Source organism: Psychrobacter sp. CMS30, from assembly GCF_904846565.1.
Taxonomy (GTDB): Bacteria; Pseudomonadota; Gammaproteobacteria; order Pseudomonadales; family Moraxellaceae; genus Psychrobacter; species Psychrobacter maritimus.
Genome location: NZ_CAJHBF010000002.1, coordinates 1 through 115,343, shown reverse-complemented (window position 1 = coordinate 115,343; position 115,343 = coordinate 1). Strand labels below are relative to the sequence as shown.

The 115,343-nt window shown below is 42.5% G+C and carries 91 protein-coding genes, 4 tRNA genes, 3 rRNA genes and 1 pseudogene; 71 read left to right on the top strand and 28 right to left on the bottom strand.

Annotated elements, in window-relative coordinates:
* Nucleotides 1-34 precede the first annotated feature (34 nt).
* The 4 genes from groL (at nucleotide 35) to JMX94_RS01470 (ending at nucleotide 5,300) form a co-directional block, all read left to right on the top strand.
* A complete protein-coding gene (groL, locus tag JMX94_RS01485) occupies nucleotides 35-1,702 on the top strand; it encodes a chaperonin GroEL (RefSeq protein WP_201562596.1) in 1,668 nt (555 codons plus the stop codon).
* A 537-nt stretch (nucleotides 1,703-2,239) separates the two neighbouring features.
* Nucleotides 2,240-3,853: a hypothetical protein gene (locus JMX94_RS01480; RefSeq protein WP_201562594.1), complete on the top strand. Its 1,614-nt coding sequence runs from the start codon at nucleotides 2,240-2,242 to the stop codon at nucleotides 3,851-3,853.
* Nucleotides 3,854-3,952: 99 nt separating this feature from the next.
* Entirely contained in the window at nucleotides 3,953-4,447 is a 495-nt protein-coding gene (locus JMX94_RS01475; RefSeq protein WP_227673465.1) for a helix-turn-helix domain-containing protein, read from the top strand.
* Between the two features lie 49 nt (nucleotides 4,448-4,496).
* Nucleotides 4,497-5,300, top strand: a complete 804-nt coding sequence (locus JMX94_RS01470; protein ID WP_265088919.1) for an IS3 family transposase — start codon at nucleotides 4,497-4,499, stop codon at nucleotides 5,298-5,300.
* Nucleotides 5,301-5,556: 256 nt separating this feature from the next.
* On the opposite strand, the gene yaaA is transcribed toward JMX94_RS01470, so the two are convergent.
* Nucleotides 5,557-6,357 carry a peroxide stress protein YaaA gene (yaaA, locus tag JMX94_RS01465; protein ID WP_201562592.1) on the bottom strand — a complete coding sequence of 267 codons (801 nt, stop codon included), beginning with the start codon at nucleotides 6,355-6,357 and terminating at the stop codon, nucleotides 5,557-5,559.
* A gap of 501 nt (nucleotides 6,358-6,858) precedes the next feature.
* Here yaaA and JMX94_RS01460 point away from each other — a divergent pair.
* The 6 genes from JMX94_RS01460 (at nucleotide 6,859) to JMX94_RS01435 (ending at nucleotide 11,530) form a co-directional block, all read left to right on the top strand.
* Entirely contained in the window at nucleotides 6,859-8,016 is a 1,158-nt protein-coding gene (locus tag JMX94_RS01460; protein ID WP_201562590.1) for an NAD(P) transhydrogenase subunit alpha, read from the top strand.
* A 116-nt stretch (nucleotides 8,017-8,132) separates the two neighbouring features.
* On the top strand, nucleotides 8,133-8,480 hold the full coding sequence (locus tag JMX94_RS01455) for a proton-translocating transhydrogenase family protein (protein ID WP_201562776.1): 348 nt from the start codon (nucleotides 8,133-8,135) through the stop codon (nucleotides 8,478-8,480).
* Nucleotides 8,477-9,874, top strand: a complete 1,398-nt coding sequence (locus JMX94_RS01450) for an NAD(P)(+) transhydrogenase (Re/Si-specific) subunit beta (RefSeq protein WP_374220389.1) — start codon at nucleotides 8,477-8,479, stop codon at nucleotides 9,872-9,874. Before JMX94_RS01455 ends, JMX94_RS01450 begins: the two co-directional genes overlap by 4 nt.
* 154 nt (nucleotides 9,875-10,028) lie before the next feature.
* Nucleotides 10,029-10,568 carry an acyl-CoA thioesterase gene (locus JMX94_RS01445; protein WP_201562588.1) on the top strand — a complete coding sequence of 180 codons (540 nt, stop codon included), beginning with the start codon at nucleotides 10,029-10,031 and terminating at the stop codon, nucleotides 10,566-10,568.
* A gap of 162 nt (nucleotides 10,569-10,730) precedes the next feature.
* On the top strand, nucleotides 10,731-10,940 hold the full coding sequence (gene iscX, locus JMX94_RS01440; protein ID WP_011279849.1) for a Fe-S cluster assembly protein IscX: 210 nt from the start codon (nucleotides 10,731-10,733) through the stop codon (nucleotides 10,938-10,940).
* Between the two features lie 89 nt (nucleotides 10,941-11,029).
* Nucleotides 11,030-11,530 carry a GyrI-like domain-containing protein gene (locus JMX94_RS01435; RefSeq protein WP_201562586.1) on the top strand — a complete coding sequence of 167 codons (501 nt, stop codon included), beginning with the start codon at nucleotides 11,030-11,032 and terminating at the stop codon, nucleotides 11,528-11,530.
* A 94-nt stretch (nucleotides 11,531-11,624) separates the two neighbouring features.
* Here the strand turns inward: JMX94_RS01435 and JMX94_RS01430 are convergent, their stop codons facing one another.
* The 4 genes from JMX94_RS01430 to JMX94_RS01415 form a co-directional block, all read right to left on the bottom strand.
* Nucleotides 11,625-12,350, bottom strand: coding sequence for a hypothetical protein (locus tag JMX94_RS01430; protein WP_201562584.1), 726 nt, complete (start codon nucleotides 12,348-12,350; stop codon nucleotides 11,625-11,627).
* 17 nt (nucleotides 12,351-12,367) lie between these two features.
* The gene (gene dapE / locus JMX94_RS01425; protein WP_201562582.1) at nucleotides 12,368-13,573 is read right to left on the bottom strand and encodes a succinyl-diaminopimelate desuccinylase; all 1,206 of its coding nucleotides are present in this window, start codon (nucleotides 13,571-13,573) and stop codon (nucleotides 12,368-12,370) included.
* Nucleotides 13,574-13,680: 107 nt separating this feature from the next.
* Entirely contained in the window at nucleotides 13,681-13,857 is a 177-nt protein-coding gene (locus JMX94_RS01420; protein ID WP_201562580.1) for a hypothetical protein, read from the bottom strand.
* 52 nt (nucleotides 13,858-13,909) lie between these two features.
* Nucleotides 13,910-15,214, bottom strand: coding sequence for an RNA-guided endonuclease TnpB family protein (locus JMX94_RS01415; RefSeq protein WP_201562578.1), 1,305 nt, complete (start codon nucleotides 15,212-15,214; stop codon nucleotides 13,910-13,912).
* A gap of 87 nt (nucleotides 15,215-15,301) precedes the next feature.
* Here JMX94_RS01415 and tnpA point away from each other — a divergent pair, with 87 nt between their 5' ends.
* Nucleotides 15,302-15,694: an IS200/IS605 family transposase gene (tnpA, locus tag JMX94_RS01410; protein WP_374220388.1), complete on the top strand. Its 393-nt coding sequence runs from the start codon at nucleotides 15,302-15,304 to the stop codon at nucleotides 15,692-15,694.
* A 408-nt stretch (nucleotides 15,695-16,102) separates the two neighbouring features.
* Here tnpA and JMX94_RS01405 read toward each other — a convergent pair whose 3' ends face one another.
* Nucleotides 16,103-16,858, bottom strand: a complete 756-nt coding sequence (locus JMX94_RS01405; RefSeq protein ID WP_201562576.1) for a 2OG-Fe(II) oxygenase — start codon at nucleotides 16,856-16,858, stop codon at nucleotides 16,103-16,105.
* A 140-nt stretch (nucleotides 16,859-16,998) separates the two neighbouring features.
* Between JMX94_RS01405 and JMX94_RS01400 the strand changes: the two genes are divergently transcribed.
* The 8 genes from JMX94_RS01400 to rrf all read left to right on the top strand — a co-directional run bounded on the left by JMX94_RS01400 (nucleotide 16,999) and on the right by rrf (nucleotide 25,668).
* Nucleotides 16,999-17,874, top strand: coding sequence for a 23S rRNA (adenine(2030)-N(6))-methyltransferase RlmJ (locus JMX94_RS01400; RefSeq protein ID WP_201562574.1), 876 nt, complete (start codon nucleotides 16,999-17,001; stop codon nucleotides 17,872-17,874).
* Nucleotides 17,875-17,884: 10 nt separating this feature from the next.
* Nucleotides 17,885-18,832 (top strand): CDP-diacylglycerol--serine O-phosphatidyltransferase, encoded by a 948-nt coding sequence (gene pssA / locus JMX94_RS01395; protein WP_227673463.1) that lies wholly within the window; start codon nucleotides 17,885-17,887, stop codon nucleotides 18,830-18,832.
* A gap of 290 nt (nucleotides 18,833-19,122) precedes the next feature.
* Nucleotides 19,123-19,674, top strand: a complete 552-nt coding sequence (locus JMX94_RS01390) for a hypothetical protein (RefSeq protein ID WP_227673462.1) — start codon at nucleotides 19,123-19,125, stop codon at nucleotides 19,672-19,674.
* 720 nt (nucleotides 19,675-20,394) lie between these two features.
* Nucleotides 20,395-21,924: ribosomal RNA gene (locus JMX94_RS01385) — 16S ribosomal RNA — on the top strand.
* Between the two features lie 76 nt (nucleotides 21,925-22,000).
* A tRNA-Ile gene (locus JMX94_RS01380) sits at nucleotides 22,001-22,076 on the top strand.
* Nucleotides 22,077-22,084: 8 nt separating this feature from the next.
* Nucleotides 22,085-22,160, top strand: a tRNA-Ala gene (locus JMX94_RS01375).
* Between the two features lie 358 nt (nucleotides 22,161-22,518).
* A 23S ribosomal RNA gene (locus JMX94_RS01370) occupies nucleotides 22,519-25,371 on the top strand.
* Between the two features lie 182 nt (nucleotides 25,372-25,553).
* Nucleotides 25,554-25,668 (top strand): 5S ribosomal RNA (gene rrf, locus JMX94_RS01365).
* The 16S, 23S and 5S rRNA genes sit together here with 2 tRNA genes alongside, the layout of an rRNA operon.
* Before the next feature lie 280 nt (nucleotides 25,669-25,948).
* Here rrf and JMX94_RS01360 read toward each other — a convergent pair.
* Nucleotides 25,949-27,691, bottom strand: coding sequence for a hypothetical protein (locus JMX94_RS01360; RefSeq protein ID WP_201562572.1), 1,743 nt, complete (start codon nucleotides 27,689-27,691; stop codon nucleotides 25,949-25,951).
* A 228-nt stretch (nucleotides 27,692-27,919) separates the two neighbouring features.
* Here JMX94_RS01360 and JMX94_RS01355 point away from each other — a divergent pair, with 228 nt between their 5' ends.
* The 5 genes from JMX94_RS01355 to JMX94_RS01335 all read left to right on the top strand — a co-directional run bounded on the left by JMX94_RS01355 (nucleotide 27,920) and on the right by JMX94_RS01335 (nucleotide 33,267).
* Entirely contained in the window at nucleotides 27,920-28,330 is a 411-nt protein-coding gene (locus JMX94_RS01355) for an OsmC family protein (RefSeq protein WP_201562570.1), read from the top strand.
* Between the two features lie 116 nt (nucleotides 28,331-28,446).
* Nucleotides 28,447-28,911 (top strand): flavodoxin family protein, encoded by a 465-nt coding sequence (locus tag JMX94_RS01350; protein ID WP_201562567.1) that lies wholly within the window; start codon nucleotides 28,447-28,449, stop codon nucleotides 28,909-28,911.
* Between the two features lie 81 nt (nucleotides 28,912-28,992).
* Nucleotides 28,993-29,646 carry a DUF938 domain-containing protein gene (locus JMX94_RS01345; RefSeq protein ID WP_201562566.1) on the top strand — a complete coding sequence of 218 codons (654 nt, stop codon included), beginning with the start codon at nucleotides 28,993-28,995 and terminating at the stop codon, nucleotides 29,644-29,646.
* A 467-nt stretch (nucleotides 29,647-30,113) separates the two neighbouring features.
* On the top strand, nucleotides 30,114-32,201 hold the full coding sequence (locus JMX94_RS01340; protein ID WP_201562564.1) for a catalase: 2,088 nt from the start codon (nucleotides 30,114-30,116) through the stop codon (nucleotides 32,199-32,201).
* A gap of 289 nt (nucleotides 32,202-32,490) precedes the next feature.
* On the top strand, nucleotides 32,491-33,267 hold the full coding sequence (locus tag JMX94_RS01335) for an MBL fold metallo-hydrolase (protein ID WP_201562562.1): 777 nt from the start codon (nucleotides 32,491-32,493) through the stop codon (nucleotides 33,265-33,267).
* Nucleotides 33,268-33,370: 103 nt separating this feature from the next.
* Here JMX94_RS01335 and JMX94_RS01330 read toward each other — a convergent pair.
* The 7 genes from JMX94_RS01330 to leuS all read right to left on the bottom strand — a co-directional run bounded on the left by JMX94_RS01330 (nucleotide 33,371) and on the right by leuS (nucleotide 42,781).
* Nucleotides 33,371-33,446 (bottom strand) — tRNA-Lys (locus JMX94_RS01330).
* Nucleotides 33,447-33,607: 161 nt separating this feature from the next.
* A tRNA-Lys gene (locus tag JMX94_RS01325) sits at nucleotides 33,608-33,683 on the bottom strand.
* 379 nt (nucleotides 33,684-34,062) lie between these two features.
* Nucleotides 34,063-36,057, bottom strand: coding sequence for a MacB family efflux pump subunit (locus JMX94_RS01320; RefSeq protein ID WP_201562560.1), 1,995 nt, complete (start codon nucleotides 36,055-36,057; stop codon nucleotides 34,063-34,065).
* A 104-nt stretch (nucleotides 36,058-36,161) separates the two neighbouring features.
* Entirely contained in the window at nucleotides 36,162-37,538 is a 1,377-nt protein-coding gene (locus JMX94_RS01315) for an efflux RND transporter periplasmic adaptor subunit (RefSeq protein ID WP_227673461.1), read from the bottom strand.
* A gap of 409 nt (nucleotides 37,539-37,947) precedes the next feature.
* Nucleotides 37,948-39,036, bottom strand: a complete 1,089-nt coding sequence (gene holA, locus JMX94_RS01310) for a DNA polymerase III subunit delta (RefSeq protein WP_201562558.1) — start codon at nucleotides 39,034-39,036, stop codon at nucleotides 37,948-37,950.
* A 165-nt stretch (nucleotides 39,037-39,201) separates the two neighbouring features.
* Nucleotides 39,202-39,921 (bottom strand): LPS assembly lipoprotein LptE, encoded by a 720-nt coding sequence (gene lptE, locus JMX94_RS01305; RefSeq protein WP_227673460.1) that lies wholly within the window; start codon nucleotides 39,919-39,921, stop codon nucleotides 39,202-39,204.
* Nucleotides 39,922-40,063: 142 nt separating this feature from the next.
* Entirely contained in the window at nucleotides 40,064-42,781 is a 2,718-nt protein-coding gene (gene leuS / locus JMX94_RS01300) for a leucine--tRNA ligase (protein ID WP_374220387.1), read from the bottom strand.
* A 280-nt stretch (nucleotides 42,782-43,061) separates the two neighbouring features.
* On the opposite strand from leuS, the gene JMX94_RS01295 reads away from it, so the two are divergent.
* Entirely contained in the window at nucleotides 43,062-43,439 is a 378-nt protein-coding gene (locus JMX94_RS01295) for an arsenate reductase (protein ID WP_201562556.1), read from the top strand.
* Nucleotides 43,440-43,530: 91 nt separating this feature from the next.
* Complete coding sequence (locus JMX94_RS01290; protein WP_201562554.1) at nucleotides 43,531-43,890, top strand: hypothetical protein; 360 nt, start codon at nucleotides 43,531-43,533, stop codon at nucleotides 43,888-43,890.
* Between the two features lie 83 nt (nucleotides 43,891-43,973).
* Here the strand turns inward: JMX94_RS01290 and argB are convergent, their stop codons facing one another.
* The 5 genes from argB to JMX94_RS01265 form a co-directional block, all read right to left on the bottom strand.
* Complete coding sequence (gene argB / locus JMX94_RS01285; RefSeq protein ID WP_201562552.1) at nucleotides 43,974-44,885, bottom strand: acetylglutamate kinase; 912 nt, start codon at nucleotides 44,883-44,885, stop codon at nucleotides 43,974-43,976.
* A gap of 121 nt (nucleotides 44,886-45,006) precedes the next feature.
* Nucleotides 45,007-46,779, bottom strand: a complete 1,773-nt coding sequence (locus JMX94_RS01280; RefSeq protein ID WP_201562550.1) for a phosphomannomutase — start codon at nucleotides 46,777-46,779, stop codon at nucleotides 45,007-45,009.
* 108 nt (nucleotides 46,780-46,887) lie between these two features.
* Nucleotides 46,888-47,352, bottom strand: coding sequence for a dUTP diphosphatase (gene dut, locus JMX94_RS01275; protein ID WP_149489623.1), 465 nt, complete (start codon nucleotides 47,350-47,352; stop codon nucleotides 46,888-46,890).
* A 146-nt stretch (nucleotides 47,353-47,498) separates the two neighbouring features.
* Nucleotides 47,499-48,902, bottom strand: a complete 1,404-nt coding sequence (gene mgtE / locus JMX94_RS01270) for a magnesium transporter (protein ID WP_201562548.1) — start codon at nucleotides 48,900-48,902, stop codon at nucleotides 47,499-47,501.
* A gap of 99 nt (nucleotides 48,903-49,001) precedes the next feature.
* Nucleotides 49,002-51,035: a UvrD-helicase domain-containing protein gene (locus JMX94_RS01265; protein ID WP_201562547.1), complete on the bottom strand. Its 2,034-nt coding sequence runs from the start codon at nucleotides 51,033-51,035 to the stop codon at nucleotides 49,002-49,004.
* Nucleotides 51,036-51,978: 943 nt separating this feature from the next.
* Between JMX94_RS01265 and ndhC the strand changes: the two genes are divergently transcribed.
* From ndhC to JMX94_RS01195, 14 genes and pseudogenes are all read left to right on the top strand, one after another.
* Nucleotides 51,979-52,602 (top strand): NADH-quinone oxidoreductase subunit A, encoded by a 624-nt coding sequence (ndhC, locus tag JMX94_RS01260; protein WP_201562545.1) that lies wholly within the window; start codon nucleotides 51,979-51,981, stop codon nucleotides 52,600-52,602.
* 130 nt (nucleotides 52,603-52,732) lie between these two features.
* A complete protein-coding gene (locus tag JMX94_RS01255; RefSeq protein WP_201562543.1) occupies nucleotides 52,733-53,401 on the top strand; it encodes an NADH-quinone oxidoreductase subunit B family protein in 669 nt (222 codons plus the stop codon).
* A 198-nt stretch (nucleotides 53,402-53,599) separates the two neighbouring features.
* Entirely contained in the window at nucleotides 53,600-55,375 is a 1,776-nt protein-coding gene (gene nuoC / locus JMX94_RS01250) for an NADH-quinone oxidoreductase subunit C/D (protein WP_201562541.1), read from the top strand.
* Nucleotides 55,376-55,566: 191 nt separating this feature from the next.
* Nucleotides 55,567-56,076 carry an NADH-quinone oxidoreductase subunit NuoE gene (nuoE, locus tag JMX94_RS01245; RefSeq protein WP_201562539.1) on the top strand — a complete coding sequence of 170 codons (510 nt, stop codon included), beginning with the start codon at nucleotides 55,567-55,569 and terminating at the stop codon, nucleotides 56,074-56,076.
* Nucleotides 56,073-57,494, top strand: a pseudogene (locus JMX94_RS01240) (NADH-quinone oxidoreductase subunit F). Before nuoE ends, JMX94_RS01240 begins: the two are co-directional and overlap by 4 nt.
* Before the next feature lie 10 nt (nucleotides 57,495-57,504).
* On the top strand, nucleotides 57,505-60,609 hold the full coding sequence (gene nuoG, locus JMX94_RS01235) for an NADH-quinone oxidoreductase subunit NuoG (RefSeq protein WP_201562537.1): 3,105 nt from the start codon (nucleotides 57,505-57,507) through the stop codon (nucleotides 60,607-60,609).
* Nucleotides 60,610-60,658: 49 nt separating this feature from the next.
* Nucleotides 60,659-61,654, top strand: coding sequence for an NADH-quinone oxidoreductase subunit NuoH (gene nuoH, locus JMX94_RS01230; protein ID WP_201562763.1), 996 nt, complete (start codon nucleotides 60,659-60,661; stop codon nucleotides 61,652-61,654).
* A 68-nt stretch (nucleotides 61,655-61,722) separates the two neighbouring features.
* Complete coding sequence (gene nuoI, locus JMX94_RS01225) at nucleotides 61,723-62,271, top strand: NADH-quinone oxidoreductase subunit NuoI (protein ID WP_079691073.1); 549 nt, start codon at nucleotides 61,723-61,725, stop codon at nucleotides 62,269-62,271.
* Nucleotides 62,268-63,038 carry an NADH-quinone oxidoreductase subunit J gene (gene nuoJ / locus JMX94_RS01220; protein WP_201562536.1) on the top strand — a complete coding sequence of 257 codons (771 nt, stop codon included), beginning with the start codon at nucleotides 62,268-62,270 and terminating at the stop codon, nucleotides 63,036-63,038. Before nuoI ends, nuoJ begins: the two co-directional genes overlap by 4 nt.
* Nucleotides 63,039-63,136: 98 nt before the next feature.
* The gene (nuoK, locus tag JMX94_RS01215; RefSeq protein WP_045445153.1) at nucleotides 63,137-63,445 is read left to right on the top strand and encodes an NADH-quinone oxidoreductase subunit NuoK; all 309 of its coding nucleotides are present in this window, start codon (nucleotides 63,137-63,139) and stop codon (nucleotides 63,443-63,445) included.
* Nucleotides 63,446-63,449: 4 nt separating this feature from the next.
* Nucleotides 63,450-65,324 (top strand): NADH-quinone oxidoreductase subunit L, encoded by a 1,875-nt coding sequence (gene nuoL / locus JMX94_RS01210; protein ID WP_201562534.1) that lies wholly within the window; start codon nucleotides 63,450-63,452, stop codon nucleotides 65,322-65,324.
* A 1-nt stretch (nucleotide 65,325) separates the two neighbouring features.
* Complete coding sequence (nuoM, locus tag JMX94_RS01205) at nucleotides 65,326-66,951, top strand: NADH-quinone oxidoreductase subunit M (RefSeq protein ID WP_201562532.1); 1,626 nt, start codon at nucleotides 65,326-65,328, stop codon at nucleotides 66,949-66,951.
* Between the two features lie 3 nt (nucleotides 66,952-66,954).
* A complete protein-coding gene (locus tag JMX94_RS01200) occupies nucleotides 66,955-68,433 on the top strand; it encodes an NADH-quinone oxidoreductase subunit N (protein WP_198329007.1) in 1,479 nt (492 codons plus the stop codon).
* Between the two features lie 222 nt (nucleotides 68,434-68,655).
* A complete protein-coding gene (locus JMX94_RS01195; RefSeq protein ID WP_201562530.1) occupies nucleotides 68,656-69,501 on the top strand; it encodes a ferredoxin--NADP reductase in 846 nt (281 codons plus the stop codon).
* A 136-nt stretch (nucleotides 69,502-69,637) separates the two neighbouring features.
* Here the strand turns inward: JMX94_RS01195 and JMX94_RS01190 are convergent, their stop codons facing one another.
* Nucleotides 69,638-70,408 carry a hypothetical protein gene (locus JMX94_RS01190; protein WP_227673471.1) on the bottom strand — a complete coding sequence of 257 codons (771 nt, stop codon included), beginning with the start codon at nucleotides 70,406-70,408 and terminating at the stop codon, nucleotides 69,638-69,640.
* A 455-nt stretch (nucleotides 70,409-70,863) separates the two neighbouring features.
* On the opposite strand from JMX94_RS01190, the gene JMX94_RS01185 reads away from it, so the two are divergent.
* The 4 genes from JMX94_RS01185 to JMX94_RS01170 all read left to right on the top strand — a co-directional run bounded on the left by JMX94_RS01185 (nucleotide 70,864) and on the right by JMX94_RS01170 (nucleotide 74,202).
* Complete coding sequence (locus JMX94_RS01185) at nucleotides 70,864-71,751, top strand: energy transducer TonB (protein ID WP_201562528.1); 888 nt, start codon at nucleotides 70,864-70,866, stop codon at nucleotides 71,749-71,751.
* Between the two features lie 169 nt (nucleotides 71,752-71,920).
* A complete protein-coding gene (locus JMX94_RS01180; RefSeq protein ID WP_201562526.1) occupies nucleotides 71,921-72,796 on the top strand; it encodes a mechanosensitive ion channel family protein in 876 nt (291 codons plus the stop codon).
* A gap of 57 nt (nucleotides 72,797-72,853) precedes the next feature.
* On the top strand, nucleotides 72,854-73,375 hold the full coding sequence (locus tag JMX94_RS01175) for a helix-turn-helix domain-containing protein (protein ID WP_201562524.1): 522 nt from the start codon (nucleotides 72,854-72,856) through the stop codon (nucleotides 73,373-73,375).
* Nucleotides 73,363-74,202 (top strand): IS3 family transposase, encoded by an 840-nt coding sequence (locus JMX94_RS01170; RefSeq protein WP_227673470.1) that lies wholly within the window; start codon nucleotides 73,363-73,365, stop codon nucleotides 74,200-74,202. Before JMX94_RS01175 ends, JMX94_RS01170 begins: the two co-directional genes overlap by 13 nt.
* 62 nt (nucleotides 74,203-74,264) lie before the next feature.
* Here the strand turns inward: JMX94_RS01170 and ybeY are convergent, their stop codons facing one another.
* Nucleotides 74,265-74,909, bottom strand: coding sequence for an rRNA maturation RNase YbeY (ybeY, locus tag JMX94_RS01165; protein WP_201562521.1), 645 nt, complete (start codon nucleotides 74,907-74,909; stop codon nucleotides 74,265-74,267).
* Between the two features lie 130 nt (nucleotides 74,910-75,039).
* Nucleotides 75,040-76,128 carry a PhoH family protein gene (locus JMX94_RS01160; RefSeq protein ID WP_201562759.1) on the bottom strand — a complete coding sequence of 363 codons (1,089 nt, stop codon included), beginning with the start codon at nucleotides 76,126-76,128 and terminating at the stop codon, nucleotides 75,040-75,042.
* Nucleotides 76,129-76,846: 718 nt separating this feature from the next.
* On the opposite strand from JMX94_RS01160, the gene JMX94_RS01155 reads away from it, so the two are divergent.
* Nucleotides 76,847-78,094: an FAD-dependent monooxygenase gene (locus JMX94_RS01155; protein WP_201562757.1), complete on the top strand. Its 1,248-nt coding sequence runs from the start codon at nucleotides 76,847-76,849 to the stop codon at nucleotides 78,092-78,094.
* Between the two features lie 135 nt (nucleotides 78,095-78,229).
* Here JMX94_RS01155 and JMX94_RS01150 read toward each other — a convergent pair whose 3' ends face one another.
* The gene (locus JMX94_RS01150; protein WP_201562520.1) at nucleotides 78,230-79,537 is read right to left on the bottom strand and encodes an RNA-guided endonuclease TnpB family protein; all 1,308 of its coding nucleotides are present in this window, start codon (nucleotides 79,535-79,537) and stop codon (nucleotides 78,230-78,232) included.
* 178 nt (nucleotides 79,538-79,715) lie between these two features.
* Between JMX94_RS01150 and JMX94_RS01145 the strand changes: the two genes are divergently transcribed.
* From JMX94_RS01145 to JMX94_RS01135, 3 genes are all read left to right on the top strand, one after another.
* Complete coding sequence (locus tag JMX94_RS01145) at nucleotides 79,716-81,020, top strand: FAD-dependent monooxygenase (protein WP_201562518.1); 1,305 nt, start codon at nucleotides 79,716-79,718, stop codon at nucleotides 81,018-81,020.
* 39 nt (nucleotides 81,021-81,059) lie between these two features.
* A complete protein-coding gene (locus tag JMX94_RS01140; RefSeq protein ID WP_201562516.1) occupies nucleotides 81,060-81,695 on the top strand; it encodes an OmpA family protein in 636 nt (211 codons plus the stop codon).
* Nucleotides 81,696-81,774: 79 nt separating this feature from the next.
* Nucleotides 81,775-82,464, top strand: coding sequence for an OmpA family protein (locus tag JMX94_RS01135; RefSeq protein ID WP_201562514.1), 690 nt, complete (start codon nucleotides 81,775-81,777; stop codon nucleotides 82,462-82,464).
* Nucleotides 82,465-82,500: 36 nt separating this feature from the next.
* On the opposite strand, the gene JMX94_RS01130 is transcribed toward JMX94_RS01135, so the two are convergent.
* From JMX94_RS01130 to nadA, 3 genes are all read right to left on the bottom strand, one after another.
* Nucleotides 82,501-83,412, bottom strand: a complete 912-nt coding sequence (locus JMX94_RS01130; RefSeq protein ID WP_201562755.1) for a lysine exporter LysO family protein — start codon at nucleotides 83,410-83,412, stop codon at nucleotides 82,501-82,503.
* Nucleotides 83,413-83,549: 137 nt separating this feature from the next.
* A complete protein-coding gene (gene nadB, locus JMX94_RS01125) occupies nucleotides 83,550-85,460 on the bottom strand; it encodes an L-aspartate oxidase (protein ID WP_201562512.1) in 1,911 nt (636 codons plus the stop codon).
* A gap of 1 nt (nucleotide 85,461) precedes the next feature.
* Nucleotides 85,462-86,601 (bottom strand): quinolinate synthase NadA, encoded by a 1,140-nt coding sequence (gene nadA / locus JMX94_RS01120; RefSeq protein WP_201562510.1) that lies wholly within the window; start codon nucleotides 86,599-86,601, stop codon nucleotides 85,462-85,464.
* A 355-nt stretch (nucleotides 86,602-86,956) separates the two neighbouring features.
* Here nadA and JMX94_RS01115 point away from each other — a divergent pair, with 355 nt between their 5' ends.
* The 4 genes from JMX94_RS01115 (at nucleotide 86,957) to JMX94_RS01100 (ending at nucleotide 91,851) form a co-directional block, all read left to right on the top strand.
* Entirely contained in the window at nucleotides 86,957-88,057 is a 1,101-nt protein-coding gene (locus JMX94_RS01115) for a hypothetical protein (protein WP_201562508.1), read from the top strand.
* 203 nt (nucleotides 88,058-88,260) lie between these two features.
* Complete coding sequence (gene nadC / locus JMX94_RS01110; protein WP_201562507.1) at nucleotides 88,261-89,121, top strand: carboxylating nicotinate-nucleotide diphosphorylase; 861 nt, start codon at nucleotides 88,261-88,263, stop codon at nucleotides 89,119-89,121.
* Between the two features lie 249 nt (nucleotides 89,122-89,370).
* Nucleotides 89,371-90,012 carry a MarC family protein gene (locus JMX94_RS01105; protein ID WP_201562505.1) on the top strand — a complete coding sequence of 214 codons (642 nt, stop codon included), beginning with the start codon at nucleotides 89,371-89,373 and terminating at the stop codon, nucleotides 90,010-90,012.
* 456 nt (nucleotides 90,013-90,468) lie between these two features.
* Nucleotides 90,469-91,851 (top strand): NAD(P)-binding domain-containing protein, encoded by a 1,383-nt coding sequence (locus JMX94_RS01100; RefSeq protein WP_201562503.1) that lies wholly within the window; start codon nucleotides 90,469-90,471, stop codon nucleotides 91,849-91,851.
* 93 nt (nucleotides 91,852-91,944) lie between these two features.
* Here JMX94_RS01100 and JMX94_RS01095 read toward each other — a convergent pair whose 3' ends face one another.
* Nucleotides 91,945-92,547, bottom strand: a complete 603-nt coding sequence (locus JMX94_RS01095; protein ID WP_201562501.1) for a LysE/ArgO family amino acid transporter — start codon at nucleotides 92,545-92,547, stop codon at nucleotides 91,945-91,947.
* 209 nt (nucleotides 92,548-92,756) lie between these two features.
* Between JMX94_RS01095 and JMX94_RS01090 the strand changes: the two genes are divergently transcribed.
* The 3 genes from JMX94_RS01090 to JMX94_RS01080 all read left to right on the top strand — a co-directional run bounded on the left by JMX94_RS01090 (nucleotide 92,757) and on the right by JMX94_RS01080 (nucleotide 95,050).
* On the top strand, nucleotides 92,757-93,512 hold the full coding sequence (locus JMX94_RS01090) for a hypothetical protein (protein ID WP_227673458.1): 756 nt from the start codon (nucleotides 92,757-92,759) through the stop codon (nucleotides 93,510-93,512).
* A gap of 249 nt (nucleotides 93,513-93,761) precedes the next feature.
* The gene (locus JMX94_RS01085; RefSeq protein ID WP_201562499.1) at nucleotides 93,762-94,454 is read left to right on the top strand and encodes a hypothetical protein; all 693 of its coding nucleotides are present in this window, start codon (nucleotides 93,762-93,764) and stop codon (nucleotides 94,452-94,454) included.
* A 38-nt stretch (nucleotides 94,455-94,492) separates the two neighbouring features.
* A complete protein-coding gene (locus JMX94_RS01080) occupies nucleotides 94,493-95,050 on the top strand; it encodes a hypothetical protein (protein WP_201562497.1) in 558 nt (185 codons plus the stop codon).
* 125 nt (nucleotides 95,051-95,175) lie between these two features.
* Here JMX94_RS01080 and rluB read toward each other — a convergent pair whose 3' ends face one another.
* Nucleotides 95,176-96,102, bottom strand: a complete 927-nt coding sequence (gene rluB / locus JMX94_RS01075) for a 23S rRNA pseudouridine(2605) synthase RluB (protein ID WP_201562495.1) — start codon at nucleotides 96,100-96,102, stop codon at nucleotides 95,176-95,178.
* Nucleotides 96,103-96,512: 410 nt separating this feature from the next.
* On the opposite strand from rluB, the gene JMX94_RS01070 reads away from it, so the two are divergent.
* The 16 genes from JMX94_RS01070 to JMX94_RS00990 all read left to right on the top strand — a co-directional run bounded on the left by JMX94_RS01070 (nucleotide 96,513) and on the right by JMX94_RS00990 (nucleotide 115,159).
* On the top strand, nucleotides 96,513-97,574 hold the full coding sequence (locus JMX94_RS01070) for a polysaccharide biosynthesis/export family protein (protein WP_227673457.1): 1,062 nt from the start codon (nucleotides 96,513-96,515) through the stop codon (nucleotides 97,572-97,574).
* 19 nt (nucleotides 97,575-97,593) lie between these two features.
* The gene (locus JMX94_RS01065; protein WP_201562491.1) at nucleotides 97,594-98,025 is read left to right on the top strand and encodes a low molecular weight protein-tyrosine-phosphatase; all 432 of its coding nucleotides are present in this window, start codon (nucleotides 97,594-97,596) and stop codon (nucleotides 98,023-98,025) included.
* 45 nt (nucleotides 98,026-98,070) lie between these two features.
* The gene (locus tag JMX94_RS01060; protein ID WP_201562489.1) at nucleotides 98,071-100,335 is read left to right on the top strand and encodes a polysaccharide biosynthesis tyrosine autokinase; all 2,265 of its coding nucleotides are present in this window, start codon (nucleotides 98,071-98,073) and stop codon (nucleotides 100,333-100,335) included.
* A 50-nt stretch (nucleotides 100,336-100,385) separates the two neighbouring features.
* Entirely contained in the window at nucleotides 100,386-102,347 is a 1,962-nt protein-coding gene (locus JMX94_RS01055; protein WP_201562487.1) for a nucleoside-diphosphate sugar epimerase/dehydratase, read from the top strand.
* Nucleotides 102,348-102,408: 61 nt separating this feature from the next.
* Nucleotides 102,409-103,686 (top strand): Vi polysaccharide biosynthesis UDP-N-acetylglucosamine C-6 dehydrogenase TviB, encoded by a 1,278-nt coding sequence (tviB, locus tag JMX94_RS01050; RefSeq protein ID WP_201562485.1) that lies wholly within the window; start codon nucleotides 102,409-102,411, stop codon nucleotides 103,684-103,686.
* 18 nt (nucleotides 103,687-103,704) lie between these two features.
* Nucleotides 103,705-104,667 carry a Gfo/Idh/MocA family protein gene (locus tag JMX94_RS01045; RefSeq protein WP_201562483.1) on the top strand — a complete coding sequence of 321 codons (963 nt, stop codon included), beginning with the start codon at nucleotides 103,705-103,707 and terminating at the stop codon, nucleotides 104,665-104,667.
* Nucleotides 104,664-105,263 (top strand): acyltransferase, encoded by a 600-nt coding sequence (locus JMX94_RS01040; protein ID WP_201562481.1) that lies wholly within the window; start codon nucleotides 104,664-104,666, stop codon nucleotides 105,261-105,263. The genes JMX94_RS01045 and JMX94_RS01040 overlap by 4 nt, the downstream gene beginning before the upstream one ends.
* Before the next feature lies 1 nt (nucleotide 105,264).
* Complete coding sequence (locus JMX94_RS01035) at nucleotides 105,265-106,359, top strand: DegT/DnrJ/EryC1/StrS aminotransferase family protein (RefSeq protein ID WP_201562479.1); 1,095 nt, start codon at nucleotides 105,265-105,267, stop codon at nucleotides 106,357-106,359.
* An 11-nt stretch (nucleotides 106,360-106,370) separates the two neighbouring features.
* The gene (locus JMX94_RS01030) at nucleotides 106,371-107,837 is read left to right on the top strand and encodes a hypothetical protein (RefSeq protein ID WP_201562477.1); all 1,467 of its coding nucleotides are present in this window, start codon (nucleotides 106,371-106,373) and stop codon (nucleotides 107,835-107,837) included.
* A gap of 402 nt (nucleotides 107,838-108,239) precedes the next feature.
* Nucleotides 108,240-109,262 carry an oligosaccharide flippase family protein gene (locus tag JMX94_RS01020; RefSeq protein ID WP_307843717.1) on the top strand — a complete coding sequence of 341 codons (1,023 nt, stop codon included), beginning with the start codon at nucleotides 108,240-108,242 and terminating at the stop codon, nucleotides 109,260-109,262.
* Nucleotides 109,247-110,455 carry a hypothetical protein gene (locus JMX94_RS01015; RefSeq protein WP_201562471.1) on the top strand — a complete coding sequence of 403 codons (1,209 nt, stop codon included), beginning with the start codon at nucleotides 109,247-109,249 and terminating at the stop codon, nucleotides 110,453-110,455. The genes JMX94_RS01020 and JMX94_RS01015 overlap by 16 nt, the downstream gene beginning before the upstream one ends.
* Before the next feature lie 5 nt (nucleotides 110,456-110,460).
* A complete protein-coding gene (locus tag JMX94_RS01010; RefSeq protein ID WP_201562469.1) occupies nucleotides 110,461-111,576 on the top strand; it encodes a glycosyltransferase family 4 protein in 1,116 nt (371 codons plus the stop codon).
* Nucleotides 111,573-112,643, top strand: a complete 1,071-nt coding sequence (wecB, locus tag JMX94_RS01005; protein ID WP_201562467.1) for a non-hydrolyzing UDP-N-acetylglucosamine 2-epimerase — start codon at nucleotides 111,573-111,575, stop codon at nucleotides 112,641-112,643. Before JMX94_RS01010 ends, wecB begins: the two co-directional genes overlap by 4 nt.
* Nucleotides 112,644-112,649: 6 nt before the next feature.
* Entirely contained in the window at nucleotides 112,650-113,882 is a 1,233-nt protein-coding gene (locus JMX94_RS01000; protein ID WP_201562465.1) for a glycosyltransferase family 4 protein, read from the top strand.
* A 1-nt stretch (nucleotide 113,883) separates the two neighbouring features.
* Nucleotides 113,884-114,507 carry a sugar transferase gene (locus JMX94_RS00995; RefSeq protein ID WP_307843716.1) on the top strand — a complete coding sequence of 208 codons (624 nt, stop codon included), beginning with the start codon at nucleotides 113,884-113,886 and terminating at the stop codon, nucleotides 114,505-114,507.
* A complete protein-coding gene (locus JMX94_RS00990; RefSeq protein ID WP_201562461.1) occupies nucleotides 114,500-115,159 on the top strand; it encodes an acetyltransferase in 660 nt (219 codons plus the stop codon). Before JMX94_RS00995 ends, JMX94_RS00990 begins: the two co-directional genes overlap by 8 nt.
* The last annotated feature ends 184 nt before the right edge of the window (nucleotides 115,160-115,343 follow it).

Here is a 115,343-nt window from a genome sequence, read left to right as displayed (position 1 = left end):
CATTCTCATACTTATAATAGTGGAGTAATTTAACATGGCAAAAGACGTAAAATTCGGCATTGATGCCCGTAAACAAATGATGGACGGCGTAAACGTTCTAGCAAATGCGGTAAAAGTAACCTTAGGCCCTAAAGGTCGTAACGTGGTTATCGATAAATCATTTGGCGCACCTACCATCACTAAAGATGGTGTTTCGGTTGCCAAAGAAATCGAGCTTGAAAACAAATTTGAAAACATGGGCGCGCAATTGGTTCGTGAAGTGGCTAGCCGTACCAACGATGTTGCTGGTGATGGTACAACGACTGCGACCGTATTGGCTCAGTCAATCTTGCAAGAAGGCATGAAATCTGTTGCCGCTGGCATGAACCCAATGGATCTAAAACGCGGTATTGATAAAGCAGTACGTGCAGCTGTTGAGCAAATCCATTTGCTATCAACGCCAGCTGATGATTCAAAAGCGATTGCCCAAGTTGGTTCTATCTCTGCGAACTCAGACACCAAAATCGGTGAGTTGATTGCCCAAGCGATGGAAAGAGTCGGTAAGCAAGGCGTTATCACTGTTGAAGAAGGTTCAAGCTTTGAAGATACCTTGGAAGTTGTCGAAGGTATGCAGTTTGACCGTGGCTATATCAGCCCGTACTTTGCTAACAAGCAGGACAGCTTAACCGCAGAATTCGAAAACCCGTATATCTTGCTTGTTGATAAAAAAATTAGCAATATCCGCGAAATCGTGCCATTACTTGAGCAAGTGATGCAGCAAAGCAAACCGTTGCTAATCATTGCTGAAGACGTTGAAAACGAAGCATTGGCAACACTAGTTGTAAACAACATGCGTGGCGGCCTAAAAACTTGTGCGGTTAAAGCACCAGGTTTTGGCGATCGTCGTAAAGCCATGCTAGAAGATATCGCAACGCTAACTGGCGGTACGGTTATCTCTGAAGAGATTGGCTTAAGCCTTGAGACTGCTACTCTAGAGCAACTTGGTACCGCTAAGAAAGTCACTGTCGGTAAAGAAAACACCGTTATCGTTGATGGCGCTGGTAACAAAGCTGACATCGAAAACCGTGTTGAATCTATCAAACGTCAAGCCGAAGAATCAACGTCTGACTACGATAAAGAGAAGCTTCAAGAGCGTATGGCGAAACTTGCTGGCGGCGTTGCCGTTATCAAAGTTGGCGCTGCGACTGAAACTGAAATGAAAGAGAAGAAAGACCGTGTTGATGATGCGCTACATGCAACTCGTGCAGCGGTTGAAGAAGGCGTTGTCCCTGGTGGTGGTGTTGCCCTAGTTCGTGCAATGAATGCATTGTCTGAGCTACGTGGCGATAACGATGACCAAAACGCTGGTATCAATATCTTACGTCGCGCAATGGAAGCCCCATTACGTCAAATCGTCACCAACTCTGGCGAAGAAGCCTCAGTTGTGGTTAACGAAGTGAAGAGCGGTAGCGGTAACTACGGTTACAACGCAGCTTCTGGCGAATACGGCGACATGCTAGAGATGGGTATCCTTGATCCAGCGAAAGTTGCTCGTTCAGCACTAGAAAACGCCGCTTCTGTAGCAGGCCTCATGCTTACTACTGAAGTCATGATTACTGATTTACCGCAAGGTGATGATGGTATGGCTGGCATGGGCGGTGCTGGTGGAATGGGCGGTGCTGGTGGAATGGGCGGTATGGGTGGAATGGGCGGCATGATGTAATTTATGCCTCTACTAAATTTGTATGATGTTATCGACCTCGGTTGCTTTAATTGAATAACCGTACTTTTTTAGTCAATCTATAAGATACTTTTCGCTAGAAGTGTAAGTATTTCTGTAAAAGTGTTTGAACTACCGAAAGCTCTGTTGTCGTTAAGATAGCAGGGCTTTTTTGTGTCTGGTTGTAGTAGCCTAATTAATTTAGATAATAGACTATAAATGGATTGATATATCTCAAGTTGATAGTGCCGAGTAAGGATTTACAGTTATGGTAAATATTGAACTGTTATCTAGGTTGAGTCGCTTCTATTAACCTCATAACCTTTAACGTATGTTATATCGTTTAAAAATTAAAAGACTATAGAGTAGAGTAAATCTATTCAAAAATTATATAAGCTTTTAAGTATATAAAATTTCTTTAACTATATGCTAGTATTAGAATATAGGTTAAATGGACTTAAAATTTATTCAAGGGAATAGTTGGGCATGTGCTGTAGGTTAATAGCTACAACAGCTTGTGTGCCATTTAAGGCGATAAAGATGAAAAAAACTAGGCTTGGAATTCTAATAGAAGATGAAACATTAGCATGGCACATGTTTGAACCATTAAAACTTCTAGTTGATGAGGGTATCGTTGAGGTTTGTATCGCTGTTCGACGAAGTGTAAAACCAAAATCTATCATATCTAATGTAACAGAGGTTATTCCATTTATTAATCAACGAATATTCTCTTTCCTTTCTCGTACTAAAAGTGATGTTAAGGGTTATTCTATCCATGATTTGGTAGCTAACGGCAAGATACCTATCATTATATCAACACCAAAACAGTATCAGTCTACTGATGAGATTGAAGACTCAGTTATTGAGAAACTTGGAGCAGCAGATCTAGATTACCTTCTTAATATTGGTTTCCAGAACTTAACTGAGAAAGTCTTAGGTATTACAAAAAAAGGTATTCTTTCTTTTCATTATGGTGACGAAACCATAAAACGAGGTGAACCAGCATTGTATTGGCAGTTTGCCGAACGATGGGATCATAGCGTAGTTAGTCTACACCTATTAAGTGATTCCCTTGATGGTGACAAAGTTGTGGGGAGAGGTTATTGTACTTTGTTCTATTTGAACTATAACTTAACTGAGCATAAATTAAATGGGGTTCTAGCATCAATATTGTATTGTTATTTCCATAACAATAATATTGGAGTCGAGAGTGAAAAATTTGCTGATTCAATTGACGACTGCAAAAACTATAAGACCACTAAATATTTAACTGCTATAAGGCATTTGACGGGTTATTTAAAGTATTACGCTGTGGAAATATTTTATAAAATTTCTTATCTAAGTCAATGGAGTATTTTTATTGGCTCTGTTGATCAATCAATACAAACATATACGGAGCTATTACCTGAAAAAGGATGCTTTTGGGCGGATCCTTTTTATATTGAACAAGACTCAAGGCGCTATATATTCTTTGAAAGCTTAAATTACAAAGAAAATATAGGTCGTATAGAATGGGTAGAACTGAATGAAAGCAATCAAGTTATTGATTCGGGACCGACAAATTTAGGTATTAGCGTTCATTTGAGCTTTCCTAATGTATTTAAGTACAACAATGTAATATATATGATTCCAGAAGCTGCAGAGACCAATTGCATTAACCTATTGAAAGCGACAAACTTTCCTCACAAGTGGGAGAAGGTTCATAAGTTGGTTGTTGGGGTGAAAGCATTAGATAGTGCAGTTATTAAACACAATGGACTATGGTATCTTTTCACGACTCATGGTTCACTATCAGAAATTACAGCGGGTTTAGAGTTGCAGATTTATATTTCTGACAAGTTAATGTCGGATGATTGGACACTCCATCCGCTTGCACCTATCAAGATTGATGTACGTGGATCACGATTAGCAGGAGCACTATTTCGGAAAAATGGTCAGTTGTTTCGTACTGCCCAGGACTGTACAATTAGGTACGGACGTAGGATAGCTTTATACTTAGTAGAAGATTTGACGCCGATATCCTATAAAGAAACCTTTGTGCGTTATATTGAACCCAATTGGGCAACTGATATCGATCGTCTCCATACTTATAATATCTATGATCAAACTGTCGTACTTGATGTTTCAAGAGATAGGTTTCGCTTTACCGTATAGTTATTAAGAAATCTTATGGCAGCTGTGCTAATTCTTTGTCAAAAAACCCCGATAGTGAACTGAACCCCATAAGTTGGACACAACTTATGGGGTATTTTTATGCATTACGACCTAGACTTTAAGATAAAAGTCATCGCATACTATCGGCAAGGACATACCGGACTTGCCACAAGTGAGAAGTTTAAAGTAGATTCGAAACTTGTACAAAAATGGGTTAAACAATACCAAAGCGGTGGCATAGATGCCATTAAGCCAAAGACAAGTAAGGCCAAATACAGCAGTGAGTTTAAACATCACGTGATTACGACCATGCTTAAGGAAGGATTAAGTCAATCCGAGGTCGCTCTAACGTTTAACATCAGCTCACCGGCCTTAATTAGCCACTGGCACAAAGCGTATCGGCTTTATGGTATGTCTGGACTAATATCCAAACCTAAAGGTAGAACCGCCATGAGTAAACCCTTTATTACAGACATGCCAGATGATGAAAAGACGCTAGCAGAGCTTAAGCGTGAGAATGAGTACCTACGTGCGGAGAACGCCTACCTAAAAAGCTGGATGCCTTGCTCAAACAGAAGAAGAAACAAGCTTTGAAAAAGCAAGGCTCATCGAAGGACTAAGACAAGAGCACCCTTTATCTGCTTTGCTAAACATCGCTAAGATGGCTAAGAGTGTCTTTTACTACCATAGGTGTCAGTTTGATGTTAAAGACAAATATGCAGACTTAAAACATCATATTGCTCAGATATACCACAAGCATAAAGGCAGGTATGGTTATCGTAGAGTCACGGCCGCGCTAAAGCAGTTAGGGGTTTATCATAACCATAAGCTCATCGCTAAGCTTATGCATGACATGAAGCTTAGCGCAAAGATAAGACGTCAGAAGTACCGATCTTACAAAGGACAACAAGGCAAGATTGCGAAGAACTATTTAAAGCGCCAGTTTCATGCAGATAAACCAAATAAGCGCTGGCTGACCGATATTACTGAGTTTAAGGTGGGTGATGATAAGCTGTATTTGTCACCCATACTTGATTGTTATAACAATGAGATCATCACCTATACGCTCTCAAAGAGACCCACTTATGACTTAGTTGGTAAGATGCTAGCTAGTGCTTTAGATAAGACAAAGGCGTGCCGTGGTAAGAGATTAATGCTGCATTCAGATCAAGGGTGGCATTATCAAATGAAACCGTTTAGCACGACGCTTAAACAGCATGGAATTAAGCAAAGTATGAGCAGAAAAGGCAACTGCTTAGATAATGCACTGATGGAGGGGTTCTTCGGTACGCTGAAGTGCGAGACGATTTATATTGAGAAACCGAAAACTATTGAGCAGTTAGAGAAACAGATTCATGAGTATATGCATTATTATAATCATGAGCGTATTCAACTTAAATTAAAAGGACTGAGTCCTGTGCAATACAGAACTCAGTCCTTGTTATAAACTAAACCGTCCAACATTTGGGGGTCAGTTCATAGGCTGAGCTTATCGGGGTTTTTTTATGGAAATTAGGGCGTTTCCTCAATTCAATCGATGGACATCTAAATGGGCTAAAAATGGCTAAATTTTGCCAAACTTCGTTAAATAGCTGGGTAATATCCCGATATTAACTGCACTATTTTCCTTGTTTGGCTACAGTTTATCTCATTTTTATCACCATTTTTAAAATGAGGACACGCCCTAGATATTGTTTTAAAAATTACTGACTTGCTTCATCCCGACGAAAAGTCCACGTTTTATCATCAGACAACTCATCGACATAATAATAGCCCACCAAATCAAACTGCTTTAATTGCTCCGCATTGGTCAGCTTATTATCCGCAGCATATTTCACCATCAGTCCACGGGCTTTTTTGGCATAAAAGCTAATCACTTTATATTGGCCATTTTTCTCATCTTCAAATCGTGGTGTGATAATTTCAGCATTGAGCGCTTTCTTTTTTATTACCTTAAAATACTCATTAGAAGCAAGGTTAACCAAGACTTTGTCATCACTATCCGCCATGCGTGCATTGATAGTGTCTGTCACTGCCTCGCCCCAAAATTCATAGAGATTATCCCCGCGCTCATTTTTTAGCTTGGTGCCCATCTCTAGGCGATAGGGTTGGATTAAATCGAGCGGTTTTAGCACGCCATAAAGCCCTGACAAAATACCCAAATGTTCATTGACGTAAATAGCGGTTTCTTTGTCCATGTGATACATATCAAGACCGCTATAAACATCACCATCGAATAAATAACCCGCCGGTTTGGCGTTGTTATCCGTAAAGGGTTCATTCTCACTCCAAGCCCAGTCTTGATTACGCTTAGCATTCAGCTGCGCCAAATCGTCAGAGATGCTCATCAGCTCTTGCAAATCAATCGGCTCTTTTGCTTTTAAATTTTTCATTAGCACTTGCGAGTGCTCAATCAGCTCGGGCTGACTATAGTAGTTGCCAAGATTGACTGGTACGGCATCTTTCTCATTAAGAGATTTGGCTGGGGAAAGTAAAAAATACATGGTTAGTCCTTATTTATAATGAGTTAAAGGGTGTTCTAATTAAGTGTCAAGTTTTCTTATTATACGTTAGGCAGTATTTTATCTTGACTTAGTCGTAGCTGTTTTGTATTTTTAAGCGTTATCGTAGACATATGTCAAATATTAAAACAATTTATGCGTTGGCTCAGAGCTAATAGCTTACAGGCTTTGCGCGCTTTTGGAAAAAATAAAAGTTTTTAATATAACAATAAAAGTTATGATGATGGTGTAAATGCCTAACTTTTTATTTTACTTGTGGGTCATCATTAGACAATGAAAGTTAGCAGACGATATCTCTATAATAAAAAGGCATGATGGCAAAGGCGTCATCATTTATTAAATTGATAATCTTTGGTCTTAAGTGTTAAACCAACCATGACCAAAGATTTTTTTGTCCCCTGTGCTTTTTAAATGTGCGTTGAGGGTGTTAAAAGGTAGTCATTAGACGTGAGTATAGTCATTAGACGTAAGTAAGGAGACGGTATGAAAATCGGTGTTATTAGTGCAGATAGCGCAAGTGAAAGTCGGGTAGCGCTAACCCCTGACGCGGTAAAAAAATTACGTAAGCTAGGGTTTGAAGTCGTCATTCAGTCAGGTGCAGGTCAAGCAGCATATTATGCTGATGAGCTGTATCAAGCGGCGGGTGCTGACATTGCCAACAGTAGTGCCGAGGTCGTCACCCAGTCTCAAATTATTACCACGGTCAACGACTTGCCAGCGGCGGTAACTGAGCATTTAACGGCCGGTCAAGTGGTTATCGGGATGCTTGACCCATATCGCAATAGCCAGCTAGATACTTATGCGGCAAAAGGCGCCACCGCTTTTGCAATGGAGTTATTGCCACGTACCTTGTCACGTGCCCAGAATATGGACGTCTTGTCTTCGCAAGCCAACCTTGCCGGTTATAAAGCAGTATTGCTAGCCGCCAACGAATATTCGCGTCCGTTCCCAATGTTTATGACCTCAGCTGGTACGGTTAAGCCTGCCAAAGTGGTCATCTTAGGTGTCGGCGTTGCAGGCTTGCAAGCGATTGCAACGGCTAAGCGTTTAGGCGCTGTCGTTGAAGCAAGTGATTTACGTCCGACTGCCCGCGAGCAAGTAGAATCATTAGGCGGTAAGTGGCTTGATGTGCCGATGAGTGCAGAGGAAGCTGAGACAGCTAAGTCTACAGGTGGCTATGCGTGGACGCCATCAGAGCAATATGTCAAAGACCAAGCGGCAGTGGTTGACAAGGCATTAAGCAATGCTGATATCGTTATCACTACAGCGCAAATTCCTGGTCGTAACGCACCGCGTTTGGTGCACGGGGCGACGCTTGCCAAAATGAAAGCAGGCTCAGTGCTCATCGATATGGCAGCTGGTACGGGCGGAAACGTTGAAGGCAGTGTGCCTGATGAAACCATTACCACGGCAAATGGCGTGCGTATCGTTGGTGCGGCTAATATTCCATCGCAGCTGGCAGCGCAGTCTTCAGACTTATATGCCAATAATCTTGTCAATTTTATCACCACTTTAATTGCTCCTGCAGCTACAGACGACGCTTCAGTAAATACACTGGCACTAAATTTAGATATGAATGATGAGATTCAAGGGGCGTTAGCAGTGACACATGACAAGCAAGTACGCCTTGCTAAACGCTAAGCCTTGAACATCAAGTCTCGACTACCTCATTACCCTACATTTGCCAGACACGAACAAAATTTTAGGAGGATTAGATGATTGCCACTATTTTAGCTGCAGCGCCAGCCGGTGCGGCCATGAGTAGCACACCGTTTGTAGCGATTTTTACCGTATTTGTGCTCGCTATTTTTGTCGGCTACTACGTCGTTTGGGGCGTTACCCCTGCATTACATACACCATTGATGGCGGTCACCAACGCTTTATCAAGTATTGTCATCGTCGGTGCGATGCTACAGACCGTCACTATCGATGGTTCGATGTTCACCCCGACCAGTTTGCTAGGTGCCTTTGCGGTATTTTTAGCCAGTATCAATATCCTTGGTGGTTTTGCTGTGACGGAACGTATGCTTGCGATGTTTAAACCTAAAGTAAAAAAAGCAGCCGCTCTTGAAACTGGGACGACTGAAAGTGGAGGCGATGCATGAGCGATTTAACAAATATGATTGCAGCAAATGCAGATTGGTTCTACTTAATCGGTGCCATTCTTTTTGTCCTAACCTTACGTGGTTTATCTAGTCCAAAAACCGCTATTCGTGGTAACCGTTTTGGTATGGTGGCGATGGCGATTGCGGTAGCAACGACATTCTTCTTAGCGGAAGGCCCTGTGCTATGGTTAATCATCGGTGCGATGGTATTAGGTGCACTCGTCGGTATGTGGAAAGCAAAAACCGTCGCCATGACCCAAATGCCAGAAACCGTGGCTTTGATGCATTCATTTGTTGGTTTGGCTGCGGTGGCGATTGCATTAGCAACGGTACTGCATACTGAACAACAGCATGGCGCGGTTGCCCGTGTTGAATTGTTTATCGGTTGCTTTATCGGTGCGATTACTTTTTCAGCGTCTGTTTTTGCCTTTGGTAAACTGGCAGCGAAAAGCTGGGCGAAGACCTTGGTTGGTAGCTGGGTCAAACCGGTACAGGCGCTGTTATTTATTGCTATGATTGGTTTTGGTATCGTCTACTTTATGACCGATTCGTTGCCAGCATTTTATGCGATGGCAGTGATTGCAGTTATCTTTGGTTGGATGTGGATTGCCCCAATCGGTGGCGGCGATATGCCAGTGGTTGTGTCGTTATTGAATTCATTCTCAGGTTGGGCGGCAGCCGGTATTGGTTTTACCCTTGGCAACTCGATGCTTATTATCGCAGGTTCGCTCGTCGGTTCATCAGGTGCGATTTTATCTTATATCATGTGTAAAGCCATGAACCGCTCATTGTTGAACGTCTTGTTTGGCGGTATGGGTACGACAGCTGCCGCTGCAGGCGGCGATGATGGCGCACCAAAGAACTACAAAGCAGGCTCAGCAGAAGATGCAGGCTTTCTTATGGCCAATGCCAGTAGTGTGGTGATTGTACCGGGTTACGGTATGGCGCAAGGCCGGGCACAAAACGCGGTGAAAGAATTGTATGAGCTATTAAAAGACGAAGGTGTCAATGTGCGTTTTGCCATTCATCCAGTCGCTGGTCGTATGCCAGGACACATGAACGTGCTATTGGCGGAAGCCGACGTACCGTATGATGATATTCTTGAGATGGATGAGATTAACTCTGACTTCGCCAGTACCGATGTAGTCTTAGTGATTGGTGCCAATGACGTCGTCAATCCATCTGCAAAAGATGATCCATCGTCGCCAATCTTTGGTATGCCGATTCTAGACGTTACCAAAGCGCAAACCGTAATGGTCATCAAGCGTTCGATGAATACTGGTTATGCAGGTCTTGATAACAGCTTGTTCTATATGGACAAAACCATGATGATTTTTGGCGATGCTAAGAAAATGGTTGAAGAGATGGTGCGTAGTATTAATGGTGCGCATTAATCTTTAAAGTCGGTTTTTAGATATAAATTACTAAATCTAAGCTTTGCCATAAAAAAGTCACTGAGGTGGCTTTTTTTGCGTTAAGGTAGCCAGTATTTATATTCAACTATATGCAATCATGATTAATAAATAATAACAGTGAAGAGATTTCCTTATGAACATGTTGATACGTTTTTTTATTATGGTCAGCTTATTAAAGCAGCAACTTAAGCAGCAATCGGCTAGCGAACACCTAAATGTCGAAACCTTGTCCGCACCAATTGTGCGCCACTATCGAGTATTGCCACATGATATGGGCTTTCGTGATCATCTTCCCAATTATCGCTACTTATCTTTTATAGAATTAAACATTACTAAATGGCTGATGGCGTGCTGTCATCAAAAGGATATTAAAAATCTCGGCTGGATTATTGCCATGCAAGAAATGGTCTATCTGAAGGAGTTTAAATTTCTGAGTAAGATGACGGTAAATAGTACGCTTGTCGGTTGGGATAAAAAATACGTCTATTTTGAAACGCGCTTCTTTTTCAAAAATCAGTTGATGGGTGTTGGTATGACCAAGTTTGTATTGACCAATAAAAAAGGTAAGTGTGCGCCAGAGGTGTTGGATATGCTTGGTGAGCAGACAAATGAGGTCATTGATTCTTGGAATCAGCATCAAGTAGCGATTAAATCTGCTGAATCTGCTAAATAGAGAAAATAAGCTAAATCAACAAAGGCTCTATAACGAACTTGTCTATAATCAGCGGGCGAATTTTGCTACGATAGGGCTTATTAAATGGTCAAGCAAATAACCAGCTTAAATGACCATCAATTCGATGACATTTATAAAATAATGATAAGTTAAGGAGCTACCATGACCCCGCAGAAATTAAAATGGACAGACAGCTTAGATATCGCTATTGAGCTTTACGAGAAATTCCCCGAGACCGACCCACAGTACATTCGCTTTACTGACTTGCATCGCTGGGTGACTGAGCTTGAAGGCTTTGATGATGACCCGCAGCGCTCAAATGAAGGTATCTTAGAAGCCATTCAAATGAACTGGATTGATGAAGCAGATTAGATGCACACTGCAACGTTAATCGTATTAAAACTCATTTTAAATATTTTTTTAAACACAAAATAGCATCAATATATAGGATAGGCTGCATTATGACATCAGAAATCAAAGAGCTACCCGAAGCGATAGCGTGCAAAGGCATCAGCGTTCGCACCACCAATAATGCTGAAATCAGCCATGAAACAGCCAAGTTAGGTCGCTTGTGGCAAAAGTTTTATCAAAATCATGCGGGCAATCTTCCTGAAGGCGAAGATATTTACGGTATCTATCATAACTATGAGAGCGATGACTTGGTCGGTGCTTTTGATGTTGTGGCCGGTTGGAAAGTAGATAGCGAGCAAGAACAGTCAGATAATAGCGCTAGTGCTAAGAATGGCACTCTAGTCAGCGTAGATATTCCTGCAGGTAAGTATTTGGTATTTTCTGAAGAAGGCAGAATGCCCAACACCGTGATGAACGCTTGGGAGAAGGCGTGGACCTATTTTAATGACCGAAGCTGTGAGCATGTACGAACGTACAATGTTGATTTTGAGCATTATATCGGTGGCAACTTAGAGTATGGGCAAGTAGATCTCTATATTGGTATTGAGTAGAAATTTTAGAATATAGCTATGATAGTTGAAGGTGTTGTAGGGTGGGTTCGCTCAAGCGTAACCCACCAATTGAACGATTATGTATGAAGGTAGATTAAAGCGGTTTAATGATTACGCTTTTTTTAAACACTGTGACTTTAAGACCGGTCAGGACTTCTAAATCTGACTCTAAGCTTTCAAACTCAGATATAGTGAATTTGTTTGGATAATAGCTGATTGAAAGGCTAAGTTCTGAATCGCCTGAGTAACCGAGAGATTGCAATTTAGCGCCATACCTTTCTACAATACTCGCTACTTCGTTAACATGTTCGTCATTATAAATCGAAAAATTTGCTATCTGATCTTGGTTAATTGCTGATAGCTCTAAAGTTTTCAAGCTTCCCATCGCATCAATTACTCTACTGTCTAGAATGTTTATTACGATAGGTGCTCCTACCAAATCTGATAATGTTTTAGTTAACTGTAACCGTTTAGCGTCTGATATATCAGCATTCAAGACATAAACATCAGCTACTGTTATGATTCCTGTATCTGAATAAGCAAGCCCTTGCAATTCACCGCCATATTTTTCGATAATACGTTTTATCTCATTAACTTGTTCATCGTCATTGAGTGCAGACCATTCTAGTTGAGTAATAGAGTGGTTAATAGAATCGGATTGATTAGAATAGTCGTAGCTAGTAGTACTGCTTCCAGATTCTGTTTTATCAGTATAGATGTTAGGATATATTTTTTGTGCATTGTCGCAGGCACTTATTGTTAAACTAAAGCCAGTGGCTACAAAAATTAAAAGAGGTTTATTGATTTTAAATATTTTCATAACCGCTTTCCTATAGATTACTTATCACCTAATAACAAATTCTCTAAAATCCCTTCATAAATCTGTGCCAATTTCCCCAAGTCATCTATTTCTACTTTTTCATCGACTTGATGAATCGTTGCATTACGCACGCCAAGCTCAACAACTTGCGCACCTGTTGGCGCGATAAAGCGTCCGTCTGAGGTACCGCCTGATGTAGATAACGTGGTATCAACATCGGTCACAGATTTAATCGCTTGCTGGCAGGCTGATACGAGCTTTCCTTCAGGGGTTAAAAATGGCTGACCGGATAATTTCCAATGAATATCATAACTGGCTTTGCTGTTCTCAAAATATTTATCAAAAATAGCATGGGTTTTTGCTTTTAGCTCATCTTCGCTTGTTTCTGTAGAAAAGCGGAAATTAAAGACAACCTTTAGCGTTTCAGGAATGACGTTGGTCGCGCCTGTACCTCCATTGATATTAGAGATTTGCAGGGAAGTCGCAGGGAAATACTCATTGCCGTTATCCCAAGTGGCTGCTGTCAGATCCGCTAAAGCTGCCATCGTTGCATGTATCGGATTGCAAGCTAAATGCGGGTAGGCAACATGACCTTGTTTGCCAGTGACGGTAAGCTCTGCGCCTAATGAGCCGCGGCGACCATTTTTAATGATATCGCCAAGCGTGTCGGTACTTGATGGCTCGCCAACGAGGCAATAGGTGATTTTCTCATTACGCGCTTCTAAGGTTTCAATGACTTTGACCGTTCCATTGATGGATGGGCCTTCTTCATCTGAGGTGATTAAAAAAGCAATCGAGCCATTATGTTCAGGATAATTGGCAACAAAACGCTCGGCGGCAACGGTAAATGCAGCAATACCGGTTTTCATGTCAGCTGCACCGCGCGCCCATAAATAACCATCGGCAATAGTTGGCGTAAATGGCGGATAAGTCCAATTATTTTCATCGCCTGTAGGCACGACGTCGGTATGACCAGCAAAACAAATAACGGGATCAGTGGTGCCACGGCGCGCCCAAAGGTTTTTGACCTCAGCATGTTCGCCTTTTGCCTGTCTATCACCGTAATACATAAACTCACAGTTAAACCCTGCTTGTTGCAAGCGCTCTGATAATATATCTTGGCAGCCATCGTCATCGGGTGTGACCGAAGGACGCTCAAGTAGGGCGATACTTAATTCTAAGGTTTGTTGTTGATGGGTTTTACTATTATTTTCTAAACTCATGACAGTCCTAGATCAGTTGACTTACTATTTCTTGTGATAACATTTGGCTTATTTTTATAAGATTTATCTAATGCTGATGCTTATCAACTCTGATGCTCAAAATAACTTTAGTTTTTATCCAAGTAAATTTTCTCATAATCGCCGTAATATATTGCTAGATACTCTGTAATGCACTTTTCGGCTGGCGTATTACTGTAATTTTTAACTTTGTCACGGTTGTAAGCACGCACATAGCCAGCTGCAGAAATGACATCGCCCATTTTATAACTCGTTCCTATTGACATACTCCCGCCACTTTCGACAAGCTCAAGTGTGGGATTCTAAAAGCAAACGCTCTTAGGTGACTTTCTCACGAAGGCCACAAGTTTTCTGCTTCAACGGGCGACTTTTACTGCATCCTCCCTCCACAGACAAAACGGCATGTCCTGCCGATAAAATATTTTTAGCTGCGTTGATATCAGCATTTTCTTGATGCCCGCATTCAACGCACTCAAATTCTGCTTGGGTGCGTCTATTTTCTTTTGCAACATGCTTGCATTTAAAGCAAGTTTGGCTTGTATAACGCGGGTCTACCTTGATGAGTAAGCCGCCGTGCCATTGCTGCTTATAATCCATCATATCAATCATCATGCCCCATCCTTGATCAAGAATTGATTTGTTCAATCCTGACTTGGCTTTGACATTGCGACCTTTATTTTCAAGAGTCCCGCTTGCAGATCTCGACATATTAACTACTTTTAAATCCTCACAGACAATCATGGCGTGGTTTTTGCTGATGTCAGTGCTGATTTTATGCAAGTAGTCATGGCGAATATTGGCAATGTGATGGTGAAGCTTTTGGATTTTACGGTTTTGCTTTTTCCAATTATTACTAAATAAGACCTTACGACTTAATTGGCGCTGTAGCTTTGCTAGTTCGCCTTGATTGGCTTTAAAGCTGCTCTTAGGTCTAAAGCACTGACCGTTTGAGCCGGTAACTAATTTACTGACACCTAAATCAATACCTATGGCGGTATTGGACGGATGGTGCGGTGTTTCAACCTCATGCTCCGTACCAAAAGACACGTACCAATGACCGGATTTCTTACTGATGGTAGTGTTTTTGATAACGCCTATGATGTCTTGAGATTTCCTAAATTTCACAAAACCTACACCATTCGGTAGTTTGACACGATTGCCTTCAACACGGCAATATTTATCAAACTGTACCAAGCGTATTGAATCACACCCATCTGATTTGCGCTTGAAGCGCGGCATAAGCGGGCGTAATTGTATTTCTGTGCCATCAGCAAGCTTGAAGAACTTAGGCTTTTTAGGTTTTTTCTTATTCTCTTTCAATCGTGCGTGAACTTTAGGGTCAAAAAAGCGTGACCAAGCAGAAGCGAGATCACGAATTTTTTGTTGTAAAGACACCGCGTTAGAGCTTGTTTTTAAGAACGCAAACTCAGGATTTGCTTTAATATCCATGATTTTATTAACCAAATTGGTTGCATTAATAAACTCATTTTTAGCAAACATCTCAAACGATACCGCAAGCATTTGATTCCAAACAAAACGTGCAGAACCAACAAGGTTATTTAGGATAACCTCTTGTTCTGCGTTAGGCTCAAGCCTAAATTTATACGCTTTATTAATTTTCATAATGGATGCTTTATTGGTCAGTGTGTTCGTTATTTATACCATGTTATACTATATATAGATAACACTAAAGGATATTTATTACAATGTGTGATATATAAAAACCGTCATTCTGCTTATAATCTGCATGTGCATTTAGTATTCATCACTAAGTATCGCAAAAAGGTTTTAGCTGATAATCATCGTCAATACTTTAAAGAAGTTGTTGCTGAGATATGCAAGGATTTTGGTGCGGAACTCAAGGAATGTAACGGTGAAGGCGATCATGTTCACATGCTAATTCAATACCCACCAACGGTACAACTAAGTAAGATGGTTAATAATCTAAAGTCGGTCACAAGCCGGCGAATGAGAGCCAACTTCATTGACTTAAGGGCGGCTTATAATAAGCCTGTGTTGTGGTCGCGTTCTTACTTTGCAGGCTCTTGTAGCGGCGCACCGTTGGAGATTATCAAACAATACATTCAAAATCAGCAGAGCTAGGCTATACGAAATTCACCTCCACCCTAGCGTCGGGTGGAGTCCTCTTTCGTGGGGTGATAGTTTTAAAGTCCTATTCTGACTATCAAAAGTTGCATGTCCTTCGGGAAATACAGGTGTCATCCATCTGCTTCCATCAAATGCAAGTAGACACCCATCTTCATATTTGAATTCAGTAGTAAGAGCAGTCGGATTAATTATTAGAGGTTTTTCAGGAGTGGATTTTGGCAAATAATAGGTAAAAAATAACTCATTGTGTTGTTGAGTAGGGGCTTGAGGATTAAGCGTCTCGCAGCTAACAATCAGAGGGAGCATAATAATTAAGAGAAAGCTTCTAAATAAAGTCTTATGCATTGTCATTATCTCTAAGTAACAAGGCTTATTTAAAGTAAAAGTAATAGCTGATGAATTTTAAAGATTGTCTTCAACAAAAGGCACCAGACCATCACGGCGCATCCAAGTCGCGATAGAATAACGCTGACGATGAGCAATTTGCGCCTGATGTTGTATGTCACTATCAAATATGACCAGTCGATTGGCAACAGGCATGACATTATGATGAATGCCATGTTTATCGACAATTTCTAAAGCGCCGCCGTCACTATCGCTCCAATCATCATTAAGATAAAGCACCGCCGAGATAACGCGCTCATCACGCCCAGCCGGATTATCGCTATGCCATTGATAGCCAAAACCCACCGGATAACAAGCGTAATGTGCTTCACTATGACGAATGCCGGCAAACAAGCTTTGATTGAATAAAGCAGCAAGCGCATTGATACTTTGCAGATAATAAAACCCTGCAAAGAAGTTTTCCGTAATCCAGCGGATGCGGTCACCGCGAATATCGCTAACCCGAATACCAGCCGTCAACTCTGCGTCACGATAGTCAATAAAACCGCTCTCGGACTGCAAGGCTAATAGTGCTTTATTCTCAAACACCCCGTCAATAATCATCCAACCATCATCTACAAACTTATCTAGCTGTTCATCGGTCAGCTTATTTTGCCAATCGACATCAAAGTCTGATAACGCTAATACGTGCTGAGTCGGCGGCTTTTGGTTATCGTCGCCATTATGCGGAAACAGTAATGGTGGATTATCCTGTCCAATCGGATTATCGACGACTAACTTTGTCACCTCAAGATTGCTAATAATCTGCGTCATTTTGTCTCGCCGTTATCAATAAACAGGCAGTTCGCTGTCAATACACAGCCAATCCATGCCTTTTTACCAAAACCATCGTTATCTTTTACCCTGTCTATGCTACCATAGATGCAATTTTTCTTATTTAAACTTTTGATCTTATGAATTATAAACACGCCTATCACGCTGGTAACTTTGCCGATGTCGTTAAACACATTTTATTGGTACAACTACTGAATCAATTGGGGCAAAAAAACAAACCTTTTTATGTGCTAGATGCTTATGGCGGTCGTGGACTGTATTCGCTCGGCAGTGAAGAGGCGCGCAAAACAGGTGAAGCCAAAGGTGGTATCCAAGCCTTAGTAAAAGCTGATGTCGAAAAAGCACCGACGGCAGTCAAAGATTATATGGAAGGCATTAAGCAAGCTCGTTTCACTTATGACAAAAAAGTCTATCCCGGCTCGCCGTGGTGGATTGCCCATCATGTTGAAAAAAATCCTGACGCTGGCGTACGCGGTGAAGCGTTTGAAGCCAAAGCTAGCGAATATGATGCACTGAATTATCAGCTGCATAAATTGCCGATTGGTATTCACCATCGCAATGCCTTTGAAGGTATCGCTGCGGTTATTCCGCCAAAAGAAAAGCGCGGTCTGATTTTCCTTGATCCTCCTTACGAGCAAGAGCATAAAGACTTTACCCGACTGATTAATCTATTGGTCGCCTCTTATGAGAAATGGCCACAAGGCACTTATGCCTTATGGTATCCGATTAAAAATATCGAAGCGGTTGAGCTGTTCTATAAAAAGCTTAAGCGTACTGAGATGAGACGTCAATTGGTCTGCGAGCTCAATATCTATCCTAATGATATCGCTGTCGGTCTGAACGGTACAGGTCTACTGGTTATCAATCCGCCTTGGCAGTTTGACAACCATGCGCGTGAGATATTGCGCTTCTTACAGCCGGTATTAAAAGTTGAAGATGCACCAGACTTGTCTGCAGACAGTGCCACCAATGTGCGCTGGCTGGTTGGCGAATAAGGATATCGTTATGACGACTGATCAATCATCAAGTAGCATTGCAAAGGATGGCCTTGCCAAGAGCAGTCTAGTAACTGATAAAGTTATGAATGACGGTTTGGTAAAAGAGCCACTATTACAAGATAGCGCCGCCACTCAGCCGCCTTTTGTCGATGAGCATGAGTTCAATATTCGCCTCGCGGATAATGACAATTATGATGGCCTAACCTTTGAGGTGATTGAAGCAGAAGTTGCAGAAGGCAAGCGCGTGGTCAGTCGCGGTGTGTATTTAGCGCCCAATCTCATCACAACCTTATCGTTACTATCGGGTTTTTATTCTATTTTAGCCAGTACCCAAGGCGAGTTTTATAAAGCATCACTGGCGATTTTCTTATCCGCCATTCTTGATGGCGCTGATGGGCGGGTCGCGCGTATGCTTAATGCACAAAGCCCTGTTGGCGAGCAGTATGATTCACTTGCCGATATGCTGGCCTTTGGGGTTGCACCTGCCATTTTGATTTATAGCTTCGCTTTAGAGCCTTTAGGTCGTGTCGGGTTAGGGTGTGCGTTTGTCTTTACTGCCTGTGCCGCTTTCCGCCTCGCGCGTTTTAACGTTCAAGTTGGCATTGTCGATAAAAAATACTTTGTCGGTTTGGCAAGTCCATTGGCGGCTATCTTGGTTACGGCAGCGGTGATGGTTGCGGTCGATCATAACGAATGGATCGGACAATACGATACTGCCGTCATGTTTTTATTTGCCGCGTGGGTCGTTATCTGCGGTTTATTGATGGTCAGCAACGTCAAATATTATAGCTTTAAAGAGTTCGACAAGAAGAAAGTACCTTTTGTGGTGCTTATCATTGGCGTATTGGTCATGAGTATCATCTTATATGATATCCCTGTGGGCATCTTAGCCATTGGTATCATCTATGCGTTATCAGGTATCTTTACTACGCTAAAAAGCAAAGCCACCAGTTAACGCTATGATTGCTTTATAGTAGATGTTAGCTTAAGACATGCACATACGAACCGCTTATTTTTTAATAGGCGGTTTTTATTTGCGTGCTAGGGGGGTGAGTTGCATACCAATATACGGCTCTGATAGAGATAATCATAACAACTGAGATGGTTATAATAAAAAGACACAAATAACACCTGGTTGGAGTTATTATTAAATAATTTTAATATGTTATTGTATGGTATAGCTATATAAACATTATATGACTAGCCTTTTTATAACGCTATTTGATAATAAACGTCGAGGTTATTATGCTGCACTTAAATAGTTTTAATCATCTATTACCGGTCTCAAATACCTCAACACACTTGATAAGAGGTTTGATAGCGAGTGCTTTATTTTCATTATCACTGGTTTCAGCATCTTCATATGCCAATACTAGCAACTCAATAAGTCCCATATCTCGGGCTGAAGCTGCAAATCCAGCCAACTTTAAGCATTTAAGCGTTAATGGCCGCGCAGTGACTTATGCATCAGCACCGTGTCCTATTCAAACAGGGCTGATTTCTTGTGGTTTTGAAAAGCTCAAACTCATCAATAGCAGTATTAATGAGGTGTCCGCGGATTATGATTTGGCGCAAACTTTCTTCTATCCATCAAAAGCCCAGCCCAAGACAGCCGTTGTTGTCATTACCCGTTCAGGTCTCATGGATGATAGTGTTAGCGCAGAACGTTATCGTATTAGCTTTACCTTAAAAGGTGCGCCATCTAAATTAAGTTGGCATTGGGTTCAGTATGGTGTGCAATATCAATGCGTTCGCGGTAACAAAGCAGGGATATGGACGAAGAATCTTTGCCCTTAATAGTATCTTAGATAGCGTCTTAGATTGATATCCAGCTTTAGCATTATCAAAAAATCAGAAATAAACCTTCAAACCCCCTTGACCCCCTTATAAAACCGCGTATAATGCCACCCAGTCGGAAGGGAAGGCGGATTGGAAAGTGGATTACCACTGATTAACAATAGCGGGTTTTAACCAAGCTACTACTTAATCATCCAACCGAGCAAATTCATTTTAGACTAATTCAGTTTAAAATAAAAGAATATACCACTTGACACCCAGCTCAAACCGTCTATGATACGCTCCTCATTAAGACGAACTGGAATGACATATATGTGAATTACATATAACAAACCCAGATAGCTTATTGAAACAATTTATAAAAAGCTTGACAAACCAAATCATTATGATATGATAGTCGGCTCGCTAGATAGGATAAGTTATTAACTTAGACTGGATAGCAAAGAGAAATACCCTATATATCATCTACTGGACGACAGTAGCGTGACACTATTTAAAAGCATAACTAAAGAACAACTTGTGTGGATTTTTGCTGATTCAGAATGCTAAAAATAAAGTTGACTATCTTTTCTTTTCGGAGAGATTATTAACTATAAAAATTATCATTTAAGACAGCAGAAAAACTCAAAGTTAATTCATTACGAACATAATTTTTAGCGATTTTGCCAGATTAGATGAGCCAAGTTTAGAAGCTTCTTTAAAGAGCTTCATAGCAAGATTAAACTGAAGAGTTTGATCATGGCTCAGATTGAACGCTGGCGGCAGGCTTAACACATGCAAGTCGAGCGGAAACGATGATAGCTTGCTATCAGGCGTCGAGCGGCGGACGGGTGAGTAATACTTAGGAATCTACCTAGTAGTGGGGATAGCTCGGGGAAACTCGAATTAATACCGCATACGACCTACGGGAGAAAGGGGCAACTTGTTGCTCTCGCTATTAGATGAGCCTAAGTCGGATTAGCTAGATGGTGGGGTAAAGGCCTACCATGGCGACGATCTGTAGCTGGTCTGAGAGGATGATCAGCCACACCGGGACTGAGACACGGCCCGACTCCTACGGGAGGCAGCAGTGGGGAATATTGGACAATGGGGGCAACCCTGATCCAGCCATGCCGCGTGTGTGAAGAAGGCCTTTTGGTTGTAAAGCACTTTAAGCAGTGAAGAAGACTCCATGGTTAATACCCATGGACGATGACATTAGCTGCAGAATAAGCACCGGCTAACTCTGTGCCAGCAGCCGCGGTAATACAGAGGGTGCAAGCGTTAATCGGAATTACTGGGCGTAAAGCGAGCGTAGGTGGCTTGATAAGTCAGATGTGAAATCCCGGGCTTAACTCGGGAACTGCATCTGATACTGTTAGGCTAGAATAGGTGAGAGGAAGGTAGAATTCCGTGTAGCGGTGAAATGCGTAGAGATCTGGAGGAATACCGATGGCGAAGGCAGCCTTCTGGCATCATATTGACACTGAGGTTCGAAAGCGTGGGTAGCAAACAGGATTAGATACCCCGGTAGTCCACGCCGTAAACGATGTCTACTAGTCGTTGGGTCCCTTGAGGACTTAGTGACGCAGCTAACGCAATAAGTAGACCGCCTGGGGAGTACGGCCGCAAGGTTAAAACTCAAATGAATCGACGGGGGCCCGCACAAGCGGTGGAGCATGTGGTTTAATTCGATGCAACGCGAAGAACCTTACCTGGTCTTGACATATCTAGAATCCTGCAGAGATGCGGGAGTGCCTTCGGGAATTAGAATACAGGTGCTGCATGGCTGTCGTCAGCTCGTGTCGTGAGATGTTGGGTTAAGTCCCGCAACGAGCGCAACCCTTGTCCTTAGTTACCAGCGGGTGAAGCCGGGAACTCTAAGGATACTGCCAGTGACAAACTGGAGGAAGGCGGGGACGACGTCAAGTCATCATGGCCCTTACGACCAGGGCTACACACGTGCTACAATGGTAGGTACAGAGGGCAGCTACACAGCGATGTGATGCGAGTCTCAAAAGCCTATCGTAGTCCAGATTGGAGTCTGCAACTCGACTCCATGAAGTAGGAATCGCTAGTAATCGCGGATCAGAATGCCGCGGTGAATACGTTCCTGGCCTTGTACACACCGCCCGTCACACCATGGGAGTTGATTGCACCAGAAGTGGATAGCCTAACCGTAAGGAAGGCGTTCACCACGGTGTGGTTGATGACTGGGGTGAAGTCGTAACAAGGTAGCCGTAGGGAACCTGCGGCTGGATCACCTCCTTATAGATGGCATTCGGTCAGCAAGAATTCACAACAAGTTGTTCTTTAGTTTAAGCTTACGTTTATAACAAGCGTAATTGGGTCTGTAGCTCAGCTGGTTAGAGCACCGTGTTGATAACGCGGGGTCAGTGGTTCAAGTCCACTTAGACCCACCATTTTACATGGGGCCATAGCTCAGTTGGTAGAGCGCCTGCCTTGCACGCAGGAGGTCAACGGTTCGACTCCGTTTGGCTCCACCACTATAAACGCCAAGTAAGCTTTAGATGCCAATAAATACAATAGGTATTCAACAGAAACAAGTGATTTGTCTAAGATTACTTCTTTCTGTTTTATACAGAACTTATGACTCGACGAGAGCGTAAGAACTATTTAAAAACATAGATATGAGTCTGGGTTAGGAACACGTGTTCACGCGTTGTTCCTAACCTTAATAACTCACTACTTAACGACATCAGTTGTTATCCCAGTAGTGAGTTATTAAAAAGTAAAGAGAACTGAATCAAGCGTATAAACATAGGTGATATCGTTATCATAATTAGATTTTATAACACTTTGAAGTTAAGACTTATTTAAAGTCGAGACTACTTGGGGTTGTATGGTCAAGTAATGAAGCGCACATGGTGGATGCCTTGGCAGTCAGAGGCGATGAAAGACGTGACAGCCTGCGATAAGCTTCGGGGAGGCGGCAATATCCTGTGATCCGGAGATTTCTGAATGGGGAAACCCACTTACCATAAGGTAGGTATCTTGTACTTGTACAAGAAGCGAACGAGGGAAGTGAAACATCTCAGTACCCTTAGGAATAGACATCAAATGAGATTCCCCTAGTAGCGGCGAGCGAACGGGGAGAAGCCGATTAATTCTAATGTAGAAGAACAGCGTGGGAAAGCTGACCGTAGTAGGTGATAGTCCTGTATTCGAAACATTAGAGTTAACATATTAAGTAGAGCGGGGCACGAGAAATCCTGTTTGAAGATGGGGGACCATCCTCCAAGGCTAAATACTCCTGACTGACCGATAGTGAACCAGTACCGTGAGGGAAAGGCGAAAAGAACCCCTGTGAGGGGAGTGAAATAGAACCTGAAACCGTGTGCGTACAAGCAGTGGGAGCCTTAATTTATTAGGGTGACCGCGTACCTTTGTATAATGGGTCAGCGACTTATGTTCTGTAGCAAGGTTAACCGTTTAGGGGAGCCGTAGGGAAACCGAGTCTTAATAGGGCGAATTAGTTGCAGGGCATAGACCCGAAACCGAGTGATCTATCCATGAGCAGGTTGAAAGTGCCGTAACAGGCACCGGAGGACCGAACCCACTGTCGTTGAAAAGCCAGGGGATGACTTGTGGATAGGGGTGAAAGGCTAATCAAACTCGGTGATAGCTGGTTCTCCCCGAAAGCTATTTAGGTAGCGCCTCGGACGAACACCATTGGGGGTAGAGCACTGTTTCGGCTAGGGGTCATACCGACTTACCAAACCGATGCAAACTCCGAATACCGATGAGTGATATCCGGGAGACACACAGTGGGTGCTAACGTCCATTGTGGAGAGGGAAACAACCCAGACCGCCAGCTAAGGCCCCAAATTCCTAGTTAAGTGGGAAACGAGGTGGGAAGGCATAGACAGCTAGGAGGTTGGCTTAGAAGCAGCCATCCTTTAAAGAAAGCGTAATAGCTCACTAGTCGAGTCGGCCCGCGCGGAAGATGTAACGGGGCTCAAACTAGGAGCCGAAGCTGCGGATTTGAATTTGTTTTCAAGTGGTAGGGGAGCGTTGTGTAAGCCTGTGAAGGTGTGTTGTAAAGCATGCTGGAGGTATCACAAGAGCGAATGCTGACGTGAGTAACGATAATGCGAGTGAAAAGCTCGCACGCCGGAAGATCAAGGGTTCCAGTCCAACGTTAATCGGGGCTGGGTGAGTCGACCCCTAAGGCGAGGCCGAAAGGCGTAGTCGATGGGAAATCGGTTAATATTCCGATACTTGTTTATAATGCGATGGAGGGACGGAGTAGGTTATGTCAGCCTGGCGTTGGTTGTCCAGTGAAAGGATGTAGGTAGACAGTTTAGGCAAATCCGGACTGTCATTATACTGAGATCTGATAGCAAGCTGTACTTGTACAGCGAAGTGGCAAATACCATGCTTCCGGGAAAGCTTCTAAGCAATAGTTATAAACGAATCGTACCCTAAACCGACACAGGTGATCAGGTAGAGAATACCAAGGCGCTTGAGAGAACTCTGCTGAAGGAACTAGGCAAAATGGTACCGTAACTTCGGGAGAAGGTACGCTGCCGATGGTGATAGGACTTGCTCCTTGAGCTGTTGGCAGTCGCAGATACCAGGCTGCTGCAACTGTTTATTAAAACACAGCACTCTGCAAACACGAAGGTGGACGTATAGGGTGTGATGCCTGCCCGGTGCTGGAAGGTTAATTGATGGGGTTAGCGTAAGCGAAGCTCTTGATCGAAGCCCCAGTAAACGGCGGCCGTAACTATAACGGTCCTAAGGTAGCGAAATTCCTTGTCGGGTAAGTTCCGACCTGCACGAATGGCATAATGATGGCAGCGCTGTCTCCAGCAGAGACTCAGTGAAATCGGAATCGCAGTGAAGATGCTGTGTACCCGCGGCTAGACGGAAAGTCCCCGTGAACCTTTACTACAGCTTTACATTGAACTTTGACCTGACTTGTGCAGGATAGGTGGGAGGCTTTGAAGCAGACACGCTAGTGTTTGTGGAGCCAATCTTGAAATACCACCCCGGTCATGTCGGGGTTCTAACTCAGGTATAACAATACCGAGGACAATGTATGGTGGGTAGTTTGACTGGGGCGGTCTCCTCCTAAAGAGTAACGGAGGAGTACGAAGGTGCGCTCAGAACGGTCGGAAATCGTTCATAGAGTATAAAGGCAAAGCGCGCTTAACTGCGAGACCCACAAGTCGAGCAGGTACGAAAGTAGGTCTTAGTGATCCGGTGGTTCTGTATGGAAGGGCCATCGCTCAACGGATGAAAGGTACTCTGGGGATAACAGGCTGATACCGCCCAAGAGTTCATATCGACGGCGGTGTTTGGCACCTCGATGTCGGCTCATCTCATCCTAGGGCTGAAGCAGGTCCTAAGGGTATGGCTGTTCGCCATTTAAAGAGGTACGCGAGCTGGGTTTAGAACGTCGTGAGACAGTTCGGTCCCTATCTACCGTGGGCGTTGGAAATTTGAGAGGATCTGCTCCTAGTACGAGAGGACCAGAGTGGACGAACCTCTGGTGTTCGGGTTGTCACGCCAGTGGCATTGCCGTAGCTACGTTCGGATGGGATAACCGCTGAAAGCATCTAAGCGGGAAGCCCACCTCAAGATTAGATTTCCCTAAAGAGCCGTTGAAGACTACGACGTTGATAGGCAGGGTGTGGAAGCACAGCGATGTGTGTAGCTAACCTGTACTAATTGCTCGTTTGGCTTGACCATACAACACCCAAGTGGTTTGTATCAAAGCTCTAATTAATCTATCTTGTATAAGCGAAAGCTTATAGAATATATATATTTCGATATCACCTTAAACCTTGATTCAGTTAGGTTTATGTTGATGAGACTAAAAGATAATACTTAAAGTCAAAATAACAACATCAGACTCATATCTAACCCCCTTTGCTGACGACAATAGCATGATGGCACCACCTGATCCCTTCCCGAACTCAGAAGTGAAACATCATCGCGCCAATGGTAGTGTGGCTCCGGCCATGTGAGAGTAGGTCATCGTCAGCTCTCTATTCCTGAATTGCCCCTCAACTTAATTGTTGAGGGGCTTTTCTTTCGTGGGTGGTTTATAGATGCTCTAGGGAGCTGTAAAAACACTACTAGAACAAACTATACCCTATACTAATTAGTTAGAGAGGCTTCTTAGCTGGTTTCTTTATTGCACTATAATCATAACGATGCCTATAAAAAAAGAAATCTAAAGCCAATGATGATATTTAACGATTAAGATCTAAGTATCTAAGTTTTAATTATATAATCATATAAGTATCCTTTTTAAAATCAATATTTATGATTGTATATTCCATGGTTGATTAGATTCAAAAACATTTTGGTTTATTGTCTCTCTTATGGTTTCAATATTAAATTTCTTTCTGTCTTCAGGTAGTCTCAACACTCTAGGTAGGCGACTAATTCCTAATTCTCCATCTGCTAATGCATAATGCCTATAGCTTTTATTTATTACTTCATCACATTCGAATTCTACATATACCATACCTTGGCTTTTATTTTTAGCCAGATTGATAATTGACATGAAAATATCTTCTTGAAGTATTAGTTTTTCTTTAGTGATATCTTCTATGGTGTAATTAGGTCTTCTTCCTAACTTTATTTTTTCCCAAAAAGTTCCCTTTTCTTTAATTTGAGAGTAATCGTTAAGGTTATCTTTTAACTCTTTAAGCTCTTTTGTAGATATATCAATTTCGCTTACTCTTTCTTGGATTTTAAATAGCGGTTTACTCATCATTTTTGTACGCTCTTCCGTACTTTTTTCTTGGGAACAAAGTAGATTATGTGATTTTATTAGTAGTTTTCTTAGTGCAATCAGTTTAATTGACATTATTTCACTACTGGTAGAGTGGATTGCCAAAGGTTGTAATCTGAAATCTTGAAGATTATCTATCATTTGCTTAATTAATTGATCCAAATTATGGAACAAATAGTCTTGATCATTTATATTATGTAGTGTTGTTTGAATAATTCTGGGTAATTTCCCTAGTATAAGTACTGAGACTTGTTTCTCGTAAGTTATCATCCGCTCTTTTATAATGGCTTCTGTAGAACCGCCATCTTGTTCAAGCCGTTTTCTTAGTAAAGGCTTTAAATATATTTTATCGAGCTTTTGGATTTCATTAATAAACCTTGATAGAGTGTCGGGCACTCCACTATCAAGGGTATAGAACCTGCTCATAATATAGGAAGCATAAGCTAGATATTGTGAGTCATTCATATGATATTTTCTGATCACAGCGTGGGTCAGATAGATATGTTTTTTAGTATCAATTCCAGTATTATCTTCATGAAGAAACCGTCGAAATGAATAGGGATTCTTACCACGTTTATCTGCACTACCAATCAAGAACCAATATTCCAGCCCTTCTACTATCATAAAACTTCTTTTTCCCCCTTCATGTTTGATGAAACGGGGTAGGTATGTCAACTCTTGGAAGCTTATGTCTGATGAATCCCATTTTCGAAAATCCCTACCTTGGATTTTCTGCTTAATAAAAACTTCTTTTAAGTATGATTTTACCATGTGAGCGTCTAACCCGCGCAGTCCAGCATGGACATTGAGATTAACTTTATCTATCCACTGTGCTAAATCATATAAAAAAGCTACTCGTATTTTTTTACGATTTTTCTGTTCTTTTGGTAAGTTATGTAGATCCAAGTTGTCTAAATAACTAAATATAGCTTCAATTTCATCAGCGAGTTGTATAGCATCGTAGTATTCGATGCATGAATCAATAATTTTTAACATATCTGAGGCTATGGAGATTAAGTCTTTATTATTAGTTTGAATGTCTTTTATAGTTTTTTTTAGGGTAACGGGACGTTTGTATATCAAACCTTTGCCTTTATCAACATAGATACCTCGAGGCTCTAATATGTTTTTATGTATACTGTTTTGGCTTTCCTTATTTAGATCTGGAAGAATGAGACTAATAGTTTCTTGCCAGTCTGCGCTCAGGCTTGGGTCTATCGATTTAAGCTTATAAAGTTGATATTCAGAGATTTCAAGAATATCCATTATATTTAATCCTTTGGGCATTTTTACAGTATAAGAAAGTACGCTAATCAAACATTTATAGTGTACAGTTGTACTATCATAGAGGGTTTGTGTCTAATTTGTATAGGTTGTTTTGTTATTTTATATTCATTTCTACACATAAATAGTTTAATTGATATTAACAATTGATATAAGTTTCTTTTCTAATGCTAGTCCATCTGATATATATGTAATATAGGAGAACATTAAGTGACAACCTCAAAGGTAACCTACCAAGGTGACCTACGTACTACCGCCATTCACTTACAGTCTAGTAATGAAATCATCACTGATGCACCGACTGACAATCAAGGTAAAGGTGAGGCGTTTTCTCCTACTGATTTGTTAGCGACCAGCTTAGCCAGTTGCATGTTGACGATTATTGGTATTAAAGCGCGTGATATGGAGATTGATATCGCAGGTACTACGAGCGAGGTGACCAAAATAATGGCTGCTGATCCAAGACGCGTTAGTGAAGTGCATATTGCCATTACTTTTAATCAAGAGTTAGATGACAAGACGCAAAAGATATTCTATAACACTGCGCTTACTTGTCCGGTTGCTAAAAGTATCCATCCTGATATCATTCAAAGAGTGACTATTAATTCTAAGAGCTATTAATTCTAAGAGCTATTAATTCTAAAAGCTATTAATTCTAAAAGCTATTAATGCTAATAGCTATTGATTCTAAGAACTACTAATTTCAAAAACTAGTAACCTCTATAAGGGTGATTGATATGGCTAGCAAAACCTTACTTATCGTCGCACATGCGCCGTCGCCTAATACCAAAAAATTAGCACAAGCGGCTTACGATGGTGCCAATCATCCCGATATAGACATCAATGTCATACTCAAATCTCCCCAAGATACCCAGCCTGAAGATGTGCTGGCTGCGGATGCTTTGTTATTGGGGACGACTGAGAACTTGGCTTATATGGCAGGACTGACCAAAGATTTTTTTGATCGCTGTTATTATCCGGTGTTAGAGAAGAAGCAGGGCATGCCGTTTGCGTTATATATTCGCGCAGGTCATGACGGTACGGGCACTAAGCTTGCTATGAAAACGATTACGACCGGACTGCGTTGGGAATGGATTCAAGAAGCGCTGATTTTACAAGGTGATTGGCAAGAGGGATTTACTGAGCAAGTCGAAGAGCTGGCGATGACACTGGCAGCTGGGCTAGAAGCGGGTATTTATTAGTGCTTAATCTTTAATTTATTGATACTTGGTTGGTAATTTATATCCCGTTGCTATTTAGTTATTATCAAGATAAGAGGTTTTATGCTTAATCATAACTCAGATAATAAACAGTCTACTCTTACGGCTGGACTGCCATTCTCTCAAGCGTGTGAAAATAATAAGCAGCCGATTCTAGAAATCTTACAGCAAGAATTGCAAGACTTTACTCATGTCTTAGAAGTGGGTTCTGGAACCGGTCAGCATAGTGTCTATTTTGCACCAAGATTGACGCATGTAAACTGGCAGACCAGTGATGTGTTCGCGCATCATGCGACTATCAACGCTTGGCATGCTGCTTATCCTGCGCCTAATTTATATGCGCCGCTTATTTTTGATGTATCGTGTGATTCGGTGCCGATAAATAAGGCTGTTGCTGCGCCTTATGATGCAGTATTTACCGCCAATACTTTGCATATTATGTCGTGGTCTTTGGTTAGCAAGTTATTTGAATTGGTCGGCGATATGCTACCTTTAAATGGTAAGTTTATCATTTATGGACCCTTTAACGAAAATGGCCGTTATAGCAGTGAAAGTAATCGTCAGTTTGACCATAGCTTACGGCAACGCGATAGCAACAGTGGTATTCGTCATTTAGAAGACGTTATAGATTTGGCAAATTCACATCATCTAGTGCTATCTAATACCTATATGATGCCGGCTAATAACCAGATATTGGTCTTTCAAAAGAAATCTTAATGCATATATATTTTAGAAAACATGCTTTAACAATGCCAACTTACCCTTATTGATAACGTCCATTCTATTTATCCGCTAAAAAATTCAAAGTGGCGCTGTTAAGAGTGCCTAATTCCTCAGCATAAACGCCTATTAATATACCTTTGCCTGTAATCTCAGTAACAACCTCATTAACGCCTCGTTATAAAGGCATATCTTCACGCAGTGACAACGCGTTTCATGCTTAACCAAACATCAACACGCTTAACGATATATGTGACATACCTGCCGTAGTTTTTGAGTAATATAATTGATGAGCTTAAGTGTCTTAATATTTAAAAGCTTTTTCATCTTTTAAAATCAGCCGTGCAACACAGAAAATTAAACGACATATGAAGTCAAAACCATCTCTAAGGATATAAAACTGTGTTAGCGCTTATTAAATGGGCTATCTATCGCTCATTTTTACTCATTAGCTAGGATATTTTATGAATAATAATATTGATCATACCGACCCCGCTAAAGATATGAATACTGAACGCGGCAATGGCGGTGAAACGCATCAGCGTGCCGATGGCGATACTAAAGCGATGACAACCCAGCAAGGCGTGGTCATCTCTGACAATCAAAACTCCCTGAAGGCGGGCGCACGTGGTCCGACGCTATTAGAAGATTTTGTTTTACGCGAAAAGATTAATCACTTCGACCATGAGCGTATTCCAGAGCGTATCGTTCATGCGCGTGGTAGTGCTGCCCATGGTTATTTTGAGTTGACCGAATCGTTAGAAGAATTTACCACTGCTAAGATTTTGACTGAAACAGGTAAGCAAACGCCATTATTTACCCGTTTTTCTACGGTTGCTGGTAATAAAGGCTCAAAAGATACGCCGCGTGATGTGCGTGGTTTTGCGGTGAAAATTTATACTGAAGAGGGCAACTGGGACATCGTTGGTAACAATATGCCGATTTTCTTTATTCAAGATGCGATGAAATTTCCTGATTTGGTTCATGCCGTTAAGCCTGAGCCGGATCGTGGTTTCCCGCAAGCGGCCTCTGCCCATGATACCTTTTGGGATTTTGTCTCGCTTAGCCCTGAGACCATGCATAATGTCATTTGGCTGATGAGTGATCGCGCGCTGCCGCGTAGCTTGGGGATGATGGAAGGCTTTGGTATTCATAGCTATCGCTTTATTAATAAGGACGGCAAGAGCACCTTTGTACGTTTCCATTGGAAACCAGTACTTGGCGTGCAGTCGCTGATTTGGGATGAAGCGGTTAAAATCTCTGGCGCAGATCCCGATTATAATCGCCGTGATTTATTTGAATCGATTAATAATGGCGATTATCCAGAGTGGGAATTTGGCGTCCAGCTATTTACTGAAGAGGAAGCCAATGAGTTTCCGTTTGACCACTTAGATGCCACCAAGCTGATTCCAGAAGAAATGGTGCCAGTACGTATCGTAGGTAAAATGGTGTTAAATCGTTATCCGGATAATTTCTTTGCTGAAACGGAGCAAGTGGCGTTCTGTCCATCGCATCTGCCACCGGGCATCGACTTTAGTAATGACCCTTTATTACAAGGTCGCCTGTTTAGTTATTTAGATACGCAGCTGTCACGTTTGGGCTCGCCAAACTTTGCGCAAATTCCGATTAATGCGCCAAAATGTCCGTTTGCTAATAATCAGCAAGACGGTCATATGCAGATGCAAGTGCCAAAAACGCGCGTCCTTTATGAGCCACAAAGCCTTGACCCAACAAGACCGCGTGAAAGTATTAAAAAAGGTTTTGAGTCGTTCCATGAGCAGCTAGATGATGGCGTCAAAGGTCGCGTACGCGCTGAAAGCTTTGCTGATCATTATAGCCAGCCGCGTATGTTCTACCTTAGCCAAACGCCAACTGAGCAAGCGCATATTGCCTCAGCCTATGCCTTTGAGCTGGGTAAAGTAGATACCGCCCATGTTCGTACGCGTATGCTTGGCCATCTGCTGAATATTGATGAAGATTTGGCACAGCGTGTTGCAAAAGCGTTGGGCATGGAATTGCCAGAGGCGGCAGAGCCTGCTGCGCCGATACAAGATATGGCGACTTCTGAGAAATTACAAACGATTGGCTTGACGCCTAAAACCCTAAAAAGTCGCTTAATTGGCATTTTAGTTGCAGAAGGCTCAAAACACAGTGAAATTAAGAAGTTTGAAGAGGCGGCGAAAGCGGCGGGCGCTCGTGTGAAAATTGTCGCACCAAGTAAAGAGGTGGTTTTAGACGATGATACTCGCATACAAGCCGACGAGCGCGTAGCTGGTGGTCCGTCAGTGATGTTTGATGCGGTGGTCAGTATCATTATGCCCGAGCAAGCAAAGAAGCTGGCTAAAGACAGTGCCACGCTTGATTGGTTTAATGATGCCTATGCGCATTGTAAAGCCATTGCTTATTGCGGGGCGACCGATGAGTTTATCTTAAGTAAATTACCGATTGAAAAAGATGCGTTTGTCACGCCACTGGCTGAACTTGATAGCTTTATCGAAAATGCCAAATCGCGCTTGTGGGAACGGGAGCCAAAAGTGCGTGACTTGGCTTAATTGATGATTTAGCTTAATAGTTAGCTCTTTTAATAATAAAAAACTCAGCCGCTAGTCATAACTAGGTGCTGGGTTTTTTATTATCTCCGCGCTTTAAATGCCCAATAAAAGCCATATAAACTACTTATCTATAGTCACAAGCGTTCACTCAAAGTCATTTATTTTAAAGGGATGGGCGTTATACTAAAGGACGAATTTTCATTTTATTAGCAATAAAGTGAATAAAACATATCATTAATACGTCACTGGTTTGCTAGTGGAATGACAGGAAAGCGGTCAAGGAAGATAAATGAGTTTATGTCATATCGTACGCTTGGATGGGTATATTCAAAGTAGCTATCTCGCGGTTTATCCAGATAAATTGATGCTATTAGACGGCTGCTGTCGTCCTGATGTGGCGCTGGTGCTGGGTTATATTAAAAATACTCTTAAGCGCCCAATCAGCGATTTAAAAGTAGTGGTCGTCACCCATATGCATCCAGATCATGCGGGCGGCGCGCACAAACTGCGCACGGCAACTGGCTGCTTGATCGTCTCTGCTGCGAAAGAGAGCCAGTGGTATAGCGGTGTTGGCGGGCGAGTTATGCATCTGGTGGATATCGGTTTAGCGCATTATGTGGCCAAGCGGCAAGGGCGTGCTATTACAAGGCTTTGGTATAGCGCGCATCTGCAACCTGATTTGACGGTTGGCGATGGTGATACGATACCCCAGTTTGATGATTGGCAGGTACTTGAGACGCCAGGGCATACGGATCGTGATTTATCTTTGTTTCATCTGCCAAGCCGTCAGGTGTATACCGCTGATTTAATCATCAAGCTGCGCCATAAATTTGTCGCGCCATTTCCCATTTATGATCCTAAAGTTTATATTCAGTCGCTACAAAAGGTAAAAGATTTAAAACCGTCAAATGTCATGATGGCGCATGGTTGTGAGTTGGATATTGATGCCGCCACTTTTGACAAGCTGATTGCCCAAGCGCCTAAACATCGGCGGACCATTAAAGATACCATTAAGCATAAATTGCTTTGGCGACAAAATGACGGTTTTAGCCTTCGTAAACGTTAAAAGCTAAAACGTTTACGCTATAAACTACAGCTTTAATAAAACATTTAGCCAAAAAAAGCATAAAAAAAAGCCCAATCATTAAATGACTGGGCTTTTCTAAATATGGTGGGCCGACCGCGACTCGAACGCGGGACCAATTGATTAAAAGTCAACTGCTCTACCAACTGAGCTATCGGCCCTGAAGAGTATATAAAAAAAGCACTGCTTTTTTAACTCTGCAAGAGAATTTACATTTTCGTAAATTCTGTAAAGCATTCTAAAAGAAAGCTTCTTAAAACGTTTAAACTTATTACGCTACTACCGGATAGGGTAGCATACATGATAAGAGTAATACTAAAGATGGTGGGCCGACCGCGACTCGAACGCGGGACCAATTGATTAAAAGTCAACTGCTCTACCAACTGAGCTATCGGCCCTGAGAAGCGTTAAAAAATTGCATGACAATTTTAGCTTCGCAAGATAAATTTCCTTAAAGGGAAATTTATTAAAACCAGACATCAAAAACAATGTCCTAAAGCTTCATTTCTTTATCTATTCATGAATCAATATCAAAAGAGACAATAAGCTTGTTTACCCGTTTAGATTATTTGTATCTCTAAACGTGAGAGCACATTATATATATAATTATGACAATTACAACCCCGAATGCTAAAAAAAGTGCAAATCCGTGCAAATTAATCATATTTTTTTAAATTTAAGGATTAATTGGCTTTTAGAGACTTTAAAAACCTATTAATAGGGCGTTTTCAACTTTGTTTTTTGACGTTTACCTTTAGCGTTAGTCGTAAAATTATTCTAATCTCGAGAAAGTGCTTCTACTGGATCTAGTTTGGCAGCATTACGAGCAGGTAAGAAGCCGAATACAACTCCAATCAGCGTTGAGCACACAAAGGCGGCAATAATAGAGGTCGATGAGTAAATAACTTTAAAGCTATCACCGCCGACACGGTTAATCAGCTCACCGATGGCAAATGCCAGTCCAATACCCAATAAGCCCCCTAAGATACAGACCAAAACGGCTTCAATCAGAAACTGCTGCATGATATCGCTTTGACGGGCACCGACGGCCATACGTACGCCAATCTCATTGGTGCGCTCGGTCACTGATACCAGCATGATATTCATGACGCCAATCCCGCCAACAATTAACGAGATAATAGCGATAGAAGATATTAATAACGTCATAGCAGCTGTGGTAGATTCAATGGTTTGACGGATAGAGTCGGAGTTGCGTATGCGAAAATCATCGGTGCCATGACGGCTAGTCATTAGCTCAGCGATGGCAGACTCAGCGGCAGCAGAGGAGATATTATTGTCAATCAGCGCCACAAAGCTCTCAATATAGGCACTGCCTATCAGCCGCGACATCATGGTGGTATAGGGCATATATAACGTGGGCGAATCGACGCTGCGACGAAAGCCACCATCGTTTGGCTCTAAAACCCCAATCACACGCCCAGGGACGCTACCTATCAATAATACTTCGCCAATCGGATTGGCATTGTCAGGAAAAAAGGTTTTATTGGCATTATCATCGATAATGATATCTTGGGTACGGCGCAAGATGCTTTGCTCATCGAAGCCTTGACCTAGTGCCAGCTTTTCACCGCTGACATCAAGATAATCTTTACCGACGCCGCTGATACTGGCGGCTTCTTGGATATTACGATAGCGCACGTTCATATTGCTATTGAGCTGCGGGCTGACACTGACCACATAAGGCTGGTCAGCGACCGCTTGGGCGTCTTGTGGGGTTAGGTTGTCATCGTTGTACTGACGCCTAGGGTCACCGTAGGGATAGCCGTCGGTGACGGTAATGGTATTAGTACCTAAGGAGCTGATATTGGACAATATCTGCGCTTGAGAGCCTTTGCCAAGGCCGACTACTGATACCACTGAAGCAATACCAATGATAATCCCTAACATCGTCAATAACGTGCGCATTTTATGGGCGCGCATGGCAAGTAAGGACATTTTAAAGGCTTCAAATAAGCGGTCGATAAAGCTGCTAAAGGCACTTTTACGGTGCTTATCTATCATCGCCGCTGGCTGGGCTTCTGCTTGCTGATAGTCTTCGTTTTTATAGTCAGCGATGATATAACCGTCTTTGATTTCAATGACGCGTTCAGCTTGGGCGGCAAGGCTAGGGTCGTGGGTGACCATAATAATGGTATGACCTTGCGCGTTTAAATCTTTGAGGATTTGTACGACATCTTCACCGGATTTACTATCTAGCGCGCCTGTTGGCTCGTCGGCTAAGATGATATCACCGCCATTCATTAGCGCCCTTGCGATAGAGACACGCTGCTGCTGACCGCCTGATAATTGGCTTGGGCGATTATTGACCTTGTCCGCCAAGCCTAAATCTGACAATAGTTTTTCGGCACGCTCGCTGCGCGCTTGTCCATCCATCCCTGCGTAAACAGCCGGTACAGATACGTTGTCGCGGGCATTGATATCGCCTAATAGATGATAGCGCTGAAAAATAAAACCAAAGTGCTCACGGCGCAGTTTTGCCAGCTCATCTGCATCTAGGCGGCTGACCGATTGACCAAATATTTTATAATCGCCCGCAGTTGCTTGATCTAAGCAGCCCAAGATATTCATCAGGGTTGATTTGCCTGAGCCTGATTGCCCGATGATAGCGACCATCTCGCCTTGATTGATGGTCAAATTGATATCGTGCAAGACGCGAATGGTCTGCTCGCCAGCTTTAAACTCTCTAATCAGTCCTTTGACTTCCATCAACGGCGTATCAGTTACATTAGAAGTTAGGTCTTGGTTGCTCATTTGCTATCCTGCTTATCTCAAATCTCAAGTCATTATCAAAGCCAAAGCTGATGTTTTGCTAGCGACGATTTTATTTACAGCGGTTTTCTAGCACCTTTTAAATATTAAAACGGTCGACCGCCTCTGCCACCTTTACTGCCTTTACCACTATCCGGTCCTTCTTCGCTTAATATAACCTCATCGCCTTTATTAAGACCGCTTAAGATTTCAGCATTGACGCGGTTATTGATACCAACTTTGACGGTTTGCTCGACGACTTCGCCGTCGGCTTTAAGTACACGCACCATGGCCATGGTTGCAGCCGAGTCATCGTTAGCATTATAGTTGGCAGTATTATTAGCAGTGAGTGACTCTTTTTTAGCCTTGCTGGATTTTTTAGATTTACCGGCAGGTTGCAGGGCAGCAGAGGGGATAAGTAGCGCATCTTTTGCTTGATTAATAACGATATACACTTGCGCGGTCATATCGATGCGAAAGCGGCGCTCGGTATTGGGCACTTCGATATAGCCGACGTAATAGATGGCGGCATCGGTCGAGCTGGTATCGCTGATTTTCTCAGGAGCCGGTTCAATGGCTTTAAGGGTCGCATCATACTTTTGGTCGGGATTACCAATGATATTAAAATAGACGGGTAAGCCTGCTTTGACGTTAATGACGTCGGCTTCAGAGATTTGCGCATTGATACGCACGGTCGATAAATCGGCTAAGGTAACAATGGTCGGTGCAGTTTGGTTGGCGTTGACCGTCGTCCCTTGCTCAGTGGTCACCGATACCACCGTCCCTGACATTGGCGCGCGAATGGTGGTATAGCTTAAATCTTCCTGCGCGGTGCTGACGTTGGTTTGAGATTTACGTAATGCCGCCTGTTGGCTATTGATATTCGCCTCGGTGGTCGCTATTGCGGCTTTTGCTGTCTCGATAGCAGCGCGCGCATTAGCGACCGATGCCTGAGCGGTGGCAACCTTTGTTGCTTGCGTATCATAATCCTGCTGCGATATCGCATCGATAGCCAGTAAGCCTTGCAAGCGCGAGAAGTCTGCTTGTGCTTGTCTCAGCTCAGCTTGACGGCTGGCAAGATCCGCTTGCGCACTTTTTAGGCTTGCCTGACGGCTTAGCGACTCGGCACGGGCACTTTGTAATGCCGCTTCACTTTGCTCAAGGCTCGCTTGCTCATTGCTTAGATTGTTTTTTTGAGTAACCTGATCAATCTGCGCAATTAAATCGCCTTTTTGCACTTCATCACCGACTTCAACAAACAGCCGTGTCACTTCACCCGATACCTGTGCACCCACATCGACGGTATTTAACGCCTTAACTTTACCGGAGGCCATGACGTTATTTTCGATATCGCCAATCTCAGCGGTCGCTGTTAGATAGTTGGGTGTGGTTTCTTTTGGTTTAAAGGTTTTATAGGCCAAAGCCCCTAAAGCTATGATGACGAGGGCAATAATGCCCCATTTAATAGCAGACTTTTTGCTCATAATAGCAGACTTTTTGCTCATTTTGCGCATGACAACAATCCAATCACAGTTAAATCAAGTGTAGCTATAGTAGAGGCTTGCTGGACAAAAGGGAATGGCAATTAGTTTGCGAAACGTTAAGAGGAGAAATAGTGGTAGTAATAATTCGACAAATTACAGACAAAAAATAACCCTATAAAAAGGGCTAAATAAGAAAACGTGATGTTTTATCTTTAATAAGCTACGCCGTAGAGTTAATAATAAATAAAAGAAATACATTAGATTATGACGCGGGACAGGAATACGTTTTTTTTGCTTGCTGTGCCTACGCCGACAGAGGCTGCAAAAAACTCATTCCTATCCCGCTATCTGCTTTTTTATTGGAATCAGTATATGCTTGCTTGATAGTTTAATGTGCTTGCTTGATAGTTTAATGTGCTTGAAACAACCTTCGCCCTGATAGCTCAAGCGCTGCTTGCAGTAATAACTCCCAAGCTGGCTGACGAACGAGACCTTTGATGGCTTGGTCACAGCGATAAAGCAGAGCAGGCCAAGTCGCAGTTTGAGCTTTTGAGTGGCGGCGGCATGCTTGCTGGTATAAGCCTTGTTTGCTACGCCAAATGCCAAGCGCTTGCGGGTCTTGTCCGTCCATCAATTGCATAATCTGGCGCATGTCTTTACTAATCGCCCATAAAACCAAGGTGGTTGGCTCATCAGTCGCTTTCAGCTGAAATATAATTTTAGCAACTTGGGCGCTATTGCCAGCAAGCATCGCATCGGATAAATCAAATACACTGAACTGCGCATCGCTGACCAATGCCGCTTGTAAGTCATTAATATCTAATGCCACATTTGTCATAGACGCGTTAGAGGGTTTTGCAGTATTAGTATTATAGTTAGTGCTGCTATCAACCTCTGCCATCAATTGCGGCGCAAATAAATACGATAGCCGCCATAAGGTTTGATAAGCACTGAGCAAATGATGCTCGGTATGTGACATCAGTAGTTGCCAAGCTTCTTGCGACAGTGTTAAGCCAAACTGCTGGGCTTGTATCTGCAATAACTGCTGGCGTTGTTGCTCGTTATACAAATTGCAGTCGATAACGTGACCATATTGCGCAAATGGTGCAAACCATTTGCTGGTTTGGGCGCGTTTATCCTGCTTTGGCGTGAGCCATAACAAGCTATGACTATGTGCTCCTGTCTGTGCATCGACGGCAAAACGTTCTAGTTCGGCAATAACCGCTTTATCAGGTTTATGATTGCCCGTCACGATAAGCGCACTAGCATCATCGAATAAAGACTGACTGCCAAGCTCTGACAATACTTCCTGCCAGCTCTTTACTGACACCAGCTCGATACGTTTAATGGCGTAATTCTGCGCGCGCCAATGCGGACGCAGGGCATCGATAAGCAATTGACTGAGTAAGGGCTCATCACCGTGTGCCAGCCACAAGCCTGCTACTGCAACGGAGGGCTGTAGTAGTTTTGGATAAGCTTGTATAAAAGTATCTTGCATAGACGAAGAAGGACACAAGGTTATGAATAGGGGAGTAACGCTGCCATTGTTTTAAAAAGTACTTCAAATGAAAAAGCACTTTAAATAAAGGCAACGTTAGTAAGGTTATTTTTTAACAATGATATTGTTAAAACATGAACGTTTAAAAATGAAAAAACAGCAACCTTAAGATTGCGGTACGATAACAGCAGTAGATGCTGAACCTTTACCATTTTGCGTAGCTGGTTTGCCACTGTTAGGGGCAATCTTAGGCAGCGCAATCGCCACATATTGATCGGTAATTCGGCGCGCTAAGCTGTCGTAAAGCCAATCACGAATTTGATCGCCCTGCTGATCATCGGTACTCACCGATGCCTCATTATATTGATAGCTGCGCTCAACTTGGATAGGGTTGGTCAGTGTCACAGGTTTGCCATTCTCTACGCTTTGATAGCTGACATCAGCTGACATCACCAAGCGAATCTCTGTCAAGACACCAACCAGCTCATAACGCTTAAAACGGACATTATTAACTGTAATTGCTGCAATGGTTTCTGCGCCCACTTTTTGGTTATTGCTGGCCACATCAGCCAAGGTCATATTATCAATAACCTCAACACCCAATGATTGTAGACGCCGTGTTAGGGGACGTTTCAATGGAAATGAGGTACGATTGTCTTCGATAATTACCGCTGTCTTAGCAACATCAAATAGCATGGGTGCATCATAGCCGCGTAGCTGAAAACCGCAACCACTGAGACTGGCACCTGCACCCAATACCGCAAATATTGGCAAAGCTGTCAGTAGCGCTGTTAGCAGTTTTTGGGTACCTGATTTACGAATCATGCTGCTTTGTCCGTCTGATTTTGCTTGATGTGCCTGCAAAGCTCGGTGCTTATACGACATAATCGCTATCCTTATTTTGATAAGAAGACCTAAAACGCAATGTCTAAAAATGCTGGGTTTAAAAACACTAGGTTTAAAAACGCTGCATTCAAAAGCGCAACGTCTAAAAACCTAGTTTTTGAAAACATAACGTTGTAAAGGTCTAGCCTGCAACCACGATATTAACCAGTTTATTTGGTACGACGATTTCTTTTTTAATCTCGCCTGTAAGGAATTTTGCCACGCCTTCGAGCGCTTTTGCTTGCGCTTTCAGCTGCTCAGGATCGCTATTAGGCGCGACATCCATTTTACCGCGCATTTTACCGTTAACCTGCACCACCATCGTAATCATGTCTTGCACTAGAGCGCTTGCATCGACTTCTGGATAGTTTAGGGTAACGGTATCCATTCCTAATTGCTCAAGCAAATGCTCACCGATGTGCGGCGCGTATACCGATAGGATAATCAATAAATCAATCAGTGCTTCATGCTGGACTTGCAGGTCTTGCTCACTGTTTGCTTTAAAGTTACTTAACTCGTTAGCAAGCTCCATTAGGCTAGAAACTGGCGTATTGAGTGCTAGGCGTTTGCCCAAATCACTGTCAATCTTGCCAATCGTTTCATGGGTTTTACGGCGTAAGGCTTTCGCTTCTTTGCTTAAGTTATCCGTATTGAGTGCTTCATTATTTAGCGTATCAAGATTTAAATTTGCAGCAGTCAGTGCTTGCATATGCTCGGTCGCAATGCGCCAAACTTTTTTAACAAAGTTATAAGGACCTTTTAATGCATCGTCTGACCATTCTAGTGTTTGGTCAGCAGGTGCAGTAAATAAGGTATAAAGGCGCACGGTATCCGCGCCATATTTATCAATGGTAATTTGTGGATCGACACCGTTGTTTTTTGACTTCGACATTTTTTCGATTTTACCAATCGTCACTGGCTGACCGTCTGATTTTAAAATGGCTTTAATCGGCTGACCACGCTCGTTAAAGTCAATATCGATGTCTTCGGTGAAGTAATAAGTGGTACTGCCATCGCTATTCACGCGGTAGAACGTGCCGGCAAGTACCATACCTTGAGTCATCAAATTGGCGAATGGTTCATCGCCTGATACCAAGTTTTCATCGCGCATGAGCTTATGGAAGAAGCGCGCATAAAGCAGATGCATAACCGCGTGTTCTACGCCACCGATATATTGGTCGACAGGTAGCCATTTATTGGCGGCAGACTTATTGACCATATTGGTTGTATCGTGTGGGCTGGCAAAGCGCGCATAGTACCAGCTCGACTCTACAAAGGTATCAAAGGTATCGGTTTCACGCTCAGCAGGATTGCCACATTTAGGGCAAGTGGTATTGACAAATTCTGGGATATTTTTTAGTGGATTACCCCGACCGTCAGGGACGACGTCAGTTGGCAAGACCACTGGCAAATCTTGCTCTTCAACCGGCACCGTACCGCAATGCTCACAGTTGACCATTGGAATAGGGCAGCCCCAATAACGCTGGCGAGAGACACCCCAATCACGCAGACGGTATTGGATTTTTTTCTTTGCAAGAGATTGTGGCTCAAGCTTAGCAAGCATCGCTTCAAACGCTTGGTCGAAGTCCATGCCGTCAAATTCGCCTGAATTGACTAAGGTATTGCGCTCGGTATAAGCACGATTGCTCTCAGTATTATTCGCTTTGGCGTCTTCTTCTACTTGATCAAGAAAGCCTGTAGGAATGTCAATCACTTGCTTAATCGGCAAATTATATTTGGTCGCAAACTCATAATCACGCTCATCATGAGCAGGAACTGCCATCACCGCACCTGAGCCATAGCTCATCAGTACATAGTTGGCAACCCATACAGGCACTTCTTCGCCAGTAAGTGGATGAGTGACGGTAAGACCGGTATCCATACCGATTTTTTCGGCTTTAGCCAAATCAGCTTCAGCAACTGAACCTTTTTTACAAAGGGCACAGAATTGGGCAATCGCTTCATTATGCTCAGATGCGTATTGTGCCAACGGATGCTCGGCCGCGACTGCGACATAAGTCACACCCATCAAAGTATCAGGACGGGTCGTGAACACATCTAAGGTATTGGTTTCGCCAGCCAGCTCATAAGGGAAATGGACTTCCATACCGGCACTACGACCAATCCAGTTACGTTGCATGGTTAGCACTTCAGATGGCCAGTGACCTTCTAACTGGTCTAAATCATCAAGCAGCTCATCAGCATAATCGGTGATGTTAAAGTAATACATTGGGATATCGCGCTTTTCGACCGCCGCGCCACTACGCCAGCCTTTACCATCGATGACTTGCTCATTGGCTAATACGGTGTTGTCGACCGGATCCCAGTTAACAGTGGCAAGCTTTTTATAAACCAAGCCTTTTTTGTATAACTGCAAAAACAACCACTGTTCCCACTGATAATACTCAGGGCTACAAGTAGCAAATTCACGTGACCAATCAATAGACAAACCAAGCAATTTAAGCTGCGCGCGCATGCTGTCAATATTGGCAAACGTCCATTCGGCAGGCGGTGTTTGATTGGCAATCGCGGCGTTTTCTGCTGGCAGACCAAAACCATCCCAACCCATTGGCTGCATGACTTCATAGCCTTTTAGGCGATAATAACGGCTCAGTACATCAGAGATAGTATAGTTACGCACGTGACCCATATGCAGCTTACCGCTTGGATAAGGGAACATCGACAGCATATAGCGACTTGGTTTGTCGCTTGGCTCATTACTTACTTCAAAACGCTTGTCAGTTGCCCATTTGGCTTGTTGCGCCGCTTCAATAAGTTGCGGCTGATACTGGGCGTTATCGATAGAAGTATTATTGGTATGGGTAGTATTAGCAGTTTCTGCTGTCACGGCGTTGCTCATAGTTGGCTCGGAATAGGTTATTACAGATAAATTGGGTAAAATTTTACAATGCCATAGCATAGCGTAATTTGGCAAAAATTGCGACGATATGATGGGGTGTTTGCTCACCGTAAAGGCGATAAATCTGTAAAGTGAATACGCTTAGGGATGTTTTGCCCTCATAAAGAAAATGCCGATACGCTCAGATATAGCTGTCTACTTAGATATAATAGTGCGCGTTAGGTATAATAATTTGCTTAAGTGTAATTAATAAAATAATGATAATTGATTTGGAGTTTTTATGAGCATCACTATTTACGGTATCAAATCTTGTAGCACCATGAAAAAAGCTTTTACTAAACTTGATGAGCTCGGCGTCAGCTATGATTTTCATGATTATAAAAAGCAAGGTATCGATAAAGAGAGCGTTCAACGTTGGATAGATGAGCTAGGTATTGATAAAGTGCTAAATAAACGCGGCACCACATGGCGCAAGCTCACCGATGAGCAGAAACAAGCCGCTGATGCTAATGTAAATAGCGCCATTGATTTGCTTGTAGAAAATACCAGTATGATTAAACGTCCGATAGTTGAAGGTCAGCTGGCAGATAAAAATAATGGTCAGCCGATACTATTATGTGGTTTTGATGAAGCTGAGTTTGAGGCGGCTTTTTTATAAATAAGTGCTCATAAAAACGCTATCAGTTTGGCAAATTATAAATTATTATTAAGTTTGCTGGCTCATCATATTCACGGACGAGGATAAGATTATGAGAAAATTAATATTGATAGCAGCGTTTGCGTTAGCGCCTTTATTAACTGTCACCGCGCAAGCTGCTGATACGTCAACCAAAATTACCTTTGCTAAAGACAGTTATTGCGGTAATTTTAGTGGCAATCTCAAAAACGGCAAAGTATTTCGTTTATGGTTGCTGCCTGATCAAAAATTAGTGATTCGTAACGTCGGTGACGACCAAATTAGTGTCGCTTATGTCTCAGGGTCAGATGGGCGTTTGAGCGGCGATCGCTATGAAAATGAAAACTCTTATATCACCCAGCGCAAAGGCAATCACCACATGAAAGTGTATGGCAATAGTAGCCATAGTAACGTAGAGTTTTGCGCTTATTAGAAAATTCCAAATTAAGCAGTTTTGATAAATAAAAATCCCAAGCTTGTAAACCAAGCTCGGGATTTTTTCATAAATTATTGCAGCTATTCGTTAAGTAAGTCTAAATCACGACTGATAAGTGTACCAACCCCTTTATTGGTAAAAATCTCCAACAGCGTCGCATGCGGCACACGACCATCGACGATAACGGCACTTTTTACGCCCCTACGTACCGCATCAAGCGCACATTGAATCTTAGGAATCATACCGCCTGAAATCGTACCATCTTCAATAAGGCTATCGACTGTCTTTGGCGTTAATCCAGTGACGACTTCACCGTCGCGTCCCAATACCCCTTTAATATTGGTTAGGAGCATGAGCTTTTCTGCCTGCAAAAACTCTGCAACTTTACCCGCGACCAAATCGGCATTGATATTATAAGTATTGCCTTCTTCATCGACGCCAAGAGGGGCGATAACAGGGATAAAATCAGAGGCAATCAGCATATTAATCACGTCTTTATTGACACTGACCACATCACCGACAAAGCCCAAATCGACGGGCACGGCAATACCATCTGCACCTATTTTTTCCATCATTAACTTTTTAGCTAGGATTAAATTGGCGTCTTTACCCGTCAGACCAATCGCGCGTCCACCGTGCTTATTGATTAAGCTAACGATAGATTTATTGACGCTACCGCCGAGTACCATCTCGACGATATCCATCGTGCTTTTATCAGTCACGCGCATGCCGTCTATACGATCAGATTGACGACCAAGCTCTTTTAACAGATTATCCACTTGTGGACCACCGCCATGTACGACCACAGGATGCATGCCAACGGTTTTTAATAAGACGATATCACGGGCAAAGGAGCTTTCAAGCGCAGGGTCGGTCATGGCATTGCCGCCGTATTTAACTACAATGAGCTTATCAACAAAGCGTTGAATATAAGGCAGCGCCGTGGTTAATACTTCTGCGGTAATTTTGGCTTCATCCAAATTAAGCGTCATGACAAGCTCCTAAAAGACAGGGTTAAGCGGTGGATTAATTGAGGGTTTCTGTTTCTGTGTGGCGTTCTCTAATAAGACGTTCTCTAATAAAATAAACGGTATAAAATCAGTTAAATAATACCTATTCAGCAACAATAGCCAAAATTTGCGTGGCTAAATGCTCGTTAAATGGGCGGCATAAAGCGGCGAATCTCGTTTGAATATCGGTAAGATCGGCGATGCTATCACCAGCGAAGCGCACGGTCAGATTTTGACTGGTATTTGATTGACGTAATACGCCAAACCCGCGTGCGAAATCCAAACGTACCCCATCGATACAGCTGAGCTTGGTGCCCACTGGTAATAATTTTTGCGCCTGCTCTAAAGTCATATATTGGCTTTTAGCTGAACAAGTACAAATTGATGGCGCACAGCTAATGATTGCTTGTGGGTCAGGTTGGGTAATAAAAGCAGTTGATGTCGCATGAACCAATTGCTGTAAATACTGACAGAATCTTGCCAGTTGCTGCACGATGGAACAGTCGGTAAGAGCGGTTTCTGGTAGCGGTAAATAATGGTCAGCTGTACTGACGATAACGGGTAAAGCATCAATAATATCGGCTAAGTTTCTCGCACAATTCGGCTTAGTAGACTGTGGTTTAGCTAACCAATGGAGCAGTCTTAATGCAGCATACATGGCATCATCATAAAGAATAAAGTAGCTATCATTAAAAATAAAATGCCCAGATAATTCACCGGCAAAGATAATTTGACCGCCAGAATTCTGTATTTGTTGCCGCATCAGGCTGCTACCTGTTTTACTAATCACAGCCGTTGCGCCAAGTTCAGTAATGAGCTTTGGTAAATGATGACAGCATTTAATATCAAAGAGCACTTGAGCGTTTGATAATGACTCATTTAAAGGCTGAGGGCGCTGATTGACAGCTACCGTTGCCAACAGATAAAGCAGATGGTCAGGTGTGACGACCTTGCCCCGATTATCAACCACCATTAATCGATCGCCATCACCATCAAAGGCGATACCTATATCTGCTTGATGCAAAAGCACGCTTTGCTGCAACTGCTTAAGACGCTGCGGCTCAGTAGGATCCGGATTGCCGGCGGGAAAGTCACCGTCTGGCGTATCATTAAGCATGATGACACTTTGGCAAAAATGCGTAAATAAAGGCTTAGCAATATTGCTGGTGGCGCCATGCATACAATCAATCACCACCATCAAATCAAGTTTGGAGGAGGGTAGTTGGCTATCTTCTGCAGTTTGGTTAAGAAGCTGATTATTATGTTGATAAATTTGCTTAAAGACTTGCGTAATGGCGTCGCTATAAGCGCTTGCGACTTGATTAACAGGCAAATGCTGTTGTTTATGATAAATGGGCTTAGCAATGCTGCTTAAAGACGGGTTTTGCGCATTATCAATACCCAGTTGATGATATAGCGCTTGAATGTCTGCACTGCTAGGCGAGATATGATTGACGAGCCATTTCACCCCTAAAATATCTTTAGCAGAGTGGCTGGCAGTGACAATAATGCCATGTCCCTGATATTGCTCCGCCCAAAAAATCATCATGGGCGTGGTCACTAAGCCAAGTTGAATGACTTGTATACCTTGCTGAGACAAAATATGAGCAAGTGCCTGCGCAATGGTATCGCTATCACGGCGCACATCATAACCAATCACGACAATGGTTTTTTCATTAGTGCTTTGGCAATTGTTTCCACTGTTTCTTTCGCTATTTTTTGCGCTATGTTTTTTACTATCAGTATTTTGCTGAAGTTGATAAAGATGAGCAAAAGCGTGCCCCAATGCTTGAATAAAGTCATTGGTAAACTGCTGGCGCGAACCACGAATATCATAAGCACGAAATAAGGATTGCTGCGCAGCAAAAGACGGCATCGCTTACTCTCCTTATTGTCGTGATTGTTAAGTTATCATGATTGTTAAATTAGTATGATTTTTAGATTGTCGTCATGATCAACAATTAAAATGGTAAATCAGTACGGACTACTGACGACCAGAGTGGCCAAAACCACCCGCACCGCGTGCGCTGGTATCACTAAATTCTGCCACCACTTCAAACTCAGGACGAGCAACCGGTACAACCACATATTGCGCCATACGCTCGGCAGGATTTAGCACAAAATCTTCATTGCTGCGATTCCAAATACTGACCATCAGCTCACCTTGATAATCGGCATCAATCAAGCCGACCAAATTACCCAAGACGATACCATGCTTATGACCGAGACCAGAGCGCGGTAAAATCATACCCGCAAAATTAGGGTCTTGAATATAAACCGCAAGTCCGGTACCAATCAAATGCGTGGCACCGGCTTTAATCGTCAATGGCTCGTCAATGCAAGCACGCAAGTCGATACCTGCGCTGCCATCGGTGGCACGTGTCGGTAGCGAGAACGCTTTATCTTCAGTAATTTTAGGGTTTAATACTTTAACTTGTACAGCTTGCATAACGCACTCACTTAACGATGTAATGGTTTTATAAACAGAATGAATCACATTTTTAACTGTTAGGTTTTAAATGTTTAACAACAACTATTTTTATAAATAGCTGCTGATTTTTAACTTTTAGTTTTCAGGTTTTCATAGGCGATTGACTAAAGAATCAACACGCTCGCCAAGCCCAAAAACGACATAAAGCCGACAATATCGGTCACGGTGGTTAAGATAACCGAGGCGGATAGCGCAGGGTCGATATTCATACGTTTAAGCATCAGCGGAATACTAATGCCTGAAACGTTGGCGGCGGTCATATTAATCGCGATAGCAAGCCCAATGACAGCGCTGATTTTAATGTCATGAAACCACAATTGGGCAATAAACGCCATGATTATCGCCCATATGATACCGTTTATCGCCCCAACCCACAGCTCTTTATTCAATAACCATAAGCGGTTTGAGCCACCGATTTGACCCATCGCCATACCACGAATGACGACGGTAAGCGTTTGCGAGCCTGCAATACCGCCCATACTGGCAACCACGGGCATTAATATTGCCAGCGCCACGACCTTTGCCAGTACGGCTTCAAACTGGCCAATCACTGCGGCGGCCAATAGCGCGGTGCATAAATTAATACCAAGCCAAATACTACGGCTTTTAGCACTGGTCAAAATAGGCGCAAACAGCTCTTCGTCTTGGCTGACACCGGCAAGGTTTTTCATGGTGCTGTCGACATCATCTTGGATAATCTCCATGATATCTTCGCCATTTAACTGGCCGACCAGCTCGCCGTGACTGTTAATCACCGGGGCAAAGCGAATGTCTTCTGAACGGAAAATCGCTGCCGCATCTTGAATGTCTAAGCGGTCATTGATGGTAATGGCCGCATCAATTAATGCCGATACTAGGGTACGTTGGTCATGTTTAATCAAATCGACCAAACTGAGCAGCCCGAGTAATTGCTGGCTTTGGTCGACGACCAATAGCTCTTGGCTCTCGTCATCGAGCAGGTCGTCATTTTCTCGCAGCCAGTTTTGTACTTCCGCTAGCGTAATATCGTCTCTAATCTGAATAAGATCAGGATCCATATAACTACCAACTTCCCAGTCGGCATAGGTATCGAGCTTATTGACCTGAATGCGAATATCTTCATCTAGAGTTGCCATCACCGAGGTGCGCACACTTTCGGTAACGGTGTCTAGAATCTCGGAGATATCTTGCGCATCAAGGTCTTGGGTAAAAAGCGATATCTCTTTTGAAGAGATGTTTTCTAACAGCGGCTGGCGGGTATCAAACTCCAGCTCTGCAAGCACTTCGCCTTTGATATCTTCTGGTACTTGTGCCCAAATCAATAAGCGATTTTGGCTAGGAAATGATTCTAATAAGCTGGCAATCTCATATTCTGATTGCTTGGCTAAAAACTCGGTAATGGCCTCATAGGCTTTATCCGCGACCAACTCTTGCAAATACAGCAGTTTATATTCGCTGTTAGATTCCGCCGGATTGTAGTCTCCCTGTCGTGTCGATGGGCGTTCAGCATTCGGCGTCGAGGTGGGCATAAAAGTTCCAAGTTTTTAAAAGGTATTAATAATAATTAAAGTATCGGCTTTATATTTAATAGATTAGCAGTATTTATCAGCCAATTTTAGCTATCAAACTTAGCGATTACCTAATAAAGCACGAATATTGGCCAAGTATTCATCAGCAACTTTTTCAGGGTCTTTGCTGGCCTTTTTCTTTTTCGCTTTGGCTGGCCAGTCGATATGATCTTCTGGCAATTCATCTAAAAAGCGTGATTCAGACGTCACGCGCATTTGCCCGCCTGCGCGGCGCTGGGTGGCAAGTGTCAATGTCAGCTCACGACGGGCGCGGGTAATGCCTACATACATCAAGCGGCGCTCTTCTTCGACCGTCTCGCTTAGGATAGAGTTGCGGTGCGGTAGCATCTCTTCCTCAAGCCCCATGATATAAACAAAATCAAACTCCAAACCTTTTGCCGCATGTAAGGTCATGAGGTTGACTTTATTGGTATTTTCTTCTTCTTGCTGCTGCTCGAGCATATCAAGCAAGACCAGCTTACGAATGATGGTATCAATGGTGCGGTCTTCATCTTCTTCGGCGCGATTTATCAGCGATTGAATACTGGTATATAGCATGTCGATATTATCGATACGATTTTTTTCTTGTTGTGGCGTTTTAGAATCGCTACGGACAAAGTCGATATAACCGGTTTCATCAATCATTTGACGCACGATTGGCACGGGGTCGGGATGCTGATCGAGCTCACGGGTATAGTGGCCAATAAAATCGCCAAACTCCTTCAATGTCCCATAAGCCTTAGACGGCAAGACGTGAGCAAGACCGGCGTGGGTACAAGACGCCAATAATGATATGCTATGTTCTTGTGAAAATAAACCAAGCTTTTCAAGGGTTGCCGGTCCCATCCCGCGCTTCGGCGTATTGATAATCCGTAAAAATGCGCTGTCATCTTCTGGGTTAAGAATCAAACGCAAATAACCCATGATGTCTTTGATTTCACTACGGGCAAAGAACGACTGACCACCTGATAACTTATAAGGCACTTGCAACTGACGAAGTTGTGCCTCTAGCATGCGCGCCTGAAAGTTACTGCGATAAAGAACGGCGTATTGCTCCCATTCATTACCGAAACGCAATTTATGCGTGACAATCTCTTTTGCCACGCGCTCGGATTCATCATCATCATTACGACAATTAATAATACGAATTTTTTCGCCTTGACCTTTATCTGACCAGAGTTTCTTTTCAAATAAATGCTCGTTATTGGTAATAACGGCGTTGGCAGAGGTCAAGATACGCGTGGTTGAACGATAGTTTTGCTCAAGCATGACTATTTTTAATTTTGGAAAGTCTTCTTTCAGTAATCCCATGTTTTCAGGTTTAGCACCGCGCCACGCATAGATAGATTGGTCGTCATCACCAACAACGGTAAAGCGTCCTTGCGGTCCGACCAGATATTTAATCATCTCATACTGGGCGGTATTGGTATCTTGATACTCATCGACCAGCAAGTAACGAATACGGTTTTGCCATTTATCACGCAGCTCTCTATTTTCACGTAATATTTTGGTCGGCAAGACAATCAAATCGTCAAAATCAACGGCATTATAAGCACGCAGATTGCGCTCATATAAAGCATAAAGGGTGGCAAAAATCATATCTTCTGGATCGTCCAAAGTTTCCATTGCCTTGTCCGGCTCAATCAGATCGTTTTTCCAATCAGAAATCATTTTTATCGCTTTGCCTACCAGCTCACGACTTTCCGCGCCGCTTAAGTTGTCACGCATCATCAGCTCCATCAACAGACGTTTGCTGTCGTCGCTGTCCATGATGGAAAAGTTACCTTTCAATGGCGTATGGATTAGCTCATAACGTAAAAACTGTAGCCCGAACTGGTGAAAGGTAGACACTGTCAGCCCGCGGGTTTTTTCACTCGGCAGCAATTTACTGACCCGGGCTTTCATCTCCCGCGCCGCTTTATTGGTAAAGGTCACCGCCGTAATGCGCTCGGCTGGCATGTTGCATTCTTCGATTAGATAGGCAATTTTACGGGTAATCACCGATGTCTTACCGGAGCCAGCACCTGCTAGCACGAGCAATGGACCAGATACGTAGAGCATCGCTTCTTGTTGTTTGGGATTAAGTTGACTCATAAGGTGACCTGTAAGACAAAAGCAAAAAAAGTAAGCAAAAGGGGGCGAGCTTCGATATTAACAGCCGCTAAGTTCAATCAATATCGCACGCATTAAGCAAATTGCTAGTGCAACATGACAACATAGCATTATAGCTTGTTGCCTCATCTTGATATCAAAACATGGCGTCGATAGGATTATTCAATCCGTCTGTTAATTAAGCACAGAGCAGTTAATATTTTGTGACAATTAACCATAAGTGCCGTCATTAAAAAAGCTGCCGATAGGGCCATGGAATTCGGTGGGTCATTATAAAGCAAAAACCCTATCTTTGGGTGAGGAGTTGAAGGATGCGTGCCGAGTAAAAAAGCGTTTGGATTGCGTAACTTACACTATATATACCAGCGCCTTTTTAGAAATATGGATTTGGGCTTAATATAAGGTAACGTCTATATCATAGGTCGTAGTAAAAAAAACATATTTTTTTTGCAGAGAAAATGACCGTTCAATGCAGTTAAAAACTAGCTTTTGATTGCCGATATGCGTATAGTACGTAAATAATTTATGCCAGTTGTCACGTCATTGTTGACCACGTGTAATGAGCTATTAAATCAATTAAGTAAACACCGGATATGATATTGATTTAATACGTTGATCTTACGTTGTTACAAGATACGTTGGGCGACCAGCCTTTTTATCCGTGTACAGAGCGGAACATCTACAGTTGGTCACGTCTGACATCGTCGTCAATAAGCTTGATAATTGGTTATTACCAGCACAGTAGCTATAATAGTCATTGATTTATATAATCACTGAGTTATTTAAACAAATTTACTCAAATAAAGTGACTCAATGACAGTTACTTTGTGTTTTCGTCTGCGTTACGCCTGTCGCCATTACCACCATTATTTGTGAGTATTTGCGGTGCGCTTGACACTCGATTGGGTGAGGAGCACGTATTATCATGTCTGCTTTTAATTGGTCAGCAATCGCTTTTATTTTAGCCGCCATTGGGCTAGTTGTATTTATGCTGGTCGTTCCGCGCTTACTTGGCGGTCGCTCTCAGGGCTCACAAAAAGAAGAGGTATTTGAAGCGGGTGTTGTCGGAGCTGGCAACGCCCGCATTCGTTTGTCTGCTAAATTCTATTTGGTGGCCATCTTCTTCGTTATTTTTGATTTAGAAGCGCTGTATCTATATGCCTATGCGGTTTCCGTTCGTGAGGCTGGCTGGCTTGGCTTTGTCGCTGCCGCGATATTTATCACCATCTTGATTATTGGCTTGGTATACGAGCTCAGTCTGGGTGCGATGAACTGGGCACCGGCGGATAAACGCCGTAAGCAACCTCGCTTACATGCGGCTCCGGCAGGTTTCAATTTGGCAGACATCACCAAATTTGATGGCGTTGATGAGCTGATGGTTGATCCGACGGGTAAAATACCGGCGCAATCTTCAGGGCAAATTAATGTCTCGAACAACATTGAGACCAATCGTCGTCATTTGCAGAATATCGATCATATTAATACCACAGGTAATATTACCTCCGTGGATTTTGCCACCTCTGCGCAGCCCGATAAGGTCGAACGCTAATTGCTTATAGCTAGATTGCTTTAGCCTTATTCCCGCATGTCAGCATGATTAATTTATTCATAATAGAAGTTATGGCGCTCGTAGTGGCAATCTGATTGCCGCATGGCGCTTAAAATAAAGGTTGTATGTTATGAAATACACATTAACAAAAGCCAACCCTGATGCAGATACCTATCCTGCACAGACTAGTCAAACGGTCAATGACCCGCTCGAAGACGAAGTCAATAAAAACGTCTTTATGGGTCGTCTCGAAGACCTTGTCCATTCAACAGCAAACTGGGGGCGCAAGCACTCACTGTGGCCATTTAACTTTGGTACCTCATGCTGTTATGTCGAATATGCAACTACCTTAACTGCGGTTCACGATTTATCACGCTTTGGTGCCGAAGTTATTCGCGCCTCGCCCCGTCAGGCGGACGTGATGATTGTTGCTGGTACTTGCTTTGTAAAAATGGCACCGGTTATTCAGCGTCTATATGAGCAAATGCTTGAGCCAAAATGGGTCATCTCAATGGGTGCTTGTGCCAACTCGGGCGGTATGTATGACATCTACTCAGTGGTGCAAGGCGTGGATAAAATCATACCTGTCGATGTCTATGTCCCCGGTTGTCCGCCGCGTCCAGAAGCTTTGATTCAAGGCTTGATGCTGCTGCAAGAGTCGATTACCAAAGAGCGTCGTCCGCTGGGTATTCATGTCAATGAGCAGGGTATCTATCAGCCACAAATGACGCCTGAGCGTGACCGTAAGCAAGCGGACCGTATCGCTGTGAAAAACTTGCGTAGCCCAGATAGTATTTAATCAGCAAGCATGTAGCCAAACTGTATGTGAAAAAGCAATATTTAAGCATAAGGTATTTTATGTGCTTGTTTGGCTCAATCATTCATAATCCGTAAAAATGCTCAGTACGCATATATTCATCGTAGTTCAGTTATGATCAACATAGTTCAGTTGTGTTCAACATAGCTTAATTATGATTAATGAAGGAATACATCATTCATGGTCACGGTAGTCGAAAACATAGATCCTAAGATTAAGCCTGTCCCAGCGGTTATCACCGAGCTTGAGCAGAAGTATGCCGGTAAGTTTGTCGTACAGCACACGGTGGATGAGATTCCAACGGTGTGGGTTGCGCGTGCCGACTTATTAGACGTTCTATTATACCTGCGTAAATTGCCAAAACCTTATGTCATGCTCTTTGACTTATCAGCGATAGATGAGCGCTTGCGTCAACATCGCCAAGGGTTGCCTGACAGCGATTTTACGGTGTTTTATCATTTGATGTCGCTTGAGCGCAATAGCGATGTGCGTATCAAAGTCGCGCTAAGCGAAGACGATATTAATGTACCGAGCGCGACCAAGATTTGGCCAAATGCCAACTGGTATGAGCGTGAAGTGTGGGATATGTTTGGTATTGTCTTTACAGGTCATCCGCATTTAACCCGTATCTTATTGCCAAAATATTGGGAAGGTCATCCACTGCGCAAAGAATATCATGCGCGGGCGACTGAATTTACCCCGTATTTCTTGAATACCGCCAAACAACAATACGAGCAAGAAAACCTGCGCTTTGTCCCTGAAGAGTGGGGCATGAAACGCTCGGGTCGTGATGAAGACTTTATGTTCTTGAACATCGGTCCTAACCATCCATCGGCTCACGGTGCTTTCCGTTTGGTACTTCAGCTTGATGGCGAAGAAGTCGTCGATTGTATTCCCGATATTGGCTATCACCATCGCGGCGCCGAAAAAATGGCTGAGCGTCAAACGTGGCACTCATTTATTCCTTATACCGACCGTATCGACTATCTCGGTGGTGTGATGAATGAGTTACCGTATATCATGTCGGTTGAAAAGCTTGCCGGTATTACTATTCCACCGCGCGCTGAAACCATCCGCGTGATGATGAGTGAGTTTTTCCGTATTACCAATAACTTGCTGTTCGTCGGTACCTTTATTCAGGATGCGGGCGGTATGACGCCAGTATTCTATATGTTTACCGACCGCCAAAAAGCCTATGACGTTATCGAAGCCGTTACCGGTTACCGTATGCATCCAGCGTGGTTCCGTATCGGCGGTACAGCGCATGATTTACCGCGCGGCTGGCAGCGTTTGGTTCGCGAGTTCCTAGAATGGATGCCAAAACGTCTGGATGAGTATGTCAAAGCAGCGCTGCAAAACAGTGTGCTTAAAGGTCGTACCCAAGGCGTTGCGCAATATAATACCAAGCAAGCATTGGCATGGGGCGTGACTGGCGCAGGTTTACGTGCGACAGGTTTGGACTTTGATTTGCGTAAAGCACGCCCTTACATGGGCTACGAGAATTACGACTTTGAAGTCCCAGTCGGCTATAACGGCGATGCTTATGATCGCTGTATGGTAAAAGTCGAAGAGATGCGCCAGTCGCTACGCATCATCCGTCAATGTATGGATAATATGCCGCAAGGTCCTTATAAGGCGGATCATCCGTTGGCAGTACCACCGCCAAAAGACCGTACCTTGAATGATATCGAAACCTTGATTAACCACTTTATCTCCGTTTCTTGGGGTCCTGTGATGCCAGCGGGTGAGTGCACCACGATTGTTGAAGCCACCAAAGGTCTAAACAGTTATTACATCACCTCCGATAAAGCGACGATGAGCTATCGTACTCGTATTCGTACGCCGACATTTGCGCACCTGCAGCAGATGCCATCGGTGATTAATGGCTCATTGGTATCCGATGCCATTATGTATTTGGCATCGATTGATATTGTGATGGCCGATTGTGACCGCTAGATATTAGCCTTAATGCATTTATCATCATCTTTTATCAATGCTAAATGCTATTAATGTCAAATATTAGAAGTTAAGTATTAAAAGTAAGACACGTTCATTAACATGTTATCGCCAAACTGGCACACCAAAACGCTGTCATTGCGCTATGCGCGCAACCTTAACAGTGGGCTGAGTGAGGAAAGAAAAAGATTATGAGAATTGTTTCCGATAAAATGCCAAAAGTAGATGTGGCAAGTATCTTAACCGCTGAAGAAATTGCGGCTATCCATGAGTTTATGCATCATTATCCCCATCCACGGGCAGCGTCTTTAGATGCGCTAAAAATCGTGCAAAAGCGTAATGGCTGGGTCGATGATGCACAAGTTAATGCTATCGCTAATATTCTAAATATTCCTGTGACCGATATGGATGGGGTGGCAACCTTCTTTAACCGTATCTATCGTCAGCCAGTCGGTCGCAATGTCATCCTTATTTGTGATTCGGTCGCTTGTTATCTAACCGGTTACGAAGCGCTGGCCGCTGAATTAAAAGCGCAGCTGGGCATCGACTATGGTCAGACTACCGCTGATAACCGCTTTACGCTATTGCCGATTTGCTGTTTGGGTAACTGCGATAAAGGTCCTGCTGTCTTAATTAATGAAGACACCTATGGTCCTGTGCAGCCCACCGAAGTCGCCCAATTGTTGGAGCTATACGCATGAGTTTAACGATTTCAGAGCAGATTGCTCGTCGCGGTCAAGGCAAAGCGCCAAGCCAATTAAATGACCAGCGCATTCCTGTTTATGGCGATAAAGCGACCGCTACCAGTGAAACCAAACCATTAACATGGCGCCTCGCCCATCACGATGCGGTATTGGATTTAGCCACTTATGAATCGCTACGTGGTTTTGAAGCCTTAAAGATGGCTTTAAACCAATCACCAGCCGACACTTTAAATGCCATTAAAGAAGCAGTGGTCAAAGGTCGTGGCGGTGCAGGTTTCCCAGCCGGTATTAAATGGTCGCTGATGGCACCACCCGATGGCGGTCCACGTTATCTGGTTTGTAATGCCGATGAGATGGAGCCGGGCACTTTTAAAGACCGTCTCTTGATGGAGCGTCTACCGCTACAGCTTATCGAAGGTATGCTGATTTCTGCCTACGCGATTGGTGCAACGGCTGGTTATATCTTTATTCGCGGCGAGTATATCTTAGCAGCAGAGCGTCTAACGGCTGCGCTTGAAGAGTTGCGTGCCAATAATTTGGTCGGCGACAATATCTTAGGGTCTGACTTTAGCTTTGATTTGCACGTCCATACCGGCGCTGGTCGTTATATTTGCGGTGAAGAAACCGCTTTGATTAATTGCCTAGAAGGTCGCCGTGCCAATCCGCGTACCAAACCACCGTTTCCGCAGGTGGCAGGTGCATGGGGACGTCCAACCGTCGTTAATAACGTTGAAACTCTACATAACGTTTCAGCGATTATTTTGCACGGTAGTAAATGGTATCAAGATCTACCAAAAGCCAAAGGCGTGGTCGAAACTCCAGGTACCAAGCTATTTGGTTGTTCAGGTTTGGTCAATGATCCCGGTCTATGGGAGCTACCATTTGGTTATACGGCGCGCGAAATTATCGAAGATTTTGCTGGCGGTATGCAGGAAGGTAAAAAGCTTAAGGCTTGGCTACGGGCGGCGCATCAACCGACTTTTTAACCGCTGACCATCTAGATACCGTCGTCGATTTTGACACCATTCAAAAAGCCGGTAGCCGTATGGGTACAGGGCTAATCATGGTCGTCGATGGAGAACAAGATATGGTGCCATTACTGCGCAACCTTGAGATTTTCTTCCAACGAATCGTGTGGTTGGTGTACACCGTGCCGTGATGGTTTACCGTGGGGCGTAAAAATATTGACCGCTATCAATGATGGTCAAGGTCAAATCGGTGACGTTGAGAAGTTAGAAGGCTTAACCCGTGATTTATGGATCGGTAAAACCTTCTGTGCCCATGCGCCGGGTGCGATGGAACCACTGATGAGTGCAATTAAATATTTCCGTCCTGAGTTTGATCAAAAAATTGCGCAGGCGGTTGGTGAAGATGTCATTGAGGCTGCAGCCAATCAACAGCCAGAAGTGAAATAAGGAGAGCGGCATGGCAGTCATACATATTGATGGAACCACTGTCGAAGTAGATAGCGCAGATAACTTGCTGCAAGCATGTTTATCACTCGGCATTGATGTGCCGTATTTTTGTTATCACCCCGCCTTAGGTTCAGTCGGCTCTTGCCGTCAGTGTGCGGTTAAGCAATATCAGTCTAAAGAAGATATGGAAGCGGGTCGCGGTCGCCTGGTGATGTCATGTATGGTCGCTCCGGGCGATGATATGTACATCTCGGTCACCGATGATGAAGCCAAAGCCTTTCGTAAGTCGATGGTTGAGCTGTTGATGATCAACCATCCGCATGACTGTCCAACTTGTGAAGAAGGCGGACATTGTCATTTGCAAGACATGACCTATATGTCAGGTCATAGCCGTCGTCGCTATCGCTTTACTAAGCGCACCCATCATAATCAAGAGCTTGGGCCGTTTATCGCTCATGAGATGAACCGCTGTATCGCTTGCTATCGCTGCGTCCGTTTTTATAAAGACTATGCGGGCGGCGAAGATTTGGGCGTTTATGGCTCAAATGAGCGCGTTTATTTTGGTCGTGATAAAGACGGTCAGTTCGAAAGTGAATTCTCTGGTAACTTAACCGAAGTGTGCCCAACCGGTGTCTTTACCGATAAAACCCACTCTGAGCGCTATAACCGTAAATGGGATATGCAGTATGCGCCAAGCATCTGTCATGGTTGCTCAGCCGGTTGTAATATCTCTCCGGGCGAGCGTTATGGTGAATTACGCCGTATTGAAAACCGCTATAACGGTGAAGTAAACCGTTACTTCTTATGTGACCGCGGTCGCTTTGGTTACGGTTATGTCAATCGCGAAGACCGTCCAACGCAAGCGCTCGAACGTATCAATGATAAGCACGTTAAAATTAATATCGACTATGCGTTAGACGAAACCATCAAACGTATCAAAGATAAAAAAGTCATAGGTATTGGCTCACCACGTGCCAGCCTTGAGACCAACTTTGCGCTAAAAAATATGGTTGGCTTTGATAACTTTTCAACCGGCCTTAATCATCAGCAGCAAGCACTGGTCAATAAATGTATTGAAGTATTGAGTACTGAGGGAGTTTATAACCCGGGTATGACGGATATTGAAAGCCACGATGCGGTATTGGTGCTAGGTGAAGATATTACTCAAACCTCATCACGTGTGGCGCTGTCGATTCGTCAAGCAGCAAAAAATGAAGCCATTAAAATGGCTGCTGCGACCAAAACGCAATCGTGGTTGGCCGAGCCAGTCAAACGTATTGGTCAAGGTGTACAAAGCCCGGTATATGTTATCGATGTTATCCAAACTAAGCTAGAAGATATCAGTAAAGTCAGTGTTGTTGCGACACCTGAAGATATTACTAAGCTTGGCTTTAAAGTCGCCGATGCGATTGCTGATTTTGCTGATGATTTAGCAGAAATAGCAGAACCAACGTCAGATAGTGATGACGATGCTAATGTTGATGCTATGCAAGCATTGGCACAGCAAATTGCTTATGACTTGATTCAAGCCGATAAGCCGTTAGTAGTCTCTGGTAGCAGCTTATCATCGACTGCTTTGATAGAAGCAGCAGCACAAATCACTCAAGCATTGAGCCAAAAACGTGCAGCGATTAAAGCGACTGAGCAGCAGCAGGTTGAGGCGCATAACGCTCTAGTTCGTGATAAACAGCTTCGTGATGAGCAGGTTGCAGCCCAAGCAGCAACCCCGCAGCAAAGCGAAGACAAAGACTTATCTGCTAAGCCGAACAAACCTGAAACCGGTGTTGATACAGAAGCGCAAGACGACGTCGAACGTAAACCGGCAACCAAGCTTGAGCTAAAAGAAGTTAATAAACAATACCATGCGCAAGCCGGTATTTATTTAGCGGTTCCTGATGCCAATAGCATTGGTGTTTGTATGCTTGGCGGTCAATCAGTCGAAGAATTATTAGCCACTGATTTTGATGTGGTCATCGTTGCTGAAAATCAGTTAACCGATGCCATTGATGCGCACAAATTAACCCAGTTATTGACCGATAAAACCGTCATCGCCCTTGACCATCAGCTCCTTGATTGGCATAAAGATGTCGATATCGTCTTACCAGCTGCTAGTTTTGCGGAAGCGGACGGTACGCTTATCTCTGCTGAAGGTCGTGCGCAGCGCTTCTTCCAAGTTTATGATAACGAATATTATCATCCAATGAGCAGTATCAAAGAAGGCTGGCGCTGGTTACATGCTGTTCATAGCAGCTTAGAAGGTCGCGATGTCGACTGGACACAGCTTGATGACGTCATCAATGCATTGGTTGCCACTCATCCTAAACTTGCTGGTATTAAGGGCGCTGCTCCTGATGCCGATTACCGTATGACCGGTCTAAAAATTGCCCGTCAGCCGCGTCGCTACTCAGGTCGTACTTCTATGCGTGCGCCGGTATCTGTGCATGAGCCGATGCAGCCAAAAGATTTGGATACCGGTTTAACCTTCTCAATGGAAGGCTATAGCGGTAAGCAAACGCCAAGCTCGATGATTCCTTTTGCCAATGCGGCAGGTTGGAACTCACCGCAAGCATGGAATAAATACCAAGATAAAGTCGGTGGTAGCCTCAAAAATGGTGATCCAGGCGTCCGTCTGTTTGATCAATTAGAGCGCTTAGCCACGCGTCAATATGTTGCCCCAGAAGTTACTTCGGTGACGACCACGGATATGCAGCAAGGACAAGCAAAACTGGTACCGATTTATAACCTTTATGCCAGCTCTATGATGGCATCACGTAGCCCAGTGGTTGCTGAGCAATTACCGCTAGCCACATGGCGCGTCGGTATTGACGATGCAAAAGACTGGGGTCTTGCAGCGGGTGATTATCTGGCGATTGAGATTGATAAACAGCAAATCACCTTACCCGTTGAGCTGGTTGGTTACTTAGCAGAAGGTTGTATCGGCTATCCGGTTGGGCAGGTGGATATCATCCATCCGTCAATGCCAGCATCGGTACGTAAAGTTGATGCGCCGGTGACGATGATGGGCAGCATGGCGACTGATAGTAATTTAACCGCCAATACCAATAACCGCGCAACACAAGTAAGCAGCGCGCCGACCACCACACAGGAGGTGTAATATGCAAGTTACCCGTATTATCCCTGATGTGCCAAGCTTTTTGGCTGGTATGATGACCTTTGATACCTGGTCGATACTCTTTATGGTCGTGCAATCGCTGGTCATCTTTTTGGTGGTCGTCATTGTCGCGGCAATGATGATTATTTATGAGCGCCGCATGCTAGCACTCTGGCAAGACCGTTATGGTCCTAACCGTGTTGGTCCGTTTGGCTCGTTGCAGCTGGTTGCTGATATGCTCAAAATCTTCTTTAAAGAAGATTGGACGCCAAACTTTACCGATAAGTTTATGTTTACCTTGGCGCCTGCGGTTGCCATGTTTACTGCTTTGGCCTCTTTTGCCATTATTCCTATCTCGCCATCTCTTGGAGTTGCTGATTGGGATATCGGTATTTTGTTCTTCTTTGCTATGGCAGGTATTGCTGTCTATGCGGTGATGTTCGGTGGCTGGGCATCGGCCAATAAGTTCTCTTTACTTGGCGGCTTACGTTCTGCGGCGCAAACCATCAGTTATGAAGTGTTTTTAGGCTTATCATTGATGGGTGTGGTTGCCTTAACAGGTTCATTCAACCTACGCGAAATCGTTGAATCGCAAATTGACGGCTGGTATATCATTCCGCAATTCTTTGGCTTTTTAACCTTTGTCGTTGCTGGTGTTGCTGTTACCCATAGACATCCATTTGATCAGCCAGAAGCCGAGCAAGAATTGGCCGAAGGTTATCATGTCGAATATTCTGGCATGAAGTTTGGTATGTTTTTTATCGGTGAATATGTCAACGTCGTACTGATTTCTGCGTTGATGACTTGTTTGTTCTTCGGTGGTTGGCTTGCGCCGTTTAATTTAGATATTCCGTTTATTCCACCAGCTTTTTGGTTCATGATTAAGACACTATTCTTTATGACCATGTTTATTTTGGCTCGAGGCTCACTCATGCGTCCGCGCTATGATCAGGTGATGAACTTTGGCTGGAAAGTCTGCCTGCCGGTAACCTTGATTAATCTGTTGGTTACTGCTGCAGTCATTTTGATTTTTTCCCCAACGTTATAGTCATTACTAGTAGCCATTACTAGCCATCACTGATGAACTAGGGTAAAGCTGATAAGGATAATAATCCCATGTTTACTACTATAAAAAAGACCGTCATTGGTATGTTTACCATTGTCCGCAGTATGTGGATGGTCAATAGTCATGCAATCAGGCCACGCGACACTATTCTTTATCCAGAAGTGCCGGTACCAGTACCGCCGCGCTTTCGCGGACGTATCATCTTGTCTCGTGACCCTGATGGTGATGAGCGCTGCGTCGCTTGTAACCTATGTGCTGTGGCATGTCCGGTCGGCTGTATCTCACTGCAAAAAGCAGAACGTGAAGATGGACGCTGGTATCCAGAGTTTTTTCGCATCAACTTTTCACGCTGTATCTTTTGTGGATTGTGTGAAGAGGCGTGTCCGACGACCGCGATTCAGATGACCCCAGACTTTGAGATGGGCGAATATGTCCGTCAAGACTTGGTTTATGAAAAAGAGCATTTGCTGATTTCAGGACCGGGTAAATATCCCGATTATAACTATTATCGCGTGACGGGTATGGCGGTAGCAGATAAACCAAAAGGCGCGGCACAAAATGAAGCTGCACCGATTGATCTAAGGAGCTTGCTACCATGATGAATATCTTAAATAGTCCTGAATTGGCAGGGTTTTATGCGCTGGCAGCGGTGGCAATATTTGCCAGCTTGCGCGTGGTGACCCTCGCCAATCCAGTACATGCTATTTTATCGATGATTGTGTCGTTATTGGCCATCTCAGGTATTTTCTTTGTATTAGGGGCACCTTTTGCTGGTGCGCTTGAAGTGGTCGTTTATGCTGGTGCTATTATGGTGCTGTTCGTTTTCGTTATTATGATGCTAAATCTCGGCATGAGTAATGATGAGCGCGAAGAGCGCTGGCTTGATGCCAAAACTTGGGCGGTACCGACGGGGCTAACGATTATTATCGCGGTTGTGCTATATGCGATGATTGGTCTTAACCATAATGAAGCGGCGATGATTGGCGGTACGACGATTTCAGCCAAAGCAGTAGGTACGGCGCTATTTACCAAATATATTATGCTGATAGAAGTAGCTGCATTGCTCTTATTAGCCGCTTTGGTTGCCGCTTATCATTTGGGTAAAGAGTCTATTGACGATGAGATTGTCGGTAATGCAAGTCAAGGTAATGCAAGCCGAGGTGCTAGCCAAGCAACCAATCCAAATGTCGCCAGTATCAAACATTACGATGATAACGGCATGCCCATAGATACTGATGCAGTAAACATGGCTGAACCATACGAATATAAAGATGTTGACCCGCATGACTATGTTGGCAAGAAAGTCGGCATGAAAGCAGGTACGCAGGTAGGTGTGAATAAAGTCACGCGCAAGGAGTCGGACTGATGGTACTAGCAGCGAGCGTGGCACAGGAGGTTGCGAATGTGCCGTTTGCCCACGAGGTAGCAGGCTTAGTGCAGCCGGTTGCTGAGGCGCAGAATGTACTGGGTATGATACCCATGAGCCATGGATTGATTTTGGCCGGTATTTTATTTGCGATAGGTCTGTGCGGTGTCATGGTAAGGCGTAATTTCTTATTTATGCTGATGAGCCTTGAGATCATGATGAATGCGACGGCTTTGGCATTTGTGGTCGCAGGTAGCCGCTGGGTTGATCCAGATGGACAGATCATGTTTATCTTTATTCTGACTTTAGCAGCGGCAGAGGCGGCCATTGGTTTGGCAATATTATTGCGGTTTTATCATCAGCGTGGGCATCTTGATGTCGATAGCGCCAATGAGATGAAAGGATGATGTCATGAGTTTATTACCATTAACCTTTATATTCCCGCTCGTTGGCTTTTTGATTCTAGCCTTTATGCGCGACAAGTTAAGCGAGCAGGTAGCAGCGATTGTCGGTGTCGGTAGCATGCTGCTATCAGCACTTTGCACGCTGTTTGTCAGCTATACCTTTTTAACAAGCAACCCTGCCGGTACGGTCATCGAGATTCCGCTATGGACTTGGTTTCAAGTCGGCGATTTTGCGCCAAGTTTTGGTCTAAGCTTTGATGGCTTAGCATTGACGATGACGGGTGTTATTACCGGTATCGGCTTTTTGATTCATCTGTTTGCCGCATGGTATATGAAAGGTGAAACAGGCTTTGCGCGCTTCTTTAGCTATATGAACTTATTCGTCGCCAGCATGTTATTGCTGGTATTGGCGGATAACTTGTTCTTGCTCTATCTTGGCTGGGAAGGCGTCGGTATCTGTTCTTACTTGCTAATTGGTTTTTATTATCAAGACCGCGCTAATGGTCGGGCAGCGATTAAAGCCTTTACCGTCACCCGCGTTGGTGATGTGTTCTTAGCCTTTGGTTTGTTTTTATTATTCCGCGAATTTGGCACCCTTAATATTCAAGAAATTATTACCCGTGCGCCGGAAATCTTTGATATTAATAACCCAACGATGATTTTAACCACCATGATGTTGGTTGGTGGAGCGATGGGTAAATCGGCACAGTTACCACTACATACCTGGCTTGCTGATGCGATGGCAGGTCCAACGCCAGTATCGGCTTTGATTCACGCAGCGACGATGGTTACTGCGGGTGTTTATCTGATTGCGCGTCTACATCCATTATTTCTCCTCACACCGGGCGTATTGTTGTACTGGGTTGGGGCAGTGGGTGCATTGACGCTCGTCGTTGCTGGATTTTGTGCGCTGGTACAAACCGATATTAAACGTATCCTTGCTTATTCGACCATGAGCCAAATCGGCTATATGTTCTTAGCATTGGGCGTTGGCGCATGGCAAGGGGCTATCTTCCACTTGATGACGCATGCTTTCTTTAAAGCATTGCTATTCTTATCATCAGGTGCGGTGATACTTGCGGTTCATCATGAACAAAACATCTTTAAGATGGGCGGTTTACGCAAAAAGATACCGTTAGTATTTTGGTGCTATGTCGTCGGTGGCGGTGCGCTTGCGGCGATACCTTGGGTTACCGTTGGTTTCTATTCTAAAGAAGCGATTCTGTGGGAAAGCTACGCAACCGGTCACCAAGTCTTATTCTATATGGGCGTATTTGGTGCTTTCTTAACTGCGCTTTATACCTTCCGTATGATTTGGATTATCTTCTTTGGTGAAGAAAAAACCCCTGCGCATAAGCTATCTGGTGTGTCATATTGGCTACCGCTGACAGTATTGCTGGTATTATCAACCGCCGTTGGTGCGTGGATTACGCCACCATTACAAGGCGTATTGCCAGAGAGTGTTGGACACTTATTAGAAGTGGCCGGTCAAGCACATGACAAACATACGGCGGAATATATCGCCATGGGCGCCATGCTTGCAGGCTTAATACTCGCAGCATTCTTATATGTCGTCGATAAAGGTCGACTGTTGACCCGCTTTAAGCGCACCTCTATAGGCGCAGCGTTATATCATTGGTGCTATCACGGTATGGGCTTTGATGCGCTATACGATATAGTTTTTGTAAAACCCTTTTTGTTCATCGGCCGCTTATTTAAAGCCGACCCTATCGATAAAACGTGGCTGTTATTACCTAAGCTGGCATCTGCTGGTAACAAGGTATTGTCTGCGACGCAAACAGGGTCACTTCGAGGTTACGCTGCAAGCTTTGGCTTGGGTGTGGCTGTGCTGTTGGTGCTGGTAATGATGACGGTGGTATAAGATGATTGAGTTACAACAAACGTGGATGCTACCAGCATTAATCGCAATTCCTTTTATTGCAGGGTTGCTATGTTGGTTGGTCGAACGCTTTAATAAACGTCTACCGCGCTGGATTGCTTTAATCGGTATGACGTTGACCTTTGCCTTGTCACTAGTGCTGTGGCAGTACGGCGATTATAGCGGTATGAGTCAGCAAGTGATTGCGCCAGATGCAAATGTGCCATGGGTCGCTGAATTTAGTGTGCCGTGGATACCAAGCTTTGGTATCAGCTTTCACTTAGCGTTAGATGGCTTATCGCTATTGATGGTTGGCTTAACAGGTCTACTTGGTATTGCTGCCGTTGCCTGTTCGTGGAATGAGATTCAACGCCGTGTTGGTTTCTTCCATCTAAACTTGCTCTGGAGCTTGGGCGGCGTTATTGGTGTTTTCTTAGCCATTGATATGTTCTTATTCTTCTTCTTTTGGGAGATGATGCTGGTTCCAATCTACTTCTTGATTGCCATTTGGGGTCATGACGTCGTTGGTAAAACCAAAGAATACGCCGCAACTAAGTTCTTTATTTATACCCAAGCATCTGGTCTTATCATGCTGGTCGGTATTTTGATATTGGTCATTATCAGCTACGCCCAAAAAGGCGTAGTGAGCTTTAATTATAATGACTTGCTCGGTACGTCACTTGGCGGCTGGGAATATCCGATTATGCTGTGCTTCTTTATTGGCTTTGCCGTAAAGTTGCCAATTATTCCATTCCACGGCTGGTTACCTGACGCGCATGCGCAAGCCCCAACCGCAGGTTCGGTGGATTTAGCAGGGGTTTTGATTAAAACTGCCGCTTATGGTTTGATTCGTTTCGTCTTACCATTATTTCCAGCAGCGTCACAAGATTTTGCCCCGATTGCCATGACCTTGGGTACCATTGGTATCTTCTATGGCGCGTGGCTGGCCTTTATGCAAACTGATATGAAGCGCTTGCTGGCTTATACCAGTATTTCGCACATGGGCTTTGTGGTATTGGCAATTTATGCAGGAACTTTACTCAGCTTACAAGGTCTGATGATTCAGATGCTTGCGCACGGTTTAAGCTCAGCGGCACTGTTTATCATGGCAGGTCAGCTATATGAGCGTCTACATACACGTGATTTGACCTTGATGGGCGGTATGTGGGGACAGTTCCGTTATTATGCGCCGATACTGATGTTCTTCTGTGCCGCTTTATTGGGTATTCCGGGCACAGGTAACTTCATTGGCGAGTTTATGATTTTATTTGGTGCGTTTGCTGATTATCCAGTGTTTGTGGTCTTAGCGACATTCAGCTTGGTATTGGCAGGTTTATACTCGCTTTTCTTAATTCATAAAGCGCTATTCGGTACCAATAACATTAAAGAAGTGGCGTTACAAGAAACCAAGTTACACGGTTTGCCGACGCGTCCGTTAAAAGATTTGGGCAAGCGTGAGCTGTCTTTATTATTGATGCTAGCGGCAGGCTTGGTCTGGCTCGGACTGTATCCACAACCGTTCCTTGATACCTCAAGTCACGCGATGCAGTGGATTAATAACGCCTATATATACAGTCAAGTAACACAAGTAGGTGCCTCGCAGCTGCTTGATGCAATGGAGGCACGTTAAGTCATGAACGATTTTACGATGAATGATTTGATGGGGCTGCTGCCTTATGCACCAATCATTGCGGTAGTCATTACAGTATTGGTGGTGATGGTTGCCATCACTATTAAACGCTCTCATATGGTGACCGGTACTATCTCGGTCGTCGGTCTGAATGTCGGTCTGTTTACCTTACTTGGACAAATGGCAGGCATTATCGATAGTGGGCCTTTAGTACCAACGGCTGAGCAGTTATTTGTTATTGATAACTTCGCCCAGTTTAATATGGTGGTTATCTTTATCTGTGCATTGGCCTGCTTTACGCTGTCTTATGCCTATTTAGCTGATTTAAAAGATCATAAAGAAGAGCTATATTTATTGATGCTGCTATCGACCGTTGGCGCCTTGCTCATGGTCAGTGCTCAGCATTTAGCCTCATTCTTTATGAGCCTTGAGATGCTATCGATACCGCTATACGGCATGCTGGCATATACTTATATGCGTAAACGCTCGCTTGAGTCGGGGCTGAAGTACTTGGTGCTATCAGCGACGGCATCGGCAACACTACTAATGGGTATGGCGTTTATTTATGCAGAAGTAGGCTCGCTTGCCTTTAAACCTATCAGTATGACGTTGGTTGATTTATTTGAATCGCCGCTGTTGATTTTAGGGGCTGCAATGATGATGTTTGGTATTGCCTTTAAATTGTCTGCAGCACCGTTTCATATGTGGACGCCAGATGTTTATGAGGGCGCACCAGCACCTATCGCTACTTACTTAGCTTCGGTATCAAAAGTGGCAATGATGGCGCTGGCGGTTCGTTTCTTAATTGATACGTCGTTATTGGCACTGCCATCGGTACAGATGCTGCTTATGGTCATGGCAACCTTGTCGATTTTGGTGGGTAACTTACTAGCTGTCCGTCAGACTAGCCTTAAACGTCTACTCGGTTATTCGTCTATTGCCCATATGGGTTATGTGCTTATCGTGATCGTTAGCATTGGTTCTGCTGCTGATAGTATCTCAAGCATGTATATGGCGATTTATGCCTTTACCTCTATTGGTGCCTTTGGTGTCGTAACCTTGATGTCGAGCCCTTATCGCTTGGCTGGTGAAGCCGATGAGCTGACCCATTACCAAGGATTATTCTGGCGCCGTCCAGTATTGACCGCTGTGATGACCATCATGATGTTGTCATTAGCAGGTATTCCATTGACCGCAGGCTTTATTACCAAGCTATTTGCGATTCTTGCCGCCGTACAAGGTACCAACTGGTTCTTGGCTGCGATGATTATCTTGGGTAGTGCCATTGGTCTGTTTTATTACTTACGCGTTATGCTCACGCTATTTAAACGTCCAAAACAATTTATTGAATTTGACGTCTCGAAGCAGTGGGGTCTACGTACCGGTGGTATTATGGTCATCGCCGTCACCGCTATCATCGTCTTCTTCGGTGTGCTACCGAACAGTATGATTGAGTGGGCAAGTTTGGCTCGTATATGGTAATGGCATCATAGATATGAGTTAAGTATCAGTATTAATATCAGGTAAGACGCCGCATTCTTATGGCGCTGCTTATCTGCTGTTACGGTTAGAAAACCAAGGTGCGCCAGCTTTATGATAAGCTTGGCGCATCTTTTAGTTTGACCCCTTTAAAAATTCATAAAAATAGCCATCTACACTAGAGTAGCCATAATTATTAATAAAAAAAGAAGGTAAGTCATTATTATGAGTGACAATATTCAAAAAGTAACGGTGCTCAGTAAAACCACGTGGACGCCCAACCTATTTAGCTTTACCGTCAGTCGTCCTGATAGTTTTAAATTTACCGCTGGGCAGTTTGTGCGTTTGGGCGTTAATCCCAGTCAATTAAAATACTATAAGCAGTTGAGTGCAGTAGCTGATACTGATGATGACGATGAAGAACTGGACGAAACACTGGATGAGGATATCTTTCGCGCCTATTCGATTGTATCGTCACCCTTTGATGAGGTATTAGAATTCTTCTCTATTGTCATCCCTGATGGCGCCTTTACTTCGCAGCTGCAACACCTAGAGGTAGGCGATGAGCTGCTACTCAATACCATGCCATTTGGCTTTTTAACCTTGGCGCGTTATCAAAAACCGCTACCAAAAGACTTATGGCTGCTGGCGACGGGTACAGGCTTAGCACCATTTTTATCGATGCTGCAAGACTTAAAAACATGGGAAGATTACGAGCATATCATCATTGCTTATAGTGCGCGCTCGACAGAAGAACTGGCTTATATCGAGAAGATTGAAAGCTTGCAAGAAGACTTTGGCTCCTTGGTTGATAATCCAGCCAAGTTGATTTTTATACCTATTATTACTCGTGAGCCTGTCGAAGGCGCTTTGACAGAACGTCTGCCAAAACTCTTATTAGATGGAACGCTACAAGAGCGCGCCGGTATTGCCTTAGATGTCGACAGCACCCACGTCATGCTATGCGGCAACCCAGACATGGTAGAAGATACCAAAGAGACGTTAAAGCGCTTAGGACTGGTGATGAATCGCCGCGGCGAAGGCAATATCGCAGTAGAAAATTACTGGTAATCATATGGTTACTTTTAATCTAGTATAGAAGACGAGCTGCATTAAAAAAGCGCTGACCTTTAAAGACAATTATCTTTAAAGGTCAGCGCTTTTTTATGGCCAGGGTTTAAATAGCGCTTAGGCGGCTTTTCGTAGTCTATGAAGAGGGTTCTAAACTTGGCTCCGTAGCATCCGCAATCGGATTGATAGGACCTTGCATTAGCTGCGGCTCATCTTTATCACTTATGATATCTTCGTTAGCACTACTGGCTAGTAGGTCACGATAATTGATTTGCGTTTTAAGCACCAGTTGCTCTTCTTCAAGCTCGCCGTAATTGACTTGTACCTTATGTAAGGTGCTGATGATTTTTTTGTTCTTTTTCAGCCAGCGATTGATATCAAGGTAGATGATTTCCTCTTTGGCACGGGCAATATTGATATAAGACAAAATAAAGCCCAACGGGTCTTTTTTCAGCACGCTATGATAAAACCAGATAAAAAGCTTGATACCTTGGCGCTTGATAAAGGATTCGCAGCGTAGATTAAGGACGTCGGTATAAGTCTGCTGACCAAACACAAGGCGCTGAACGTTGCGATCAAGCTGTACATGAACCAAGCTAAAATTACTCGCCACCTCCGCATAGATACCGCCCGCATCGACAGTACAGTACAGGCGAAACCAGTCATCATGTATCTCAACGCGCAGCTCTAAAATGGCTTTGACATTGTCCGTGACAAACTTTTGCAGGGCATCATTGACGTAGGTTTGGGCCACCGGCAAGGATATTTCATCCTCAAGCTTATCGGTGGTTTTGTTATAAATGTTTTTAATCGCTTGGGTAAGACGCTCCCAGCCATCACTAAATGACTCGTCAAAACGGTAGCCAATATTTTCAAATAATTCATCAAAACTGTCTGAATCATTCATATTGTCCATATTATCAAAGTTACTCAAACTTATTATCCTTATAATGATGGGGGTCGTCACGTAAGCGTGAAACTGCACCTGTGTTTATATTTCATATTATGCAGGCGTGAAATTCGTATTTGCTAATAGCTCATTTATAAAACAGTATATATGAAAAAGGTAGCGTGCAAAATGAACGTCTAGGTTTTGTCTGATTGAGCAGGCTTACTATTTACTCTAGCTGATGCGATGTAGTTAGAGAGTACATTGCACTTAATATGCAGTAGTTAATATAAAACCGTTAACATAAACATCAGCTGATAGATAAGCAAGTAGCAAGTTAAGAGCTGCAGTATACGGTTGTGCTAGCGACACAATTCTTTGTCATGTTATGATAGCGCCGGCATTGGTCGACAGACGCTTATATTATCATGCTTCTTGCCGATAGCCCTTATATTCATTAGTTGAGAACAACTGTGGCCGCCATTAAAGACTCGCAAAGCTACCATTTTTCAGCGCAAGCACCTAAGCGTGATATCGGCTTGCCGATGGCGATTGTGATTGCCGTCAGTGTCCACGCGCTGGTTATTTTTGGGATTAGCTTCTCGATGGGGCAAGACCCTGCTGGTATGATGCAAGACGTTGCGAAAGCGCTGACGGATAATATGCAACCAAATGAAGATGCACAATTTATTGCCAATGCCTCACAAGAAGGCGGTGGCACGGTGCAGGAGCAATTGCGCCAAGAGACCGACCAGAGCAGTCCATTATCTGCTGAGCAAATGAGCGAAACGCAAGATGTGGTTAGCTTGCAGCGCCAAGTCCGTCAGCAGCGCTATCAAGAAAGTTATCTGCGTACGACGCTAAGTTGGCGTGAAGCAAGCGTCGAGTCTGATAACGATAGCAAGCAAGAACAAGATGATATGAAGGCGCAAGAAGAGCGTCTGCGTAAGCAAATTGCTACTTTAGAGGCGCAGCTGTCTCAGCGGCAACAGCTGTATGCGACCAAATCAAAAGTCGTGACCGTCGATAGCAATTCGACAACGCGCGGTGCGGCAGCGGACTATATCAATACCTTTCGTGAGCACGTCGAGCGGGTCGGTAACTTGCAATATCCTGCCCAAGCGCGCGCCCAAGGTATTACGGGTGAAGTGCGTTTGATGGTCGTCATCGGTAATGATGGTAATATTAAAGCCATTCGTTTGCTTGAGAGTTCAAACTCAACGATATTAGATGAGGCCGCCAAACAATCGGTCAGACAAGCGGCGCCATTTGGTAAATTTACCGAAGATATGAATGATATCGTCGAGTTGCGTCTGATACGTACGTATCGCTATAGTGATAAAGTAGACATCACTTATTAAGCTCATTGAGAGCCTGAAATATTTTATCGGGCTTTAATTTCGCTTTAAATTCAATTTAGCGTTAAATAATCATAAATATCATGTTTAAAATAATCATAAATATCATGTTTATAACAAAGTATTTATAAAAATACATTTTCAAAAATTAGTAATAGAGTAAAGAGTCAGTATGGAATTTTTAGGTTTTACCCTTGATATAGCCAGCTTAACAGAGAGTGCTTTGAGCATTGCGCTTAAAATTGCTTTTGCCTTAGTGATATTTATCGTTGGGCGTTGGTTGGCAAAAAAAGTCGTGACCATCAGCAATCGCATTATGTTACGTAGCCGTTTAGAGGCGACAGCGGCTAACTTTTTAAGCCGATTATTATATGGCTTATTGTTGGTTGTCGTGATTTTGGCAGCACTGAGTAAAGTTGGCGTACAGACCACGTCGGTTGTCGCTATCTTAGGCGGTGCAGCGGTGGCGATTGGTTTGTCACTGAAAGATCAGCTATCGAATTTTGCCGCTGGTATCATGATTGTGACTTTTCGCCCGTTTGTCCGCGGCGACTATGTGCAGATTAGCAGTTATACCGGTACGGTGACCGAAATTACCTTGGTCAATACCCATTTAACGACCATTAATAATCACGATATCATCATTCCAAATGGCGATATTACTACCTCAGCGGTGATTAACTATACCGCTTTACCCAACCGCCGCGTCGATATTACGGTCGGTATTGGTTATGATGCCGATATCAAAACCGCCAAAGACATTATGCTAAATTTGGCAAAAAATAATCCAATGGCGTTTACTGATCCTGCACCGGTGGTACGCGTGACCAACTTGGGCGACAATTCAGTCGATTTGACCTTGAATGTCTGGACCACCAACGATGATTGGTGGTCGATGCAATGCGATTTATTAGAACAATTCAAAAACGCCCTTGATGACAATGAAATTGACATTCCATTCCCGCAGCGCAGTGTGCATGTCAAAGGTTTAGATCAGATGATTAACCAGATGGATCAAGCACAAAAAACCATGTTAAAAAAGGGTTAAAAAAGGGTTAAAATGAACTGAACCCCATAAGTTGGACACAACTTATGGGGTATTTTTATGCGTTACGATCTAGACTTTAAAATGCAAGTCATCGCATACTATCGGCAAGGCCATAGTAGTCACGCCACCGCTAAGAAGTTTAACGTCAATCCAGAGTTTGTACTCAAATGGGTTAAGCAATACCAAAGCGGTGGCATAAATGCCATTAAGCCAAAGACAAGTAAGGCCAAATACAGCAGTGAGTTTAAACTTAACGTACTAACCACCATGCTTAAAAAAGATTTAAGTCAATCTGAGGTGGCACTGAAGTTTAACATCAGCTCACCGGCCTTAATTAGCCACTGGCACAAAGCTTATCGACTACAGGGTATGTCTGGACTCGTATCTAAACCTAAAGGTAGAACCGCCATGAGCAAACCATTTATCACAGACAAGCCAGATGATGAAAAGAGCTTAGCAGAGCTTAAGCGTGAGAATGAGTATCTACGTGCGGAGAACGCCTACCTAAAAAAGCTAGATGCCTTGCTCAAACAGAAGAAGAAACAAGCTTTGAAAAAGCAAGGCTCATCGAAGGACTAAGAGAGCGCTGCTGTTTATCTGACTTACTTAAAGCCGCTGGTATGCCCAAAAGTGTCTTTTACTATCATAGAGCAAGACTTGAGCGTGATGACAAATACACTGAATTAAAACAGCGTATTGCTAAGCTGTATCATCAGCACAAAGGCAGGTATGGCTATCGCAGAATCACTGAGGCTCTAAAGCAGTTAGGTAGTCATTACAACCACAAGCTCATCGCTAAGCTGATGCGTAACATGAAGCTTAGCGCCAAGATAAGACGTCAGAAGTACCGATCTTACAAAGGACAACAAGGCAAGATTGCGAAGAACTATTTAAAGCGCCAGTTTCATGCAGATAAACCAAATAAACGCTGGCTGACCGATATTACTGAGTTTAAGGTGGGTGATGATAAGCTGTATTTGTCACCCATACTTGATTGTTATAACAATGAGATCATCACCTATACGCTCTCAAAGAGACCCACTTATGACTTAGTTGGTAAGATGCTAGCTAGTGCTTTAGATAAGACAAAGGCGTGCCGTGGTAAGAGATTAATGCTGCATTCAGATCAAGGGTGGCATTATCAAATGAAACCGTTTAGCACGACGCTTAAACAGCATGGAATTAAGCAAAGTATGAGCAGAAAAGGCAACTGCTTAGATAATGCACTGATGGAGGGGTTCTTCGGTACGCTGAAGTGCGAGACGATTTATATTGAGAAACCGAAAACTATTGAGCAGTTAGAGAAACAGATTCATGAGTATATGCATTATTATAATCATGAGCGTATTCAACTTAAATTAGAAGGACTGAGTCCTGTGCAATACAGAACTCAGTCCTTGTTATAAACTAAACCGTCCAACATTTGGGGGTCAGTTCAAAAAAGAGCTAAAGACAAGCTAGAGACAAGCTAGAGGTAAGGATTTGGCAGCGCCAATCCTGCCAAAATATCAATCTCAAAGCTTTCCATCTCATCTTGCTCGGCTTGTCCGAGCTCATGGTCAAAGCCAAGCAAGTGCAGCACACCGTGTATTAATAAATGGCTGATATGCTGCGCTTCGGTCTTGTTTTGCTCAGCTGCTTCACGTATCACCACGCCATGACAAATAACCAGCTCACCTAGCGGTAGCGTTGGCATCAAGCCAATGATTGCCGCCGGTAAGTCGCTTGGGTAGGATAGAATATTGGTGGCATAATCTTTGCCGCGTGCCTCTAAATTAAGCTCTTGACCTTCCACGGCATCCGTAATATAGATATCCAGCGCTTTCGATTTTTCTTGCCATACTTCAGTATCGATATCGGCATAATAAGGCAGCGTCAGACCATTTTTAATGCGCTCATCTATATTATCCAATGTCGCCATCATGACCTTTAATAAGTTTTCGCGATTATAAAAGCTCTCAAGTATATCGTCATCAATACTATCGGCGGCGCTGATATCAAGTACAGCTAAGCTGTCATCATTATTAAAGCTACTATTGAAACTGTCATTAAAATTGCTATTAACATTCTCATCAACATTATTGTCAGTATCATTCTGTTCGGCTTGGCTCATGCCATTATCCTTTTTTTTATCAATTTAAAAATATTTAACAATAAATATCTAAAAGTAAAAAACCGGATATCAAATCCGGTTTTCTTGCCATATTTTCTTAAGTTTTCTCATATATCTATATTCCGATAGCTTATAGCTTAGCGGCTGCATCGTTTATTGCCTGTTTACGCTCTTGCTCTTTCATGCGCTCAAACTTACGTTTTTCTTGCAAAGCGAGTTGCTCTTCATCAAAGACATCATAAGCTTCAACAATTTTTTGTACCAATTGATGGCGTACGACGTCTTTTGAATCAAACTTGGTGATATGAATCTCTTCAATACCGCTTAAGATTTCCATCGCTTGCGCCAGACCAGATTTACTACCGCGCGGTAAATCGACCTGTGTAATGTCACCAGTAATAACCGCACGTGAACCAAACCCTAAGCGCGTCAAAAACATTTTCATTTGCTCGGGCGTGGTATTTTGCGCTTCATCCAAAATGACAAATGAGTTATTCAAAGTACGACCACGCATATAAGCAAGCGGGGCGACCTCGATGATTTGCTTTTCAAGCATTTTACCCACTTTATCAAAGCCAAGCATCTCATATAGCGCGTCATATAAAGGGCGCAAATACGGATCGATTTTTTGCGTTAAATCACCCGGTAAAAAGCCTAACTTTTCACCAGCTTCTACCGCAGGGCGTACCAGTAAAATACGCTCAATCTCATTGCGCTCAAGCATATCGACAGCACAAGCGACGGCAAGATAAGTTTTGCCGGTACCGGCAGGTCCAATACCAAACGACACATCAGACGATAAAATATCTCTCACATAACGCTGCTGATTGCCACCGCGCGGAATGATTTTACCATTACGGGTGCGCAGGCTAACTGGCGTAAAGTCACTGGCAGCATCCAAGTTGTCTGCATCTTCCTCGTCATCTAATTCTTCATCGGCTGCTATATCTTCATCGCGTGAGATACTCGATTGGATGATTAAGTGCAGCTCTTCTGCGCTGATATCTTTGGTATTTTGCGCTTCATCGACCAGCTTATAAATAATACGTTCGCCGCGCTCAACACCCAATATATCGCCGCTCAGGCAAAAGTCGCCTTGGCGTTGGCTGATTTTAATATCGAGGCGTTCTTGGATATATTTCATGTGGTTATTATATTCGCCGAGCACGGTTTTAAGCTGTGCTGGGGTCAACGATTCGAACTTTATACGGCGGCTCATGGAATCAGTCAAGCGATTATCCTTGTATTTAGTTGCCCGCGGCTATGGCCAATTTTCTATGGTTTAGTTAATAAATGGCGATAGATTAACGGGCTTCAGAGATAAAATAATTAATTGTGTTTCATTGCTTTTAAATGGTTTTTATAACGTTTGTTGCTTGTATGACGGTTGCTTAGCTGATAGAAATTAAAATGACGGTAAATGGCTGATAAAAATGGTTATTCGTAAAATGACTGGTAATAAGTAACTATCCTGCCTTCATTATGGTAGATAGATTTTAAAATTCAAGCGATATAAGGGAGGTAGCGCTCTGTTTTTGTATGGCGATTGCAACTACTGACTGCGTTTTTGCTGTTTTTAATGTTGAGTCATTTTAAAAGCCAGTGTTTTGTAGGTTTGAGCTTTCTAAGATCCAAGCCGTTTTTAGATAATAGGTGAGTATTAGAAATCTTTTACACTCGCTGAGGATACTGTCAAGAGCACAGCATGCGCGGTAATTTGTGGTAATCTATTGCTTAGATAAGACAGCTATAAAAGCCAAGCTGAAAAGCGGCAGACAACGATAAATTTTCTAAAAAAATAATATTTTTGAGTGCGTATTCATCACGTCTAAACGCGTGTTAAAAGGGTCATATTAGGAATAATAACCATGCAAAATACTGAAGCAAATTTGTCAAAATCCAATCATGTTAAATCTAGTCATGTTAATAAAGCTGCTATGACTGAGCAGCAAGTGCTTATCGCGGGCGGTGGGCATGTCGGTTTATCGTTTGCATTGTTACTTGCCCATCATGGTATCGCTAGCACCTTGCTGGAAAAAAACAGCTATCCAACCATCAGTCCTAATGATGATGCTAAGCGTAGCCATTATTTGGACAGCCGTAATACCGCATTGTCACGGCGCACGGTACAGATTTATCAAGAGATTGGGCTATGGGCTGAGCTACAAAGCCATGCCTGTCGCATTGATGCGGTACAGATCAGTGAGCAAGGCAGCTTTGGACGCGCGCAATTAAATAAAGCTGAGGAGCAGGTCGAGTCATTTGGGCAAGTAATGGAAAATGCGTGGCTCGGACGTAAGCTGTTATTGGCTGCCCAGCAAGAGCCGCTGATTACTTTAATTGATAATGCCAATGTGATAGCCGTTAGCCAACAAAGCGATGGCGTGACGCTAAGCTTTAGCTATTACGGTGAAGATGAGCATGAGCAGCAATTGCAGGCCAGCGTATTAGTCGCTTGTGATGGTCGTGACTCTACCGTGCGTCAGCTATTAGGTATCAGCACTACCACTTATGATTATAAGCAAACCGCTATTGTTGGGGTGGTAGAGACCGATCAGCCGCATGAACATATTGCCATTGAGCGCTTTAGTCCGGCAGGGCCGCTTGCGGTGTTGCCATTGACTGATCCAGAAGGCGACGGCAATGATGAGTACCAAAAAGGTTATAGACGCTCGGTAGTTTGGGTTTGCCCAACTGGCGAAGAGACACAATATCCAGAAGATGATGCGCATTTCTTGGCGATTTTGCAGCAAGCCTTTGGCGAGCGCGCTGGCACGTTTAAAAAAGCCGGTCGCCGCGGTGCTTATCCATTAACGCGGGTACTGGCAGACAAACAAGTCGATGGTCGCTGCGTCATCATGGGTAATGCGGCCCATACCTTGCATCCGGTTGCTGGACAGGGTTTTAATCTATGTATGCGTGATGCGCATGTACTGGCACAAATGATGAGTCGGCAAGTGCTAAAAGGTGAAGACATTGGTAATCCGACTTTGCTCAAACGTTATGAAAAAGACCGTCAAACCGATCAAAAACGCGTCATTCGCTTTTGTGATGCCGTCGTACATGGCTTTACGCATCCAAATCCAGCGGTGAAGTTGGCACGTAACGTAGCTTTGGTTGCCTTTGATAAACTGCCAAATATTAAGCCATTGATTGCCAATTATGCGATGGGCTTAAAATCTTAGTTCAATATACTGGTAAGTTATTAAGCAAATAAAATCTATAATTTCAGCTGCTGCTAAACCACATAAATATGAGCGGTTGACATACTACCACCACTTTCGCTAAGCTCAAGTGGGGGATTCTAAAAGCGTTAGCGCTTAGGCGACTTTCTCACGAATGTCACAAGTTTTCTGTTTCAACGGGCGACCTTTACCGCATCCTCCCTCCGCAGACAAAACGGCATGTCCTGCCGCAAGAATATTTTTAGCTGCATTCACATCAGCATTTGCTTTATGCCCGCATTGGACGCACTCAAACTTAGCTTGGGTTTGTCGATTTTCTTTAGCGATATGCTTGCATTCAAAGCAGGTTTGGCTGGTGTAGCGTGGGTTTACTTTAATGAGCACCCCGCCTGTCCAGTGCTGCTTGTACTCAAGCATATCAATCATCATGCCCCAGCCTTGATCCAAAATGGATTTATTCAATCCTGACTTGGCTTTGACGTTACGCCCTTTGTTTTCTAACGTACCGCTTGCAGACTTCGACATATTGGCTACTTTTAAGTCCTCACAAGCAATCATGGCGTGGTTTTTGCTGATCGCGGTGGTGATTTTATGCAAGTAATCATGGCGAATATTGGCGATGTGATGGTGTAATTTTTGAATCTTACGGTTCTGCTTTTTCCAGTTTTGACTGAATAAGACTTTTCTACTTAATTGGCGCTGTAATGCGGCCAGTTTAATTTGATTGGCTTTAAAGCTGTTTTTGGGTTTGATGTATTGACCGTCTGAGGTGGTAATGAGTTTAGTGACACCTAAATCAATACCTATGGCGCTTGTAGAGGGGTGAATTGGGTTTTGATCCAGTGCTCGCTCACACCCAAAAGACACGTACCAGTGCCCTAATTTCTTGCTAATGGTGACGTTTTTGATGGTGCCGATGATGTCTTGCGATTTTCTAAATTTCACAAATCCCACGCCATTAGGTAGTTTGACGCGATTACCCTCAACACGGCAATATTTATCAAACTGAACCAAGCGCATGGAGTCACAGCCATCGGATTTACGTTTAAATCTTGGCATCAGTTGTCGTAGTTGAATCTCTGTGCCATCGCTTAGCTTAAAGAACTTGGGTTTTCGGAGCTTCTTTTTATTTTCTTTGAGCCTGGCATGAATTTTAGGATCAAAAAAACGTGACCAAGCAGAGGCGAGATCACGTACTTTTTGTTGTAAGGACACGGCATTGGCATGGGTTCTTAAGAAGTCAAAATCAGGATTGTTCTTTAGATCCATGATTTTATTAACCAAGTTGGTGGCATTAATAAATTCATTTTTGGCAAACATCTCAAATGAGATCGCTAGTATTTGATTCCAAACAAAACGTGCAGAGCCGACAAGATTATTTAGAATAATCTCCTGCTCTGCATTAGGCTCAAGCCTAAACTTATACGCTTTGTTGATTTTCATTACCGCAACTAATTTTGTTTGATAGAATATAAATTCTAAAGATTATTTAGATTTCATACAGTAGCTAATTTGTATAAAAATATAATAAACACTAGGCGAAATTTACCTCCACCCTAATGTCGGGTGGAGTCCTCTTTCGCGGTTTTGATAGCATGAATAACGCGACAAAGGATGTTTTATGAAAAATAACCATACGCTCATTATCGGCGGCGGTATCGTCGGTGCAACCCTTGCGCTAAAACTGGCGCAAGCTGAAATGCCAGTGACCATTATTGATGCGCGCCCTGAACGTAGCGAGGCAGATTGGCAGCAGGTGCTTGGCAAGCGGGATGCGCGCGTTTATGCATTAAGTCTTGCCAGTATCAACTTACTCAAAGACGTGGGCGCTTGGCAAAAGATAGCGGCATCAGAGCGTAAAGCCGATTATTCGCAAATGCAGGTCTGGCAGCTAAATGGTCGCGGCGAGTTACTGTTTGGCGATAGTGGCGATAGTGGCGATAACAGTAATGGCAATAATAGTAGTAATGACAGTAATCAAAGCTCTGAGCCAAAAATGCTCGGTAGTATGGTTGAGCCTGCGGTTATCGAATACGCATTGTGGCAGTGTTTAACTGCCGCTGATGTCAGTCAATATCTAACCGTTATCGATGGGCAAAAGGTTGTCGATATGGACTGGCTTGGTAGCGCGCAAGGTTACCGTGTGACCTTAGATAATGGCAGTGTGATTGACGCGCATTTATTGGTTGGTGCTGACGGTCGCGGCTCGTTTGTACGCAGGCAGGCGGCAATTGAGCTGGATGTGCTTGATTATAATCAAACCGCGATTTGCTGTGCCATTCAAACCGACAAGCCGCATCGAGCAACCGCCCGTCAAGCCATGCTACCAACTGGTACATTGGCCTTATTGCCACTTGCTGATATTACTGATGAAGATAAAGCCAACCCGCAACATTGGCAGTCGATTGTATGGACATTACCACGCAACCAAGCATTGGCATTGTTAGAAGAAACGCCTCGCTATATCGCTGATAAATTGGCTGCTGCCAGTAATTATGAGCTGGGCGCTATCCGCGAGATTGAATCCATCGCCAGCTTTCCGTTAGCCGCGCAGCAAGCAAAAAGCTACGTCGCGGATAATTTAGTCTTAATCGGTGATGCCGCGCATGGCGTGCATCCGCTGGCAGGTCAGGGGCTGAATTTGGGTATGCTCGATGTGAAAGCATTAAGTGAACAACTCACCCATGACTATGCGCGTAGCGGCAATAAGCTCTGGGGCACGAACCAAACCTTGCGTAGCTATGAGCGTCTGCGTCGTCCGCATAATAGTTTAATGATGCACAGTTTTTCGGCGCTTAATTGGCTGTTTGCCGGCTCGCTTGCGCAGATGCGTCCGATTCAGCAACTTCGTAATGAAGGTATGTATCGCGTCAGCAAAATTAAACCATTGATGCGTCTGTTTGCCAAGCAGGCAAGTGGGGTCTAGGGTTTGAACTGAACGTTTTATATGAACTAAGGATGGCGTATGAAAAATAATTCATGGATGACGATAGGCGTGGTAATAGCTAGTTTTATGTTAGCTTCCTGCCAATCTGTACCCAAAAACACCATAATCAATAAAAAGGCAGACAACACACCTAAAGTCATGATAGAGCCACATGCAGATACAGACAGTGATGGCGTCCCTGACATCATAGATAATTGTCCGAACACCCCTAAGGGTGTGGTGATGGATGAGTATGGTTGTCCTCTCACCACTATTGGAACTGGTTTACAAATGGAGTATCGTGCCTTTTTTGCTAAAGGTAGCAGTGAACTAACATCTAAATATCAGGTTGAACTGGATAAAGTAGCCGCAAGAATGAAAGAGTATGATAGCGCTATTTTTAAAATTGAAGCGCACATTTCAGAGGATGAAATTAATAAAGAGTTAAGCTCACTACCTAAAAACAGAGCACTGATAATCAAAAACTACCTTTTATTAAAGCATAGTACAGAATCTAGTCGATTGATGACTTTAAATTGTGATGCTAGAGCGCCCATTGCACCTAATGATACTGAGGAGGGTAGAGCTTTTAATCGTCGGGTTTATGGTTTATTAACTGAGCCTGATAGTGACTATCCTATCAATTTAAAAGACGGCATCTGCGTTGAATTTTAAAGAGAGTTTTTATTGATAAATAGCTGTCATCTCAACATAAACAAAAAATTGTTTTTGAAGGTATTCAGAGAGGGTAACAATGCGAATGAATAACTGTAGCACTTTATTGCTGCTAGCAACATCTATAGTGTTAGCTGGCTGCCAAACCACTACAACTGCGTTGTCTAAAGAGTTGCCTCAATATGAGAATATTAGGACGATGCAAGCAGAAATTGATTCAGATGGCGATGGAGTGCTTGATGATATAGACGAGTGTCCTGAAACGCCACCTAACGTAGTAGTTGATGCTAAAGGCTGTCAAATAATAATTGAGGGAGGCGACGCGCTTGAAATGGAATTACATGGATTTTTTGCACCGCTGAGTAGTCGATTAATTAACACCTATGATAAAGAGTTTAAAAAAATTGAAGAAAAGCTTAATGAATATTTAGACGCTAACATTTTTATCTTTGGGCACTTGTCATCGAATGAGCTTGCATTATCAAAGGATAATGACAACTTATCACGCCAACGTGCACTTACTATTAAAAACAGACTTATAACCGAGCATCATATCGAATCTGACCGTATTACTACTTATGACTGCTTAGATCGGTATCCTTCTACCAATATAGATCTGAGTTATGATGATCCAGAACAGATTGAATCCAAAGACAGAAGAGTGGTTTTTAAGGCAAGCAGACAAGTCAAGGATTTGTCGAATCTAAAATACGCAGGTGATAGAGAGAGTTATGGTAAGTACGCTAAGCACTGTGAGCCGTTTGAATAACAACGACTGATTTTCATCAACCGTTAAAAGTTACCCTTACCCCAACGCCGAAAACAACACCATCAGCACTGGCGAGACAATATTAATAATAAAACCAAAACTAATCGCCAGTGGCACGACTTTTAGCCCGCCAGATTGTTGAATAATAGGCAGGGTAAAGTCTAAACTGGTCGCGCCGCCAGGTCCTACCGCTGCTGATGGATATTTACGCATAAAAACAGGAATAAATAATAGCGCAAAAAACTCACGTATTAAGTCGTTAAATAGCCCCACACTGCCCCAAACGGCGCCATAAGCATCGGTCATGATAATCGCTGACAGTGAATACCAACCAAACCCAGATGCTAGTGCCAAGCCTTTTGTCCATGATACATCGGTAAACATCAGCGCGAAAACAAGTCCGCCAGCCAGAACGGCTAGTGTAAAGATGATACTCATCTCGACGCCACGTTTATTGAGTAAGACTTCCTTTAAGGTAATGCCCGAGCCTTTTAAGCCAATGCCAACCAGTAAGATTAATACCATCAGCATTGCGGTCATGGTGTTTTCAGGCGGCATATAATCCACGGGTAAGAGATAGCCAATCACCATGCCAATTACCACACAAATTACTTGTGCCAAGCTGCCACGAATACTAACGCGATGCTCTTTGGATTTGACGCTGGGCTTTTTGGCATGCCACGGGCGCAGGCGGTCAAACAGCATGAGAGCAAATAAGCCAGTGCCAATTGTCAATATAGACAATATCGTGACATAAAGTGCGATTTCACCTATTTGACTGCCCAGCCCTTCGACTTGTGACAGCTCAATACCGATGAGGGTTAAGATGACATAAACCAAGTACGACAAGCCTTTGTCAGCAAGCTTAGTCATTTTGGGATTGGAGGGGATGGCAAAGCCAATAAACATTGGCATTAAGACCAAAACAAGGGTAATCAGGCTTTGCATGTCGGCAGACTCGTCATTTTTAAACAAGGCGTTTTTGGGAGGGCATTTCTCAGAAGCTGGGGATTGTATCATATCAGGCAAGCAATACTGACACTACTCAAGCAAAATTCGACATGAATGTGCCAGTTTAGGGCGGACTAGCAGCCAATTGCCAATGCATCATCTTTATTAATTAAAGGGAGGTGGTCTTGGCTATGTTTAACGGATTTATCTACGCAAAGATTCTGCTCATCTGATTGCTTTAATAGAGGCTCAATCACACTCGTCCGAGGTGTGCTCGTTAAGTTGGGATAGTCTTTTCGGTAATGGCCACCGCGGCTCTCATGACGCTGATAAGCAGATTGAATGATTAAGGTCGCTAATTGCAACTGTCTTGCTAATTGAAAATAGGGCAGCTCATTCAAAATAGTAGCGTTGTCTTTATTGTCGATAGCTAGTTGATTAGAGTCGTAGCCGTTAAGTTGTTGTTGCCATTGCTGTATTTGCAAAAGTGCTTGTTCTAATTGTTTAGCATCACGGGTAATACCCATATGAGAGGTCATCAAAGCCTTTAGTTCGGCGGTTATTCCAGTGATATCAGCATTTATATTGACGTGGATGTTGTGATTGTCATTACAGTTACTTTCATATTCAGTAGACGATGGCAAAGTAATGCGCTGACTGTCTTTAAGTATTGGCGCTGTCCACGTATCATGAATTGCTTGGTTTGCATTAAGATGAGGTAAAGTTGTTTCTAACGTTTCTATTGCTGCTAAATAGCGCGGCAAGTCAGCGGCGATATTGCGCCCAACGACCACACATTCTAGTAGAGAATTGCTTGCTAAGCGGTTTGCTCCATGTAAACCTGTATAAGCAACCTCACCAGCAGCATAAAGCCCTGCCACATCGGTCAAACCATTAGCAGACGTCACTACACCGCCGCAGCTATAGTGAGCGGTAGGGGCAACTGGAATGGGGTCGGTAGTGATATCAATGCCAAGCTCTAATAGCGTTTGATAAATCTGCGGGAAATGCTCTTGCAAAAATTCCGCTGGTAAGTGACTGACATCAAGATGTACATAGCCAAGTCCGTTGGTATTAATTTGCTCAGCGATGGCACGGGCGACGATGTCTCTTGGAGCCAGTTCTGCACGCTTATCAACATCGAGCATAAAACGTTTGCCCGTTTGCGGACAATACAAGCATCCACCTTCGCCGCGCAGTGCTTCGGATATTAGAAAGCTACTGTTATCTAAGGCTAAGCCAGTCGGGTGAAATTGAATAAATTCCAAATTAGCCAAGCGGCAGCCCGCTTGCCAAGCCATCATAACCCCATCGCCGACACAGACGTTCGGAGCACTAGCACGCTTAAACAGTTGTCCTAAACCGCCACTTGCCAATACGACAGCGCGACTATGAAAGGTAAGTTTACGTTGATTAAGGTAATCAAAAACAAGCGCACCTTGACATTGCTTATTTGGATTAGCGTTATTTTTTAAAAGGCTCAGTGCTTCATGGTAGGGCAAGATAGTAATATTGGATGCAGCTTGTGCTTTTAGAGTCAAGGCTTCCATAATATGCCGACCAGTGGCATCATCGGCATGTGCAACTCGCCGACAGCCATGACCGCCTTCTTTGGTCAGATGCAAATTGCTAGTCTGTAATGCCGCTAAAGGATTTACATTATTATATGGCTGTCTTTCCTGTTGCGGAATCAGGGTAAAGGGCACACCCTGCTCACATAGCCACTGCACGGCTTGCTGTCCAGCGCTGAGGATATTAGTGGTATTATCAGTCTCACATAATCCTGCACCAGCGATGAGTGTATCAGCGATATGATCAGCGACACGGTCATTCTTATCTAAGCTGGCTGCAATTCCGCCTTGGGCATAATGGCTTGAGCACACTTCTATCGCGGATTTACTTAGTACTGTCACACTTAGCGATTTTGGCAAGGCGAGAGCAGTGCTTAGTCCTGCAAGACCAGCACCAATGATAAGGACGTCTGTCTGGACAGTATCCTCAGCATTATTTGAAGTTACCTTATCCGCTGACCATGCCTCGTTCATATTACGCCGCTCCAACATTGGCAAATAATTCGCGGTCTTTGACAATGTCACCACTTGCAGCCACCCGTTGCTTTTGCGCTTCGGCAAAATCAAGCATACGTTGGAGTGGTTTTTTGGCAGCTGTCGCCAGCTCTTGCGTCATGAGCACTTCACCGCTGCGCTGAGACAGACATTGCTCAATCCCTTTTAGGCCATTCATTGCCATCCAAGGACAAAATGCACAACTTTTACAACTGGCGCTCTCACCAGCGGTCGGGGCAGCTAAGAAACGTTTGTGTGGCGAGCGCTTTTGCATCTCGTGCAAGATACCCAAGTCGGTAGCAACGATAAAGGTATCGGCATCCATCTCATAAGTTGATTGTAATAGCTTACTGGTTGAGCCAACCACGTCGGCAAGCGCGACGACGCTATCAGGTGACTCAGGATGTACCAATACTTTAGCGTCTGGATACTCCTCTTTTAATTGCATGAGCTCAGTCGCTTTAAATTCATTATGTACGAGGCAAGACCCTTGCCACAGCAGCATATCCGCGCCAGTCTCTTGCGCGATGTATTTACCCAAATGACGGTCAGGGCCCCAAATGATAGGCTCGCCTTGCGCATGCAGATGACGAACGATATCGATACCAACGGACGAGGTCACGACCCAATCAGCACGCGCTTTGACCGCAGCACTAGTGTTGGCATAAACCACCACGGTACGCTCAGGATGGGCATCACAAAATGCGGAAAACTCATCAGCAGGGCAGCCTAAGTCAAGCGAACATTCCGCTTCCAAGTCTGGCATCAGTACCGTTTTTTCCATGCTTAGTATTTTTGCCGATTCGCCCATAAAGCGTACGCCAGCGACGACCAAGGTTTGCGCGCTATGCGCTTGCCCAAAGCGTGCCATCTCCAATGAGTCACCAACACAGCCGCCTGTTGCTAACGCTAAGTCTTGGATAAAAGGGTCGACGTAGTAATGGGCAACTAATACGGCATTATTATCTTTCAACAGCTGCTTAATATTATCTTCAACTGCGAGACGTTCGGCACGTGGCAGGTCTGCCGGTATTTTAGCTTTGGCATATTCGATGTTCATTTGAGTCGCAATGCGATTGTCATTGCTCATGATGGGCGCGTCATAGGGATAAGTTTTCATAAGTGCAACCTTTAGTACATTAACGACAAATGAGGCGTCGTTAGAAATGAGACAGTTAAATACGGTAAATGAATAAAGTGTTTTAATTATGCTCATTTTGAGCATAAATACAAGTATTTTTTATAATTAACTTAAAAATTGAATTAAATGTCTGTGGGTTTTTTTCAAATGTGTCATCTTTCTTACATTGTTGCTCTCGCATTTATCTTCCAATATTTATTACAGTGCAATTGGTATATTTACAACGGCAGGCTATGATAGTTTTAGATTCACGCTATACTAAGCAGTGTTATAAAAGTCATAATTTGTAGCTTTTTCACTGCATTCTTCAAGATAAAGGATATTTACTAAAGCCATGACGTTGTCTTACTCACATGCACATCAACAGGGTAGTGGCACTACAGAAGTGGTCGCCGTGTTGGTGGCTATTACTGAGCATACCGCCCGCGTTTTAACGGTGGATCAAGGTAAGCTTTTGCCCAATGGACCCCTGATGCCATTGCACCGCTCGTTGCAAGCTGGCGTACGCCAGTGGGTTGAAGAACAAACCCAGCAGCCGCTCGGTTATTTAGAGCAGCTATATACCTTTGTCGATACCAATAGACGCAATGTCGATGGCCATGCGTTGGTGTATGTCAGCTACTTAGGATTGGTGCAAGAGACGCAAACGCAGCAGCTACAGAGCCAAGCTCTATGGCGAGATTGGTATGATTATTTTCCTTGGGAAATTCACTTAGAGGGTAGGCCAAGTATCATCATGGATTTTATTGTGCCAGCACTATTAGAGTGGGCAAATGACACAAAAGATGCCATCGTTCAACAGCGTCGTCGTCAGCGCATTGGCTTGTGCTGGGGATTGAGTGAAGGGTTCTTAGCAGGCAATGATTTTGGAAATTGCGAAAATAAAGATGCTGGCCTTGATGCAGCGAGTGATAACAATCAGGACAATCGAGAGTGGGTTGCCGAACACGTACTACTACGCTATGAGATGCTATATGAAGCGGGGCTAATCCCTGAAGCACCGACCTATCCACCCAGTTATTCAGCTAACACTCAAATTAGTACCCAAACCAGTACCCAAACTAGTGCTCAGACCAGATCTTTACCTGAGAATTGGTCGCAGCTGATAGGTGCGCCCATGTATTATGATCATCGCCGCGTGATTGCTACCGCCATTTCACGTCTGCGTGCCAAGATTGAATATCGACCGCTTATCTTTGGCTTGATGCCAGATGTTTTCACCTTATCACAGTTACAGCAAAGCGTTGAGGCATTGTCAGGCGTGCGCTTGCATAAGCAAAACTTCCGTCGTTTGCTAGACTCACAAAACCTTGTAATGGAAACGGGGCAGAGCAGTAGCGCTCAACGTGGTCGCCCTGCCAAGCTTTATCGCTTTCGCCACGATATTGAGCTACAAAGCCTACTCATGGATAGTAAATTGCCCAAACGCAAATAGTGCCGATAGTATTAATGTCTGCATAAAGCTTCCCCCATTCGGTTTAAATATAAATTGTTAAATAAATAAAATAACGCCCTTTTCTTGCGAGGCTAGGCGCTTTACGTTATATTTATGCTCATTTTGAGCTTAATAAAATAAAGCTTGGATTAATAATGCGCATTTACCATGTAAAAGCCATCACACAAAAATAAGGGTGAAATATGACAGTTAAACAAGAGCCAGCATTGGATGAAGTATTACTTAAGCCCTTAGTGGAAGCCGCTTTAACTGAGGATTTGGGTAGACGTGGTGATGTGACCTCGCAAGCAACTATCCCAGCGGATATGCAAGCACAACTACAAATCAAAGCGCGCCAAGCAGGTGTGATTTGCGGTATGGATCTGGCAAGACTGTCTTTTGCTTTGGTTGATGCGCAGATAGAGTTTATTGCTCAGGTTGTTGATGGCGAAACGGTTGCAGCGGGTACGGTATTGGCGATTGTCAGCGGCAATGCGCGTCATCTATTGACAGCGGAACGTACCGCTCTAAACTTTATGACCCATCTCAGTGGTATTGCAACGGCAACACGGCAGATTGTCGATAGTGTGGCAGAGTATCCCGCGCAAATTACCTGCACGCGTAAGACTATTCCAGGTCTACGTACGGTACAGAAATATGCGGTACGCTGCGGCGGCGGGCGCAATCATCGTTTAGGGTTGGACGATGCGATTTTAATCAAAGACAATCACATTGCCATTGCAGGTGATATAAATACTGCGATTAAGCAAGCGCAAGACTTTGCAGGTCACCTGATTCCGATTGAGGTTGAAGTCGATACGTTAGCGCAGTTAGAGCAAGCCTTAGAGGCTGGCGTGAGCTTGGTACTTTTAGATAATATGTCACCTGAAACGTTATCGAAAGCGGTTACCATGTGCAAAGGTCGCGCCAAGACCGAGGCATCAGGTGGTATCACCCCTCAAACCGTGCAAGCGGTAGCAGAAACCGGTGTTGATTTTATTGCGATGGGTTATTTGACGCACAGCACAACGGCGCTAGATATCGGGCTTGATTTTAGCGCCTAACGTCAGCGCTTAGTCTGAGTTTATATTTACTTTTATGAGTTAAATCTCGGATTAATAGTCTATTAAAAGGGCAGATTTGTATGGATATCCTATGGATTTGGTAAGGCTTAAGAATTAAGCGAAGTTAATGATTTAATTGGTTTATCTGCCTGTGCTACAATGCCGCTGCTACCGACTATAAGGTCATCGTACACGCGCACGACGACCTTATCTTTTGCCTGATTTGCCCAATAGATAAGCGAGCGCTTAGTGAATACTGAAATCATCAAGATAATCTTAGCCTTTATGGTATTGATTAATCCCTTTAGCGCTTTGACCTTATTTTTGGATTTGACCCGCGGTTATTCAATGAATAATCGACGAAAAGTGGCGCGTGTTGCTTGTTTAACCATTTTTATCACCATCAGTTTTTTTACCGTAGCAGGCGAAACCTTACTTAAATTGCTTGGTATCTCGATTGGTTCGTTCCAGTTGGCAGGTGGTATTTTGGTGTTTTTGATTGCCCTAAATATGATGAATGGTGATGGCAACCCTGTTAAGCCTGACCAAGAAAATTTCGATGTAGAGTATGACAAACATGCTGCACCCAGTACTGCATCTGCTGTCGTGCCATTGGCCATTCCTATGATGATTGGACCGGGTGGTATCTCAACAGTAATTATTTACTCATCGCAAGTTTCCGGTATGTTGCAAGTCTCTGCTATTTTGATTGCGGGTTTGTTCATCAGTTTATTCTGTTATTTAGCCTTGATGGCGGCAGGTCGCATCAGTCGTCTATTGGGTGATACTGGTCTAAACATCATGAGCCGAATCATGGGTATGCTCCTAGCCGCTGTCTCTATAGAGATTATCGTGAATGCCTTGCGTACACTATTTCCTGACTTAGTCTAGAACGTGTCCTCAATTCAATCGATGGGCATCTAAATGGGCTAAAAATGGCTAGATTTTGTCAAACTTCGTCAAATAGCTGGGTAATATCCCGATATTAACTGCACTATTTTCCTTGTTTGGCTACAATTTATCTCATTTTTATCACCATTTTTAAGATGAGGATACGCCCTAATTATTTCCTAAGTGCTCATTGCTTTTATCTGGCTTTTTAATAACGGCTCTCACAAGCTATATTCTATCAAAATTGCAGCCCAGCCCTCGCCAAAAGATAGTATTCATCAAAAACCTCATTTCTACTTGCTAAAAGACTGCCTCTTAAAAAGTCATCTCTTAAGTGGATTTTAAAATTAATTGCTGATTTTAAGACCTATGATCAATTACCAAAAGTATTAGCAAAAAACGTCAATTATGAAATTATGTTATAATAGGGGTACGATAATTTCATAGGAGTTAGTTTTGAGTAAGAAAAGGATTGCTATTTTAGGTGCAGGTCCAAGTGGTTTGGCGCAGTTGCGTGCTTTTGAAGCAGCTCGTTTGGCTGGCGCACAGAACTTGCCTGAGATAGTTTGTTATGAAAAGCAAAACGCTATCGGCGGCATGTGGAATTACAGCTGGCGCACAGGTTTAGACAGAAACGGTGAGCCTGTTCACGGTAGTATGTATCGCTATTTATGGTCGAATGGCCCTAAAGAGTGCTTAGAGTTTGCCGATTATTCGTTCGATGAGCATTTTGGTGAACCTATCCCATCATATCCACCCCGTGAAGTCCTAAAAGACTACATCATGGGTCGTATCGATAAGCAAGATATTCAAAAATACATCCGCTTTGAGTGCCCAGTACGTTGGGTGTCATTTGATGATGAAACGCAAAAATTCACCGTGACGGTAATGAATCATAAAACCGATGAGCAAGAAGTGGAAGAGTTTGATTATGTCGTGGTTGCGACCGGTCATTTCTCAACGCCAAACATGCCATACTTTGAAGGTTTAGAAGCGTTCCCCGGTCGTATTCTACACGCTCATGATTTCCGTGATGCATTGGAATTTAAAGACGAAGATATCTTACTTATCGGTAGCAGTTATTCTGCCGAAGACATTGGCACGCAGTGCTACAAGTATGGCACCAAATCAGTCACGATTAGCTATCGCACACAAGCACTTGGTTATGACTGGCCGGAAGGTATTAAAGAAGTGCCATTAGTAACGCATTTTGAAGATGATGTGGCACATTTTGCTGATGGTACGAGCCAAAGCTTTGACGCTATCATTATGTGTACCGGTTACTTGTTCCACTTCCCATTCATGCCTGATGAGCTGCGTTTGCAGACGCATAACTGCTTGTATCCAGCCAACTTATATAAAGGTATTTTCTGGCAACCGAATCCAAAACTGATTTATTTGGGTATGCAGGATCAGTATTTCACCTTTAATATGTTTGATGCGCAAGCATGGTACGCACGTGATGTGATACTGAGTGATATCGAATTGCCTGATTTGGCGACTCGTGAAGCAGATGAGCAAAAATGGTTGGCGACTTATGCTAAGTGTGCAACGGTCAGTGACTCCATTGATTTTCAAGCCGCTTATATTCGTGACTTGACCAATGGCACCGATTACCCAGAGTTCGCGGTAGAAGAGCAGGGCGAGATTTTAAAGGAATGGCAAAAAGATAAAGCTGAGAATATCATGACCTTTAGAGAAAAGGCCTATCGTTCTACTTTAACTGGAACGCTATCTCCTGAGCTACCAGAACCGTGGTTGGATATCCTTGATGATTCGCTAGAGCATTTTTTAAACTTAACCTTTGTTAAGCCTAAAAAGCGCAAAAAAGCGTCCTAATAAGAAGTCATTAGTTTCAAAGTAATAAAAAACCAAACACGTAATGTGTTTGGTTTTTTTGTTTTATAAGCTGTGTTTATTTCTTAAGCTTCATTAACTTTGATATAGATGCCAAGCCAAATACAGCATTAAAATACCGACCAAAGCATCGAGTATATTCCACGCTTTTGGTTTGGCAAATAAGGGTCTAAGTAATCGCGCACCATAACCAAGCGCAAAGAAGAAAAAGAATGATGCGCTTACCGCACCAGCGGCAAATACGACTTTGCTAGTTGCGCCTGTTGAAACCATGCCGACGAGTACCAATGTATCTAGGTAGACGTGCGGGTTAAGCCAAGTAAAGCCAAAGCATAATAACAGTGCTTTTTTTAAGCTGGTGACGACTTGACCATCGACGGTAAGCGCATGCGATACGCGTACACTGGCATATAAGCTTTGGATGCCATAAGCCAGCAAAAATATGACGCCAGCAATTTTGGCAATATTGACGGCTTGCGGGTAGCGAGCCGTTACTGCGCCAAAACCGCCGACACCAGCAGAGATTAGCAGCGCATCACTGACCGCGCAAAATAAGCAGACGAAAAATATGTGCTCGCGTTTCAGTCCTTGTTTGAGGACAAAGGCATTTTGTGAGCCGATTGCAATGATGAGCGACAGCCCAAGCAAGAAGCCAGAAATATAATCGGGAGCATTCATAATAGTGCGCTTATGGTTTTAAGATTTGGTGTTTTTAGGGTTTTGTCTTTCACATGATTGGAGAGGTTGTAATGTGAGAATCTTGACATTTTGCTTACTGGCAGCGCCGTAAAAAGCTGTTAAGATACGCTATTGAGTAAATCGATGCAATATGAATAAACGCAGTACGAGCAAAATATGAATGCACTGGAAGATAGGCAGAAGCGGTCATGGTCGTAAGTTTGGCAAGAATGCTACAGTCCTTTGGGCAAGCTCAAGACCTGCCAACACTTGCGGCTAAAAATGCTCAGAAAATGGCAAGTAGTGGTGATAGTACGTCTAATGATAAAGCAGCCGATAATGAGCAGACTCAAGCGAGCAGCAAACGTTCTACGCTTACGCCGCCTGAGCGTGCGGATCGTATTTGCGCTGCGTTAGCACAAGTAAATGATATCCGCTTGGCAACGCCATTGACCGATCGCTATTTAGCCAATCGTGCTCAGATGCGCCCAACCAATCGCCCTCCTTTTGACCCTGATACGTTATGGTATCTCAAACATGGACGCTGTCCGATTATGACTGAGCTTGTTGATGTGGTCGATGAAGCCACCCTAAATGCCATGCCTATTGAGGCCGTTGCGATACTAGATAGGATTAATGGTAAGTTAAAGCGCTACCGTGAGTGGAGTAGCGAGCTCAATGCTGAGCAACAACAGCAACATAATGAGCGCCAATTCGTCATTGATAAGCTGGTGTCCGAAAGTATCCCTGAGGCGCTACATCACTATGAACAGCTGCAACGCTTTAGTCCGCACCGTACCAAAAATAATATGGTACAAGGAAAAATGACCGCAGGCGATATGTTGACCGATTTGTTTTTAGAGATTGATTACGAGCTTGATGAATTACTAGATGAGCTACACCAAACGGTGATGAATAAACTGGCTTCGACACATCGCTATGTTAAAAGCCGAACCCAAAGCTAGTGGTTGCTTGTTTTTTAATTATGGGCTTTTACTCATGGACTTTCACTCATGAACTTTGAATTGGCGTTATGAAAGTAATATAAGTCAGCATGATTAAACACAATTGATTCAATGTATAACAATATAGGGCTTTTATAGAGCCTTATTTTTTTGTTTAATGATAGCTATCTATTTTATTTAGAATAATACGTTTATTTAAAATAATAAGAAATTTGCCAAACAATTTTGCTAAGCAATAAGGACAACCTAATGACCCAATTGACTGCGATGTTCGTAATGTTTGTTTTATATGGCGTGCTGCCAGCCGCTGGGTTGTATCTAGGATATCGTGGTATTAAAAAAGTGACGGCGCCCAAAATGCTTGAGTATAAAGCGATGCCGCAGTTAGGCTATATTCCCGAAAAAAGCTTGCCAGTTGAGGTCAAAACAGCCCTTGATCAAATCAATGACAAAGGCGAAAAGCTGCGCGTCATTTATGGTGATACCAATAATGATGGCAAAATTGATAATAAAGATACCGTCAACGAAACCTATGTCATGATTCAAAACCTAATGGACAGGCATGTGCCACTTGCCGTAGCAGACTATCGCCGCTTACATGACTTAGATGTGGGGGACGGCGCGCTTGCCGATAGCACTAAAATTAAGTACTCCAATGTCACTGGCAAAGAAGCATTGTTAGATGTGTTGAGCACGATTAATACCCAGTTTGATGATTCACTTAATGCTTCCTATCATCAAGATGGACAAAAGCTACTTGCAACCAATCGATATTTACAAAAACGTTTTAACAGTCCTGCCGTTGATGCGGATATTCAGGGGCTTAATAATGCCGATAGTGCCATTGTTAATCATAGTAATAGAGAAATAGAAGCCCTTGAAAATCCCACTGATGCAAGTGGCAAAAGCGCGAATACGAATGCTAAAGATATTAAATTGTAATTACCCAATCGTATGAGCTAAATAAAGGTTAGGCGTATATGAGTGTTTTAATTGGCGTTGGCATTGTGACGACGGTCACTACTATTTATTTAGGTAGAAAAGGCTGGCACGCATTGCATAAAATGGTTGGCATTACCCCAGGTGTGCTTACGTATCAAGATAATAATACGCCATTGGCACTATCTGCGGTAAATTGGCAGCAGCTAACTTTAAATAAAAAGCACTTAAAGGTATTGCCAGATAATCAACTACGTCAATTGCAGCGTATCGATGAAAAGGTCGGCAGCTATCAATCTTATCAAAAAACACGACAAGCTCAGAATAAAACGCCTGCGGTCACAGAACAGCAGTTTGTGTTAAATAAAATGTTGCATACTCGTTTACCTGAAATGCTGGCCAGTCATTATCAGCTAGTAAATATAAATAGAAGTAATAATGAGGTAAATCAGCAAAAAAAAGCTGAAGCTAGTGAGTTATTACAAGAGGCATTAAATAATATAGAGCATCGTCTAGATGAACTATTAAAGCAAATAGAGGTTCAGCAGTTGCAGGAATTACGAGTCATGAAGAACTATATTAATAGCCATGATAGCTAAGCTTTTGGTTAGTAATATTATTAAGAAACGCATAAAAAAGCGGTCAATGAATGAATCATTGACCGCTTTTTTTATTAACTACTTAAAATTTATAAAAGATTCAAAGTAAGGTTAAATTAATCCGATTAACGCTTGTTGTTACGGTCACGGGTATTACGCGTACCGCGACTGGCAGGGCTAGCACTGCTCTTAGGTTTTGCGCTGCTAGGACGGCTATCACTACGAGTGTCCGTACGACGCGCTTTAAGCGGCTTGTTTTTAATACGTTCTTGCTTCTCTTTAGCTGCACCATGCAGACCTGTACCGTGACGTGGGCGTAAGCTCACCAAATCCGTCAAGGTATTGATGTCTTTTTTATCAAGCTCTAAGAAACGGCCGGTACGTAGCTCTTTTGGTAAGATAATCGTACCATAACGTGTGCGCAGTAGGCGGCTAACTTTAAGACCTTGCGACTCAAACAAACGACGTACTTCGCGGTTACGACCTTCTTTTAACTTGACGTGATACCATTTATTGACGCCTTCACCGCCGCCTTCTTTAATATCTTCAAACTGCGCCATGCCATCTTCTAACATGACGCCAGACGTTAACGTACGAGCGATATCTGGTGTCACTTCACCAAGTACACGCACTGCATATTCACGTGTCACTTCGCTAGACGGATGCATTAAGCGATGCGCCATTTCGCCATCATTGGTAAATAATAACAGACCAGTCGAGTTAATATCCAAGCGACCAACCATTACCCAGCGGTCATGAGTCAGCTTTGGCAACCGCTCAAAGACTGTTGGACGGCCTTCTGGATCATTGGCAGAGCACACTTCGCCTTCAGGCTTGTAATAGGCTAAAACGCGACGACGCTTTTCATTTTCGGCCGTGTATTTGATCTGACGACCATCAACACGAATCTCATCGCCTTGTTCAACACGGTCGCCGATAGTCGCTGGACCATTATTAACGGTCACGCGACCTGCCTTGATCACTTCTTCCATCTGACGACGTGAGCCAAGTCCCATACGGGCGAGGGCTTTTTGGAGTTTTTCATCTTTCATAACGATATCCTTGAGTCGGTGGGTTTACATTTCTCAATGTATAAATTTGGACTGACTATTATACGCTATTTATCAAAGCTATGTTTAAGATAAAGTTTTTAAGGCTACGATTATTGGCAATAAGCCATGTTTTATTAGATAGTTATGAGTTTAAGCAAGGTCTTTATATTTGGCGAAAGCGAATATAAATTAATTGTTACTCTTACGTAATTTTTACCAAAAACGACCTAATGTTATTCAATATTTAACCACCTATGTTATTATGGCTTTGTTTTTTTGTGGCTAATGTAGCCCTTTAGTATAGTTGTCTTAATTGGCTTAATCGGTAGACGCTACTTATACCTATGATTTATAAAGGTTTTTCTATGTTTTTCAATTCATCAAAGTTATTAAGTGTAGCGTGTCTACTCATGATTAGCCTAGTGTCAGGCTGCTCTAGCATCAATTCGGGCCTACAATCTGGCGACTTACCACCTAGTGGATCGTTCTTGGCTGCAAGTGGTATACAGTTCAATGTTCAACCTTTAAGTCTAGCAACGCTGCCACCTAAAAAGACTATAGCTCCTAGTAGTGACTTGGCACGTTTGATAAAGACATCTGGACGAGTAGATTATCGCATTGCTGAAGGGGACATTTTGGGTATTACTTTAGTAGGGTATCCAGAGATTGCACCTCCTTTAACGAACAGTAGTAATACTGCTAATCCTTATGCATTAGGTTTCCCTGTTGATCAACAGGGCTTCGTTCAATTTCCACTAATTGGGCGTATCAAAGCCAGTGGTATGAGTGTGCCGCAATTTACCGCTAATTTACAAAGACAGCTTCAACGTTATCTTAAGTATTCAGATCCGCAGGTTAAAATCGTTAACTATCGTGGTAATAATTTTTTTATTGATGGTGAAGTAAAGCAGCCTGGCGAATTTGCTATTGCTGATGTGCCTGTATCTCTTTATGGTGCGATTTCTATGGCAGGTGGTGCTACTCCTACGGGAGATTCAAACAATGTCGTGTTGAATCGTAACGGGGTTAGCTACAATATTGGATTACAGTCGCTCAGACAAATGGGTGCTTCTGCAAATCAGATTTATTTGCAAGATGGTGATTCTATTCATGTGAACAGCCAAGATCGTAATAAGGTGTATGTTCTAGGGGAGTTTGGACAAGTAGAGCCTGTACCTATCTTAGAGCAAGGTATTAGCTTAGCGCAGGTCTTGGGGGAGTCGAAAGGGCTTAATTCTAACACGGCAAATGCTGCTAAAATATATGTGGTCCGTGATAATCTGAATACGAGAGCGACGGATATTTACTATGTAGATATGCAGACCATTACTAGCTTTGCGCTTGCCAATCGTTTTGAGATGCAGCCTAATGATATCGTTTATGTTGATCCCACTGGCTTGACGCGTTGGAATCGTGTTATTAGCTCTATTCTACCTTCCACATCAGCCATCAGAGCGCTCTCAGGGTTATAGATAATAGGTGATAACAGTTATGGCGTTTGATAATATTTTAGTCGTATGTGTTGGTAATATTTGTCGCAGTCCCATGGCAGAAGCATTATTAAAACAGCGTTATCCACATAAGAATATTGATTCTGCAGGTGTTGGCGCTTTAGTCGGTCACCCTGCCGACCCTGCTGCGTTAGAGATCATGACAGCGCAGCAGCTTGATATCACTAAGCATATAGCAAAACAGATCGATGAAACTTTGGCAAAAAAGGCTGACATTATTTTTACCATGTCAGAAGGTCAAACGAAATGGATTGAAGAACGCTGGCCGTTTTGCCGTGGTAAAACCTTTAAGCTTGGTCATTGGATGAATAAAGACATTGCCGACCCTTATAAGCATGAAATGAGTGCTTTTAAAACAGCATATCAAGATATTGTTGAGAGCCTAGAACAGTGGGCCGATAAAGTTAGCTAAATAGCTGCCATTAAACGACTAACCTTAAGTGATGAACATACAGTTATGAATACAGATTCAAAGAATTTATCAAACTCTGCTTCTAAAGAAGATAATGACGAAATTGATCTTATGGCGCTGCTGTTTGCCATTTTGCGTGGCTGGAAAGTCATCGTATTTTTCGCTGTATTGGGCTTGGTAATAGGAGTATTATATAGCAGATATGTTAATCCTACCTTTAAGTCAGACGCACTTATTCAAATTGAGGAAAACTCTAAAGGGGTTGCTGCCTTAGGGGCAGATATTTCTGAGCTAATTGGTTCAGAAGTTAGTAAAGCTCAAGCAGAGGCAGAGCTGATAAGGTCGCGTATGATCTTAGAGCCTGTGGTCAATTTATTGCATCTACGTATCCAACTGTCTGATCCTAATATTGGTGCTTTAGATAGAATAAAAAGTAATAGTACGGATACTCAGATCAATAAACCGGAAGGTGTCTCTCTTAAAACTGAGGATGGTGAAGTACAAGTCAGTCAGTTCAATGTTTCGCGAGAGTATCTAAATCAACCATTTACCTTAACGCGCTCTGCGACAGGGTTTGTGTTAAGTAATGGCTTTGACGATTTTAAAGGTCAGTTTGGTAAAGCTCATCAATTCAGAGGGACGGAGGGTCAGATTCAAATCACAGTCAACGACCTACCAGCTGACGGATATCCAATTAATATTACCAAGCAATCACTCCAAATAACGACTGAGCAGATTAATAGTGCATTATCCGTGGTTGAAAAAGGTAAGCAGACAGGCATTATTCAGTTGTCTATGACAGGTGCCAATCAGCAGCAGACTAGTTTGATATTAAAACAAATCGTTTTATCTTATATTGATCAAAACCAGTCTCGTGGTTCTGAAGAGACCACCAAAACGATTAGCTTTATGGAAACTCAGATTCCAACCTTAAAGAAAAAACTGGAAGACTCTGAAGCCATATTCAATGAGTTCCGTAAGAAGTATGGCACTATTGACGTAGGTAAAGAGGCAGAGCTGTTATTGACAGAAAACTCTCAAATCGATGCTCAGCTTAATGAGTTAAAGCTCAAAAAAGCGGATCTTACGACTTACTACACGGAAGAGCATCCACTGGTTATCCAAATCAATGAGCAGCTTGCAGTACTTAACGATAGAAAAAATGAGATAGACGATACGATTGCGGGCTTACCTGAGATTCAAAGAGAGTTTTTACAACTGTCAGCTGACAGTACGATTAACAGAGAGATTTATTTAACTCTACTCAAAAACTATGAACAGCTGAAAATCGTCAAAGCGGGTCAAATTGGTTTTGCACGTATTATTGATTTGCCTATCAGTACTTATAGAGCCATTGCACCGAAAAAATTGCAAATTATGATATTGGCTATGCTGTTAGGAGCGATGCTCGGAACGATGCTCGTGCTGCTTAAGAACATGCTTAGAAATGTGGTCAAGGATCCTGAGCGTATTGAAGCTAAGACAGGTGTTCCTGTAGTAGCCACGATTCCACGCTCTCCACTATTAACAAGACTGCGTAGAAACAAGAAAGCGCCTAACAGATTGCTGGCTTACGTGGATAATAATAGTTTGAGCTATGAAGCTATTAAGAGCTTAAGAACCAACCTGATGTTTGGTATGCCAGTGCAGGGTCGAGCAGGTCAACGAGCCAAAGTTATCCTCATTACGGGTGAAAGCCCTGGTGTCGGTAAATCTTTTATCTCTTCTAACTTGACAGAGGTATTTGCCCAGTTAGATAAAAAAGTCCTCATTATAGATGCCGATATGCGCTTGGGCGAGCTGCATAGGATGTTTAGTATGAGCCAAGATAATGGTTTGGCAGATTATCTATCACAAGATACGACTCATTTATCAAAAGATAACTTTGAAGTATCAAAAGTTATTGCTACTCAAGACGCTAATAGTTTGGCAAGCTTTATCCATCCGACTGGTATAGATAATATTGATTTTATGCCACGCGGTCAGCATCCACGTAACCCAGCATCACTATTGGCTAATGGCAGTTTTGATCATTTAATGACAGAACTAAACCTGCATTATGATTATATTATTATTGACTCACCACCTATCTTAGCGGCCTCTGATGCCATGATACTAGCGCAGCACGCTGATAAAGTGTTGATGGTCACAAGATATGATGACTCGATAGAAGGGCAGTTAGTTTATGCGGTCAATCAGATGAATAAAGCCAATATTAAAGTTGATGGCATTATTCTCAACGATGTACAACAAGGGATTATGAGCAAATATAGTTATCACTATAGTTATGCTTATGGTAACAATAATTAATTATTTTTAGAGTTTTACCTAAATTAATATCCTTTAAGTAGTTGAGTGTTATGTTTATAAAGTCAGAAACTAAAAGTGCGTATCAGTTACTGAATGATAAAAGCGGCTGGTTACAACGTATAGCAGAATACTTGTTGTCGTTACCTCGTGGTGTCAAGCGGGGAATCTTGCTTACTGTAGACTTTGCGCTGTCATTGATTTGTTTGTTTTTAGCCTTGTCTTTACGCTATGGCTATCTTGGCAATCACATTGGTTTATTGGCACTATGCTTTTATTCCATTATTCCTATCATAGGTTTGTATGCGATAGGGTTTTATAGAGGGGTGGCTAGGGGCTTTTTTGATGCCGTTATGGCAAATGTCTCACAGCTGTTTTTTTTACTGATTGTGTTGTATGAAGTCGTTCTATTTATTGACTTTTTTCCCACCATGCCGCGCTCAGCCCCTATCATATTCCTATTTCTATTCTTTATATGGTTGTGGAATAGCAGACTGACTATCCGTGAGTTTCTAACGCGCTTACAAGGCAAGAGCCAACAACGCACTAAAAATGAGGATGGTTATGAGAATGTCGTTATTTACGGGGCAGGAGAGGCGGGTCGCGACCTTTTAGAAGGCTTAAGAAACTCGCATAAATATAATGTTGTGGCCTATATTGACGATGATCCTCAGCTTACGGGTGCTTATTTACTCGGCAAAAAGATTTATTCTGCTCATGATTTAGTAAGCTTAGTAGAGGAGCTAGATGTTGCGCAGGTATTTCTGGCAATACCCTCTATTAGTCGCGCGCAAAAACGCCAGATTATAGATAAGCTCTCAGGCATTGCGATAAAAATCAAAGAATTGCCAAGCTTAGAAGAGATCGCTGACGAAAAAGTGACCGTCAGTAGTATGCGCAAAGTAGATATCTTGGATGTGTTAGACAGGCAAACTGTTGAACCTGATGCGAAATTGCTGCAGATGAATATCAAGGGTAAGTGCGTGTTGGTCACTGGTGCAGGTGGCTCTATCGGTAGTGAATTGTGCCGTCAAGTAATTAAGAACCAGCCTAAATGTATCGTGCTCTATGAGTTGTCTGAATTTGCGCTTTATAGTATTCATCAAGAGCTGACCATCAAGCAAGCCAATACGCCTGCCTATAAAAATATTGAAATTATTGCGATCATCGGTAACGTCACCAATGAATCCAACCTGCTTAGAATACTGAATCTGTATGACGTACAGACGGTTTATCATGCTGCTGCTTACAAGCATGTGCCTATGGTTGAACACAACCCCTTTGAAGGTGTTATTAATAATACTAAAGGTACTTATCATTGTGCCCGAGCTGCGATTGCAGCAAATGTTGAGACCTTTGTACTTATATCGACTGATAAAGCTGTAAGACCGACCAATGTGATGGGTGCTTCTAAGCGTTTAGCAGAGTTGGTTTGCCAAGCGCTAAGCCAGACGGATAGCCAAACCTGCATTAGTATGGTACGTTTTGGTAATGTTCTAGGCTCATCAGGATCTGTAGTACCTTTATTTACTAAACAGATAGAACAAGGTAAGCCGATCACGGTCACCCATCCTGATGTGACTCGTTATTTTATGACGATTCCAGAAGCGGCAAACTTAGTCATCCAAGCAGGTGCGATGGCATCAGGTGGTGAGGTGTTTGTGCTTGATATGGGCGAGCCGGTCAAAATAGTTGATTTGGCTCAGCGAATGATTCATTTAAGTGGTTTTGATATTAAAGATGCTGCCCATCCTGAGGGCGATATCGAAGTCATCTTTACGGGACTTAGAGATGGAGAAAAGCTTTATGAAGAGCTCATCATCGGTGAAGATAATGTTGAATCAACTGATCATCCTCTTATCATGCAAGCGATAGAGCATAGTTTCCCATTGGATGAGCTTGAATCAGTATTGTTTGAGCTTAGTGACAAGCAAAAGCAATTTGATGTCCCTTGGCTAAAGCAGCAATTTAAGCAGTTTGTAGCAGGTTATCAAGAAGGGTCTAAAGCTGTATAAATTAATAAACTTCCCAATACTATTTCTTAACTAAAACTGGTTAGATGAACAAAGGAAAATTATGTTAGATATCGACAATATAAAAATAGCAGTTATCGGACTTGGTTATGTAGGTCTGCCTTTAGCCGTTGAGTTTGGTAAGCATCGCCCAGTAATCGGTTTCGATATCAATACTAAGCGCGTGCAAGAATTAAGAGATGGCTTTGACGGTACGCTTGAAGTAAGCAGCGAAGCATTAAAAGCCGCTAATTCATTAAAATTTACCACTGAATTGAGCGAAATTGTCGACTATAATTTTTATATCGTCACAGTACCGACACCGATTGATGAAAATAATGCACCAGATCTTACGCCCTTAGAAAGTGCCTCTGAAGCGGTGGGAAAAGTTATCAAAGCTGGCGATATTGTGGTTTATGAATCTACAGTCTACCCTGGTGCGACAGAAGAAGTTTGTATCCCTATTATAGAAAAAATATCTGGTCTAACCTTTAATCAAGATTTTTATGTTGGATATAGCCCGGAACGTATCAATCCAGGTGATAAGGTAAACACCTTAACTAAAATCACTAAGATTACTTCAGGCTCAACACCAGAGGCAGCTGATTTAATCGATAGTCTTTATGCCTCTATTATTACTGCTGGTACTTATCGTGCAACGTCAATTAAAGTTGCTGAAGCTGCTAAGGTTATTGAAAATACGCAGCGCGACTTAAATATCGCTATCGTTAATGAGTTTGCTAAGATCTTTAATATCATTGGTATAGATACGCAAGCGGTATTGGATGCTGCTGGTAGCAAATGGAATTTTCTTAAATTTAAGCCGGGTTTGGTTGGTGGGCATTGTATTAGTGTCGATCCCTATTATTTGACTCATAAAGCCCAAGAAGTTGGTTACCGTCCAGAAGTTATTCTTGCTGGTAGACGTATCAATGACGGTATGGGGCAGTATGTGGCTACACAAATGGTCAAAAAACTGGCGCGTAGTAAAATACATATCGATGAAGCAAAGGTATTGGTACTTGGTTTTACCTTTAAAGGCGACTGCCCTGATACCCGTAATACCAAAGTCATTGATATTATTAAAGAGCTAAAAAGCTTCAATATCAATGTTGATGTTTATGATGATTGGGCTGATAAGCAAGAAGTATTCGAGCATTACGGCATTGAGTTAATCAATGAGTTGCAAAAGGGCTATTACGATGGTGTCGTGGTTGCCGTTGATCACAGTAAGTACAAGCTGATGGGCGTAGAGGCTATTAGAGCACTAGCTAAATCAAATCATGTTGTCTACGACGTTAAGCATGTATTCCAAGAAGGCGAAACAGACATTCGTTTATAAAAACTGAAGGAAATTATAATGAAAAAATTTGCACTAATAGGCGCGGCTGGCTACATCGCACCGCGACATATGAAAGCTATCAAAGAGACTGGTAATGAACTATCTGTCGCCTATGATATCAATGATTCTGTTGGTATCATCGATAGTATCTCTCCTAGTAGTGAGTTCTTTACTCAATTTGAGCGCTTTAGTGATCATTGTCATCAGCTGAAACGCGATCCCAATACTAAGATTGATATATTTTCTATTTGCTCGCCTAATAACTTACATCATTCTCATATCACAGCAGGTCTCAGATTGGGCGCAGATGTCATTTGTGAAAAACCTCTAGTGCCCACTGAAGCGATTCTGAATGATCTCATCGAAGTCGAAAAAGAGACAGGTCATAAAGTCTATAATATTTTACAGCTGCGCCATCATGACGCGATATTAAAATTAAAAGAACAGATAGCTAATGACAATCGCGCAGAAAAATACGATGTAGAGCTAACGTATATTACCTCTCGCGGCAAATGGTATTTGGAAAGTTGGAAAGGTAACTTAAACAAATCCTTTGGTATCGCTACTAATATTGGCGTACATTTTTTTGATATGCTGCACTTCATATTTGGTGATTTGGTAGATAGCGAAGTCTATTATACTGGTCAAACCAAAGCTGGTGGTTACTTAGAATTTGATAAAGCGCGTGTGCGTTGGTTCTTATCTATTGATGCCAATGACCTGCCTGAAAGCGTTAAAGGTAAGCAGCCGACTTATCGCTCTATTGATATCGAAGGTGAAGAGATTGAGTTCTCAAATGGTTTTACTGACTTACATACTATCTCATATCAAGAAATCCTTGCAGGACGCGGTTATGGTTTAGAGGATGCTAGGTTCAGTGTTAAAACAGTCGAGCATATCCGTCATGCCAAAGATTTAGTCACCGATGAGTCAAGACTACACCCGAATGTGAAAAAGCTACTAACGGAGTCAAGTTTATGAGTGCTTCTATTCATCCTAGTGTCAGTATCCATGAGTCAGCAATTATAGATGCAGGTGCGACTATCGGTAAAGATAGTCGTGTTTGGCATTTTGTACATATATGTGCTGAAGCAAAAATCGGCGATAGATGTTCTATGGGTCAAAATGTCTTTATCGGCAATAAAGTCATCATCGGCAATGATTGTAAAATACAAAATAACGTCTCTGTTTATGACAATGTTACTCTAGAAGATGGCGTGTTTTGTGGCCCAAGTATGGTCTTTACCAATGTCTATAACCCTAGATCATTCGTCGATAGAAAGTCTGAATATATGAGTACCCTGGTAAAAACAGGTGCCTCTATGGGTGCCAACTGTACGATTGTATGTGGTAATACTATTGGTAAATTTGCCTTCATCGGTGCTGCCACTTTGGTTAATAAAGATGTGCCAGACTATGCGTTGATGGTCGGCGTACCTGCCAAGCAGATAGGCTGGATGAGCGAGTACGGTGAGCGTTTAGATTTACCGTTGACTGGTAATGGTGAGACAAGCTGTATCCATACGGGTGCTAAGTATACGCTTACTAATGGCACGCTTACTAAAGAGGAGGCTTAGCATGCAATTTATTGATCTGGTCGCACAGCAGGACAGAATAAAAGACAAACTAAATGCCAATATCCAAAAGGTATTGGCTCACGGTCAATATATTTTAGGCCCTGAAGTACATGAGCTTGAAGAAAAGCTATCAGCATATACGGGTGCTAAATACTGTATCACTTGTGCTAACGGTACTGATGCGCTACAAATCGCCCAAATGGCATTTGGTATCGGTCCTGGAGACGAAGTCATCACACCAGGATTTACTTATATTGCGACAGCAGAGACGGTAGCGGTACTAGGTGCCAAGCCTATCTATGTAGATATCAATCCAAAAACTTATAATCTAGATGTCGAGCAACTTGAAGCTGCGATTACCCCGCGCACCAAAGCCATTATTGGGGTTAGCCTCTATGGTCAATGTGCAGACTTTGATGCTATCAATGCTATCGCAGCGAAACATTATATTCCAGTGATTGAAGATGCCGCCCAAAGCTTTGGGGCTAGCTATAAAGGTAAGAAGTCTTGTAATTTAACGACGGTTGCCTGTACCAGCTTTTTCCCTAGTAAGCCGCTAGGTTGCTACGGTGATGGTGGTGCTATTTTCACCAATGATGAGGTGCTGGCGACCGTAATACGCCAAATAGCTCGTCATGGTCAAGATCGACGCTATCACCACATCCGCGTCGGTGTGAATAGTCGGCTAGATACCTTACAAGCAGCGATACTACTGCCTAAGCTTGAAATCCTAGATGATGAGATGCAAGCACGTCAGCGCGTAGCAGAGACGTATAATCAGCTCTTTACTGAAGCGGGCATTACGACGATACCCTTTATCGAAGCACACAATCAATGTGCGTGGGCGCAATATACTATCCAAGTAGATAATCGGGATGAGATACAAGCTAAGCTAAAAGAACAAGGTATCCCGACAGCAGTACACTATCCTATTCCTTTAAATAAGCAGCCTGCGGTTGCAGATAGTAATGCAGTTCTACCAGTAGGGGACGTAGTCGCTGAGCGAGTAATGAGTTTGCCTATGCATCCTTATCTAGGTAATTCCAATATTGAGAGAACCAGCATAAATATTATAAACATAGCTAGCAATATGTGAAGGTACATATAATGAATGCCTATAATTTTAATAACGCAAAATTTCAATATCTTACATCTAATGAACGTGATGAGAGATTTTTAAATTTTAATGAGTTGAATAACGAGCTAATATTAAACTATTCAAAAGATACTACTGTATTAAGTATTAAAGATAAGGATAAAGAGGTTACTATAATCGGTTTTTGCATTGATGCCTATGCAGAGTTAGAGCGTTACTCAATTGCTAAGTATTTGTGCGTTTCAATAGATGATATTGAGAGTTTGATAAAATTAGTAGGGCGTCTAGCTGGTAAGTATATAATAGTGTTTCAAAATGGAAAGGATGTATACATAGTTGGGGATGCCTCAGCTTCTTTACCAGTTTACTATTACTTTAATGATAATAACGAAATCAGCTTTTCCTCATCTGAATATATTATATCAAGCTTTTTAGATTTAAATAAAAGTGAAAAAGCTAGTTTGATTGAAAATATGGCAGCGCCTGGTATTGGTTTGCCAAATAATTTATCAAGATATGATAAATTATTTTTTCTTTTACCTAATCATTATCTTGATGTTCCTAATCGGAATGACAAAAGATACTTTATTTGTTATGACGATAAAAAAGCGGAAAACTTCAGTTCAATACTAAATCAAAGTATGGCAATTATTAATAATATAACTCAAGAATATAGTAAGTATTATGAATTAGTGTGTCCCCTAACATCTGGTTGGGATAGCCGCATAATTTTATCATTTCTAACGAAAAACAATGAAACTGAGTGTTATACATTTGATCATGATTCTTTTAATAAAGACTCAGCAGAAACTAACATACCCCAAAGAATATGTAAAGATCTCAATATAAAGTATACTAAACTTCTAGTACAGGAGATGCCCTTAGAAATCAAAGAAAGTGTTGAATCCATAATTGGTAGCCATCATATACAGAAAAGAGTTAACTTAGCTTACACAATTAAAGAAGAGTTTAATGATAAAGCAATTTTAGAAGGAAGTATTATTGGTCATATTGGCAAAAGTGGTATGTTTGGAGCAGTTCCTGATTGGCTAGCCAATGATACCTATTTTATTACTAAAACACATAGCTATTCAAAGGAAAGTAAAAGACAAACTATTAAGTATTTAAGTGAACTTAGAAAATCAGTAGATAAAGATAAACTTTTTGACCTTTTTGCATTGGAAATACGTTGCGGACGTTGGGGCAACCAAAGTTCAGAAATATACTCATCATTAGGAGTAAATATGTTGAATATATTTAATAACTCTGAGCTAATATTCTTATGGACTGAAATTGCTAGGAGAGAACGTAACAATAAGAACTTGCACATATCATTTATGGAGCATAATAAACCAGAGTTACTGGATTATGCTTTTAATCCAGATTATAAGTTAAGTTTTGTTAAAGATAATAGATATTCACACTATTTAGCTAGCCTTATAAAATATTACTATAATAAGATTAAAGTAAGTATTTAGTTTTTTCTTGATTTAAAAAAGAGTATTAAAATTGCTTAGAATAAGATTGAACGATATAAAAAGAAGGCTTTCACAGAAAGGTTCTTCCAGATCTATATCAATATTGGTTGGTGGTACTGCTTTATCGCAATTAATAACTCTAGCAGTACTGCCACTACTTACAAGGCTATATTCTCCAGAGAATTTCTCATCATTGGCTATTTTTGTTTCGTTCTCCGGAATAATTAGTGTAATTGGATGTTTAAGATTTGAAATGGCAGTGCCCATCCCGGAAAGTAATGAAGAAGGGTTTACTATCTTAGTAACAGCACTTCTAATTTCTTTATTGACTTCAATTTTGACTCTAATACTTTTATTTATATTTAGGTATTATTTTGAAGATTATTATAAAAGTATTTTTTTATTGAGTATATATATCTTGTCCCACTCTCTATATGGATGGCAAGTACTTCTTTAGCATTACAATATTGGTTAATTAGGGTAAAAAGGTTTGAAATAATAGCACAATCGAAAGTAAGTAGGTCTATAGGTGGTAGCGCTATACAGCTAATAGGTGGGCTGTATGGTATGTTGACTCTAGGACTCATATACGGACAAATTATAATACATGGAGCAGGTGTAACTAGACAAGGATACAGTATATTAAGAAAAGACATTAAACTTATCAAACAATTTAGATTTAGTGAAATATTACCAACTTTTAAAAAATATAAATATTTTTCTTGTTACTCATCGTTAGGGGCATTGTTTAACAGTGTTAGCACACATGCACCTATACTAATTATTGCTGCTTTTGCGGTTAGCGCTGAAGCTGGTTACTTAATGCTAGCAACAAGAGTGCTATCATCTCCTATATCTTTAATTGGAACTTCAGTGGGCCAAGTTTTTACTTCGAGTGCAGCGGAAGAATATCGCGCTGGGCGTCTGGGCGAATTAGCTAAAAGAAATATAATAGGCCTTATAAAGATTGGAGTTGGTCCATTAATATTTCTTACAATAGTCGCACCTTTTTTATTTAAAATATTGTTTGGTGAAGAGTGGATACGTGCAGGGGAAATAGTTAGGTGGATGACTCCTTGGATAATTATGCAGTTTTTATGTGCTCCAATAACTACATCCTTACAAATTATTAGAAAAGAAAATATAGCATTTAGACTTAATGTTTTTGGTTTTTTTATAAGAACAGGCATAGTATTAATATCAGCTTTAATATTTCCTTTACTCATGGTTGAGATGTATGCGATATCTAGTTTTATGTTTTACACGGCATATTTCTTTACGATTACTCATATGATTGGTTTAAGTCTAAAAGATGTTGCAGCCTGTATAAAAGGAAGTTCTTTTATTTTAAGCTTTTGGGTTATATTTTCTTTTGTTACATACGCGATACTCAAAGTTTTAGGTGATATATGGCATTTAGTTTAAGTACAAAGAAACTTTATTTTACTATGTTACTCTTATTTATCTTTGTTGTTACTATTAGTATGGTGACAACTTCCCAAATATCAAGAGTAATCGTTGAACAAGCTAGATCTGCGTCAATATTAGGCTTAGGTTTAGGTCTGGTCTTAAGTATCTTTTTGACTAAAATAAGTTATAAAAATGTATTTTCACTAACTGTTATAATTTCATTTTTTAGTTTTGGATATTTATTATCTTTAATTTACGGCGGGCTAATAAATAGTACTGTAACAGTAACTACTATGTTAATAATCTTTATGGGTAATTACTTACTCTATTCTTCCGAAATAGAGGTGTTTCAGTACAAATTTGCTCGATGGTTTATTATTTATGCAATTATTGTTCTTATAATAACTATTATTACTAAAGGTCTTATATTTACGCCTATACCAGTATTTATTTTTGAGTATTCCTCCAATGCTTATGATATAAACGCCTTATATAGCCAAGGAACCTCACAGTTTTATGGCTATAGCGCATTGGCTGCTGCATCACTTATAGTTACTCAAGACAATAAAACAAAAAAGAATATATTAACGATTCTTGTGCTTTTGTTTATTTTATTGAGCTTTTTAGGTGGGGCTAGAGGTGATAGCGTTTTTGCATTGATAGTAACGTCATTTTACCTAGTTTACAGATTAAGTTTAGTGCAAAATATAAAAATTTTAATCTTTTTATTGGTAACGATTTATGTTTTAAGTAAGTTTTATAGTTTTGAAGACTTCATTATTTTCCAAAGGCTAGAGGTTTTGTCAGATGGTTTGGGATCTCGTGATGTCTTATTATCTCAATCAATAATGCTACTTGTAGATAATACCAGTTGTCTAATTCATGGTTGTGGCTTTGGGTTCTTTCAAAGTTACTTTCACTATCCTATAGATCTTTATCCTCATAACTTTATCATTGAGTTATTGATTGTTTTTGGCTTACCCATCACAGCCATACTATTATTAACATCTTATGGAGGATTTATGGAGTTTTTTAGACGTAATGGAAGAGTAGACATAATTGGGCTATTCTTTATATACGCTTTATTTCTTGGATTAAAAAGTGGAAGTTTAAATACAAGCTGGTTGCTAATGACATTTTTTATATTTTTTATATCTTATTATATGTCTAGTAATTGGTCTAAAATTGTCAATTTTAATACAAGGTAAGCTTTATGTTAAAAGTATGTCACTTAACATCTGTTCATTATCGTTACGATACACGTGTTTTTTTTAAAGAATGCACATCTTTGGCTAATAATGGATTTTCAGTTTCATTGATAGTTGCTGATGGTAAAAAAAATGAGCAAAAAAATGGTATTTCTATTTTTGATGTCGGCGCTTCAAACGGGCGTTTAGACCGTATGCGTAATGTGACAAGCCGTGTCTTTAAAAAAGCAGTTGAATTGGATGCTGAGATATATCACTTACATGACCCAGAGCTTATACCTATAGGTTTAAAGCTTAAAAAACTGGGTAAAAAAGTCATTTTTGATGCTCATGAAGATTTACCAAATCAGATATTATCTAAACATTATATCAGTCCTTTAATTAGAAAGCCTTTATCGACTATAGTCAGAATTCTCGAAAGTCAGACTTGTTCACGACTAGATGCTGTAGTGGCTGCTACACCATTTATTAGAGATAAATTTATAAAGATAAATAAAAATACTGTTGATATAAATAATTACCCGAAACTGCAGGAATTTAATAACCTCCCCACAGATGATAAACGAGAAGGTCAAGTATGTTATATAGGTGGTATAGCTGATGTTCGTGGTATTGTTGAGATAGTTCAAGCAATGGAGTTAACAAATAACAAAAGCTCTCTTAAGGTTGCAGGAAGTTTTATAGATAAATCTTTAGAACCAAAAGTTAAGGCAATGACTGGATGGGAAAAAACTGATTATTTGGGCTTTGTGGGTAGAGAAGAAATAAAAGAAACATTGTCTGAGTCTATCGTTGGTTTAGTTACCTTGCATCCCACGCTTAGTTATATTGATTCGCTCCCAGTAAAAATGTTTGAGTATATGAGTGCAGGCATTCCTGTCATTGCATCTGATTTTCCACTTTGGAGATCTATTATCGATGCCGCACAATGTGGGATTTGTGTTGATCCGCTAGAACCTCAAGAGATAGCAGACGCAATAGATTATCTTGTAGATAATCCCGATATAGCTACCAATATGGGTGAAAATGGAAGAATAGCTGTTATGGAAAAATATAACTGGGCTATTGAAGAGAAAAAATTATTCAAGCTATATGATGATTTATTAGGAAGTAAAGTATGAAGATTCTAACAGTAATTGGTGCGCGTCCCCAGTTTATCAAAGCCAGTGTGGTATCTAAGGCGATTCAGAATAGCTCGATATTAGATGAAAAGATTATCCATACTGGTCAGCATTTCGATGCCAATATGTCGAATATCTTTTTCGATCAATTGGGCATACCTAAACCTCATTATCAGCTTGATATTAATAGTGGTAGTCATGGTTCTATGACAGGGCGCATGTTAGAGCAGATTGAAGAAATTTGTTTGGCGGAACAGCCAGACAGATTGATGGTTTACGGTGATACCAACTCAACTTTAGCAGGTGCTTTAGCGGCTGCAAAATTACATATTCCTGTCGCCCATATCGAAGCGGGACTGCGTAGTTTCAATATGCAAATGCCAGAAGAGATCAATCGTATTTTGACAGATCAGGTCAGTGATATACTATTTTGCCCAACAGACACGGCAGTGAGCAACCTGAAAAATGAAGGTTTTGATAAAAAGCCTGTTCAGGTGCTAAACGTAGGCGATGTTATGCAAGATTCGTCTTTATTCTTCTCTGAGCGTGCCGTTAAAGGATCATCGTTAGTTGATGTGCCTAATGAAGGATTTATAGTAGCCACTCTGCATCGCGCCGAAAATACAGATGATGCGAACCGCCTAAAGTCTATCATAGAGGCACTAAATTATATCCATGAACATATAAGACCTGTCGTACTGCCGTTACACCCTCGTACACAGAAGGTAGTCAAATCTCTTGGTCTAGAGCTCAAAATGTCAGTATTAGAGCCTGTCGGCTATCTTGAGATGATTTGGTTACTTAAGCATTGTGATGCGGTAGTCTCAGATAGTGGCGGCGTGCAAAAAGAGGCGTTTTTCTTTAAAAAACCATGCGTGACCATGCGCGATCAAACTGAGTGGGTAGAGTTAATAGAGCATGGCGTCAATGTATTAGCAGGTGCTGATACGCAAAAGATTATTCAATGTACTGAAGCTATGTTAGGTAAAACTATTGAAGATCCATTAAGTTTGTACGGCGGTGGACATGCCTCTCAAAATATTGTTAATGTATTAGAAAAGGCTTAGTCAATAATGAGTAAAAGTAAATCCATTTGGATTATCAATCAATACACCTCAACGCCAGAGACTGCGCAGGGTGGACGTCATTATTATTTTGCTAAGTCATTAGCACGCCTTGGTTATAGCGTTCATTTAATAGGGGCGAGTTATACGCATTTTCTAAAAGAGCCTATATATGTCGCAGATGATTTTAAAATAGAAGAAGTACAAGAGAACTTTAGTTTCGTGTGGGTAAAGGTTGCTCAATACCCTGAAGCCCACAGCAAAAAAAGAATAGCGAACTGGTTTACTTTTGCTTGGAAGCTATTTAAATTACAAGATGCTTTACCAAAGCCTGATGTGATTCTTTATTCATCTCCCTCTCTAGTTGGCTATTTAGGCGCAGAGAAATTAGCAAAGAAACTGAATGTGCCTCTCGCTTTTGAAGTACGAGATATTTGGCCTTTAACGCTATGTGAGTTAGGAGGATACTCTACAAGTCACCCATTTATTAAATTATTACAATGGATTGAAAAGCGTGCTTATAAAAACTCTGATTTCGTCATTTCGAATTTGAAGAACTCTTATGAGCATATGCAATCGCTTGGTATGAATACTAATAAGTTTACTTGGATACCGAATGGTTTTCTAAAAGAAGAAGTTGAGAATGCTGAACCTTTAGAGGCCCGTACCATAGAGCAACTACCTAAAGATAAGTTTGTGATTGGCTATGCAGGGACTTTTGGTGTCGCTAATGCACTAGACTCATTGATTAGTGCTGCCAGCCAATTAACGCAATATCCTGATATTGCCTTTGCATTGGTTGGGCAAGGAAAATTGAAAGCTAATTTGCAAAATCAAATCACTAAGCTGGGTCTGGAAAACATATATTTTGTAGACGCTATTCCGAAAGCTCAAGTGCAAAGCGTATTGCAGACATTTGACATTTGCTATATAGGTTTAACAAAGGATCCTTTATTTAGATTTGGCGTATCTCCTAATAAATTGTTTGACTATTTGTATTCAGGCAAGCCTATCATATATGCTATTGATTCAGGGCTTTATACGCCAGTGGCAGATGCACAAGCAGGCATACAAATAGAGCCAGAGAATGCACAGCAAATAGTAAAAGCAGTACTTGAAATGTACAAATTGACACCTGAACAACGTATTAAGATGGGTAGAAATGGTCATAAGGAAGCTGTTAACTCATATGAGTATGGTAGCTTAACTAAAAAACTAACTTCTATATTATTTGGTGAATAACTTGATAAAACGCCTTTTCGATATCACTGCTGCGACCACCGCTTTGGTCGCTTTATCTCCGGTATACGCCATCACTGCTTACAAGGTCAAAAAGAACTTGGGCTCGCCGGTGCTATTTCGTCAAACACGTCCGGGTCTAGACGGTAAACCGTTTGAGATGGTTAAGTTTCGCACGATGAAAGATGCCATAGATAGTGATGGCAATCCTCTACCAGATAGCGAGCGCTTGACTGATTTTGGTAAAGCGTTGCGCAATAGTAGTTTGGATGAGCTACCTGAACTGTGGAATGTTGTCAAAGGTGACATGAGCTTAGTCGGACCACGCCCGTTATTAATGGAATACCTACCGCTATATAGTAAAGAGCAAGCGCGTCGCCATAATGTGCGCCCTGGTATTACCGGTTATGCGCAAGTGAATGGGCGTAATGCTATTGGTTGGGATAAGAAGTTTGAGCTTGATACTTGGTATGTAGATAACCAATCATTATGGTTAGATATCAAGATACTACTTAAGACGGTAAAAAAAGTGGTTATCAAAGATGGTATTAGTGCTGACGGCGAAGCGACAATGAGTAAGTTTATGGGTTCTCAAAACCAATCAGCTTTAGAAAATAGCTATGAGTAAAGTATTTGCCGTCTACGGTGCCTCAGGCTGTGGTCGTAGCTTAATGCCGGTAGCCGTTGATCAATTACAAAGAATAGATGATCAAGAAAATAGCCAAATCGTATTTATTGACGATGCATTAGATGAAGATGCTAATGTTAACGACTATACAGCGATGAATTATGCAAGATTTAAAAGTATAGATAGTGATGATAAGTTTGTCCTAATTGCCATTGCTAATAGCAGCATTCGTCAAAAAATTGCAGATAAATTGGTTCAAGACGGTATCTCACTGTGGACAGTAAAAGGAACGACTACTTTAATTATGGATGCAGTCAGTATCGCTGCCGGTGCTGCGCTTAGTCCCTTTGTCACTATTGCTGCTAACGTCACTATCGGTAAATGCTTCCATGCCAATCTGTATAGCTATGTCGAACACGATTGTGTGATTGGCGATTATGTCACCTTTGCCCCGCGCGTCAGTTGCAATGGCAATATTCATATCCATGACCATGCTTATATCGGCACAGGAGCAGTCATCAAGCAAGGTACACCTGATAAGCCATTAACTATTGGTAAAGGTGCCATTGTAGGAATGGGAGCAGTTGTTACCAAAGACGTGCCAGCAGGAGCTGTTGTGGTTGGTAATCCTGCAAGACCCCTCAATAAATAAAAAACCAAGATTAAGTATTTCGTTATAAGCGATTAATCGTCAGTGATTAATCGTCAATTATAAATAAGCACCATCGAGGCAACTATGTTAGACACTCCATCTTCACCTTGGCCAAGCTTTACTCAAGAAGAGGCTGATGCGGTCAGTCAAGTATTACTATCCAACAAGGCAAATTACTGGACAG

Coding starts and splice junctions, on each gene's coding strand:
- groL (WP_201562596.1), top strand. CDS start 35: ATGGCAAAAGACGTAAAATTCGGCATTGATGCCCGTAAACAAATGATG.
- JMX94_RS01480 (WP_201562594.1), top strand. CDS start 2,240: ATGAAAAAAACTAGGCTTGGAATTCTAATAGAAGATGAAACATTAGCA.
- JMX94_RS01475 (WP_227673465.1), top strand. CDS start 3,953: ATGCATTACGACCTAGACTTTAAGATAAAAGTCATCGCATACTATCGG.
- yaaA (WP_201562592.1), bottom strand. CDS start 6,357: ATGTATTTTTTACTTTCCCCAGCCAAATCTCTTAATGAGAAAGATGCC.
- JMX94_RS01460 (WP_201562590.1), top strand. CDS start 6,859: ATGAAAATCGGTGTTATTAGTGCAGATAGCGCAAGTGAAAGTCGGGTA.
- JMX94_RS01455 (WP_201562776.1), top strand. CDS start 8,133: ATGAGTAGCACACCGTTTGTAGCGATTTTTACCGTATTTGTGCTCGCT.
- JMX94_RS01450 (WP_374220389.1), top strand. CDS start 8,477: ATGAGCGATTTAACAAATATGATTGCAGCAAATGCAGATTGGTTCTAC.
- JMX94_RS01445 (WP_201562588.1), top strand. CDS start 10,029: ATGAACATGTTGATACGTTTTTTTATTATGGTCAGCTTATTAAAGCAG.
- iscX (WP_011279849.1), top strand. CDS start 10,731: ATGACCCCGCAGAAATTAAAATGGACAGACAGCTTAGATATCGCTATT.
- JMX94_RS01435 (WP_201562586.1), top strand. CDS start 11,030: ATGACATCAGAAATCAAAGAGCTACCCGAAGCGATAGCGTGCAAAGGC.
- JMX94_RS01430 (WP_201562584.1), bottom strand. CDS start 12,350: ATGAAAATATTTAAAATCAATAAACCTCTTTTAATTTTTGTAGCCACT.
- dapE (WP_201562582.1), bottom strand. CDS start 13,573: ATGAGTTTAGAAAATAATAGTAAAACCCATCAACAACAAACCTTAGAA.
- JMX94_RS01420 (WP_201562580.1), bottom strand. CDS start 13,857: ATGTCAATAGGAACGAGTTATAAAATGGGCGATGTCATTTCTGCAGCT.
- JMX94_RS01415 (WP_201562578.1), bottom strand. CDS start 15,214: ATGAAAATTAATAAAGCGTATAAATTTAGGCTTGAGCCTAACGCAGAA.
- JMX94_RS01405 (WP_201562576.1), bottom strand. CDS start 16,858: ATGACGCAGATTATTAGCAATCTTGAGGTGACAAAGTTAGTCGTCGAT.
- JMX94_RS01400 (WP_201562574.1), top strand. CDS start 16,999: ATGAATTATAAACACGCCTATCACGCTGGTAACTTTGCCGATGTCGTT.
- pssA (WP_227673463.1), top strand. CDS start 17,885: ATGACGACTGATCAATCATCAAGTAGCATTGCAAAGGATGGCCTTGCC.
- JMX94_RS01390 (WP_227673462.1), top strand. CDS start 19,123: ATGCTGCACTTAAATAGTTTTAATCATCTATTACCGGTCTCAAATACC.
- JMX94_RS01360 (WP_201562572.1), bottom strand. CDS start 27,691: ATGGATATTCTTGAAATCTCTGAATATCAACTTTATAAGCTTAAATCG.
- JMX94_RS01350 (WP_201562567.1), top strand. CDS start 28,447: ATGGCTAGCAAAACCTTACTTATCGTCGCACATGCGCCGTCGCCTAAT.
- JMX94_RS01345 (WP_201562566.1), top strand. CDS start 28,993: ATGCTTAATCATAACTCAGATAATAAACAGTCTACTCTTACGGCTGGA.
- JMX94_RS01340 (WP_201562564.1), top strand. CDS start 30,114: ATGAATAATAATATTGATCATACCGACCCCGCTAAAGATATGAATACT.
- JMX94_RS01335 (WP_201562562.1), top strand. CDS start 32,491: ATGAGTTTATGTCATATCGTACGCTTGGATGGGTATATTCAAAGTAGC.
- JMX94_RS01320 (WP_201562560.1), bottom strand. CDS start 36,057: ATGAGCAACCAAGACCTAACTTCTAATGTAACTGATACGCCGTTGATG.
- JMX94_RS01315 (WP_227673461.1), bottom strand. CDS start 37,538: ATGAGCAAAAAGTCTGCTATTAAATGGGGCATTATTGCCCTCGTCATC.
- holA (WP_201562558.1), bottom strand. CDS start 39,036: ATGCAAGATACTTTTATACAAGCTTATCCAAAACTACTACAGCCCTCC.
- lptE (WP_227673460.1), bottom strand. CDS start 39,921: ATGTCGTATAAGCACCGAGCTTTGCAGGCACATCAAGCAAAATCAGAC.
- leuS (WP_374220387.1), bottom strand. CDS start 42,781: ATGAGCAACGCCGTGACAGCAGAAACTGCTAATACTACCCATACCAAT.
- JMX94_RS01295 (WP_201562556.1), top strand. CDS start 43,062: ATGAGCATCACTATTTACGGTATCAAATCTTGTAGCACCATGAAAAAA.
- JMX94_RS01290 (WP_201562554.1), top strand. CDS start 43,531: ATGAGAAAATTAATATTGATAGCAGCGTTTGCGTTAGCGCCTTTATTA.
- argB (WP_201562552.1), bottom strand. CDS start 44,885: ATGACGCTTAATTTGGATGAAGCCAAAATTACCGCAGAAGTATTAACC.
- JMX94_RS01280 (WP_201562550.1), bottom strand. CDS start 46,779: ATGCCGTCTTTTGCTGCGCAGCAATCCTTATTTCGTGCTTATGATATT.
- dut (WP_149489623.1), bottom strand. CDS start 47,352: ATGCAAGCTGTACAAGTTAAAGTATTAAACCCTAAAATTACTGAAGAT.
- mgtE (WP_201562548.1), bottom strand. CDS start 48,902: ATGCCCACCTCGACGCCGAATGCTGAACGCCCATCGACACGACAGGGA.
- JMX94_RS01265 (WP_201562547.1), bottom strand. CDS start 51,035: ATGAGTCAACTTAATCCCAAACAACAAGAAGCGATGCTCTACGTATCT.
- ndhC (WP_201562545.1), top strand. CDS start 51,979: ATGTCTGCTTTTAATTGGTCAGCAATCGCTTTTATTTTAGCCGCCATT.
- JMX94_RS01255 (WP_201562543.1), top strand. CDS start 52,733: ATGAAATACACATTAACAAAAGCCAACCCTGATGCAGATACCTATCCT.
- nuoC (WP_201562541.1), top strand. CDS start 53,600: ATGGTCACGGTAGTCGAAAACATAGATCCTAAGATTAAGCCTGTCCCA.
- nuoE (WP_201562539.1), top strand. CDS start 55,567: ATGAGAATTGTTTCCGATAAAATGCCAAAAGTAGATGTGGCAAGTATC.
- nuoG (WP_201562537.1), top strand. CDS start 57,505: ATGGCAGTCATACATATTGATGGAACCACTGTCGAAGTAGATAGCGCA.
- nuoH (WP_201562763.1), top strand. CDS start 60,659: ATGATGACCTTTGATACCTGGTCGATACTCTTTATGGTCGTGCAATCG.
- nuoI (WP_079691073.1), top strand. CDS start 61,723: ATGTTTACTACTATAAAAAAGACCGTCATTGGTATGTTTACCATTGTC.
- nuoJ (WP_201562536.1), top strand. CDS start 62,268: ATGATGAATATCTTAAATAGTCCTGAATTGGCAGGGTTTTATGCGCTG.
- nuoL (WP_201562534.1), top strand. CDS start 63,450: ATGAGTTTATTACCATTAACCTTTATATTCCCGCTCGTTGGCTTTTTG.
- nuoM (WP_201562532.1), top strand. CDS start 65,326: ATGATTGAGTTACAACAAACGTGGATGCTACCAGCATTAATCGCAATT.
- JMX94_RS01200 (WP_198329007.1), top strand. CDS start 66,955: ATGAACGATTTTACGATGAATGATTTGATGGGGCTGCTGCCTTATGCA.
- JMX94_RS01195 (WP_201562530.1), top strand. CDS start 68,656: ATGAGTGACAATATTCAAAAAGTAACGGTGCTCAGTAAAACCACGTGG.
- JMX94_RS01190 (WP_227673471.1), bottom strand. CDS start 70,408: ATGAATGATTCAGACAGTTTTGATGAATTATTTGAAAATATTGGCTAC.
- JMX94_RS01180 (WP_201562526.1), top strand. CDS start 71,921: ATGGAATTTTTAGGTTTTACCCTTGATATAGCCAGCTTAACAGAGAGT.
- JMX94_RS01175 (WP_201562524.1), top strand. CDS start 72,854: ATGCGTTACGATCTAGACTTTAAAATGCAAGTCATCGCATACTATCGG.
- ybeY (WP_201562521.1), bottom strand. CDS start 74,909: ATGAGCCAAGCCGAACAGAATGATACTGACAATAATGTTGATGAGAAT.
- JMX94_RS01160 (WP_201562759.1), bottom strand. CDS start 76,128: ATGAGCCGCCGTATAAAGTTCGAATCGTTGACCCCAGCACAGCTTAAA.
- JMX94_RS01155 (WP_201562757.1), top strand. CDS start 76,847: ATGACTGAGCAGCAAGTGCTTATCGCGGGCGGTGGGCATGTCGGTTTA.
- JMX94_RS01150 (WP_201562520.1), bottom strand. CDS start 79,537: ATGAAAATCAACAAAGCGTATAAGTTTAGGCTTGAGCCTAATGCAGAG.
- JMX94_RS01145 (WP_201562518.1), top strand. CDS start 79,716: ATGAAAAATAACCATACGCTCATTATCGGCGGCGGTATCGTCGGTGCA.
- JMX94_RS01140 (WP_201562516.1), top strand. CDS start 81,060: ATGAAAAATAATTCATGGATGACGATAGGCGTGGTAATAGCTAGTTTT.
- JMX94_RS01135 (WP_201562514.1), top strand. CDS start 81,775: ATGCGAATGAATAACTGTAGCACTTTATTGCTGCTAGCAACATCTATA.
- JMX94_RS01130 (WP_201562755.1), bottom strand. CDS start 83,412: ATGCAAAGCCTGATTACCCTTGTTTTGGTCTTAATGCCAATGTTTATT.
- nadB (WP_201562512.1), bottom strand. CDS start 85,460: ATGAACGAGGCATGGTCAGCGGATAAGGTAACTTCAAATAATGCTGAG.
- nadA (WP_201562510.1), bottom strand. CDS start 86,601: ATGAAAACTTATCCCTATGACGCGCCCATCATGAGCAATGACAATCGC.
- JMX94_RS01115 (WP_201562508.1), top strand. CDS start 86,957: ATGACGTTGTCTTACTCACATGCACATCAACAGGGTAGTGGCACTACA.
- nadC (WP_201562507.1), top strand. CDS start 88,261: ATGACAGTTAAACAAGAGCCAGCATTGGATGAAGTATTACTTAAGCCC.
- JMX94_RS01095 (WP_201562501.1), bottom strand. CDS start 92,547: ATGAATGCTCCCGATTATATTTCTGGCTTCTTGCTTGGGCTGTCGCTC.
- JMX94_RS01090 (WP_227673458.1), top strand. CDS start 92,757: ATGGTCGTAAGTTTGGCAAGAATGCTACAGTCCTTTGGGCAAGCTCAA.
- JMX94_RS01085 (WP_201562499.1), top strand. CDS start 93,762: ATGACCCAATTGACTGCGATGTTCGTAATGTTTGTTTTATATGGCGTG.
- JMX94_RS01080 (WP_201562497.1), top strand. CDS start 94,493: ATGAGTGTTTTAATTGGCGTTGGCATTGTGACGACGGTCACTACTATT.
- rluB (WP_201562495.1), bottom strand. CDS start 96,102: ATGAAAGATGAAAAACTCCAAAAAGCCCTCGCCCGTATGGGACTTGGC.
- JMX94_RS01070 (WP_227673457.1), top strand. CDS start 96,513: ATGATTAGCCTAGTGTCAGGCTGCTCTAGCATCAATTCGGGCCTACAA.
- JMX94_RS01065 (WP_201562491.1), top strand. CDS start 97,594: ATGGCGTTTGATAATATTTTAGTCGTATGTGTTGGTAATATTTGTCGC.
- JMX94_RS01060 (WP_201562489.1), top strand. CDS start 98,071: ATGAATACAGATTCAAAGAATTTATCAAACTCTGCTTCTAAAGAAGAT.
- JMX94_RS01055 (WP_201562487.1), top strand. CDS start 100,386: ATGTTTATAAAGTCAGAAACTAAAAGTGCGTATCAGTTACTGAATGAT.
- tviB (WP_201562485.1), top strand. CDS start 102,409: ATGTTAGATATCGACAATATAAAAATAGCAGTTATCGGACTTGGTTAT.
- JMX94_RS01045 (WP_201562483.1), top strand. CDS start 103,705: ATGAAAAAATTTGCACTAATAGGCGCGGCTGGCTACATCGCACCGCGA.
- JMX94_RS01040 (WP_201562481.1), top strand. CDS start 104,664: ATGAGTGCTTCTATTCATCCTAGTGTCAGTATCCATGAGTCAGCAATT.
- JMX94_RS01035 (WP_201562479.1), top strand. CDS start 105,265: ATGCAATTTATTGATCTGGTCGCACAGCAGGACAGAATAAAAGACAAA.
- JMX94_RS01030 (WP_201562477.1), top strand. CDS start 106,371: ATGAATGCCTATAATTTTAATAACGCAAAATTTCAATATCTTACATCT.
- JMX94_RS01015 (WP_201562471.1), top strand. CDS start 109,247: ATGGCATTTAGTTTAAGTACAAAGAAACTTTATTTTACTATGTTACTC.
- JMX94_RS01010 (WP_201562469.1), top strand. CDS start 110,461: ATGTTAAAAGTATGTCACTTAACATCTGTTCATTATCGTTACGATACA.
- wecB (WP_201562467.1), top strand. CDS start 111,573: ATGAAGATTCTAACAGTAATTGGTGCGCGTCCCCAGTTTATCAAAGCC.
- JMX94_RS01000 (WP_201562465.1), top strand. CDS start 112,650: ATGAGTAAAAGTAAATCCATTTGGATTATCAATCAATACACCTCAACG.
- JMX94_RS00990 (WP_201562461.1), top strand. CDS start 114,500: ATGAGTAAAGTATTTGCCGTCTACGGTGCCTCAGGCTGTGGTCGTAGC.